Origin of the sequence: Chitinophaga japonensis (assembly GCF_007830125.1) — a bacterium.
GTDB lineage: Bacteria > Bacteroidota > Bacteroidia > Chitinophagales > Chitinophagaceae > Chitinophaga > Chitinophaga japonensis.
This window is the reverse complement of the sequence record NZ_VLLG01000002.1, coordinates 1,124,550-1,239,892: the sequence shown is the minus strand read 5'-3', so window position 1 is coordinate 1,239,892 and position 115,343 is coordinate 1,124,550. Positions and strand designations below refer to the sequence as shown.

Genomic DNA, 115,343 nt, shown 5'->3' with positions numbered 1-115,343 from the left:
TAAACCGGAGCGCACCATCAGCGTGGAATCTTACCGCAGCTACCTGGTGCCGCCCATGAAGCTGCGCGACTTTACTTTTACTTCACTGTCCGATGCGGTATAAGATCTGCGTGCGCCATACCCCGAAGGTGTGGCGCACGTATTAGCAGGATGATATCCTGCTGATGACAAATGCTACTCTTTCCTCCACCGCACCTTTCGGCACCTCCACCAGCTCATAATCATATGCCTGGTATACCTGCCGCAGCACCTCGTAAGTACGTACTGCTTCCGCAAAAGTCTGTTTCCTTTCCGTATCGGTGTGATAGATTGCTTCCCAGGGCGGGAACAAGAATACCCGCCGGTTGTACCGTAGCAGCCCGGCGGCGGTGTGCAGCATGGCATCCTCCGGCAACTGGTTGAGCCGCGTATGGCAGATCACGTCCGGTATGCCGCGGTCATAAAAACAGGCGCCGGCTGGTGGCGCGTCATAAAAGGCCGCAATGGTGCGCACTTGCATCAATTGTGTGTAAAGCGGCATGTTCCGCCAGGGCACCCCGTCTCCGCCGGCAGCTACCTGCTCCCGGATGATCTCGCGGGCCACTTCGGGCATAACGGCATATCCTGTTTTTTCCAGTGCTGCGAGTACGGTGGTTTTGCCTGCGCCGGGGCCACCGGTCAATACAAAGCATTGCGCTTTGCAGCATGGAGTTGTTGCAATCATATGAATAATGTTTAAGTGATAATGATTGAGTGATTGAAAAAAATGCCGGCACTATCGCAAAGGCGTATCCGGGAGTATGCTTAGCAACTGGTCTATCAGCGGCAGTTGGCCTGCCAGTATCTTTTGCCGCGCTTCGGGAATGGGCAGCCAGGCGGCTTTGTCCACTTCAGGGAAGGACCTTGTTTTACCGGAGCGCGGGGGCCATTCCATTTCAAAGGTATTGCTGCGGATATCCGTGGTATCCAGGTCGCCCTGCAGGGCCCAGGCATGCACCAGTTTGCCGCCCTTTTGTTTTACCGGCTCCAGGGGCAGGAGGGTATCCGGGTCTGCGGCCGGCCGCATGCCGGTTTCCTCTTCAAACTCCCGCAAGGCGGCGCTCAGCAGGCCATCGCCGTTTTCGGCCTCTCCTTTGGGAATAGACCAGGCGCCCGCATCCTTTTTTGCCCAGAAAGGCCCGCCGGGATGCACCAGCAGTACCTGCAACTGATCCCGGTAGCGGTATAATAGTATACCTGCACTGGTTTTGCCCATACCTGCAAAATTATAGTATTAAATTTTGTACACATGGGCAAGTTTGAAAAGATGCCGGATCAGCAGATCAACGGGGCATACGACAGGATGCTGAAAGGAGATGTAAAATACCGGTTTGTAATAGATATGCCGGCTTGCGGAACTTTTATTTCCCGCGGAAAAATTGTATCTATGTTGCCGGTTAGCCGTTTTCATGCATCAGATCGCCGCCATAAGATCCGGATCCTTTGCCGTTTTTGAAGAAGTATATTACCAGTTTCACGAAAAACTGTATTACTATTTCCTGAAACGCACCACCGCAGCAGATGTGGCGGAAGAGCTGGTACAGCTTACCTTTATCAAGCTGTGGCGGTACCGCAGTAGTTTGAACGAGGAGCTGCCCTTATCCCAGCAACTGTTCCGCATAGCCAGGACCACTCTAATAGATGTGCTGCGCCGCAAGGCCCAGCAACGGTCCGTGTCCCTGCCCAACCACTGGCTGCCGGAAACGGAGGACACCACGGCCGCCCGCGAGGAGCGGGAAACCCTGCACCTGGTGCGCCAGGCTATTGAGACCCTGCCTCCCGGCAGGAAGAAGATATTCCAGTACCGTATTGACGGGTTCTCCAACCGCGAAATTGCCGCCCGCCTTTCCCTCTCTGTAAAAACAGTGGAAAACCAGTTGAACCGCGCTATCAAGCAGCTTCGGGAAGTACTGTAACAAATTCCGCACACCCGGTGGGTGCAATCCACTTTTCCAGCGTAGTATATTAGGAACCGGGATTTTACTTTTGCCACATGATGATAGACCGTGCACTCATAGAAAAGTTCTTACAGGGCCAGTGTACCGCCCTGGAAGCCGCCACTGTGGCAAAGTACCTGGAGCAGCACCCGGAAGAACTGGAGGCGATATTGCCGGAGCAGGAATGGGAGGCCTTTGAACCGGGCGCCCGCCTGCGGGCCGCTGATAGTGAGCAGATGCTGGACCAGGTACGCCTTGCAGCAAAGAGATACCGGTACCGCAACTGGGCCGCTGCTGCTGCCGTCATCCTCCTGCTGGGCGCAGGCGGCGCCTGGTGGCAGTTGCATCGTAAGGTGGAGCAGCCCGCTGCCGCCATCGCCAGCCAGCGACGGGAGGCGCCCGCCCGGGATACCCTGGTGCGGCACACCGGCCGCAACACCCGGCGTATTGTATTGCCGGACAGCTCGGAAGTAATGCTGGAAACCGGCAGCACGCTGCGCTGGCGGCATGGATTTACGGCCACACAGCGGGCACTGTACCTGGAGGGCGCCGCCACTTTCCGGGTAACAAAAGAAGAGGGACGACCATTTATCGTATATTCAGGAAATGTAGCAACCACCGTGCTGGGCACCACTTTCAGGATCTGTGCATATGAAGGGCATAAGACCGTGAAGGTAAGATTGCTGTCCGGCAAGGTAATGGTAAAAACCACAGGAGCTCCAGCCGCTGGGGAGATGGTGTATTTAACGCCCGGCCAGGAATGCGCTTTCAACAAGGGACAACGCTCGCTTACCGTGTACCGGTACGGGCAGCCGGAAAGCACGCCCCGGGCGCCATTAAAAGGCAACATCAAAGACAACGGTGAAGAGCTCCTGTTTACCAGCGTACCCCTGCCCGAAGTGCTGGACCGGTTTGAAGCCGTGTATAAGGTCCGTATTACCTTTTCCCCGCAGCAGTTACGTAAATATTATTTCACGGGGCAGATCCGCAAAAGCGACGCCCCGGAAGGCATACTGCAAACAATAGCCACCCTCAACCGGCTGAAGGTTACACATGATAGTACGGGATACCATGTCTTTAGATAAAACACCGTGAAAGAAAAATGCCGCATGCATAATAAGTGATCGCTGATCATTCATCAGGCATGCGGCATTATTCGTCAAAGATCAATTACTCTATTGGTGCCCTTCCCCGTATAATGCTTAAAAGGATCGCAATAACGGCCAATACCAGCAACGCATGTATCAACGCGCCTGCTGAATACACAAAGAAGCCTAACACCCATCCTATGATCAAAATAAGGGCTATCAGATACAGTATGCTTCTCATATGAAAACGTTTTGGTTACCAACCCAGGTAAAAAATCTGTGCCAACCCCGTAGTGCTTTATTTATAATGACATAGGGGCTTTACCCCTGTTTTTTTGCTGTGGAAGGGATTCCACCATGCGGGCAAAAAATAGGTCATAAACAGGGCCTGAAAATGCATCCCGGGCCGCTGCGCGTATGCGCATTCAAATGGTCGCATTTTTGAAATACCAATTAAAAAAACGAGGCCATGACCTTTCCTAAAGTAATGCCCCTGGGCGATAGCGAGATCATACAACAAAAGCTGGGCATAGCAATCGTAGGCTTGGGTGAATACAGTACGGACCGCATTATACCAGCCCTGCACCAGACCAACTACTGTGGCCTGGAAGCAGTGATATGCGGGAAGGACCACGATAAAAAACAGGTGGCGGACAGCTATCATGTGCGCCGCGAACAGGTGCTGCACTATGATGAAATGGATACCCTCTGCCGCAATGATGCAGTGCAACTGGTGTACATAGCAGTGCCTAACAGCCTGCACTGCAAATATGTGCTGAAGGCGGCGGCTGCCGGCAAGCATATCCTGTGTGAAAAGCCGCTGGCGCCCACGGTAAAGGAATGCGCCGAAATGGTGGCTGCCTGCAAGGAGCACGGGGTAAGACTGTATACCAGCTACCGCCTGCAGTTCAGCCCATACCACCAGGAGATATCCAGGCTGGGCACCACCCGGGTGCTGGGAAAGGTAAAGCATATACAAGCCGCCAACAGCATCCACCTGGAAGCCGGCAGCGGCTGGCGGCTGGATAAGGAGCTGGCCGGCGGTGGCTCCCTGCTGGATGTAGGCATATACCTGGTGCAGGCCTGCCGCTACGTGACGGGAGAAGAGCCGGTAGCGGTGAAAGCGTCCGTGCAGAATAAACGGCCGGATGTATTCAAGGAAGTGGAAGACACCGTGCAGTGGGAAATGCGCTTTCCTTCCGGCGCCATCGCAGATTGTACCTGCAGCTATTCGGCAACAGACAGCTTCATCACAGTGGAGGCAGAAAAGGGAGCCTTTTCCCTGGACCCTGCCTTTACTTTTGAAGGAATACAGGGGCGGGTGAACAAGGAAGCCATGAAGTTTCCCGAGGTGATGCCCGAAGCGCTGCTGCTGGACCACGTAGCATACAGCATCCTGTATAAGGCGCCATCGCCGGTGAACGGAACGGAAGGAATGAAAGACATACGCATTATAGCAGCTATCTACCGCAGTATTGCTTCCGGTAAGGAAGAACGCCTGTAGAAATCATTTACAAACATCAAAACAATGTAAGCCATGCAACACAATGAAAAATTAGTCGAATTACTAAGCGACCTCGTAAGAATTAATAATGACCGTATAGAAGGCTACCAGAAAGCCATTGCGCAAACAGACGATGCCGACCTGAAAGCGCTGTTCCAGCGGATGGTAGATGAGAGCCGCACTTATGTAGACCAACTGAACCAGGAACGGGTACAGTTTGGCAGCGATATTGAGACCGGGACCACGGCTTCCGGTAAGATATACCGCACCTGGATGGACGTAAAGGCTACCTTTACCGGCAGTAACCGCCACGCCATACTGGCCAGTTGCGAATACGGGGAAGACGCCGCCCAGCGCGCCTACGAGGAGGCCCTGGCATCGGACGCTCCCATGCCATACAGCGTAAGGGAGCTGATCGCTAACCAGAAAGGCGCCCTGCGGCGTTCGCACGACACTATTAAAACATACCGGGATATGGAGAAAGTAGGCTGATACACCATTTGGGTTGTGCAACCGGGGTATCCGTATTCATTTTGTTCAATCAGGCCGGTTGATCAGGTTGTTCATTATGCCAGGCTTAAATTTGGACCAGATGTTACGGTAACTGCTTATCTCTATAAGCACCCCAGAATGCTCTAATAATTAATGGATTTAGGTTTTCACAATGCCTTCCGCCTGCAGGCGGAAGGCATTTTTTATGTACTTCGTTAACGGCTGCCGGCCAGCACCCGGTCCCAGTCTTTCCATACCGGCTCATAGCCCTGGGCCCGCAGCATGCCGGCAATGGCGGCAGGGCTGCGCTCGTCCGATATCTCGAACTGTTCCAGGGATTGCGGGTCGGCAGCATAACCGCCGGGGTTGGTCCTGGAGCCGGCGCTCAGGGAGGTGATGCCCAGCTTTATCACATGGTTGCGGAAACGTTCAGACTCCCGGGTGGAAAGACTTAGCTCCACATCGGGGTCCAGCAGGCGGTAAGCGCAGATGAGCTGCACCAGCTCCCGGTCGTTCATTTCCACTTTGGGCGGCAGCCCGCCGGCGCAGGGCCGCAGGCGCGGGAAAGAAATGCTGTACCGGGTTTGCCAGTAGGTCTTCTCCAGGTACTGCAGGTGCAGGGCGGTAAAGAAGCTGTCTGTGCGCCAGTCCTCCAGGCCTATCAATACGCCCAGCCCGGTTTTATAGATGCCGGCCCGGCCCAGCCGGTCCGGGGTTTCCAGCCGGTAATGGAAATTGGACTTGCGGCCCTTGGGGTGGTGCAGCTTGTAATCCGCCTGGTGATAGGTTTCCTGGTACACCAGCACGCTTTGCAGGCCCAGCGGTATCAGGGCCGCATAATCCGCCTCGTCCAGTGGCTGCACTTCCATGCTGATATGGGAGAAGTGCGGGCGTACCAGCTCCAGCGCCGTTTTGAAATATTCCACGCCCACCGTTTGCCAGGCCTCGCCGGTTACCAGCAGCACGTGCTCATAACCCATGGCCTTGATGGCCTGCACTTCCTGCAGTATCTCCGCTTCATCCAGGGTTTTGCGGCGGATCTTGTTATCCAGGCTGAACCCGCAATAAGTGCAGATGTTCTGGCACTCATTGGAGAGGTACAGGGGTATGTACATTTGTATGGTATTGCCAAAGCGCTGCCGGGTGAGCTGGTGGCTAAGCTGCGCCATCTGCTCCAGGTAGGGTTGCGCCGCCGGCGACAGCAGGGCCATAAAATCATCCAGGCTGCGCCGGTTGTTTGCCAGCGCCCGCTCCACGTCCTGCGCGGTTTTGCCGTAGATGTCCGCTTTCACGGCATCCCAGTTATATTGGTCAAATATGTCTTTAAAACTCTCCATAAAAATTAATAATGAATAATTAATAATCGTAACGCCGGTCTTTCAATGGAGCACTACTGCTACAGGTATTATTAATTGTTAATTCTTAATTATTAATTATCGTCGTCCAGGAACGCTACCAGTGGGCTGGTAGCATGCGCCTGCTGCTGGCTGCCGCCCAGCCCGGCTTCGTAAGCCTGCCTGCCGGCTTCCACCGCCTGTTTGAAGGCCTGCGCCATGCGCACCGGGTCCTTAGCCACGGCAATGGCGGTGTTTACCAGCACGGCGTCGGCGCCCATTTCCAGGGCCCGGGCCGCATCCGAGGGGCGGCCGATACCGGCGTCTATTATCACCGGCACCCGGCTTTGTTCAATAATGATCTCCAGGAAGTCAAAGGTCTTCAGGCCTTTGTTGCTGCCAATGGGCGCGCCCAGTGGCATTACGGCTGCCGTGCCTGCTTCTTCCAGGCGTTTGCACAGCACCGGGTCTGCATGCACATAGGGCAGCACCACAAAGCCCAGCTTTACCAGCTCCTCCGCTGCCAGCAAAGTCTCTACCGGGTCCGGCAGCAGGTAGCGCGGGTCCGGGTGTATCTCAAGCTTTATCCAGTTGGTGTCCAGCGCTTCGCGGGCCAACTGGGCGGCGTATACCGCTTCCCTGGCCGTACGCACGCCGGAAGTATTAGGCAACAGTTGCAGTTGCGGGTGCTGGAGGTGTTGCAGCATATCGTCCGACTGGTCCTGCAGGTCTACCCGCTTCAGCGCTACGGTTACCAGTTCCGAGCCGGAGGCCAGCAGCGCCTGCTCCATGAGCGCTGCGGAAGAAAATTTGCCCGTGCCGGTAAACAGGCGGGATTGAAAAGTACGCCCCGCTATTATCAATGGTGTCATGATCCCTGGTTTAAGCATGTCAGTAAAATATTATCTACCACCGCCTGCCGGTTGCCCGCATGGGTAATGGCCCCGCTTACGGCCACGCCGTGCACGCCCGCCGCCCGCAGCGCCGCTACGTCTTCCGGCAAAATGCCGCCGATGGCCACTATGGGAATGCGTACCTGCTGCGCTTCCAGCGCCTGCATGATACGGGCAATGCCTTCCAGTCCCAGTACGGGGCTCAGCTTTTGCTTGGTAGTGGTAAAGCGGTAAGGGCCCAGCCCTACATAGCTGGCCCCGTCCTTTACGTGCTGCAGAATGTCGTCCAGGGTATTGGCGGTGCCGCCCACGATAAAATCCGCGCCGGTGATCTCCCTGGCAGCGGCCACCGTCATATCATTTTTGCCTACGTGCACACCCTGTGCGTTTACCGCTTTGGCGATTTGCGGGTAGTCGTTAATGATGAGGGTGGCGCCGTACTGGTCGCATAGCTGCCGGGCCGTCCGGGCGGTGGTCAGCACGTCCTCCGGCGCAGCGTCCTTGATGCGCAGTTGTATCCATTTGCAGCCGGCCTCGCAGGCCGCCTGTATATTGGCAATATGGCCTGCAGTAGCTGTTTGTTGCGATATGTAATGTAAGTGGCTGATCATAAGTGATGATATCCTAATAAAGATGAATGACTGGAAAGGAATTTTTCCGTATATGCCTTGCCGTTAGTACAGGCTACAGGTAGCGTATGGCCCAGCGCGAGCTGTGCAGTAATGGCGGCGGAAAGCACGCACCCGGAGCCGTGCTTGGCATGCACCTGCTGGCTGCCCGGCGGCAGGTTGTACTCGCCATCGGCCGTGTACAGGGTGTCCCAGCCCAGGCGTTCGGGCCGGTGCCCGCCTTTGAGCAATACGGCGCAGTGCCTGCTCAGCCTTACGGCGGCGGTTTGTCCGTCGTGGTGCGGCCGGTTGCCACCCAGTACCAGCACTTCCTCGTAATTGGGCGTAAGCAGGTAGAGGTAAGGCAATACGGCCTGCCAGGCCCCAGCCTGCGCCGCCTCATGAAAATTGAAACCGGCGGAGGCTTTCAGCACCGGGTCCAGGATAATGCGGATACCGGGCCGCAGCACATGCAGGGCGCGCACTACTTCCAGCAGGGTAGGCACATCGGCCATGATGCCTATTTTGCAGTAGACGGGCGCAAACTTCTTCAGCAGCGGCTTTGCCTGGGCAATAATGCGGCCGGCCGGCAGCCACTCCACGGACAGGAAGTGCCGGTCCGTTTGCACGGTCAGGGCCGTACAAACGCCCAGCCCGTATATCTTGTGGGCCTCAAAGGTCTTTATATCCGCCAGCAGCCCGGCGCCCCCGCTGGGGTCCAGCCCGGCCAGGCTCATAACGTATGGGCGTTCGCGTTCCATATGTTGCTGATATGATTGTATTGTTCCACCGCCTTGCCCGGCGTGTTCCAGATGGCGCCCAGCAGGGCGATACCGTCAAAACCCATTTCCCGCGCCCGGGCGGCATTGGTATGGTTCACCCCGCCCAGGGCCAGTATGCGCGCCCGGCCTTCCGGTCGCTGCAGCCGGAAGCCGGCAGGATACCGGCTTTTATACCCCGGTTTGGAAATACTGTCAAACACCGGGCTTAGCAGCAGCAGGTCCCATTCCTGCGCCGCGGCCGGTAAGGCGGCCGTGTCGTGAATGCCGGTGCTAAGCAGGCAGTGCGGCGGGTAATGCATGGCTGGCTGCGGGAGGCCGCTGTTGCGCAGCCGCTCGCTGTAGTGCACGCCCATAAGCCCGTAGCGCCTGCACAGCGGCCAGTGTTCGGCTACCAGTATCCTGCTGTAGCAGACCGGGTCTACCTGGTCCAGCAGGCGGGCATAGTCCTCCTGCGTCCGGCCCGGCTTGCGCAGCAGCAGGGCGTCTGCGCCGGCGGCCAGCAGCTCCTGCCAGCGGGCGGTTTCCTGCGGCAGCGTTTCCGGATGGGTGATGATCAGTAGCATGCGGTTACAAATAAATATCTCCTCCCTGCAGCTTAAATGCTTCGGACTGCGCCTGCATGCCGGCTTCCAGCGCCTCCTGCTCCGCTACGCCCTGGTTAGCGGCAAAGTCGCGCACCTCCTGGGTGATCTTCATGGAGCAGAAATGCGGGCCGCACATGGAGCAGAAGTGCGCTATCTTGGCGCCCTCCGCCGGCAGGGTTTCGTCATGATAGGACCGGGCGGTTTCCGGGTCCAGGGAAAGGTTGAACTGGTCTTCCCAGCGGAATTCAAAGCGGGCCTTGCTCAGCGCATTGTCCCGGTGCTGCGCCCCGGGATGTCCCTTGGCCAGGTCGGCCGCATGGGCGGCTATCTTGTAGGCAATCACGCCCTGCCGTACATCTTCCTTGTTGGGCAGGCCCAGGTGCTCCTTTGGCGTTACATAGCACAGCATGGCGGTGCCAAACCAACCTATCATGGCGGCGCCAATGGCAGAGGTAATATGATCGTAGCCGGGCGCGATATCAGTGGTCAATGGCCCCAGCGTATAAAAAGGCGCTTCCTGGCAGTGCTGCAACTGCTTTTCCATATTGGCCTTGATGAGCTGCATGGGCACGTGGCCGGGCCCTTCTATCATTACCTGTACGTCATGCTGCCAGGCCTTTTGGGTAAGCTCGCCCAGGGTTTCCAGCTCGGCAAACTGGGCCGCGTCGTTGGCGTCGGCAATGCTGCCGGGACGCAGGCCGTCGCCCAGGGAAAAAGCCACGTCATAGGCCTTCATGATCTCGCAGATCTCCTCAAAATGTGTGTACAGGAAATTCTCCTGGTGATGTGCCAGGCACCATTTGGCCATGATGCTGCCCCCGCGGGATACAATGCCGGTGGTACGTTTAGCCGTGAGCGGTACATAGCGCAGCAGCACCCCGGCGTGGATCGTGAAATAGTCCACGCCCTGCTCGGCCTGTTCAATGAGCGTATCGCGGAAAATGTCCCAGGTAAGCGCTTCCGCCTTGCCGTTCACCTTTTCCAGCGCCTGGTAAATGGGCACCGTACCAATGGGCACCGGGGAATTGCGGATGATCCATTCCCGGGTTTCGTGTATATGTTTCCCTGTGCTAAGGTCCATAATGGTGTCTGCACCCCAGCGGCAGGCCCATACGGCTTTTTCCACTTCCTCCTCTATGCCGGAGCTAACGGCGGAATTGCCGATGTTGGCATTGATCTTTACCAGGAAATTGCGGCCAATGATCATGGGCTCGCTTTCCGGGTGGTTGATGTTGGAGGGGATGATAGCGCGGCCTGCCGCTACTTCCTGCCGTACAAACTCGGGCGTAATGAAGCGCACGGGTGTGTTGGCCCCGAAGGAGTGGCCTTTATGCTGCTGCCAGAGCTCGTTGTTTTCCCGGTACAGTTGCTCCGCGCACTGGTTTTCGCGGATGGCGATGTATTCCATTTCCGGGGTGATGATGCCCTGGCGGGCGTAGTGCATCTGCGATACATTACGGCCGGCTTTTGCGCGCAGCGGCGTTTGCAGGTGGGCAAAGCGCAGGCTGTCCAGTTGCTGGTCTGCCAGGCGCTCCCGGCCATAGGCGGAGCTGAGGCCGGGCAGCGGCTCCACGTCCTTACGGTCCAGTATCCAGGATTGCCGCAGGCGGGGCAGCCCCTGCCGCACGTCGATGGGAACGGAAGGATCGGTGTAGGGCCCGCTGGTATCATACACCACCACGGGTGCGTTGTCTACCGTATCGCCGTTCTTACCATGCAGGCGTGTAGGCGTTAGGGTTATCCGGCGCATGGCTACCCGGATATCATGCAGTTTTCCCTGCACGTACACCTTCCCGGAAGCCGGAAAGGGCGCGCGGCTGATCGTATGCTCAGAAGGTTGTTGAGACATCGTTGAATGATTTAAATGGTCAGAAAAAGAAAGGGAAGAAGAATGAAGTAGTTCACCCCCCCTGTGTAGCGCGGATGATGGTCACCTTATCTGCCGCCTGCAGCGTTTGCTGTTCCCAGCGGGCTTTAGGGATCACCTGGTTGTTGACGGCAATAGCAATGCCTTTTGCGGATGGTAGCTGAATAAACTGTAACAGCGCAGCAACGGTGGTAGATGGCTGCACCGCATAAAGTTTATTGTTCACAAGTACTTCCATGTGTTGACAGGAATTTTTAAGATGAAACAATAAACTTTAAGGATGTGAAATAAGAAGAGATAGATCAGTAACTTTTCCCTCCGGCAGTATGAGCTGCGTCAGGTACTGAGGGTATTATCTCAGCCTCCCGGTTGGTCACCGGGAAACACCCCTAAAGTGAAGCCTAAAGGTAGCAGTTAATTTTTAATTAGCACATTATAATCTCTATCTTTGATTTGTTACCTTCTGCATATATGATCAGACACCTGTTAGTACCAGTACTCATCACCGTCTTTGCCGCCTGTAGCGAGCAGCCCAAAAAGCCCGACCCGGTTGTAACGGAGGACAGCAGCCTGCTGCAGCGGATAGATACGGCGGCTATTGCGCCTGGGCCTGATACCGCCTTTATTCAGGCAGACACCGCTACGTGGCGGCCGGAGCAACTGATCGGGAAGTGGTTGCGCCCGGTACCCGGGCTGGATAAGGAGATGCAGGGTTTCCAGCTAAAGAAAAACGGCAGCGCCGTTTCCATCAACATGTATACGCTGGTATATGAAAAATGGGAACTGGTAAAAGACACCCTCCTGCTGTGGAATCATACGGAGGGAGAACAGCAGAAGGATTCTGCAGCCACCATAGACACCACCGTTATAAAAGACCTTACGGATTCTACGCTGGTACTGTTCCCGGTAAAGGCCGCCGAAGGGTACCTGGAGGAATACCAGAAGAAAAAGTAAAAGGTCAGCTATACGTTAGCCACAAGCCTATTACCAGTGATACTACGGCCATAAAAATGCCGCCCGCCGCCAGTTGCATATCGTCAATATTCTTGCGGGCCATCCACAGGCAAACAATACCCGTTACTGCAGCAATGCTGCCCATTATAATGGCGGTAGAGGGCGTTTTGGTAAGGAACGAGATAATAGCAGCAACGATGCCGGCGCCCAGCCCTATAAAACCGGCTATCTTGGTCGTTGCTACGTGATGTTCTTGTGCCATAACAGATAATTATAGATTATAGGAATACTGATATCTCCATCATGAATTGGCAGGCTTTTCCACTAAAACATCCGTCTTCTCCCAGGGCACTTTCAACAAGGGGCCTATTTCCTGGTATCGGGGCTCCTGGTACTCATCCAGTCCATATTGAATGCGCGTAGTGTCCGGCACCTTTACAAAGGTGCCGCAAATACGGTCCCAGATAGAAAATATATTCGCATAATTGGAATCTGTTTCGGGCTGGTAGCGGCTGTGGTGCACCTTGTGCATGTCCGGCGATACAATTACCCAGCTCAGCGCCCGGTCCAGCCAGTGGGGCAGGTGTATGTTGGCGTGATTGAACTGAGACATCAGGGCGGACAGGCTCTGGTACAACATCACCATCCAGATGGGGATGCCCATGGTCACAATGGCCGCTGCCAGTGCCAGCACCCGGAACAGGCTTTCTACCGGGTGATGCCGGAGGGCGGTGGTTACATCTATAGCCGTATCTATATGGTGTATCTTGTGGAAATGCCACATCCAGGCCACCTTATGCTGGACCAGGTGTATGAGGTAGGCGCCTATGAAATCCATCATCAGCAGGGCCAGGATGGTATGCAGCCACAGCGGCATACCGGTCCAGTACAGCAGTCCGAACTGCTCCCGGCTGGCCCATTCCGATGCCTTTACTATCAGGAAGGCGAAGCCCAGGTTAATAATGGCGGTGGTAAGGGTAAAGAAAAGGTTGGTGCCTGCATGCCGGTACCGGTTGTACCGGAAGCGGAACCGCGGTATAAAGCCCTCTATGATCCATAGCAATAACAATCCTGCCACCAGTATAGCAGTGCGGTAAGATGAGGGGATATTAGCGAAAAATGCCTCCATGGATGCCGTATTCAGTTATCGCGGAACGGGAATTAACGTGGCCTGCCTGTTGTACTGTAATTACTGTCCTGTGTTGTTTATTTCCGCTATAAATTACGATTTTTTGGGCAATTTATTTTGCCGCAAAGCCAGTGCCAGTAAAGAAAAAAGCAACCTCTTTGGCAGAGATTGCTTTATATAAATTAATTATTATTAATTCTTCATCATTAATTATTCAGCATCAGCGGCATCACCAGCATCAGCAGGTCCTCGTTGTCCGCTTTTTCGGACGGTTTCAGGATACCGGCTTTGGTGGGGGTGGACAGCTCGATGGAGATCTCGTCTCCTTCGGCCGCGTTCAGCATTTCTATCAGGAATTTGGCGTTGAAGGCGATTTGCATATCATCGCCGGTATACTGGCAGCTCATACGCTCCGTACCTTCAAAGGAAAAATCCACATCCTGGGCGGTGAGCTGCAGCTCGCTGCCGCTGATGTTCAGCGCCACCTGGTTGGTGCTTTTGTTGGCAAACACGCTTACCCGCTTCAGTGCGTTCTGGAAATCGGATTTTGCCACGGTCAGCCGGTACGGGTTATCCTTGGGTATTACTACTTTGTAATCGGGGAAACGGGCGTCTATCAGGCGGCATATCATCTGCGCCCCGTCGTGCGATACAAAGAAATGGTTCTGGCTGTAGGAGATCTTTACTTCGCTCTCGTTGTCCGGCAGGGCGGACTTCAGCAGGTTCAGCGGCTTTTTGGGCACGATGAAGGTATCGGACTGGGGACAGTTGGCGTCTGTTCTCACGTACTTTACCAGGCGGTGCGCATCGGTCGCCACAAATGTGAGGCTTTTGTCGGCCAGCTCAAAGTATACCCCCGTCATGGCCGGGCGCAGGTCGTCGTTGCTCACGGCAAACAGGGTTTTGTTAATGGCCGTTACCAGTGCGGACGATTCCAGGGTGAAGGAGGTGGTATCATCTGCCGCCGGTTCTTTCGGGAAGTTCTCCGGGTTTTCTCCCATCACCTTGTACTTGCCGTTGTCGGAAGTGATCTCTACGGCGTAGGAGTTCATATCTATATGAAAGGTCAGCGGCTGATCGGGCAGGTTCTTCAGGGAGTCCATCAGTATCTTGGCCGGGATGCAAATGCGGCCGCTTTCCTTGGCTTCTACCTCCAGCTTTACCTTCATTACAGTTTCAAGGTCGGTAGCTACTACCGTAAGTTGGTTCTTGTCAATCAGGAAAAGAAAATCTTCCAATATTGGCAGCACCGTGTTGGAGTTAATGACCCCGCTGATCTGTTGTAATTGCTTTAACAAAGTAGAGGAAGAAACAATAAATTTCATTTGTTAATGTTTATTTTTTATGGTCATTCACATGTCATCTTTATGAATGCGAACAAAGATAGAAAAATTACCAGTTCGCTAATTTACTAGTTTGCCTGTTACCAAGTTGCACCCGTCCCCTTTTTATAAACCGATTGCAGTAGGCGGCATGGGAAATGGCTGCTGAATAAAAATATGGCATTCCCCTTGTTTTGTTAGATAAAATTCATTTATCAGCCAGTTGTTTTGGATAATATGAAAAGAACTTGATCTTTCTTTCAAGGTATGTACAGAATCGGTTACCTTTGGCGCGCGAAAGAAAAAGTTATTCACACTAAAACCGGGTTTTATGCAACTGTCTCATTTAGCCGAAACGCTGATCGGGTCTGAAATTATTAAACTGGCCGGTGAGATAAAGGAGAAGATAGCCAAAGGCGAGCAAATCTACAACTTCACGATCGGTGATTTTGATCCGAAAGTGTTCCCTATTCCGGCTGAGTTTGAGCAGGAAATCATTACCGCTTACCAGGAGCATTACACCAACTACCCCCCGGCAGACGGCATTCCGGAGCTGCGCAAGGCGGTCGGCAGCTTTATTGCGGAACGCGAAGGGCTGGTATACGATCCTGCCAAGGAGATCGTGATCTCCTGCGGCGGCCGCCCCATTATTTACGCTACTTACAGGACCATTGTAGACCGCGGCGAAAAAGTGATCTACGCTACCCCTTCCTGGAACAATAACCACTATACGCATTTCCTGGAGGCGGAGCACGCTGTGCTGGAAACCTCGCCGGAGAACAATTTTATGCCCACGGCTGCGGAGCTGAAGCCCCTGCTGAAAGGCGCCACCCTGCTGGCGCTGTGCTCCCCGCAGAATCCCACCGGCACCACCTTTGGCAAACAGCAACTGGAAGAGATCTGCGACCTGGTGATAGCCGAGAACAAAAGCCGCGGTGCAGGTGAAAAGCCGCTGTACATTATGTACGACCAGATGTACTGGGTGCTGACCTACGGCGAAACGCAACACTACAACCCGGTAACCCTGCGCCCGGAGCTGAAGGACTATACGATCTTTATTGACGGTATGAGCAAGGCTTTTGCCGCTACCGGCGTGCGGGTAGGCTGGGCCCTGGGTCCGGCAGAGGTGATCGCGAAAATGAAGGCCATTCTTTCCCATGTGGGCGCCTGGAGCCCGATGGCGGAACAAAAGGCCGCTGCCCGCTACCTGGTGCAGCAGGATAATGTAGATAAACACCTGCTGCATTTCAAGGCGGAAATAGAAGAAAGGCTGCTGCGTATATACGAAGGCTTTGTAAGCCTGAAAAAGGCCGGCCACCCGGTGGACTGTATTGCTCCCCAGGCCGCTATCTACCTCACTATCCGCCTGGACCTGAAGGGTAAAAAGACGGCGAACGGCGCCGTGCTGGCAGACCAGGCCGCCGTTACCTCCTATTTATTAAATGAGGCCAAACTGGCCGTTGTGCCCTTCTACGCCTTTGGCGCCGCCAAAGATTCCTCCTGGTACCGCCTGAGCGTGGGCACCTGCGTGAAGGAAGAGATACCCGCCATGCTGGAGCAGTTGAAGGCGGCACTGGAGAAATTGAAGTAGGAAGTAAGATGTAGGAAATAAGAGATAAGCAGGAGATAAGTAGTGGCAAACCCGGTTTGCGCTGCTTGTTTCCTGCTTTTTTTATGTTGCCGCACCTCCTACCTCCTACTTCTTACCTCCTACCTCCTATATCCTACCTCCCACCTCCTACTGTTTCCATGGGAAAAACACCCGGGAACCTGACTTTTTGACTTTTACCCTCGAAAAGTTAAATAACTGTTAATTGGTCAACTTTGTTTACCAAGTCTGGAATTTTTACTATTTTTGACCCGGAAACTAAAAAAGTCGAAAAGTAAAATGATTGCAGAGACCAAAGACGAAATGCGGGAGAGAATACTGGAGGCAGCTCTGAAACGCTTTACCCACTATGGATCAGCTAAGACCACCATGACCGAGATCGCGGACGACCTGGGCTGCTCCAAGGCATCACTGTACTATTATTTTCCGGATAAAAAGGGACTGCACAAGGCAGTACTGATGAAAATAGCCGATGATTTCTTTGCGGAGATGGAAGCCGAGGCAGATCACGTCCATTCCGCCGAGGAGTGCCTGAAGCGGATCAACGGGATCCGCAGCAATTTCCTGCAGCGGTTTTGCCGGCTGGAGCTGTTTAAAGTGATGAATGAAACCCAGACGGAAGAAATGCAGGGAGTGATGAAAGCAGCAAAGGAAAGAGAGCACAGGCTGGTGACCCGTATTATCCGGGCCGGCGCAGCTTCCGGCGAGCTGGAGGTGGACGACCCGGAAGGGGTGGCGCTCCTGTACAACCGGGCCATGATGGGACTGCGCTTTTCTGTGCTGGATTACCCGCCGGACTATGCAGACCTGGAGCGGGAGGATATCCAGCAGATCATGGAACAACAGCAGTTACTGACAGAGATATTTTTAAAAGCACTTAAACGGCATTAAACGGGAATTATGACGGTGCGGGACAGGATACTGGATACAGCGCTTCGGATGTTCCGGACATACGGGATCAAGAGTGTGACCATGTTCGATATTTCACGCGAATGTGGCATTTCAAAGAAGACAGTGTATGAGCATTTCACAGATAAAGCGGAACTGGTACAGGAAGGCATAGGTACTTTACTGGAAATGCTCACGGAACAGATGAGCAGCGCGCGCAGGGAAGCTGCAGACGCTATAGATGAACTGATGAGAACGACCCGGAACATCGAAGTGCTGGGCCGCACCATGAACCCGGTCATGCTGTTTGAAATACAGAAGTATCACCCGCAGGCGGCGCAGGCCATTGCACAGTTCAAGCGCGAGGGCGTGCTGCAGCATATCCGGGAAAACCTGGAGCGGGGCATCGCAGAAGGATGGTACAGGAGCAACCTGAACATGGATATTATTGCCCGTATGCGGCAATTGCAACTGGAATCGGCATTTGACCCTTCGCAATACCCTGCGGAACAGTTCGATCCGCATGAGGTGATGCAGGAGATCACAGCCAACTACATCATGGGCATTGCCACCCTTGAAGGCCACAAGCTGGCAGCCCGGTATTTACAATATAAAGAGGAAAACATCAGCACTACTTAAGATCAAAGGGTGAACAGATGGACGCTGCGCATACCCCCGGTACGCGTACAGGCCGCGCCATGCCCTGAAAAAATTAAAAATACGGATGAAACCGAACACGCGCACTTTGCTTACATGAAAGATGCTGCTGTGAGGTTCCATCTGGCAAAAGAAAAATCATATAGTTACAGATGAAACGGTTAAAGCTACTGCTTATCCTGCTTACCGGGATAGGCGTGTATAACGGGTATGCACAAACTGAAATGACATTGCAGGAGTGCCTGAAATACGCCCTGGCCAACAACCAGCGGCTGGCATATACCCGCCTGGATGAAGATATGGGGCGCTTCAAGACCGCCGAGGTAAAATCCCGCGCCCTGCCGCAGATCAACGGTACCGGTACGTATACCAACAATATCAAGAAACCGGTATTCCCCCTGCCCGGCGATGTGGTAGGCCAGCCGGGGCAAACAGTACTGCTGGAGTCCGGCCTTACCCATAACCTTTCCGCCGGCGCCACGCTGGAGCAGAAGGTGTTTGACCAGACGGTATTTACCGGGCTGAAGGCCGCCAAGACCACGGAGGAATATTACAGGATGGCCACCGTGCAGTCCGAAGAGAACGTGATCTACAACGTAAGCCAGGCCTACTACCAGGCGCTGGTAACCCGGGAAAAGATACGCGTGCTGGACGCCAATATCGGGAAGCTCAGCACCCTGGTGGAAACCACCAATACACAATTCCGGAATGGCCTTGCCCGGAAAATAGACCTGGACCGTATCAGGGTGAACCTTACGAATTACAAAACACAGCGCATCCAGCAGGAGAACCAGTACCTGGTGCAGTTGAACCAGCTCCGGCAGCAGATAGGCATGCCCGCAGGCACAGCGCTGGAGCTGCCCCGCGCCTCCTTTGCGGAGCTGGAAGATAAAACGGCCGCGGGCCTGGCCTTTGGCAGCCTGGACCTGGACAACCGGATCGAATACCGCCTGCTGGATAAGCAGACCGAGCTGCAGGAGCTGCAAAAAAAGGCTTACATCGCGGAGTATTACCCGAGCCTTTCGCTCACCGGCAGCTACTCTTACAACGGCCTCAGTAACAATTTCGATTTCCTGAAATCCAAGTCCAACGGCTCTACCGCCAACTGGTACGGGATGGCTTCCGTAGGCCTTACGCTGAAGATACCCATCTTCGACGGCTTTGGCCGCCGCTCCCGGGTAAACCAGGCGAATGTGACGCTGAGACAGCTCAGCAAGCAGAAAGAAGAAACGGCGCTCGCGCTCAATACCGCCTTTGAAAATGCCAAGCTGCAGGTAAAGAGCAACCTGGGCACCATACAGGCGCAGCAGGAGAACGTGGACCTGGCCAACGAGGTGTACAATGCTACGCAGAACAATTACAAGCTGGGCCTGGCGGACCTGACGGACCTGCTGGACGCGGAAACCTCGCTGACCGAAGCGCAGAACAATTACAACGAGGCGCTGCTGCAATACAAGCTGGCAGAGCTGGACATCATAAAATCAAATGGTAATCTTAAAAACTTGCTGAACTAAATACCCTTAAACATACAACGAATGAAAAAGATATTTATCTGGGGTGGTTTAACCGTACTGGCCGTAGCAGTGATCATGTGGAAGCTGGGCGCCAACAAGAAAGAGAACGAAACCAAAACTGAATTCGTAAAAAAGAGCAACACCGGCGAAGTGCCCGTACTGGTGCAGAAAGTAGCCAGGCAGGATTTTTCACAGGGCTTTTCCGCCAACGGCAATTTTGAGCCGGTGCGGGAGCTCACCTACCTGGCGGAAACATCCGGGCGTATCACCGACCTGTACGTGGAGGAAGGCAGCCACGTAAAGCCCGGCCAGGTAGTGGCCCGCATAGACGACGAGATACTGGGCACCGACCTGGAAAATTACAAGATCAGCATGGACCAGTTGCGGGTGGACAAAGAACGCTATGAAAGCGCTTTCAAGACAGGCGGCGTGACCGAGAAGCAGGTGGACGATATCCGCGTGCAGTACGAGCAGGCCGTGACCCGCTACGAGGCCGCCAGCCGCCGCATCCGCGATACCCGCGTAAAAGCCCCCATACAGGGCGTGATCAACGCCAGGTACGTAGAGAAGGGCGCCTACCTCCGGGCTGGCGACAAGATGTTCGACATCGTGGACGTGTCCCGCCTGAAGCTGGCGGTAAGCGTGCCGGAAGCGCAGGTGGTGCACCTGCAGGAAGGCCACAAGGTGAAGGTAACGGCCAACGTGTTCCCCGAAGTAACGTATGAGGGCCGCATCACTTTCATTGCCGCCAAAGGCGATAACACGCTCAACTATCCCGTGGAAATGGAAGTGACCAATGTGAGCGGCAAACCACTGAAAGCAGGTATGTACGGCAGCGCCCATTTTGAAATGCCGCAAAGCGCACCCATGATGCTGATACCGCGCACGGCCTTTACAGGCGGCGTCAACAGCAACCAGGTATACGTGCTGGCAGGCGACAGCGCCAAACTGCGCAAGGTAATAGCCGGCCGTATTTACGGCGACCAGGTAGAAATACGTGAAGGGCTGAAAGAAGGAGAGACCGTGATCACCAGCGGGCAGATCAACCTGGTAGATGGTGCAAAAGTAACCGTACAAACGCCCGCCAGCTAACAGTAACAGCGATGAAAAAAGACCTGTCAGGTTTTTAAAACCTGGCAGGTCTGCAAAAAAATCAGCAATGAAGATCACAGAGATATCCATTAAGCGGCCTACCATCGTGGTAGTGGTGTTTACCGTACTCACCCTGCTGGGGATCATGAGCTATCAATCGCTGAACTATGAGCTGCTGCCCAAGTTCAGCAACCCCACCATCACCATTACTACGGTGTATCCCGGGGCCGCTCCCGGCGAGGTGGAAGCTACCGTTACCAAAAAGATCGAGGATGCCGTGGCCTCTATGGAAAAGGTGAAAAAGATCACCTCCAAATCCTCCGAAGGGCTGTCGTCCGTTACCGTGGAGCTAAATAACGACGCCAACGTGGACATCGGCATCCAGGATGCCCAGCGTAAGATCAATGCTATCCTGGCCGAGCTGCCGGAAGACGCCAAACAACCTTCCCTGAATAAATTTTCGCTGGACGACCTCCCTATCATGACGCTGTCTGCTACCGCCAAAATGGACGACAAGCAGTTCTACGACCTGGTGGATAAAAAGATACAACCCCTGCTGTCCCGCCTGCCGGGCATGGCACAGGTATCGCTGATCGGCGGCCGGGAGCGGGAGATACAGGTGAACGTGGACCCGGCGAAGCTGCAGGCGTACAACCTGTCCATCCTGCAGGTACGGCAGGTAGTGACCAACGCCAACCTGGACTTTCCTACCGGCAAGGCCAAAACCACCGACCAGCAGATACTGATCCGGCTGGCCGGTAAGTATAAGAACGTGGACCAACTGCGCAACCTGGTGCTGACCACTACGGCAGACGGTACGCAGATCCGCCTGAAGGACGTAGCTGATGTGCAGGACGGGCAGAAGGATGCCGAGCGTATTGCACGGGTGGACGGTATCAACGCCATTGCCCTGCAGTTGCAGAAACAGACGGACGCCAATGCCGTAACCGTGAGCGAGGAAGTGAAGAAAGCGATTGCCACTATTGAAAATGACTATGCGCAGAACGGGCTGAAGATATTTGTGGCGAACGATTCTTCTGATTTTACCCTGGAGTCGGCAGACTCCGTAATGGAGGACCTGGTCATCGCCATTATACTGGTGGCGCTGGTGATGCTGCTGTTCCTGCACAGTATCCGCAACGCCATCTTCGTAATGATCTCCATTCCCGCCTCGCTGATCGCTACCTTTATCGGCATGAAGCTGTTCGGGTTTACGCTGAACCTGATGTCGCTGATGGGGCTTTCCCTGGTGGTGGGCATCCTGGTGGACGACGCCATCGTGGTGCTGGAGAATATTTACCGCCACATGGAGATGGGCAAGAACAAGGTGCGCGCGGCCTTTGAAGGCGTAAAAGAGATAGGCTTCACCGTTACTTCCATCACGCTGGTGATCGTGGTGGTGTTCCTGCCCATTTCGCTGACCAATGGACTGGTGTCCAAGATACTGCGGGAATTCTGCGTGGTGGTGATGATCTCCACCCTGCTCAGCTTACTGTCATCTTTTATGATCGTGCCGCTGCTCTCCTCCCGTTTCGGCAAGCTGGAGCATATGACCGGCAAGAATGTATTTGAGCGCTTCATTCTATGGTTTGAAAAACAGTTGCAGCGCTTTACGGACTGGATGACCGGCCTGCTGAAATGGGCGCTGGCGCACAAGGCCATTACCCTGGTAGTAGCCGTAGGCCTGCTGATCGCTTCTTTTATGCTGATCGGTAAAGGGTATATCGGCGGGGAGTTCATCGCCAAAGGCGACAGGGGACAGTTCATCGTGCAGTTGGAAATGCCGAAAGACGCCTCCGTGGAGCAATCCAACCAGGCTACCCGTAAAGTGGAGCAGTACCTGGACAAGCAGCCCGCCATCACCCGTTTGATCACCACGGTGGGGCAAACCAGCGAGGACGGTTTTGGCGTGTCTCAATCTACCGCCTATAAATCAGAGATCACAGTTATGCTGGTGGACCAGGACAAGCGGGAGCCGGTGGACATGTATGCCGCCAGGACAAAAGTGGCGCTGCAAAAATTATTGCCAGGCGTTAAGATAAAGACCATTTCCGTAAACATCATGGGTACGGCAGACCGTGCGCCGGTGGAGCTGGTGGTGATGGGCACGGAGCTGGACAGTGTAATGACCTATGCCAGGCAGGCCATGGACGTGCTGCGGAAAATAGACGGCACCAGTGATGTGAAGCTTTCTGTAGAGGAAGGCAATCCCGAGATCAATGTGCAGGTGGACCGTGATAAAATGTCGGCCCTGGGCCTTACGCTGGACCAGGTGGGCAACACCATGCAAACTGCTTTTAACGGCACCGCGGATGATTCTAAAGTAAAGTTCCGCCAGGGTGACTATGAATACGATATCAACATCCGTTTTGACGATTTTAACCGGAAGAACATACAGGATGTGGCCAATATACAGTTCCAGAACAATGCAGGCCAGTTGATCCGGCTGTCGCAGTTTGCCGCCATTACCGAAGGCAGCGGCCCCAGCCGCCTGGAAAGAAGGGATAAGAGCACTTCCGTGTCTGTGCAGTCGGCGGTAATAGGGCGGCCCAGCGGTACCGTGCAGCAGGAGTTTGACGCCGCCCTGCAAAAGCTGCGCAAGCCGGCCGGCATCTCCTATGTGTATGGCGGCGATGCGGAGAACCAGGGCGATTCCTTCAGCACCCTGGGCATGGCCCTCCTGGTCTCCATTGTAATGGTATACCTGATCATGGTGGCGTTGTATGACAGCTATGTGTATCCTTTCGTGGTGCTCTTCTCCATACCGCTGGCCATTATCGGGGCGCTGCTGGCCCTGGCGCTCACCAACAATACGCTGAACATCTTCACCATACTGGGTATGATCATGCTGATAGGGCTGGTGGCCAAGAACGCCATCATGCTGGTGGACTTTACCAACCAGATGAAGGACGAAGGGCAAAGCACCTATGAGGCGCTGATACACGCCAACAACGCGCGTTTGCGCCCCATCCTGATGACCACCATCGCCATGGTGATCGGCATGCTGCCCATTGCGCTGGCTACCGGCGGCGTGGCCTCTATCAAGAACGGCCTGGCCTGGGTGATCATCGGCGGCTTGATCAGCTCCATGTTCCTGACACTGATCGTGGTGCCGGTGGTGTACAAGATCGTGGACAGCATTATGCAGCGCTTTGGCTGGGGTAAGCCTTCCGTGAAGCGCCTCATCCGCCAGCGGATGGTAGCGCCTTATGGCAGGGAGCTGGTAGAAGACGGGGAAGCGCTGGAAGCGGAACTGTCCGTGAACTGATGAAACAGATCATAAAAAAAGTAGCAACATAAGGAATTGTTACTACTAACAGTGTAACAGTTGTAGGTTTAAGGAATGACCGGGATACTCTTATCCCGGTCTTTTTTTGGCTGCTGCGTGCGGTGCCGTTGCAGCGGTATATAGGATATTTACAGGAATTGCTTACCCTCAAAATACGATCGTGCTATGACGCCCAATGCACCGCACCCGCCTACCGCCCGTATCCTGGATATTATTGCCGGCTGCCACCTGGCCTGCTGCCTGTATGTGGCCACCCGCCTGAATATTGCAGACCTGTTAGCCAACGGCCCGCAAACAACGGAAGCCCTGGCCGCTGCCAACGGCAGCCATGCCCCGGCGCTCTACCGCGTGCTACGCGCCCTGGCCAGTGAAGGCGTTTTTGAAGAAACGGCCCCCGGCACCTTTGCGCTGACCCCGCCAGCTACCGCGCTGCAGGAAGGCGGCACCATGAAATCCTATGTACAGGCGCTGCTGGGAGAGCATTACCAGGCTTACGGGCAACTGCTGTACAGCGTACAGACCAGCAATATCGCATTCGATCATTACTTTGGCATGGGCGTATGGCCTTACTATGAGTCGCACCCGCAGGAGGGCCGGAACTTCATGAATGCCATGACGGGGGCCAGCCAGGCCCAGTTGCCCCATATTGTGGCGGCTTATGATTTTTCCCCGTTCAATACGATCGTAGACATCGGCGGCGGCAACGGCGCCCTGCTGATGGCCGTGCTCAGGGCTACGCCGCATTTAAAGGGCGTGGTGTTTGACCGCGCATATGTGCTGCAGCAAACGGAGCCCGCCATTGCCGCTGCCGGTCTTACGGAGCGCTGCAGCGTGCAGGCCGGCGATTTCTTTGAAGAGGTGCCGCCGGAAGCAGACGCTTATATGATGAAATACATTCTCCACGACTGGTCCGATGAGGACGTAGTACGTATCCTGCGCAACTGCGCCGCGGCCATGAAAAAAGGCAGCAAGCTGTTGGCGGTGGACGCGGTGATCCCCGAAGGGAATACGCCCCACCCGGGCAAGTTCATGGACATTACCATGCTGGTGGCCACCGGTGGCCGGGAGCGCACGGCGCAGGAATTCCGGGCGCTGTTTGAGCAGGCCGGCCTGCAGTATAACCGGGTAGTGAACCTGGCTATACCGGACCTGAGCATTGTAGAGGGAGAAAAGGCATAGGCCCTCTTAATACCCCGGGTTCTGTGACAGCAGGGGATTCAGCACCCTTGCATAAGTGGGCACCGGGTACAGGCGCTTATAGGCGTTGGCGTCCGTTTTATATCCCCAACTGCCCTCGAATTTCCCGAAACGTATCAGGTCGTTACGCCGCCAGTTCTCCCAGGCAAATTCACGTCCGCGCTCGTCCAGCAGCAGGTCCAGCGTAATGTTGCTCCAGGCGGCAGCGTTGCGGGCGGTCCGCACCTCGTTTACAAGCGACAATGCCGTAGCGCCCAGCGTAGGGGCCGCGCCTCTTAAAATGGCTTCCGCTTTCATCAGCAGGATATCCGCATAACGGAACACGGGCATGTCATTGCCCTGGTTGCGGGAAGAAGAGGTGCTGTCCGGGTAGAACTTGTTACAGCGGTAGCCCTGGGCCCAGCTTTTTTCGTCGTTGCCCGCATCAAATATGGCGGGATCTTTTATGATAATATCGGGGGTCAGCTCCAGCTCAAAATTGTAAGGCGCCGATGCATCGGAGCCGGTATAGTCTTCATCATAGCCCACCTTGGTGGTGGCGATGGTAATGGGCGTACCGTTGTAATTATACTGTCTGCCTGTGAGCCATACCTGGTTCCGCACGTCATTGGGATCGTTATACAGGGCGTAAAACTCCGGCCAGGTGCTTACGGCGCCGCTGGGCGTAAAGGGCAGGCTGTATTTATTGCGCATGGCCCGGTGAAGGGAATAGCGGGCAAAGATCTGTTCCGTTGCCTGCGCGCCATCATAAGGCACTGCCAGGATGAACTCCTTGTCCGTTGGGCCATTGTTGATATTGAACATAGCGAGGTAATTGCTTTCCAGCTCAAACTTCCCGTCCTGGATAATGCTGTCGCACATGGCCACGGCGTCGCTGTTGCGGTCTTCGCCGGCATACACCGGTGCATTCAGGTACATTTTGGCCAGCAGCGCAAAGGCGGCATACCGCGTAGGTCGTCCGTAGGTGGAATTGTCTGCTGTTGTGCTCAGGTCCGGCAATACGCTTTTCAGCTCGGATTCAAGAAAAGCGAATACCTCTTTCCGCTGGGTAGTCCTTACCTGGCTGGTATCGCCAAAACGGGTCACCAGCGGGATATTACCCCAGAGGTCCATCATCATAAAAATGGATAAGGCCCGCATGGTGCGCACTTCCGCTACGATCTGGGCCGGCGCGCCGGCGGGCGCATTCTCCAGGGTGGACAATATCTGGTTGGCCGTGCTGATGGTAGTGGACAGGTAGTCCCAGGCTTCTCCCATGGTGGCGTTATCGGCATTCCAGGTGTGCAGGTGCAGTTGGGCATAGCGGCCGCCATCCCACCAGTTGCCACCCCTGGCAGGCAGTACGGCTTCATCGGAGCTGATGGACTGCAGGAACCAGTATGAGCGGGGATACCCGGTCCTGAACCGCGTGTATACGGGCCCGGAAGCCAGGATGGCCTGGTCTACGGTAACGGGGAAGTTCTCGTCTGTCAGCTTGCTGTCTATCTCCACATCCAGCTTGTGGCAGGAGGTTGCTATGAAAGCAAGGGCGGTGATGATGCAGGTGATCTTTATATTCAGGTTCATTCGTTACGGTTTTGTTTTTAGAAGGTTGCATTTACGCCAAACAGGATGGTGCGCGTTTTTGGATAGAAATTGTTGGCATCTACTCCCGGTGTCAGCCCGCCCATATTCACTTCGGGGTCTATACCCCGGTAACCCGTAATGGTCAGCAGGTTGGTGCCCGTAATGTACAGGCGCAGGGAGCGGAAATTGCTGGCAATATTGCGGAAGGTGTATCCCAGGCTGGCATTGTCCAGCCGCACATAGGTGCCGCTCTCAATAAAACGCGTGGAATAGCGGTAGGCATTTACATCTTTGGCGGATTCCGATGCGGAGAAAACGGGAATGTTATACTGGTTAGCCTGCGCAGGCCGGTTCAGGTCCGCCAGGGTGGCGTTGAATATCTTATGCCCGATCACGGAGCGGAGGAAAACATTCAGATCGAAATGGCCGTAGCGGAAGGTATTGTTCCATCCCAGCAGCAGGCTGGGCTGCGGGTTGCCGGCATAGTAATAATCCGCCAGGTTGGTGAGCTGGGATACTTCCGATACCACTTTGCCGGTACGGTCGTAGAACTGGGATACCCCGTTGGCGTTCTTGCCGGCATATTGGAATGTAAAGAACTGCCCGATGGGGCGCCCGGACTTGATGATCTGCAGGGTGGCGCTGGTTTGCCCGCCGCCGTCCGGCTGGTTCAGCGGAATGGAATCCGCCAGGAAATCGCCGCTGCTCAGGCTCACTACCTTGTTGCTGTTATGCGCCAGGTTGAAGCTGCTGGTCCAGGAGAAACGGTCGTTCTTTACAGCATCTACATGCAGGGCCAGCTCTACGCCCTTGTTGCTGATAGCGCCGGCATTGGCTGTGAGCGTGCCTACCGGGTACAGGGAGGTGGATACGCTATAGTTCCAGATCAGGTCCGTGGTCTTTTTGTTGTACACATCCACGCTGCCGCTGATCCTGCCCTGCAGGAAAGAGAAATCAAGCCCCAGGTTGGCGGTAGCGGTCTTTTCCCATTTCAGGTTGGGATTGGCGTTTTGCGTAGGGCCCAGTGCATTTACATAGCCGCCGTAATAGAATGACCCGGTAACGCCGTACTGCAGCGTGGCAATGTAGGGATCAAAGCCCAGGGAATTGCCGGTAACGCCATAGCCGCCGCGCAGCTTCAATTCATCCAGGAAAGTGGCGGACTGCATAAATGATTCCTGTGAAATGCGCCAGGCGCCTGAAACGGATGGGAAATAACCCCAGCGGTTATTCGGGCCAAAGGCGGAAGAGCCGTCGCGGCGGATGGAGGCCTGCAGGAAATATTTATTGGCATAATTATAATTCAGCCGGCCGTAATCGGATATGAGCAGCAGCTTGGTATATACCCTGTTTCCCCAGTCTACTTTGTAATTACTGGCGCTGCCATACCCGATACCGTAATAGCCCAGGGCATCGGAAGCAAACTGGAAATTGTCTGCCTGGAAGCCGTCGCCTTTGTTATCCTGCTGCCAGGAGTACCCTACCAGTGCGGTGATGGTATGCTGTCCGAATTGCTTGTCGTAGGTAAGGTAGGTCTCCGCGATCTTGTTGGTGTTCTGGAAGGAGGAGCGGTAAGCCAGGCCGTTGGTCGCGCCGGTAGGCAATAGCTGGTTATAATTATCCGTGTAGTATTTGGTGAAATAGGTGCCCTCGTTATACTGGGTGTTCTGCCAGGCCAGGCTCAGGTGGTAGGTAAAGCCAAAGGGCAGTTGCAGCGCCGCGGTGGCGTTGGCCAGCATCACCTTTGTCTGCAGTTCATTGTAGGCATTATCCAGCATGGCCACGGGATTGTAATACCCGTTGCGGTTCAGGTTCTCGTTGTAGGCGCCATTCACCTGCCGGGGAGCAACGGTAGGCAGGTACCGCGCGGAGTTGGCCAGCAGGTATCCTCTTTCGTTGTTCGCGCTGCCAGGTGCGGTCAGCTCCGGTATCTGCTGGTTGGGTATGCGGTCGGAGTTGGTCACTGAATTATTCAGGGAGAAGCCCAGTTTGAGCTTGTCATTGAAAGCTTTCTGCTCAACCGTGATCCTGCCGATGAAGCGGTCCAGGTTGCTTTGCTTCATGATGCCCTCCTGCCTGAAATAGTTCAGGCTGGCGCTGTAGGCGGTATTTTCGCTGCCGCCGCTGAAAGCGATATTGTGATTGTGGGAGACGCCGGTGCGCTGTATCTCTTTCTGCCAGTCGGTGTTGGCGCCCTGGTCATCTGCCGGATCCAGGGCCAGGTTGTTTGTTGCCAGGAAATTTTTCAGTTGCGGGGCATCCATCATGTCGATGCGGCTGGAAACTGTTTCCACGCCTGCGTAGCCGCTGTAGGACAGTTGCAGTTGCCCTTTCATGGGGCGGCGGGTGGTAACGATGATCACGCCGTTGGCCGCCCGGGTGCCATAGATGGATGTGGCGGCAGCGTCTTTCAGGATGTCTATGGAAGTGATATCGTCCGGCGCTATCAGGGAGATGTCTCCGCCCGGTACGCCATCTATTACATAAAAGGGCTGCTGCGCTTCACCGGTGCGCAGGGTGGAAGCGCCTCTCAGGATCACGCTGGAGCTGGCGTTAGGGTCGCCGCTCCGGGTAATGTTCAGGCCCGGCACCTTGCCCTGCAGGAGCTGTGCAGGGTCGCTGATAGGGCCCCTGTTAATGTCCTCCTGTTTCACGGAGGTAATGGAGCTGGTCAGGTTCCTGCGGTCCTGCTTTCCATAGCCTACCACTACCACGGTGGAAAGATGGCTGATCTTGTCCGCCAGTGTTACGCTGTAATGGGATTGGCTGCCCAGGGCCACTTCGGCCGTTTCATAGGAAACCGCTGTGATCATCAGCGTGCTGCCCGGGGCAGCCGTAATGGAAAAGCTGCCGTCTTCCCGGCTGAGGGTAAATTTTTGGGAGCCCTTTATCACGATCGTTGCGCCGGCCACCGGGCCGCCGTTCTTATCGGCCACTTTCCCGGTAAAGACCTTCCCGGCAGTATCCTGCCGGTTGCCGGTGCTAAAGCCGGGCGGCGGGTTTTTCTTTGTTTCCGGTCGCAGTACGATCGCATTATCCACATAGGTCCAGGAGAGCCCTTTGTTTTGCAGCAACTGCTGCAATGCTTCATCCAGGGGTGTTTCCCGGAAGCTCACGGTCACTTTTTCCTGGTCGTTCAGTTGACCGGAATTGTAAACGAACCGCAGGCTGGTTTGCGAGGTGATAGCTTTGAACACTTCCTGCAGCTTTAGCTGCCGGCCGCTCAAGGATACTTTCAGCTCACTCTTTTTCCCCGCCTGGGCCTGCAGGCTGGAGCCGCAGCAGAGGAAAAAGACAGTAATAACGATGTAGTACACATAGCGTGTCTGGTTGGACAGGTAGGCCATAGTTAGTTTTTCTGGTTGATAAAAGATCAGTTTTGGGTATAAGACAGCACAATTGCCGCGGCGGGTGATCTGCCCGGAAAATTTTATTGTCTTTTCAACAATTAATTCATAATAATGAATAATTTAGTAGGGCCCGTGAAAGCTGATATAGTGTGTTGGCCTTCCTGAATTCCACTAAAAATCCCGGGGGATGAACCAGTTCAACGATGCATGGCTGCTGGCCCAGTTAAGAGCAGGAGATCCGCAGGCGTTTGAAATGCTGTTTAACAGGTATTTCAGGCTGCTATGGATGGAAGCTTATGCGCGGCTGGATAATGCGGAGGAAGCGGAGGATATTGTACAGGAATTTTTCGTGGAACTGTGGGAAAAACAGTTATACCTGGGCATACAGCAATCTCTCAAATACTACCTGTACCAGGCGGTACGCAACCGGTGCATTAACAGGCTGCAGCACCGGAAAACAGCGCAAAAACGATTGGATAACTATATTGTGGTAATGCCCCGTAACCAACTGCCGGCATACCGGCTGGAGAATATCGAGCTCCGGCTCCGGCTGGACCATGCCATACAGGGCATTCCGCCCGAGTCGGCCAGGGTGTTCAGGATGATGTACCTGGAGCATAAGAAGCGAAAGGAGGTAGCGGCCCAGCTAGGCATCAGCGAAAATACGGTCAAAACACAACTGGCCAGGGCGGTGCGGTATTTGCGCCGGTATTTGGATAATTTTAATGAACGGTAACCCATTCTGCAAAAAATCCTGTCTTATAGAGAACATGGCACACAACAGGCAGCATATACGGCTGATGATGATAGAAAGGATAGCCGGCACCCTTGCGGAGCAGGATGAAGCGGTGCTGGAGCGGCTGATCCGGGAGGATAAGGCTGTAGCGCAGCAGTGGCAGGAGCTGCGTGCCGTCTTTGATACCCCGGAGGCCGCAGCGGAGATGGGCCGCCTGGAAGAGCGGCAGCAGCGGGTGTGGCGCCATATAGACCCGCAGCGGCGGCTGGCAGTGGCTCCCCGCCGCAGGAGCCTTATTACGCGCATCGCGGCAGCGGCCGTTATACTTGCCGCGGTGGCAGCCGGTGCCCTTTACTTCCTGTTAAGACCACACAGCAGCCCGTCTCTGCAGGCGGATGTAAGCAGGCAGGTGGAGCTCCGGCTGGCCAATGGCCAAACCATCAATGTTTCCGGTGCGGGCCATACCATTTCCCTGGGCGCTGCACAGTTGCAGAACAGTAATAAAACCTTGTCCTATAAGGGAGCGGATAGCAGCAATGCCGGCATTAACGAACTGACGGTACCGGTGGGCATGGATTACAAGGTGCTGTTGTCGGACGGTACGGAGGTATGGCTGAATGCCGTTACCACCCTGCGTTTCCCATTCCGGTTTACCGGCAATACAAGGGAGGTGACCATTAACGGGGAAGCCTATCTGAAAGTGGCGGCGGACGCTCAGCGCCCGTTCATTGTGCACATGCCGCATGGCCATGTACAGGTATTGGGGACAGCTTTTAATGTAAACAGTTATGATACCGGCCTGGTAAAAGTGTCATTGGTGGCCGGCGCGGTGCGGCTCAGGGCGGATAACAGCACGGCTACGCTGCAACCGGGCCAGGAGGGCGTGTATGGAACAGGGGAAGCCATCCGTGTGCGGCCCTTTGATGAAAAGGATATATTGGGTTGGATGCAGGGGGTGCAGGTATTCTACAATGCGCCTGTGCGGGAGATCAGCAAGGTGCTATCCCGCTGGTACGGCATAAAAGTGCAGTTGGACGATCCCCGCCTGGCGGATGAAAAGTTTACCGGTTTTATAGAGCGCAGCAAGCCACCGCGTGTTTTCCTGGAACAGTTGAAGATGACCACTGCGCTGGATTATTATTTTGATGGGGAGGTGCTGCATTTGAAGTAGATCTTATTTCACCCCCGCCCTTTCCCTTATTTCTTCAAACCGGTGCTCCTGTACCACCACCCCGTTCTCAAACACCGTTTCCAGCTCGTTCGGCAATGCCGGCGCTTCCTGCTCCCCTATGGTCTTATAAGCCCCGTGCTCCTTTACCAGTTTTAAACGCCCGGCTTTGGACTGCTTGAAGGATGTGCCCAGGCGCCCCTGCGCATCCAGCTCTACCGGCATCTTCTGCACGTCAATGCTTTGGCCGTTCACCACGGCATGGGAGCATTTCAGGGCAAATTCCTGCGTATCGCGGTTTACGCGCTGCAGCAGTGCACCGCCCATGCCCAGCGCCAGGTTTTCCGCGCTGATGCCGGCCTGCTGTAATGCCGCATAGATCTCCCGGATGGAGGAATGGCTTACGCCGTCGCCCTGTATCACGCGCACCTGTGGCGGCAGTACCCGGTATCCCTTTTCATTAACGGTGTGGCCGAACTGGCGGAAGAGGATGTCGAACACTTTCAGCAGGGTTTGTACCGGGTCGCCACTGTCCGGCCGGATCACCAGCGTGCCGTCCCTGCTCATGACCTGTTCTTTGAGAATGCCGCCCCAGTACTGTTCGCAGGCACGGAAAATATTATAGGAGTCGGACACGCAGGCCACTACGCCGGTGGGAAAGGCATTGAGCACATGCCGGAATATTTCCGGTTCTCCCTTTTCTCCCAGCAGGGTCACGATGGAATGCTCCGTGGCGGGAATGGACAGGCCGGGCGCCCGCTGTGCATGGTAATAGCGTTTGGCAAAGGAGGAAGCCGCCAGCGTATCGCTGCCGGCAAAGCTTACCAGGTGTGCGCTGCCACCCAGGCCGGCGCTTTCCACGGAGCTGGCGCCCCGGAACCCGAAATCGTTCAGCACCAGGTCAATACCGGCAAAGGCGGCCTGGCTGGCCGTCTGCTCATAATAGTGCTTCACTACTTTACGGATCTCGCGGGAGAGGGTAGCTACGGTGCAGGGGTACCATACCTGCATCAGCAGTGTTTCCAGGAAATTGGTGAGCCAGTAACACGCCGGGTCCGTATTCTCAATGGTCATCAGCACCTGGCGCACCGGCACTACCGTACCTTCCGGCACGGCGGTGATGCGCACCGGCAGGCGGCCGCCATGCGCCTGTACTATGTAATCAAACCTGCTGCGGTCAAACACATCATTGCGGCCAAATACTTCCAGCAGCATGCTTTCCGCTTCATCTATCTTTTCCCGGGTGATCACGGGCCCCTCCAGGTAGGCCTTCAGGAAATATTGCAGGCCATAGAATACGGTCTCCTCAAATTTGCCGCCCCGGCTTTCCAGGTAAGAATAAATGTACTGTGTGCCGGGCAGGTACAACTTGTGATGTGAATACTTGTAGGCGTCTGCCAGCAGGACAAGGTTCCCCTCCATGGTAATAATGATTGAGTAATGACCACCGTTGCTTACTGCAGGTAGTGATCTATCTGTGCGGTGCCTTTGTGCAGGTTCACGAACAGCGGGTTCTTCTGCGGATCGAACACGATGATGGTATGCGCTTCCCAGGCATCCTGCGGGGTGGGTAGCTCAATGATCACTTCCTGCCCGTTGGCCCGGCGGAACAGCAGGCTGTCCTTGGCTGCTACGTGCCGGGTAAACTGGTGCTGCTCCAGGTAGGCGGCGATCTCCTGTTGCTGCTGTTGTGCAGCCGCAGCGGCCGTATCCCCGGCAGCAGGCTTCACCTGCCGCAGCACATAGCATTTTTCTGTGATCAGGTCATACTGGTCGGTGTTTTGTTGGTCCCGGGAACTGTTGCATGCTGCTGCCAGCAGCACGATAGATAATAACAAATAACGCATGATCAGAATTGTATATTAAAAGTCTGTTGTTGAGTGCCTCGCTGAACGGTGACGGTTGTTTTGTCGCCTTTTTTGAAAGCAGCCAATGCCTGCATGTAGGTCTCCAGGTTGCTTACCGGCTGTTTGCCCAGTTGCATGATCACATCGCCTGCTGCCAGGCCGGCCTTTTGCGCCGGCTTGCCATCGGAGATACCGTCTACCCGCACGCCGCCCTTGCTGTAGGTATAATCCGGCATGATGCCCAGGGTAACGGTAAAGCGGGCGGAGCTTACCTGGGTTTCCTTTGTGGGCAGGAACATCAGCTTGTCCTGTTTGTTCGCTTTTTCTATGAGCCGGTATACCAGTTTTATCACGGACAGCTCCCCGTCATAGTTGATCTTGTCCGCATCGTCTGTCGGTTTATGATAATCTGCATGGGTGCCGGTGAAGAGGAACAGCACCGGTATCTGCTGCCGGTAAAAGGAGGTATGGTCTGAAGGGCCTACGCCGGAGGAATCGAAGTGCATCTGCATGTCTTCGGCGCTTTCCCGCAGCAGCGGCGTCCAGGAAGGCGAGGTGCCGATGCCGCCCACCTGCAGCCCTTTTGCGGCATCCAGGCGGCCTACCATGTCCATATTGATCATAAAGTTCACCCGTTCCAGGTCTACGGGCGCATGGGCGGTAAAATATTTGGAGCCGAACAGTCCCAGCTCTTCGCCGGAAAAAGCGGCCAGTATGAAATTATTGTTTTTGAAGCGCCCGTTCTTCAGCATACGGCCCAGCTCCAGGAGCGCGGCGGTACCGCTGGCGTTATCGTCTGCCCCGTTGTGAATGGCCTTTTCCCCTTTCGCCAGGGAGTTGTGATCCTCCCCGTAGCCGAGGTGGTCATAGTGCGCTCCCAGTATGATCGTGTTGGGCGCGCCATTGTCAATATATCCGATCACGTTAGTGCCGGTGCGCTTGCCCTGTTGGAAAGCCACCTGCATGCTGATACGGAAGCCGCTGGCATTGTCGCCGTCCAGTTTTCTGCTGACATCACGGTTCACCCATACGGCAGGAATAGATAGCGGTGCGGGTTTTTCGCGCAGCCATTGCCGTACGGCGCCAATATCTTCCTTGCCGTTGAAGAAGATCACCCCGGAGGCGTGGTTCTCCGCCGCTTCCTTTGCTTTTTCCAGGTATTTATCAGTAGCCGGCGCATGCGGGTTCAGCTCCATGTCCTGTACATCTATCAGCCAGATATTATCCGGTTCCTTTACGGCCGGCAGCACATCCCCTTTGGCCGGTTTTTCCGCGCTGAAAGGCAGCGGTACAAACTGTTCGCCGGCTGCGAAGGAAGCATCATTGATGGTGAGCTGCGAGGCCTCGCCGGTTTCCCGGCCTTCCCATACGGTAAAGGTCTGCAGGTAGCCGTTGTCGCCTTTGGGCGCCAGGCCGGCCTGTTTCATCTGCCCGGCAATATAGCCGGCAGCCAGTTCCTCCCCGGGAGAGCCGGTGCGGCGGCCTTCCAGCTTGTCACTGGCCAAGTAGGTAATATGTGCTTGCAGGTTTTCCAGGGTTTTCCGGTCGGCTTTCCGCTGAGCAGGCAGGTGTATGGTAGCCGTCAATAGTACTAATAACAGAAGCCAGGTAATCTTTTTCACAGTTGAGATTTTAGGGAGTGATATATATAAGGACTTCATATCATCATCGCATCACAAAATTAGGCCCTCTTCTTTAATGTGACCCCTAAAGTGCAATTATTGCACCAAATTTCGAATTTCGGGCTATTTTTGCCGCGTTCAAAAACCAATCATACCCAAATATCAACAAAAATGGCAGCAATCAGGAATACGCCTTTCACACACAAGCACATCGCGCTGGGAGCCAAAATGGTGCCCTTTGCAGGCTTTAACATGCCCGTTTCGTACAGTGGTATTAACGATGAGCACCAGACCGTGCGCAATAACGCCGGGGTGTTTGATGTAAGCCATATGGGAGAATTCATCTTAAAAGGCCCTGATGCGCTGGACCTGATACAGCGGGTAACCAGCAACGATGCTTCTAAACTGACGGACGGCAAGGCCCAGTACAGTTGCCTGCCCAACCGGGAAGGCGGTATCGTGGACGATCTGCTGGTGTATTGCCTGGAAGCCAATAAAGTATACATGCTGGTAGTAAATGCCAGCAATATTGAAAAGGACTGGAACTGGATCAGCGAGCATAATACCAAAGGCGTGGAAATGCATAATATTTCCGAAAAGACCTGCCTGCTGGCCATCCAGGGCCCGAATGCGGCCAGCATCCTGCAGCCGCTCACGGATATTGACCTGGTGAACATGAAATACTACACTTTCAGCAAAGGCGTTTTTGCCGGGGTGCCCAATGTGCTCGTCAGCGCTACGGGCTATACCGGCGCCGGCGGGGTGGAAATCTATTTCGAAGACAAGGATGGCGCACCGGATAAGATCTGGGATGCTATTTTTGAAGCAGGCGCTGCCAAAGGGCTGAAGCCTGTGGGCCTGGGCGCGCGGGACACGCTGCGCCTGGAAATGGGCTTCTGCCTGTACGGGAACGATATCGACGACCGTACTTCTCCCCTGGAAGCGGGCCTGGGCTGGATCACCAAGTTCACCAAGGGCTTTACCGCCCGGGAGATACTGGAAAAACAAAAGGCTGCCGGCATTGCGCAAAAGCTGGTAGGCTTTGAAATGACGGACAAGGGAATTCCCCGGCATGATTACGAGATAAAGAACGCCGCGGGCGAAGTGATAGGCCGGGTTACCTCCGGTACCCAGTCGCCCTCCCTGCAAAAGGCCATTGGCCTGGGATATGTGCAAACGGCTTATGCCGCGCTGGACAGTGATATCTATATTGCTGTGAGGGACAAGCTGCTGAAAGCGAAAGTGGTGAAAGTGCCTTTTTTAGGATAGCCATATTTTACACAACCATATCTATGCCTACTATTCATTTAACAACCGTCATCCATGCGCCCGTGCAAAGAGTGTTTGACCTGAGCCGGAGCATCACCCTGCATAAACGCAGTATGGCGCATGTAAAGGAAGAGGCCGTAAAGGGCCGCGTTAACGGGTTGATCGAGCAGAATGAAACGGTCACCTGGCGGGCGCGCCACCTGGGCAAAATGCGGGAGCTGACCTCCCGCATCACGGACATGCGCAGCCCGGATTTTTTCTGCGATGAAATGGAGCAGGGGGACTTCAGGTACCTGCGGCACGAGCATCATTTCAAACCCATTGAGAACGGCACCGTGGCCATTGATATCATGGAGTTTGGCGCGCCTTATGGCATATTTGGCAGATGGCTGGAACGGTTCTACCTGCAGCGCTACATGTGCCGCCTGCTGGAGCAGCGGAACAAGGTGATCAAGGAATATGCGGAGAGCGAGCGCTGGCGGGTGATCCTCGATTAATTAATAATGAATAATTAAGCATTAACGATCGGAGGAGCAGTCTTGCATTGAAATGGCGATGTTACAGGTATTATTAATTATTCATTCTTAATTATTAATTTGAAGAAATGACAGAACAGAATGAGCGGCCTTCCCTGGAAGTATGCCTGTCGCCCGCCCTCTTGCATTTGTATGATGTGAAGAACAGCGTGGTGGTGATCATTGACGTATTGCGGGCTACTTCCACTATTTGTACGGCCCTGTATAACGGCGCTGCCAAAGTGATACCCGTAGCCTCTGTGGAGGAATGTGTGAACATTGGGCGGCAGTTGGGTGCTATTACGGCCGGGGAACGGGACGGGAAAATTGCGGAAGGCCTGGTGCATGGCAATTCTCCTTTTGAATACCCCCGGGATTTTGTGGAGGGGAAAACGCTGGTGCTCACCACCACCAACGGCACCAAGCTGCTGCATATGGCCAAGGACGCCATCCAGATCATTACCGGCTCCTTTCCCAATATTTCCGCCGTATGCGACTACCTGGTAGCGCAGGGGCAGAATGTGATACTGGGCTGCGCCGCCTGGAAAGACCGGGTGAATATGGAGGATGCCCTGTTTGCCGGCGCTGTGGTAAGCCGCATCAGGCAGCATTTTTCCATGAACTGCGACTCCGCCCTGGCTGCGGAAACATTATACCACGCCGCCAGCTCCGACCTCTATGAGTTTATGAAAAAGGCCTCCCATTTTCAGCGCCTGGCCCGGTATGGACTGGAAAAGGACATCCGGTACTGCCTTACGCCCGATGGCGCCAACGTGCTGCCTTTGCTGAAGAACGGGGAACTGATAGCCGGATAAACGATATACTATGTTTTACATCTGCACCACCTGCGGCATTCAATACAATGACAGCCCTCATCCGCCGGCCCATTGCCCGGTTTGCGAGGACGAGCGCCAGTACGTGGGGCCGGGCGGGCAGTCCTGGACCACGCTGGAGCAGGTGAACCGGCAGCACCGTAATATTATCGAGCTTACTGCGCCCGGGCTGTATGCCATTTATACCACGCCCTCCTTTGCCATCGGGCAGCGGGCTTACCTGCTGGTAACCCCGGGCGGCAATATCCTCTGGGACTGTATTGCCAACCTCGACGCTTCCACCATTGATATTATTCAAAAGCTGGGCGGTATCCGGGCTATTGCACTGTCGCACCCCCACTATTTTTCCACGATCGTGGAATGGAGCCATGCCTTTGACCATGCCCCGGTGTACGTACATGCGCAGGATGCGCGCTGGCTGGGCCGTACAGACCCGGTGATACAATTATGGGAAGGTGGTGCGCAACCCTTGTGGGATGGTATCCGCCTGGTGCTGTGCGGCGGGCATTTTCCCGGCGGCAATATCCTGCATTGGCCCGGCGGGGACGAGGGGCGTGGCGCCCTGCTGGTGGGCGATGTGATACAGGTATGCCCGGACCAGCGCACCGTATCGTTTATGTACAGCTATCCCAATTACATACCCCTGCCCAAAAAAGATATATTGCAGGTACAGGCCGCCGTGCAGCCCCTGGATTACAATGCCCTGTACGGCGCTTTTGGCCGTAATATCCGCAGCAGCGGCAGGGAAGCGGTGGCGTATTCCCTGGAAAGGTACCTGCGGATATACGAATCCTGAGCAACAGGTTGCGGCAGTAACACCAGCTCTCTCTATTTCAAAAATTCTGCTTACTTTTGTGGATTGCCTTTTTAAGAGCTGCTAAAGATTTTAGTTGTAGAAAGTATTGGTTATGCCGCTACCCCAGTTATTAAAATATGTATATAATAACGGCACCGACGAGGTGATCCGAAGGGGGAAGCGTATATTCGCTACCGGCGGGGTAGAGCTGCTGGAAGCCGATCCCGTGCTGCGGTCCGCCACCTTCCGGGTAAAAAGCGATACGCATGCCAACTACTACCGGGTTTCCATCAACAAATACCACGAAGTGTCCGGCATGTCCGTACGCTGCCAGTGTCCCTACAACCTGGGCGACATTTGCCGCCATGAAGCCGCCGCGCTCTTCCAGCTCCAGGAAATGCTGGACCGGAATCATTTTGACAGCTTTGAAACGCAATATGACCAGCAGCACACGCTGGTGAAAATGAAATCCATTGACCTGAAGACCATCAAGCTCCTTACCTCTCCTGAAATTTTTGCCGCCGCGGAAAAAATACTACGCCATCATAAGATAGTGATCCGCAGCGCGAAAGATGAAAAAGTGGAGGGCATGCTGAAGGTGGACGGGCAGGAGTACCCCCTGATACTCCAGCGCAACGAGGAGCGCAATTTTGACACCCATTGCACCTGCGACGAAACGGAGCACCCGCTGTGCAAGCATAAAACAGCCATGTTCCTGCAGTTGCTGCATGCCAACGGGCCTTTCTATTTTGATACCCTGCGTAACTGGGATAAGGAAAAGAACAAGCTGCTGGCTTCCTACGGCTATTCCCTGTCAGATAACCTGGAGGGAAAATTTGCTTTCTCTTACATGGATGGCAAGCCCTTTTTGCGTGTGCTGGACCCCAGTATCAAACGCGTGGAAGTGGCCGCCGGCAGTAAACAGTCCGCCCCTCCGCCCCCGCCGGCCGGTATTACCGTTACCCAGCGGCTGGGCGTGGTATTCAACGCCAATGAGCCGCTGTACCCTTTTTTCCGGGTAGACCTGGTGAGCGGGGAGGTGAATGATGAGCAGACCGAGTTCGTGTCCCTTGTAAGCAAACTGGACCTTACTAAATACATTGATTTCTATTTATACAAGGAGAATGACCGTGAGCTGATCCCGCCGGTGCGTAAGCTACAGGCAGGAGAGGTCAGCAAGTACCTGAGCAAGAATTCGCCTTTTGCCGGCATCTGGGAGAACATCATCCACGAAAACGAGTCAGCGCTGCCTACGGAAACGAAGGAGCTGATGCTGGAATACCTGCATCCCCGGCTGGACAAGCTCTTTCCCCTGCTGGCGGAGCATGGCCTGCTGTTCCTGCTGCCCAACCGGCAACCCTTCAAGACCCGGAACATCCAACCCGTGCAACTGGCTGCGGACCGCCTGCAGCCGGTGTTCAAAACAGAAGCCGGTGGAGACGAGATAGCGATCAGTTGCTTTGTGAACATAGCCGGCGAGCTGGTGAATGTGACCGGCAATGAATGGGACAGCCCGCTGATGTTCCTGCATAAAGGCATGCTGTACCTGTTTGAGAACCCGGGCGATGCCCTGCACGTGGAGCTGTTCCGCAACAGCGGCCGTTTGCGCATACCCGCTTCGGAATGGCCGGTATACCTGAAAGATTACCTGTTGCCTTTGAGCAAGCAGTACCAGATACAGTTTGACAATTCCCTGCTGGCGGAGGTGGACGATATTGTGCCGGAATGCCGGGTATACCTCAGGGAAATGGGCGAAACCTTTATCATACAGCCCGGTTTTGCCTATCATGGTCATGAAGTGGAGTGGAACGAAGATACCCGTATCACGGTGCAGGAGGGGAACAAGGTGCTGGTCATCCACCGCAATAAGGAAGCCGAGCAGCAGTTCGTGGAGCGCATAAGAGCGCTGCACACCAACTTCAGCCAGCCTTCCAGCCACAACTATTTCTACCTGCGCTCCAAGGAAGCGCTCAAGAATAACTGGTTTTTCCTGTTCTTTGACACGCTCAAGGAAATGAACATCCGCGTGTTTGGCTTTGACGGCCTGCGCAATTTCAGGTTTAGTTCTCATAAGCCGGTCACTAACCTGCAGATCAGCTCCGGCATCGACTGGTTTGATGCCCAGATAGAAGTGCTGTACGGCGATCAACGGGTCAGCATCAAAGATATCAAGCAGGCGCTGGCCAACAAGCAGAACTATGTGCAACTGGCAGACGGCTCCCTGGGCCTGCTGCCGGAAGAATGGCTGCGCAAATATTCCCTGCTGTTCAAAATAGGGGAGGAAAAGGACAAGGGCCTCAAGCTGAGCAAGTATAACTTCAGCGTGATCGATGAGCTGTATGAGTTCATTGATGATGAAGCCATTGTGATAGAGCTGGAGCAGAAGCGTAAGAAGCTGCTGCAGTTTGACGAGATCCGGAATATTTCCCTGCCGCACAATGTGAACGCCATCCTGCGCCCCTACCAGGAAAGCGGTTTCCAGTGGCTGAATTACCTGGACGAAGTAAAATGGGGCGGTATACTGGCGGATGATATGGGTTTGGGTAAGACCATCCAGGCGCTCACCTTTGTACAGCATTACAAGAACAAGCACGACGACCAGTGCCTGGCCCTGGTAGTATGTCCTACCACGCTGATCTATAACTGGGAGAACGAGATCAGGAAGTTCACTCCCACCATGACCTACCATATCCATCACGGGCCGGCACGGCAAAAGAACCCGGAGGAGCTGCAAAAGTTCGACATCCTCATCACCACTTATGGCACCCTGCGCAGCGATGTGCAGTTACTGATGAAAATGGAATTCGACTACGTGATACTGGATGAATCGCAGGCCATCAAGAACCCGCAAAGCAAGGTGACCAAGGCCGCGCAGTTGCTGCATACCAAAAACCGGCTGGCGCTGAGCGGTACCCCCATGCAGAACAATACGTTTGACATATATGCGCAGATGAACTTCCTGAACCCGGGCATGCTGGGCAGCGTGGACTTTTTCCGTAATGAATTTGCCACGCCTATAGATAAGTTCCAGGACGAGGAAAGAAAGGATCACCTGCGCAAGCTGATCTATCCCTTCATATTACGCCGTACCAAAGAGCAGGTGGCCAAAGAGCTGCCGGAGAAGATAGAAACGGTGATCTTCTGCGAGATGGATGCGGAACAACGGCACATTTACGATGCCTACCGCAATACCTACCGCTCCAGGATACTGGGCGTAATAGAAGACCAGGGCATGGAGCGCTCCCAGCTCACCATCCTGCAGGGGCTGATGAAGCTGCGCCAGATATGCGACTCCCCTGCTATCCTGAATGAAGCGGAGCAATATCCCAACCATTCCGTGAAGCTGCATGAGCTGACCCGCGAGATCTCCGAAAACATCAGCAATCATAAAGTGCTGGTGTTCTCCCAGTTCCTGGGTATGCTGGGCCTGATCAAGGACCGGCTGCTGCACCTGAAAATACCCTTTGAATATTTTGACGGCAGCACCAGCACCACGGAAAGGGAAAGAGCGATCCAGAACTTCCAGCATAATGATACCTGCCGCGTGTTCCTGATATCCCTGAAAGCCGGCGGCGTAGGTCTGAACCTGACGGCTGCCGATTATGTGTACATTGTAGACCCGTGGTGGAACCCCGCCGTAGAGCAGCAGGCCATAGACCGTACCCACCGTATTGGCCAGACCAAGAACATTTTCGCCTACCGCATGATCTGTAAGGACACGGTAGAAGAAAAGATATTGCAGTTGCAGGAACGCAAGAAATCACTGGTGAAAGATATCATTGCTGACGATACCGGCTTTATCAAGAAGCTGAGCAAGGAGGATGTACTGTATTTGTTTAGCTAAAAAAGCTTAATTTAGTAACAAATGGATGGAAAGATGGCACACACCGCTGATATAAATGAAATATTATACCAGGTTAAACAATTGGATAAGGAAGATCAGCTTAGCCTGTTAGAAAAAATAGTGTCGCTTCTTAAGAAAGAAGAAGCGCAGGCGCAACATCCTGTTACCATTTCTTCCCTTGCCGGGTTAGGTGCAGAAATCTGGAGAAATATTGACATTGACCAATATCTGGAAAATGAAAGGCAATGGTGATCCCCAACTTTGATGGTAAAAGGGTTTACCTTGACACGGCCCCACTTATTTATTTTATTGAAAAACAATCCCCTCATCATGCTCAGTTAACCCAATTTATTTACAGCTAATGACAATGGACGTTTTATTTTTATTACTTCTACTACAACACTGCTGGAGGTATTAGTGCTGCCATTAAAACAAGGCTTAACGGCCCTGGTAAATCAATACAGGAATATTTTGACGAATGCCCAAGGAATAGAAATTTATGAAATCAATAATAACATTGCATTAACGGCAGTAAGGTTAAGAGCCTCTTATAATCTTAGAACGCCAGACGCCTTGCAATTATCAACAGCCCTTGAGAGAGATGCAGACTTTTTTCTGACAAATGAGATATAAGACTTAAGGCAGTTGATGAAATAGAGGTAGTAACGTTAGCCGAATTATAATAAAGCCATAGTTGGAATACCTACGCCATTACTTTAATCAACAACGCCGGCAGTCCAAAAGAAACCCCCATGCCATAAAGCAGGTCCAGCCAGAAGAAAGAGCCAAGCGCGCCCAGGTAAATAATGCCTACCACTGGCACCGTAATGACCTTTAACCAGAGCGGTGTATCTGCTCCGCGTATAAGGCTGTTCCACATCGTTTGCGCATCACCGGTACTTGGAAAGGCGTGCATGCCGATGGATACGGCCAGGTACAACAGCAGGTAATCAATAAAGGAACCGGTACCGAACTTGAACACGGGAATAGCCGCGGGGAAGGCAATAATGGCCGCCAGTACCGAATTGATAATAAAGGGCCCTATTCCTATCCACAACTGGTGCACCGGGTTGCGCACCGGCTCGTGCAGCACATAGCCGGCGGGATTACCAAACTGGAAATATTTTACCTCGAATATAGCTACGCCAAAGAGGCGGCAGAAAAGCTGGTGGGCAAATTCATGCACCACTACCCCGGGAAAGGTGACGGCGGAAATAACAATGCCTGGTACGAACATAATTGATCGGTTAGTCTCTGTAAGTAATTTTACCTTGTATAATATCCAATGTAGCGGCCAGTCCGCTGGTATCAGCGCTTTGTTTGAGTGTAGCCAGTAGTTGGTCCCGCTCTTTTTGCCGGTGATTAAAATGGCAGACCAGTATGAGCGCAGCCAGCACCTGCGGATCATCGGGCGCTAGGGCGTAAATGGCCTGCGCCCTTTGCAGCGCCTGCTGATCCTGTTTTTGTTTAAGCAGTATTTTGATCAGGGAGATGTTGCCTGCAACGGATTCACTGTTGCGCCGCAGCAGTTTGTTGCATATGCCTGTGGCCTCATCATACTTTTTCTGCTCCCGGTAGGAGGCAGCCAGCAGGCTGTATACCGGGTGAAAGTCGGGAGCATTCTTCAGTAAGGTTTCACAGACCTTGTCTGTATTAGCATAATCTGCTTCCGAGTAGTAGGCATTTGCCAATAAAAAAGACGCCAGCACATCTTTGGGGTGTGCCTGTGTATATTCCAGCAGTGCCGCTTTGGCAGCAGCAGGCGTGGCACCCAGGCTGTCGTATAGGACCGCAAAGGTGCTGTCCTCGAAAAAGTAATAGTTGCGGGCCGACAATACATCGTTCACCTGGCTGATCAGTTCTTCATTGTCTTTTGATGAGACACCAGCCCAGTGCTCCAGGGCGCTGTCTGCAGCCAGCAGGCGGTCATTATAAAAGGCGGCCAGCATAAAGTGTGCGCTGCCTGCCAGGTATTCCGGGTAGAGCTGCAGTGTTTTCCGCAGCTCCTTTTCTGCGCTCATGTACTTATGCTGTTTCTCCAGCTTTACCGCCCGCTCGTAACTGAGCTCTGCGGAAAAAGAGCTGGGAAACTTGTACAGCGATACGATTACCAGGATACCCACACCGATAGCGGCCCACACCACGCTTTTCTTAACAGGGTAGCGACTAAGCTCCTGCCTGCATTCCCGGCAAAGCTTCGCCTGGTAGCCTTCTTCATATTGGGGACTGCTGCATTTGATACAGGCATTTTCCCCGTTGGGAACAGGGGATGTTTCATTTACTTCCATAGGTTGGGATAAGGATCACAAATGCCGCTAATATATAAAGGAAGCGGGGTGATATTATCCCACAAACATTTCATTTTCTGCAATCCACCTTTCCGTTTCTGCATGGTGCTACCGGCGCCCGCCCCTGCTTTCTAAGATACAGTCCAGCTTTATTGATTTGTATATCAATCAGTTATCTGGCTATCGCTCTTTTTCCCACCCATCTGGCACTCCAATCGCTTGCTACCGGCCGTAACAAACACAAGTCATCATGCTCACCATTTTATTACTACTCGCAGGCCTGGCCTGCTTCATTTTGTTCTTCAGATCAATAGACTATTTCGAAAGGATATAAAAACAACAAACTATGACCGCATTATTCATCCTGGCAATCCTGGTTTTCGGCTACATGACCTATGTGCTGCTGAAACCTGAAAAATTCTGATAAACAGCAAAGCTATTTTTAAAATGACAGCAGAGATTTTAGGCGTGATCGTTACCTATGGGCTCGCTCTACTGCTGGCCTGGCCCCTGGGGAAATACATCGCCAAAGTATTTAAAGGAGAAAAGACCTGGTCGGATTTTATGGCGCCGCTGGAACGCCTGCTCTACAAACTGGCCGGCATTCACCCGCGGGAGCAGATGAACTGGAAACAGCACCTGAAAGCATTGCTCACCATCAACCTGGTATGGTTTGTATACGCCTTTTTTGCGCTGGTATTCCAGGGCCGCCTGCCGCTGAATCCTGACGGTAATCCCGGCCAAACGCCGGACCTGGCTTTTAACACCGCTATCAGCTTTGTGGTGAACTGTAACCTGCAGCACTACTCCGGCGAAAGCGGCCTCACTTATTTCACGCAATTGTTCGTAGTGGCCTTCCTGCAATTTGTAAGCGCCGCCACCGGTATTGCCGCGCTGGTAGTACTGTTGAGGGCCCTGAAGGAAAAGACCACTACCCAACTGGGCAATTTCTGGGAGTTCTTTGTAAAAAGCATCACCCGTATTTTATTGCCGCTGTCTTTCGTGTTGGCAGTAATATTGGCTTTCAACGGCACTCCCGCCAGCTATGCTGGTAAAGATACCATCGAAACCCTGCAGGGAGATACGGTGAGCGTGTCCCGCGGTCCTGCTGCCGGCATGATCGCCATCAAACAGTTGGGCACCAACGGCGGCGGGTACTTTGGCGTGAACTCCGCCCACCCGCTGGAAAACCCCAGCTACCTGACCAATATGCTGGAAACCATTTCCATTATCCTGATACCCATTGCGCTGATATTCGCATTAGGCTATTTCATTAACAGGAAAAAGCTGGCCAATATGATATTCGGTGTGATGACCGTGCTGTTCATCACGTTCTGCAGCATTAATATTTATTATGAAGCAAAAGGCAACCCCGCCATAACAAAACTGGGTATTGCACAGCACATTGGCAGCATGGAGGGCAAGGAAATAAGACTGGGCTCCGCCGCTACCGCACTCTGGAGCATTGCCACCACTTCCACCTCCAATGGCTCTGTAAACGGTATGCACGACAGCCTGACGCCAATTTCCGGCGGCATAGCCATCCTGGATATGATGATCAATGCGCTGTATGGCGGTGTGGGGGTAGGCCTGCTGAATTTCTACATTTTTATCATCATCGCGGTCTTTATTTCCGGGCTGATGGTAGGGCGCACGCCGGAGTTCATGGGGCATAAGCTGGAGGCCAGGGAGGTGAAGATCGCGGCACTGATCACTTTGTTGTCGCCTTTCCTGATACTGGCCGGTACGGCCTTGTCCGCCTATATGGTGGTGCACCATCCAGGCGCGGATTGGGCCGTGCAGCCGGCTGCCTGGCTCAATAATCCCGGTTATCATGGCTTTTCCGAAATGCTGTATGAATATACTTCCGCCAATGCCAATAACGGTTCCGGGTTTGAAGGGCTGGGAGATAACAATATCTTCTGGAACGTTACCACCGGCTTTGTACTGATACTGGGCCGCTTCCTGCCCATCATCGGGCCGCTGGCTATTGCCGGGCTGCTGGCCGGTAAAAAGTACATCCCGCCATCTGCCGGTACCCTGCGCACAGACTCCGCCACTTTTGGCGTAATGATATTGGCCGTGATCATTATTATCAATGCGCTGGCCTATTTCCCGGCGCTGGCTTTGGGACCGGTCGCGGAATTTTTCTCACTCCGTTAAGGGCCCTTTAAAAGACAAATATTAACAGATGAAACGAAATAAGAACAATCAACTTTTTCCCGCGGAATTGGTAAAGGAGAGCCTGCAGCAATCCTTTGTGAAGCTCAATCCCCGGCTGATGATCAAAAACCCGGTGATGTTTACCGTGGAGCTGGGCACAGCCGTGATGCTGATCGTCACCCTGTATGCTATGATCACCGGCCGCACAGACCAGGGCAGCGGGATGTACAACCTGGTCGTGTTCCTGGTGCTGCTGCTGACCGTACTGTTCGCCAATTTTGCCGAAGCTATTGCCGAAGCCCGTGGTAAAGCCCAGGCGGAAAGCCTGCGGAAAACGCGGGAGGAAACGCCTGCCAGGCTGGTGCAGGTGATGGGCGAAATATTTACCAATGAAGTAAAGATCATATCCTCTTCCCGCCTGCGTAAAGGAGATGTATTCCTTTGCGAGCCGGGCGATATTATTCCCGCAGATGGCGAGATCATTGAAGGCCTGGCCAGCATAGACGAATCGGCCATTACCGGCGAAAGCGCGCCGGTGATACGCGAGGCCGGCGGCGATAAATCCAGCGTAGTGGGCGGCACCAAAGTGCTGAGCGACCGTATTAAAGTGCGGGTGAGCACGGAGCCGGGTGAGTCTTTCCTGGACAAGATGATCGCGCTGGTGGAAGGCGCCAGCCGCCAGAAAACGCCGAATGAAATAGCGCTCACCATCCTGCTGGCCAGCTTTACGCTGATATTTATTATTGTGTGCGTAACGCTGAAGCCTTTTGCAGATTATGCGCAAACGCCCATTACCATTGCGGCCTTCATCTCTTTGTTTGTATGCCTGATACCCACCACTATCGGCGGCCTTTTATCCGCTATCGGTATTGCCGGCATGGACCGCGCGCTGCGCGCCAACGTGATCACCAAATCCGGCAAAGCAGTAGAAACGGCGGGCGATGTGGATGTGCTGTTGCTGGACAAAACCGGCACCATCACCATCGGCAACCGTAAGGCCACGAACTTTTACGCCACCAATGGTGTCAGCAAAGAAGCGTTCATCCGGCTTTGCGCGCTCAGCTCTTTATCAGATGATACCCCTGAGGGTAAATCCATCGTAGAGCTGGCGGGCCGGGAAGTAACGGAAGGCTTGTCCGTGGAAGGCGCCACCCTGGTGAAATTTACCGCGGAAACCCGCAGCAGCGGCATCAACCTGCCCGATGGCACCCGCATACGTAAAGGCGCTTACGACGCTATCCGTAACCTGGCGCAAAAGGCGGGGCATGATTTCCCGGCAGAGACGCTGGCCCGGGTAGAAGCCATTTCAAAGGACGGTGGCACCCCCCTGGTAGTGGCGCTGAATAACGAAGTGCAGGGCGTAATAGCGTTACAGGACATTATTAAACCCGGCATACAGGAACGGTTTGAGCGCCTGCGCAAAATGGGCGTGAAGACCGTCATGGTCACCGGCGATAATCCCTTAACCGCCAGATACATTGCCGGCAAAGCCGGCGTGGACGACTTCATAGCAGAGGCCAAACCGGAGGATAAAATGACCTACATCAAAAAGGAACAGACCGAAGGCCGCCTGGTAGCCATGATGGGCGACGGCACCAACGATGCCCCGGCATTGGCCCAGGCGGATGTGGGCGTAGCCATGAACAGCGGTACGCAGGCTGCCAAGGAAGCCGGTAATATGGTAGACCTGGACAACGATCCCACCAAGCTGATCGAGATCGTGGAGATAGGTAAGCAACTGCTGATGACACGCGGCACGCTCACCACCTTTTCCATTGCCAATGATGTGGCGAAGTATTTTGCCATTGTACCGGCTTTGTTCATTGCTTCCATCCCTGCCCTGCAGGGCATCAACATTATGCACCTGCACAGTCCGGAATCCGCTATCCTCAGCGCGGTGATATTCAACGCCATCATTATTCCGCTGCTGATACCGCTGGCTTTGCGGGGCGTGGCCTATAAGCCTGTGGGGGCCAGCGCGCTGCTGCGGCGCAACCTTTTGATCTACGGTGCGGGCGGCATCATAGTGCCGTTTATAGGCATCAAGCTGATAGACCTGGCAGTAAGCCTGTTTTTCTAACCAATTCATATAAGACAAATGAAACGATATATTTTTCCTGCTATAAGATTGACCATCGTACTGATCGTGCTGCTGGCCGGCGTTTATCCCCTGCTCATCGCAGCGGTGGCAAAGCTGGCCCCCGGCAAGGGAGATGGTATAACGGTAACGCATCATGGAAAAGTAGTGGGCTATGCCAATGTGGGGCAAACGTTCACGGAAGATAAATATTTCTGGTCCCGCCCCTCTGCGGTGGACTATAATGCCGGCGGCTCCGGCGGTTCCAACAAAGGGCCTGCCAACCCGGCGTACCTGGCAGTGGTACAGGCCAGGATAGACACTTTCCTGGCGCATAATCCCGGTGTACAAAAAGCAGACATACCTGCAGAGCTGGTGACGGCTTCCGGCAGCGGCCTGGACCCGGACCTGTCGCCTGCTGCTGCGGAGATACAAATACCCCGCATTGCCCGGGAGCGGCGCCTTCCTGAAAGCCGTATCCGGGAACTGGTGAAGCAATACACCAATGGGCCGCTGCTGGGATTCCTGGGCCCCTCAAAAGTGAATGTACTGCAACTGAATATCGCATTGGATGATCTTAAATAACACCTGCTCAACAAATGAAACGGATCTTTTTGATAGCATTATGCTCCATGACCATGCACCTGTATGCACAGGACAGCACTGAAACCGTAAAGGGGAAAATCACCATTTCCGGTTATGCGGAAGCCTATTACAGTTATGACTTTAACAACCCGGCCGATCATTTGAAGCCCGGGTTTATGTACACCTACAACCGGCACAATGAGCTGAACCTGAACCTGGGGTATATCAAAGCCAATTATAACGCAGACCGCGTGCGGGCCAATATCGCCATGATGGCCGGCACCTATGCGCAGTATAATTTGGCCGCGGAGCCGGACCTGCTGCAACACGTATACGAGGCCAATGTGGGCGTGCGTATTGGTAAAGATCTTTGGGTAGATGCGGGTATCCTGCCCTCCCATATAGGTTTTGAAAGCGCAGTGGGTAAGGATTGCTATACGCTGACCCGCAGTATGCCGGCGGATAACTCGCCGTACTATGAAGCCGGCGTTAAGATCACCTGGAGCCCGGATGAAAAATGGACGCTGGCCGCCCTGTACCTGAACGGCTGGCAGCGCATACAGCGGGTGGACGGTAATCAAACCCCGGCCTTTGGTACGCAGGTTACCTTTCATCCCGGTGATAAAGTAACGCTCAACTACAGCACTTTTATCGGCAATGACAAGCCGGACAGCCTGCGGCGGATGCGGTACTTTAATAACCTTTATGGTATCTTTACTATAACGGATCAATTCAGCGTGATAGCGGGTTTTGATTATGGTCTGGAGCAAAGGGAGAAAGGCGGCAGCGACATGAACCAGTGGTACAGCCCTGTTGTAATAGCGCGTTATGCATTTACGGATAAACTGGCGCTGGCCGGCCGCATAGAGCATTATAACGACAAGCATGGCGTGATCATTAGCACCGGTACCGGGAATGGGTTCCAGACCACCGGCTACTCCCTGAACCTGGATGTAACGCCGGTTTCCAATGTACTGTTCAGGATAGAAGGCAAGTGGCTTAACAGTAACAACACCGCCGTCACCACATCACTGGCCTTCTGGTTTTAATGATCCTGCCATGAGAGACAAAGCACATACGGTGGAACATTTCCTGCACCTGGCCGGCCAATCGTCGGGGAGGGGCAAGCTCAAGATCTACATCGGTATGAGCGCCGGCGTAGGCAAGACCTACCGCATGCTGCAGGAGGCGCATAACATGCTGCGCAACGGGGTGAACATACAGGTAGGCTATGTAGAAACGCATGGCCGTGCGGAAACACAGGCCCTGGTAGACGGGCTGCCCGCCATCCCCCGCAAGCAGGTGTTTTACAAGGGCAAGATGCTGGAGGAAATGGACCTGGACAGCATCCTGCTGCTGAACCCGGACTGGGTGGTAGTGGATGAGCTGGCCCACTCCAACATGCCCGGTTCCCGAAACGAAAAGCGCTGGCAGGACGTGGCAGAGATACTGCGTGCGGGCATTAACGTGATTTCCGCGGTGAATATCCAGCACATAGAAAGCATTAACCAGGAGGTGAAAAAGATCACCGGCATAGAAGTGCAGGAGCGTATCCCGGACAATGTGCTGCAGATGGCGGATGAAGTGGTGAATATAGACCTGACGGCGGATGAGCTGATCACCCGCCTGAAAGAAGGTAAAATATATGATAAATCAAAAGTAGAAACGGCGCTGAAAAACTTCTTCCAGGCGGAAAAGATCCTGCAGTTGCGGGAGCTGGCCCTGAAGGAAGTGACCTCGCAGGTGGAGCGCAAAGTGGAAATAGCGGTGCCCCGCAGCCAGCAGATGCGGCATGAGCGCTTCCTGGCCTGTATCTCTACGAATGACGCAGTAGCGCGCAAGGTGATCCGTAAAACCGCCCGCCTGGCCTCGTACTATCATGGGGACTGGTATGTGCTGTATGTGCAGGCCCCCCGGGAAAATGCCACGCGAATTAACCTGGCCACCCAGCGGCACCTGATCAATAACCTGAAGCTGGCTGCTGAACTGGGCGCAGAAGTGATACAGGTCCGCAACGCGCAGGTGGCGCAGGCCATTATTGATACCGCTATGGAGAAGCAGGTAACCACGGTGTGCATCGGCAAGCCGCACCTTAGCCTGTTCCGTATTATTTTACGCACCAGCCTGTTCAACCAGCTATTAAAAACCTTATCTTCCAATGATATAGACCTGATCATTTTATCATGAGGCTGAAGACCAAAATAACGCTGGGGGTGTTGTTCCTGTATGCCATGCTGCTGCTGGTGAGCGTGTTGGGCTACTACTATCTCACCAACCTCAATGCAAAGGCGCGCATTATCCTGGAAGATAACTATGAAACGCTGGAATATGGCAAGAACATGCTGATGGCGCTGGATGCCCTGTCGCTGGACCGCCGCAGCGCACTGCAACGGTTTGAGCAGCAACTGAAAAAGCAGGAGGACAACGTGACGGAAACGGGAGAAGCCGCCGCCACCGGGCACTTGCGTACCGCTTTTGAACAACTGAAGCGGGATACCCTGCCGCCGGGGAAAACCATACAGTCCATACGGCAAAGCATATATGTAATTATGGACCTGAACATGCAGGCCATAGCAGGCAAGCACGAAAAAGTGAAGGCAACGGCCAACAAGGCCCTGCTGTACATTGCCATTATCAGCGGGGTTTGCTTTTTACTGGGATTTACTTTTGTATATAATTTCCCCGGGTACATTGCCAATCCCATTCATGAGCTGACAGAAGGCATCAAAGGCATTGCAGAGAAAAAATACAGCCAGCGCCTGCATTTTAAAAGCGGCGACGAGTTCGGGGAGCTGGCTACCGCCTTTAATACAATGGCGCAGCAACTGGATGAATACGAGCACAGCAACCTGGCCCGCATTATGTTTGAAAAGCAGCGGGCAGAGGCCGTGATCAGCAGCCTGCGGGACGCCACCATCGGGTTTGACAACAAGCACACCATCCTCTTTGCCAATACGCCCGCCCTGCAGTTGCTGAACATGCCGGAAACGGAGTTGGTAGGACGGCCAGCCCAGGAGGCCGCGCAGCATAACGACCTGCTGGGCTTCCTGGTAAACCGGCAGGACAATGCGCCGCTGAAGATTGTGGTGGAAGGCAAAGAATGCTTCTTTACCAAAGAGCAGGTAGACATTCATCATGAGCAGGAGCGGATAGGATATGTGATCATCCTGAAGAATATTACTTCCTTCCGGGAGCAGGACCTGGCCAAAACGCATTTCATTGCCACGGTATCGCATGAGCTGAAAACGCCGCTGGCCTCGTCGGACCTGAGCCTTAAGCTGCTGGAGGACGACCGCACCGGGCATTTGACGGCGGAACAACAGGAACTGGTAGACAGCATTAAACAGGATAACCAGCGCATGATCAGGATTGTGAGCGAGCTGCTGAACCTTTCCCAGGTGGAAAGCGGCAACATACAACTGCAGCCCCGTCCTGTACCGCCGCTGCAGGTAGTGCAGTATGCGCTGGACACGGTAAAGCAACAGGCCGCACAGCAGCAGGTGACCATACAGACCGATGTGCCGGAACAATTGCCCCGTATACAGGCCGACGTGGAGAAAACCGCCTGGGTGCTGGTAAACCTGCTCACCAATGCCATCCGCTATTCTCCCCGGGGTTCGGTGATCATGTTAACGGTGGCGCAGCAGGATGAGCACTTGCTCAGTTTCAGCGTGCAGGACAGGGGCAGGGGCATTCCGCCGGCATTCCGCGAAAAGATATTTGAACGTTTTTACCAGGTGCCCGGCACACATCACCAGAAAAGCACCGGCCTGGGGCTGGCCATTGCCCGTGAGTTCATTGAAGCGCAGGGTGGCGTTATTGGCTTGGAAAGCGAGGAAGGGAAAGGCAGCCTGTTTTATTTCCGGTTGCCGGTGAGTAATTAATAATTAAGAATTAATAATGAATAATGAATAATTATGCGCAACATCATTGCCATCGTGAAGCACCTGTGTTAAAAGTATTATTAATTATTCATTATTAATTCTTAATTGAATTTCGCGGCAGGCGGTGTCCAGCAGGGATGTCAGCTCCTGTAATTTGTTGTGCACAATACGTTTGTCCGTCGCTTCCTGTGCCGCCTTCTCCAGGTCGCGGGTCATTTCCAGGGCATTGGTAATGGGCACGATGCCCAGGCTGGATTTAATCCGGTGCGCCAGGAAGGCCACCTGGTCCCATTGTTCTTGCCGGACCGCTTCCTCCAGCTCCTGTCTGTTGAGCGGCATGATATTGAGAAATTCCTGTAGCATTTCTTTAAAATAATCCGGGTCATTGAACACCACGCTGCGCAGGTGGTGGAAGTCCACTACTCCTGCTGGCGGTATTTCCGTTGCTTTCTGAAGGGGGGAGCCATCTTCCGGTATCGGCATTGGATAGTTATTTAGGTGTATTGTAATAGGATTGCCCAGGTGATCTAATATTTTCATGAATAGCTCTTCCGGCACAAACGGTTTGGAAATATAATCATTCATACCGGCTTCCAGGCATTTTTCCCGTTCCCCCTTGATGGCCGCCGCCGTCATGGCGATAACCGGGGTGCGAATGCCTTTGCTCCGCAGCAGGATGGTGGTGGTATACCCGTCCATTTCCGGCATTTGTATATCCATAATAATGCAATCATACGTTTTATGCTGCAGGTAGTCCAGCACTTCTTTACCATCGGCGGCAATATCTACGCTGGCCCCTGCTTTGCTTAAGGTATTGAACACCACTTTCTGGTTAATGGTATTGTCTTCTGCCACCAGGATGGTCCTGTCCTGCAATACCCGGGGCAGTACAGGAGGAGCGGTTTTTTCGCCGGGCATGGCTTCCTGCAGGAACAGGTTTTTAGTGAAGGGAATTTCAAAGGAAAAGCAGGAGCCTTCGCCTTCCTTGCTTTTAACATGGATAGTGCCGCCCTGCAGCGCTACCAGCTCTCTTGTAATGGCCAGCCCCAGGCCGGTACCGCCGTATTGGCGGGTGTGCTCTGCATTGGACTGCGTAAAGCTTTCAAAGATGATGTGCAGCTTGTCCTCCGGTATGCCGATGCCGGTATCGCTCACCTCGAAGTATAAACGTACCTGGGTGTTATGGGTTTCCTGCAGCCGGCAATGCAGCAGGATGGCGCCGGAGGGGGTGAACTTGATGGCGTTTTCCACGAGGTTCACCAGTACCTGCGTCAGGCGTACGGGATCGCCCAGCAGTTGGTCCGGCACATCGTCCGCTATGTCCAGGGAATAGTGCAGGCCTTTTTGCCGGGCCTGGTGCTGCAGGGGGAACAGTGTTTTTTCTATTACTTCCCGCAGGTTGAACGCGATCTGTTCCATGATCATTTTCCCGGAACGGATCTTGGAGAAGTCCAGTATTTCATTGACGATGGCCAGCAGGTTGTTGGCGGACTGGCGGGTGGCCTGGATGTATTCCTTTTGTTCCGCCGTGAGCGGTGTGCCCAGCAGCAGGTTGGTCATGCCGATGATGCCGTTCAAGGGTGTCCGGATCTCGTGGCTCATATTGGCCAGGAATACTTCCTGCAGCCGCCTGGCCTCCTCAGCGGCGGTGCGGGCGCTGATCAGCTCCTGCTCGTATTTCACCCTTTCTGTAATATCCTTTACCACGCACTGGTATCCCTTCATTTCCCCGTTCTTATAAACGAGCATTACTTCCTGCTCCACCCATTTCCGTTCCCCGGTTTTGGTAACGATCTCGAACTCCACCTGGGTGCGGGGCACTTTATCTTCCACCTGCTTAAGGTAAAAAGCCTTGAGCCGCTCATAGGTGGGGGCGTCCAGGTTCACGGAATAGTGCCGGTTCAGCAGCTCCTCGTCCGTGTAGCCCGTCAGTGCAGCGGCCTGTTTGCTGATAAAGGTAAAATAGCCGCCCCGGTTGCAGGTGTACATGAGCACGTGGGTGGTCTGGATCAACTGCCGGTATTTATGCTCGCTTTCCCGCAGGTTTTTCTCGGTACGCTCCCGCAGCAGCATGTCGCGGTTCAGCCACAGGAGGGCTACAATATAAAGAATGAAGGCGCAAATACCCGCCAGCAGGGAAACCCTTTCCGTGAACAGCAGCCAGGTAAAGCATGCGGTGCTGACGAGAAACAGGATCAGGATTGGTTTTTTAAGCTGCTTCATTAGGACAATTCAGGCATGACTGACTTGAAAAAGAAATAAATTACGCTATTTGAGGGGAAATTGTTCAACATTCCATTAGATTTGCCTAATATTCTTTTGCCTAAGCCGTTATAAATTTGTGAAACCTAGCATGATAAACATTCCTTATAAGGGGTATGTCATTGCAGAATTCAATAAGGCCTGTAAAAAAGATAAACGCTCGACGAATGAAAAAAATACTTTTTACCATTGGGTTAATGGCGATCTCTTTTAGTGTTTTTTCCCAGGGAGCCATGAACAAGGCGATGACCTCTGTTTCGCATTCCAGGGATTTTCTGGTTATTTCGCTTACTTATGACGGCTGGGCCAGCAAGCCCGACAGCGTGGGCACCGGTTTTAACCGGGGCTTCAATATCGCCTTCATGTACGATTTTCCCATCAGTAAAACCAAGATGAGCCTGGCCGCCGGCCTGGGCATTGGCACCAGTGGCGTCATGCTGCCGGACCATGAGCTGAATATGGACGACGGCACAACCGATGTGGCCAGGGTTTCCGCCACAGACGATTATAGCAAATACAAGGTAGCCACCACTTACCTGGAGCTGCCCCTGGAGCTGCGCTACCGCAGTGTGCCGGACAATGCCAATAAAGGCTTTAAGGCGGCGCTGGGCGTGAAGATCGGCAACCTGGTGAACGCGCATACCAAAGCCCGCAGCAACCTGGGCGGGGCCAAGCATACGGTAAAAGAAGCCAATAAGCGTTTCTTCAACTCCTGGCGCTACGCAGCCACGGCGCGCATCGGCTATGGCAACTTTGCCCTGTACGGTTCCTATAATCTGAACGGCCTGTTCAAAGACAATGGCAGCAATCTGGCAGACATAAGACCGTATTCTATCGGTATTGCCATCAGCGGATTATAATTATAATGAGCAGATATGCACCCGTGCATATCTGCTCATTATATCATCTTACTTTCCTTTGAATCCCGGTTTCCGCTTCTCCATAAATGCCTGCACGCCTTCTTGATAATCTTCTGAGCGGCCGGCAATTTCCTGGCAATAGGCCTCGTAGTCCAGTACGGCATCCAGGTTTTCCGTCATTCCTTTAGTGAGCAGTTTTTTCATCAGCCCGATGGCTTTGGTGGGCGCATGGGCGTAAAACTCCGCTTCCGCCTGTACGGCCGCATCCAGTTCCTCCGGTTTTACCACCCTGTTTACCAGCCCCAGTTGCAGGGCTTCCGCCGCACTAAGCCTGGAGGCTTTGGTGGCCATTTCAAAAGCCCGGTGGTAGCCGATGGTGCGGGGCAGGAAGTAGGAGGAGCCGGAATCCAGCACCAGGGCAATATTCACGAATATCTCTATCAGCGTGGCGGTTTCGCTGGCAATGACCAGGTCGCAGGCCAGCGCCAGGGAACAACCGGCCCCTGCCGCCACCCCGTTCAGCCTGCAGATAACCGGCTTGGGCATATTGCGGATGGCGCGGATAATGGGATTGTAACGCTTGTGCAGCGACTCGCTGAAGCTGCGGTTACCCGCTTCCGCGGAAGCTTTCAGGTCCTGCCCGCTGCAGAAGGCCTTGCCGGCGCCGGTGAGCACCACTACCCGTACTTCCGCGTCCTTTTCCACCTGCTTCAGTGCATCCTGCAGTTCGTAGCTCAGGGGATCATTAAAAGCGTTGTACACCTCCGGGCGGTTGAGGGTAATGGTGGCAATGCCGTTTTCAGAGTGAAGGGTCAGATGATCCATAGTTTTTAAAGTGTTTCCTCCAGCCATTTAAAGAATTCCCGCTGCCATACCAGCGCGTTCTGCGCGCTCAGCACCCAGTGGTTCTCTTCCGGGAAATACAGCAGCTTACTTTTGAGGCCTTTTAGCTGCGCCAGTTGGAAGGCCTGCAGCCCCTGCTCTATGCCTACCCGGAAATCCCGGCCGCCCTGGATGACCAGGATGGGCGTGTTCCATTTATTGGCAAAATTGCTGGGATTGAATTCCTGGTAGCTTTTGTTATTGGCCGCATCCCACCAGGCGCCGATGTCCCAGTTGGCGAACCACAGCTCTTCCGTGGTGCCGTACCAGCTTTTCAGGTCAAACAGTCCATCGTGTGCGATGAAGGTTTTGAAACGGTTATTGTGCACCCCGGCCAGCATATATACGGAATAACCACCGTAGCTGGCGCCTACTGCTCCGAGCCGGCTTTTATCTACATAAGGTTCCTGGCTTACGGCATCAATAGCGCTCAGGTAGTCGCGGATGGGCTGGCCGCCCCAGTCCTTGCTGATGGAGGCGTTCCATTCCACGCCGTGCCCCGGCATGCCCCGGCGGTTGGGCGCTACCACGATGTACCCCTGGGAGGCCATTAACTGGAAATTCCAGCGGTAGGAGTAGAATTGCGAGAGGGGCGCCTGCGGCCCGCCCTGGCAATACAGCAGGGTAGGATATTTTTTGGCAGGATCAAAATCCGGGGGAAATATCACCCAGGTCAGCATCTCCTTGCCGTCTGTGGTCTTTATCCAGCGTTTTTCAATTTTACACAGGCCGATCTTATCATATACTTCCTTGTTCACGGAGGTCAGCGGCTGCGGTTCTCCGCCGGAAAGGCCTACGGTAAACAGCTCGGTGGCATGGTTCATATCCGTGCGGGACACTACCAACTGGTTGTCCGCCTGCCCTGCAAAGCCGGTGATGTCAAAATCTCCGCTGGTAAGCTGGCGTATATGTTTGGCCGTAGTGGCGGCCATGTCCTTTTGCAGCGAGATGGCGTGGAGTTGCTCCGTGCCCTTTACAACGGCCAGGAAGAACAGTTGCTGTCCGTCGTTGCTCCAGCGGATGGCGGCAGCCGTGCCGTCCCAGTCCCTGGTAAGATTGCTGATCTTCCCGCTGTTGCGGTCCATCACCACAATATCATTCTTGTCTGCCTCATAGCCATCGCGGGCCATGCTCAGCCAGGCCAGGTAGCGGCCATCGGGGCTGAAAGCGGGCGCCATATCATAACCGGGCATGCCTTCCGTGAGGTTGCGGGTGCTGCGGGCAGCCAGGTTGTATTCGTAAATGTCCGTGTTGGTGCTTACGGCATAGTCCTTCCCGGATTTCTTTTTGCATACATACAGGATGCTTGTACCATCGGGGCTCCAGATCATGTCTTCCGCGCCGCCAAAGGGCATTTGCGGGCAATCGTAAGGTTCGCCTTCCATGATATCCACCGGCGTACCGGTTTGCCCGTTATCATAGGTGGCATAAAACACGTGCTGGAAGCTGCCGTCCTCCCAGGTATCCCAGTGCCGGTAGTTCAGGTTATCATATATCTGTACGTCGGATTTTGGGAGGTCCGGGTAAAAATCGCTGCCGCTTACTTTGCGGAGCTTCACTTCCTTTGAGAAAAGGATATGCTTACCATCCGGCGAACGGCGGATGTTCTGCATGCCGTCCTGTACGTTGGTTTTCTGTACGGCGCCGGAGCCGTCCGCGTTCATTTCCCACCACTGGCCTTTATAGGCGTAGCCTATCTGCCCGTCCTGCAGCGCCGCTACGCCTCCTTCGGCGCCGGGCTGCTGCGTGATCTGCCGGGCCTCGCCGCCGGCCAGGGGAATGGCATACAGGTTCTTTTCACTTTTATTCTCCGCGATATTGTACCGCGTTACGCCGTAAATAACGGTCTTACCATCTGCCGTCACTGTTTCGCCGCTTACCCTTCCCAACTGCCAGAGCAGTTCGGGCGTCATTTTATCCTGTGCCATAGTCATAGTAGAGAACAGTAATCCTGTCAGTAAAAATGGTTTATACATTGTTGTAACCTTTTTGGATGGTTAAATGTAGGAAAAATAGCGTAAGCCGGCTCCGCAGCGCGGGGTAGTCTGTACACTCTGGCCGGGATTCACTAATTTTGCCAAAATTTTCATCAATATTGTTAGAGAAGAAACAAGTAGTACAGCAGGAAGAGAAAGCGGTGATCGTAGGATTGATTCACCAGGAGCAGTCGGAGCGCCAGGTACAGGAGTACCTGGATGAGCTGGCCTTCCTGGCGGAAACGGCCGGTGCGGTAACGGTAAAGCGGTATACGCAGAAGCTGGCGCACCCGGACCGGGCCACTTTTATCGGGAAAGGAAAACTGGAGGAGGTACGGCAGTTCATCAGCGGCCGTGATATATCATTGGTGATATTTGACGACGAGCTGACGGGCTCGCAGATCTCCAACATTGAAAAGGTGCTGAAGGTAAAAGTAATTGACCGCAGCGACCTTATACTGGACATTTTTGCACGGCGCGCCCGCACCGCGCAGGCCAAGGTACAGGTAGAGCTGGCCCAGTACCAGTACATACTACCCCGCCTGCGTGGCATGTGGACACACCTGGAACGCCTGGGCGGCGGTATCGGCACCAGGGGCCCCGGTGAAACGGAAATAGAAACGGACCGCCGTATCGTAAAGGATAAGATATCCCTGCTGCGCAAGCGCCTGGCGGAAATAGACAAGCAGTCGCTGACCCAGCGAAAGGAACGGGGCGAATATATCCGCGTGGCGCTGGTAGGTTATACCAACGTAGGCAAGAGCACCATCATGAACCTGCTCAGCAAAAGCGAGGTGTTTGCCGAGAACAAGCTGTTTGCCACGCTGGACACCACCACCCGCAAGGTAGTATTTGAGCAGACGCCTTTCCTGCTGAGCGATACCGTAGGGTTTATCCGCAAGCTGCCCCATCACCTGGTAGAGAGCTTTAAATCCACCCTGGACGAAGTGCGTGAAAGCGATATCCTGCTGCATGTAGTGGATATTTCCCACCCGCAGTACGAGGACCAGGTGGAGGTAGTGAACCGTACCCTGCAGGAGCTGAAAGCGTTTGACAAGCCCACCATCATGATCTTTAACAAGATGGACCTGTATGAAGAGCAGACCTTTGACAAATGGCTGGCCCCGGAAGTGAAGCAGGACATGCTGCGGCAACTGAAGGAAAGCTGGGACCTGCGCACGCATGGTAACAGCGTGTTCATATCCGCCCTGGAAAGACGCAACATCGACGAGCTGCGCAAGACCATCATGGAGAAGGTGGTGACCCTGTACCGGGAGCGGTACCCGTACAAAACGGAGTATTTTTATTGATGATCGTATATGGCTAAACAATACAACTGGCATAAAATAGGCGATGCAGCAGACCTTATTGCAGCGGAGAACGAGATCACGGTGCTGGAAGTGAGCGGGAAAAAGATCTGTTGCGCCCGGCACCAGTCACAATTATACGCCTTTGCCTACAAGTGCCCGCATGCCAGTGGTATTATGGGCGACGGGTTTATAGACGACGCAGGGAATGTAGTATGCCCTATACACCGCTACCGCTTCAGCATGAAGAATGGCTATAACAGCAGTGGAGAGGGTTACTACCTGAAAACCTACCCGGTGGAGCAGCGGGCCGACGGCATTTTTGTGGGTATGGAGAAGAGCGGCCTGTTTGGATGGCTGTAGCGGGGCGGCCCCCCTTGTGAACTGCCAATAGTTTTTATGATCTCCAATACGAACGAAAGGCAGGTAAGCTTACTGGTTATCGGCCTCCTTATTTTCATGAATTTTACCGGTCTCAACATCACTATCCTGGAGCCGGACGGCGCGCTGTACGCCGGTATTGCCAAGCACATGGCGCAGCACAATGATTACTGGAACCTGTTTGCGGACGGTCATGACTGGCTGGACAAGCCGCATTTCCCCTTCTGGATGGCCGCCCTTAGTTTTGAAGTATTCGGGTATACCACGGCGGCGTACAAGTTGCCCGCTATTTTGTTCCTGCTGATGGGCGCTTTGTACACTTACCTGTTTGCCCGCCACCTGTATAATGAAAAGACCGCCCGCTGGGCCGTGTGCATCCTGCTGACGGCGGAGCACCTGGTGATCTCCAATAATGATGTACGGGCGGAGCCTTACCTGACGGGGTTGATCATAGCCGGTGTGTACCATTTGTACCGGAGCCAGCGCAGTATTTTTAACTATCATGTGGTGCTGGGCGCCCTGTTTACCGCCTGCGCCATTATGACCAAGGGGCCTTTTGCCCTGGTGCCGGTGGGCGGCGCCATAGCGGGGCACCTGGTATTTACGCGGCAGTGGAAACAGTTGCTGCACGTACGCTGGCTGCTGGCCGCGCTGCTGATAGCCGTGTTCATTACGCCGGAACTGTATGCACTGTACCAGCAGTTTGACATGCACCCGGAGAAGGTGGTGTTTGGCCGTACCGGTGTTTCGGGCATCCGGTTCTTTTTCTGGGACAGCCAGTTCGGGCGGTTTATGAACACCGGGCCTATCAAGGGATCGGGCGATCCTTTCTTTTTCTTTCATACGGTGCTGTGGGCCTTTTTGCCGTGGTCCATATTGCTGTATGCCGCGGTGATCGTGTTCATTAAAAAGCGCCGGCTGGCCACGGAGTATTATTGCATCAGCGGGGCGCTGCTTACTTTTGCGCTGTTCTCCCTGTCGCGCTTCCAGTTGCCACATTACCTGAATATCATATTCCCCTTTTTTGCCATACTGACCGCCCAGTATATCCTGTCGCTCAGCAGTGCGAAGGGCCTGCAATTCTACCGGGTGACGCAGTATACCATTATGGTCATTGTGGCGGTGGCCATTGTGGGGCTAAGCGTGCTGTACCAGCCGGTGCTGAACTATTACGCCCTGTTCTGCATGCTGCTGGGGCTTTTGCTGTTCCTGCTGCTACCCCGCTGGTTAGAGAGCGGCACCGGCGCCCTCGTATTTTTCCGCACCTGCGCCGCCAGCCTGGTGCTGAACATTTTCCTGAACCTGGTAATGTACCCGGATATGATGCGCTACCAGAGCGGCAGCACTGTGGCCCGGTACGTAAACGTACGTTTCCCCGGCGTGCCGGTAAGCTTCTGGAAAGCGCACTCCTACGCCCTGGAGTTTTACCTGGACGCCCCGGTGCGCCGTTATGACAATACTAGTCTGCGCCAGGCGGTGGCTGCGGAGCCGGTATTGCTGTACACCACCCCGGAGCATACGGATACCTTACAGCAGCAGGGGTACAATTGCCAGGTAATAAAGGAGTTCCCGCAGTTCTATATCAGCAAGCTGGACCTGCCTTTTGTGAATCATGCTACCCGTAGCAGCGCTTTGCAGCGGCGCTGGCTGGTATGGGTGCAGCCGGGGAAGACGGCTTGGGCGGGGAAGTAGGAGGGGACTTTAAGACTGGCTGACGTATTTTGAGACGGGATGAAGTGCTAAATATTCTTTTAACACCGGGGAACGGGATTTTGTGCTTGTTTTTGGGAGAAAATGGTGCGGCGCCAGCGTAGATTTGTGGCTGCTGCGGGGTTTCTTTAAAAAAAACAGCAATAGATTTTGCAAAATTCAAAAATTGCCTATTTTTGCAATCCCAAATGAAACCGAGCATACTAAACTTTTATTATAAAAGTGCCGTGTTAATGCGAGGTATTCAGGGATGAAATAGGAATATTCCTCCTTAGCTCAGTTGGTTAGAGCATCTGACTGTTAATCAGAGGGTCGCTGGTTCAAGTCCAGCAGGGGGAGCAGGAATAACAATAAATATTTAGGAGGCTACCTTAGGGTAGCCTTTTTAATTTTCAAACACCCCAGTAAAGCGGTAAGTGTTTGTAATAAAAGAGATATATTGTCTTAATCAAACCAGACATTTTTCTTTTGTGTCGAATATTTACGAGTATCAAAGATACCCTTATCTTTATAAGCTTTAAGAAAGCTAAATAATGCCATCCTTTAAAACAGACGAAAGCTTTTTAGAAAAGATTTCTTTGGGAGCCATTGGTACACAACGGGTCTTTCACAGGTTATTTGAGCTTGGCCATAAACCAATTGAACTTGAAAGAGGTTCAATGAATTATAAAATTTGGAAGAAGATTAAGATTAAAAGAATCAGGGTGCCAGATATTATCTGTGTTAATAGTGGAATAAGGATTGAATCGCGGGCCAAATCAAAACTTGAGATCACGATGTCCCATTCATTAAGTGATCCGGAGCGCGGATGGGATGCGGGTTTAAAGGACGAAGATTTTGTAGCCTTAATTGGATGTAAAAAGGGAGAGCGCTCACCCATAGATTGGCAACCAATAGGACCAGTACAATTCATATCCGTCAAGGAGCTAAGAGATTCATATAAAAGGGGCGAGGTAGTTACAGAAAAGCCAAAAGGTGCTCAGGAAGGCTCCGAGGTGAGAGTTACATGGCCCTCCTGCATCGCAAAGAATAATCTAAGAATCGAAGAAATCACTGAGGGAAAGATAACAGGTATCCCCCCTGAGGGAAGAAGAACCCTTTGGAGATTGAAAAAAAGTAAGACTGGAGTAGATATAACTCTTAAACCCCTGGTGCAACCCGGGCAGGATGTTTTAGAAAATCAAATTATAGCAGCTACTGTTTCAGTTTATTTGGATATTCCTCAAAAGGTAGTGGACTCAAACTATTTTATAAATAATCTTACTAACCTTAATCACAGTGAACGGTATGCTGCAGCAAAGGCGCTCCGTTACTTTGAGGGAAAGAGTATAGTAGATGCTTTAAAAAAGAGGATATCTGATTCGGAAGAGCATATTTATATTCAATTAGAGGCGGCAGCGAGTCTGGCAATTCTTGGAAATGAAGAAGGCTTTTCATTTATTGAGAGGAGCCTAAAGAGCGAGTATCTTCAGCATGTTTTGGAAACAGTTATTGTGCTGGCAGAAGTTAGGTCACCAAGGGCCTGTGAGCTGTTGTGTGAGATTCTACTAAATGATAATTACGATGCCGAAATTAGAGCAGGAGCTGCCTGGGCATTAGGAGAACAAAAAAGTAAAGGGACATTGGACGCACTAATTTCAAGTTTTAATGCATTTGATGAAAATATAAGAATAGAGGCAGCAAGAGCCTTGGCGAAAATGACGCAGAGTTATAGTAGCGATTTGCTGGAGAAATTTGCAGACGCCAGCCCGATTGAAAAACCTGGAGTTGCCTGGGCACTAACGAAATCAACTTCAATAACTTTGGATCAGCTATTAGCAAGTATGACTGATACGGACTCGAGGCACTGGATAACGTATATCCTGGGAATACAAGGACAGGAACGATACATACAGGAAATCGAGAAAATCATGCATCATGACTCCGAGGTTTATTTTGCCGTGACGCTGCTTTGGAAAATAACGACTAGCTGGATTCATGAGCTTAAAGAATATTAACAATGTTTGAAAAATTTTTATATAGCACCGGTTTGGGGAAAGCAATTGTAGGAGACTCACTATCATTGATGAAAGAGCTGCCTGACGGCTCCGTTAATCTTGTTATCATATCACCTCCTTTTGCGCTTCAAAGGCAAAAGGAGTATGGTAATAAAGCTCAATCAGAGTATATTGATTGGTTATTGAACTTTACTAAGGAGATTAAACGAATTCTTACAGAAGACGGCAGTTTTGTAATTGATTTAGGGGGGGCTTATGAAAAGGGCATACCTGTTAGGTCTCTCTATAATTTTCGATTCTTAATAAGAATGTGCGATGAACAAGGCTGGAAGCTTGCAGAGGAGTTCTTTTGGTATAATTCTTCAAAGTTACCTTCACCAATAGAATGGGTGAACAAGAAAAAAATTAGAGTGAAAGATTCTGTGAACACTGTTTGGTGGTTCTCAAAATCCGAATTTCCAAAGGCAGACGTTCGTAAAGTTTTGACTGAATACTCTGATAGAATGAAGAAATTAATTAGTAATAGTGCTAAATACTACACACCAAAGAAAAGACCTTCGGGACATGATATAAGCGCTAGTTTTGGTAATGATAACGGTGGGGCGATCCCTTCAAATTTACTACAGATCCCAAACTCTGAAAGCAATTCTCAATACCTGCGCTACTGTAAGAAGTTAGCTTTGCAAGCGCACCCAGCTCGTTTCCCTGCAAAGTTGCCAGAATTTTTTATTAAGTTTCTTACCAACGAAAATGATTTGGTGCTGGATATTTTTGCCGGCTCAAATACAACAGGTTGGGTTGCTGAGCAATTGAACAGGAAATGGCTTGCATTTGAATTGGATCATCAATATTTGTCTGCATCGGTTCTTCGTTTCTTGCCTGAAGATGATGTCGATCATCAAAATAAGTATAAGGCTCTTGCCAAATGCTCAACAGCAGGACTAAATCTTAGTTCCTTTAAGAAACAAATAAAGCGTTTTGAAATCCAAAATGAAGTGCAAACGTCCATGAACACCTAATCAGTGAAACCCGCATCGGTTTGACTATTCCTTCACGGCAATTCCTTGTCCGGAATCAATACTTTCCTGGAACAGCTTGCCAATAAATGCTTCTGCCGTGCCTTCTCACATCTTTTTTAATAGGTGGCTGCATTTCTAATCGTACCTTTTTTTGTATAATTTCCAATCATGAAAAACACACCCAACCCAAATTCCACGCTAAAAAAACTTTTCCTAGCCACCCTCCTGCTTACCATTTCCACCGTCGCCACCGCTCAGCAGGCCCTCCCCGCCTGGGCCTTCGGACCATTCATCCGCCCGGCAGGTGTAAACCCGGTGCTTTCCCCGGACCCCAAGACCACCTTCCCGGACCCGATGAGCGGTAAACAGGTGGCATGGGAGGCCGGCGATGTATTCAATCCTGCGGCCGTAAAAAAGGACAGCAGCATTTATGTGTTGTACCGGGCAGAAGATCAGTCAGGTATAGGCATTGGCAAACGGACCTCCCGGCTGGGCATGGCGGAAAGTAAGGACGGGCTTCACATGAAACGCCGGTCCGCCCCGGTCCTTTACCCGGACAAGGACAGCCAAAAGGTGTTTGAATGGCCCGGCGGCTGCGAAGATCCCCGCATTGCCGTAACGGAAGACGGCACCTATGTGATGCTGTACACGCAGTGGAACAGGAAAGTGCCGCGGCTTGCCGTCGCTACATCAAAGGACCTGGTACACTGGACCAAACATGGCCCCGCCTTTTATAAGGCTTACGGCGGCAGGTTCAAAGACCTCGCCAGCAAATCGGCTTCCATTGTTACCAAACTGGTGAATGGCAGGCAGGTGATCGTAAAAGTGCAGGGAAAATACCTGATGTATTGGGGCGAAAGATTTATGAACATCGCTACTTCCGATGACCTGGTGAACTGGCAGCCAATGTTGAATGAGGCCGGTGAGCTGAAAGCCGTGATATCACCCAGGAAGAATTATTTTGACAGTGATCTTACGGAATGCGGTCCACCGGCTATTATTACGGATAAGGGCATCCTGGTGTTATATAACGGCAAGAACAAGGCCGGTGAAGGCCGGGACGAGCGCTATACCGCTAATACCTATGCGGCGGGACAGGTGTTGTTTGACCTGGCTGACCCTGCCAAAGTGATTGCGCGGCTGGATAAGCCATTTTTTGTACCTACGGAGTCATTTGAAAAAAGTGGCCAGTATCCCGCGGGAACCGTGTTTGTCGAAGGCCTGGTGTATCACCGCAATAAATGGTTCCTGTACTATGGCTGTGCCGACAGCCGGGTAGCGGTTGCTGTTTACGATCCGGGTGATTAACTTTAACGCCCATTACAAGTAACACAATATGCCACGCATCCTTTCAAACAACGTCGTCAATAGTAAAGCTGCCAGCCTGTTCCTTTTGCTCGCCCTGTCATTCCCGGTTTTTTGTTTGGCGGTTGCCGAACATCAAAGCGGCTTCCGGTATGAAGCGCCGGGCAGGAATACCTTAATCCCAACCAACAGGGAGGATAGCAGCCGGCGGAAAGAAAACCCGGTGATCCCGGGCGATCTTGCCGATCCTTCTGTTATCCGGAAGGGCGATGTCTACTACGCCACGGGAACATCATCAGAATGGGCGCCTCATTTTCCACTGTTTCAGTCCAGGGATCTCCTGCATTGGCGGCAGATCGGCTATGTATTTTCTCAAACGCCTGCCTGGGCATCAGCTTCGTTTTGGGCGCCGGAGCTTTTTTACTGGAAGGGTACTTACTACGTGTATTATGTAGCCCGGAAAAAAAGTGATGGTATTTCCTGCATCGGTGTGGCTACTTCAAAGGACCCGGCGAAAGGATTTACAGACAGGGGTATTCTGCTGGAGTTTGGAAAGGAAGCAATTGATCCTTTTGTGATAGCCGAAGATGGCCGCTTGTACATGACCTGGAAGGCCTATGGCCTGGATGAGCGGCCCATAGAGCTGCTGGTTGCCCGGCTTTCGGACGATGGTTTAAAAGTGGATAGCGCACATTATACCCTGCTGCGGGATGATGAGAAGAAAGGGCTGGAAGGGCAGTGCCTGGTAAGGAGGAATGGGTACTACTACCTGTTCTATTCTGTGGGCAACTGTTGCGGCCGCGGTTGCAGTTACGAGGTGGAAGTAGCACAATCGGCATCGCTGCTGGGGCCATACACGAAATTTCCAGGCAACCCGGTATTCTCTGAAACAGCAGACTGGAAATGCACCGGCCATGGTACCATCGTAACCTCCAAAGAAGGGAAGGACTTTTACCTGTATCATGCTTACAGCAAAACGGATGATGTATATACGGGAAGGCAGGGTATGCTGGGGGAACTGCGCTGGGATGCGCAAACAGGCTGGCCCCGCATCCGGCCATTGGGAGAAAAGGCAGGTACGATTAAGAATTTCCGGGACGACTTTTCAAAGACAGCTTTGTCCTACGCCTGGCAATGGGATTTCCGCAACAGCGCACCACGTGTAAAGATCGAAAAGGGAAATCTGTCGCTATCCGGGCTACCGGGTGTCGGTAACCGCACCGGTACTGTCCTCACGGTTCGCCCGCTTGATGGCGATTATGAAATATCGACGGAGGTAGCCAACCATAATGCTTCGCTGAAAGGCCTGGTCCTGTATGGCGACGCCGGCCAGTCCGTAGGGGTGGGCGTTAAGAATGATACGGTACAGGTTTGGGAAGTAAAGAAGGGCGAAAGATCCGTTTTGCAGGAGTCAGTAATTCCACGAGGCGAACATCTGCAGTTAAAAATGAAGGTTGAAAAAGGCTATCAATGCCGGTTTTACTGGAGCAAAGATGGAAATACCTGGAACCCATTGAAAACAGGTGAGGTCTACTATAACGGTGAGTTTTTACCACCCTGGGACCGTAGCCCGCGGCCGGGACTGATGCACCAGGGCGCGGTAGCGGCACCGGCTGATTTCAGTTATTTCGAGATGAGGTACAGGTAGCCAGCCGGTACGGAATCTTTTTTCGGTTATTGCCTGGCAGCCGGGCCTGCCTGAATTTTGTGCCAACAAAAATGCACAACAATGATCGAACATCCAACCGGCCAACGACCTGCTGAGAAGATCACGCACCAGCCAAAAACAAAGAATAATACCAGTAAGTCTGCCGTACTAAAACCGGATCGGGCGGATATCATCCCATTCCTCCTTTGGGCCACGATCGTATTCCTGACATGGCTCTTTATGCATGGCGCGGACCATTTCCTCGAACTGACGCCTGAAGCGCTGGGAAAGTACTTCAGCCTGCGATGGGTGCTTATAGCCCATATCACGGGTGGCGGCGGCGCGCTGGTGCTCGGCCTGGTACAGTTCTGGCCTAAGCTCCGGAATTATAGCTGGAAGGTACACCGGGTCATAGGGATCCTTTACCTGCTGGCTATCCTGCTGAGCAGCACCTGTGCCATGATACTGGCCTTTACTACTGCGTATGAGGTGAACTGGGCCTATGCCTTTTCCGTGCAGGTATGGGCAGGCGTCTGGATCAGCGCCACCGCCATCGCCTATTATACGGCCATTAAAAAGAAGTTTAAGCTGCACCGGGAATGGATGACCCGGAGCTATATTGTTACGCTGGCATTCATTATTTCAGGGCTGTCATTGAAAACGCCTTTTGTGCAGGGGCTCGGCAGTTTCGAAGACATATCGCCCTCCTTTTTCTGGTTGGGCTGGGCAGTGCCCCTGTATGTGTATGAAATTATCCTGAGCAGTAAAAGAAAGGCGTAGCAGGAGCAATATCATTGCCGCTCATTCCATATCCATATAGGCTTCGGCCAGTTTTTCCCTGACCTGTTCTTTGTAGGTGTCTCCCCACTTGTTGAGCTGCCGTACAATCGGTACAATGCTTTCGCCCAGCTCCGTTAGCTGGTATACGCTGTACAATGGAAACCCTTCGCCGGTTTCCCTGGTGACAACGCCCAACTCCAGCAGCTCGCTGAGCTGTATGTCCAGTACCCGGGCGCTGGCTTCCGGCACCTGCCGGTGTATTTCACTGGGGCGGTTGTAGCCCCTGTAAACAGCATCGATGATACAGGGCTTCCACTTGGCGCCGAATACCCGCATGGCAACCGTGATGCCACAATCCAGGTCGTCTTTGATCTTTTTGGTTTTTTTCCCGTACATAGCAATATAAATTTAAGCGTTTCCATACGAAAAGCGATACCGAAAAATTTTTCGGTATCGCTTTTCATACCTCCGCTCATCACCTGGATAATGCTGCAAATTCCGCTTCGCTCAATGTAATTTCCGCGGCTTTCATATTCTCCGCCAGGTGGTTCAAAGAGCTGGTGCCGGGTATCAGCAAAATATTGGGAGAGCGCTGCAGCAGCCATGCCAGCGCTATCTGCGCCACGGTAGCCTGGTGCGCCCGGGCAATATCACTGATCTTGCCGGCCAGGGCCTGCGGGCCGGAGGCCAGCGGGAACCAGGGTATGAAGGCCATGCCCCGCTTCGCTGTGTAATCCACTACGGCTTCCCACTGCCGGTCGCCCAGGTTATACAGGTTCTGCACGGATACAATGGGCACTGTTTTTTCCGCTGCTTCGATCTGCGCGATCGTTACTTCAGACAAGCCTACATAGCGGATCTTGCCGGCTGCTACCGCGTCGGCCACCGGCCCCAGTGACTCTGCTACCGGCACATCGGGATCAATGCGGTGCAGTTGCCAGAGGTCTATGGTATCCGTTTTCAGCCTTTTGAGGCTGCCTTCAATATTCTCCCGGATAAAATCCGGGTGGCCGTTAGGCACCCACTGGTTGGGGCCGGGCCGTTTAAAGCCGCCTTTGGTGGCAATGACCAGCCCTTCTTTGTAAGGATACAATGCATCTGCTATCAGGGTTTCATTAAGCCGGGGACCATAAGCCTCCGCGGTGTCAATGAAGTTCACGCCGGCTTCTACGGCGGCCTGTAATACTTTTTTGGCGTTTTCGCGGTCGGCTGCTTCGCCGAACACGCCATTGCCGGTCAGTTGCATGGCGCCGTACCCCAGGCGGTTAATGATAAGGTCGCCCCCCAGGGGGTAGCTAAGCTTTTGTGCTGTGATTGTTGACATATCTGTAATTTTTTAGATGAACATTCAGGGTACAAATACCGTGTCAAAGGTGGCGCTAAATTTCACAGCAATGGTTGTCAAAAACAAAGCACTTCTTATGAATTTCAAAGATAGGCGCGCACTGGGGCAGGATCAGCTTTTGTGCTGACCGGTGTCATGGGCCGCCGGCGGCTGCCGGCCGCGCGCCCATAACAGGAGCACTATCATGGCCGGTAGTCTCACGATGTTACCACGGGGTTGCCTCCTTTTACCCATTCGTTCATGCCCCCTGAAAAATTCAGCACATTCTTAAACCCGTTCTTTGCCAGCAGTGAATAGGCAATGGTAGCCCGGTCGCCGCCCTGGCAATGGATCACTACGGTCTTGTCCCGGCTGATCTTGTCCAGGTTTTGCCGGAGGGTGCCGGCAAATACATTTTGCGCGCCTTTTATGTGGCCGCTTTTATATTCCACTTCGCCACGCAGGTCTACCAGTTGTATATTATTGTTGCTGTACAGTTCCCTGAATTCCTCCAGCGGAACTACCCTGGCCTGGTCCAGCGTGCCGCCGGCAGCCGTCCATACTGCCGTGGACGGGATGTAGCCATAGATATTGTCCAGTCCTATGCGCATCAGTTTCCGGGTAAGGTCTTCCAGTTGTGATGGCGCTGCCAGCAACAGGAAAGGTGTTTCATAATCCAGCAGCCAGCCGGCCCAGGTGTTGAAGGAATCATTGTGCTGGATATTGATGCTGCCCGGTATATATCCTGCGGCAAAATCCTTTTTGCTCCGGGTGTCTATCAAAGTGTAGCCCTTCTCCAGCGCCGCTTTGAGCGCTGTGCTGTCCAGCTCTTTGAGCTGGGGCACCGCGGTCAGCAGCGGGCGGTCCACCTTATTGAGCTTTTTCATCATGGCGAAGTACTTCGGCGGTTCCGGCTGGTCTGTCAGCAGGTACTTCACAAAGCCTTCTTCATCATTCATATACCGGAAAGCCCAGTTGCTTATTTTCTCATAGCCTACCGTGGTGCTGGGCACGGCGCCCAGTGCTTTACCGCAGGCAGACCCGGCGCCGTGGCCCGGCCACACCTGCACAAAATCCGGCAGGGCGGCAAACTTCTTAATGGATTGATACATCTGCCGCGCGCCCGGCTCCTGCGTGCCGGAGATGCCGGCCGCTTTTTCCAGCAGGTCGGGACGGCCGATGTCGCCCACAAATACAAAGTCGCCGGTAAACAGCATCACGGGAACATCCGTAGCGGCGTTATCCGTCAGCAAAAAGCTGATGCTTTCCGGGGTATGCCCGGGCGTATGCATTACTTCAATACGGAGCTTGCCCACTTTGATGATGTCGCCATCCTTTACGCCATGATGCGGGAAGGCGTATTGCCAGTCCGGGCCGCCTTCGTCGGAGAGGTACAGCTCCGCGCCGGTAAGCGCTGCCAGCTCCCGGGAGCCGGCCAGGAAATCGGCATGGATATGCGTTTCCAGTATATGCGTGATCCGCATGTTCTGCTGTTGCGCCATCTCCAGGTATACATCCACATCCCTTTTGGGATCTATTACGGCAGCTACGCCTGCCTGCTGACACCCGATAAAGTAACTTGCCTGCGCAAGTGTGGGGTCGTAAATATGCTGAAAGTACATATGTTGGTTTTTTTAGTTCAGGATCAAATGCTTTTAGTGATCAGCCATTGGAAAGATCAGCTCTTTTACAATAATGTAAATGCCCATGGCCAGCACAAACCAGCCGAAGCCTTTTTGCAGCCCCCCGGACGGTATCTTGTTGCTGATCATGTTGCCGATAAAGATGCCTGCTACTGCCAGCGCGGTTACGCCCAGCAACAGGCCCCAGTCCATCGCGCCATGTCCCAGGTCGCCGGTAAAGCCGATCAGCGATTTGGCCGCAATGATCAGCAGTGAAGTGCCTACCGCCTGCTTCATGGGCAGCTTGCTGAGCAGCACCAGCGCGGGGATGATGAGGAAGCCGCCGCCAGCCCCTACCAGCCCGGTGATCACACCCACTACCGTACCTTCCAGCAGGATCATCGGGTAATTGAAGTGTTGTTCGCCGGCTGCCTGCCTGGCCGCCTTTTGCTTGTTCCGGATCATGGACACGGAAGTAAATACCATTAGCAGGGCAAAGAGGATCATCATCAGCAAGGGCTTGGTAATGGTTAGCCCGCCAATGGTGAACAGCGTGGCGGGAATGGCCGGTACAATGAATGCCCGGGTGGCATACACCGCCGCAATGGAAGGCAGCCCGAAAATGACGGCCGTCTTCAAATTGATCTCCCCGCTTTTCTTTTTCTGGAAAGTGCCCACCAGGCTCGTGGCGCCCACAATGAACAGTGAATACGCCGTGGCGGCCACCGGTGCTACGCGGAACAGGTATACCAGTACAGGCACCGTGAGGATGGAGCCGCCTCCGCCTATCAATCCCAGCGAGATGCCTATTAACAGCGATGCGATATAACCAGCTATTTCCATGGTTGGTGAATTTTACAGCACAAAGGTGACCGTTATCCGGCGCTTTAACTGTGACTTCTGTCACGTGCGAAGGTCTTTTACGGGGCAGGTTTTTTTAATGACAGGTGTTATGCGCAACAATGATTATGATCAGTGCAGGCGGGCCGGTATCGCTTTATTGAATATGCGGTATGCTCCCCTGTAATTACCGGTAAATTTCCGTCTGGCTCCTGGTAATGTCCTGGTCCATCACATAAACTGGGGATGCCGGCTCCGCGAAAATATTGAACAAGCCGGACCAGTACATACCGGCTGTAAACACAAGCAGCAGTTCTTCCGGCCGCGTGCCGGCGATAAAGGTAAATGGTGAGGATGGCCGCTGCGGCGCTACATATTCCGGGAAAAGCAGCAGCATGCCTGCATAGTAGAACAGGCATAGCAGCAGGAAGAAAGCGCTTTGCAGGCTCATTTTCTTTTTCAGGTCGGGCCGGTAAAGCAATACCGCCACTGCGCCCAGGGCCAGGGCAATGCTGCCGCAATAGACCCGGTTTAGCGGGGTGGCCACCATCAGCAGGGGAAATAATACCAGGGGAGATAACAGCAGGTAACGGCGCAGCGCTATGCTCCGGTAAAGCTTTTTCATGATGCACGCATTCGGTTAAAGTGATCGTACAGGGGCTTGCAGGTAACGCAAAAGTACCGCCCTGTTACCGCCAGGGAAATGATGTGCATCAAACGTTCATATGATTGTGGTCAACCCGGCGGCCTTACAGTTGCTGCACCTGTTTCCAGATGTCCTCATTCACCAGCACGCCTTCCCTTTCGCTCCGGAGGCGTTTTTTCAGCGTATTCTCACCGGGATAGGAGATATGCCCGCCTGGGCTGGCAGGGGTGCTGCCCTGGATATTATTCAATATTTCGGTGACCAGGGCCGTATGCATGTCCGGCCGGTGCAGGCAAATGAAACACTGGGATACGCCATATTCCTTTTTGTCGGCGGTTATTCTGGCGGTAGAACGGCCGCCGCTCAGCGCCGTGAGCACCACATCCAGCACCAGGGCCAGGCCGGAGCCTTTCCAGAAGCCGATGGGCAATGCCCGCTTGCTTTGCCGGATGGCTGCAGGATCGGTGCTGAGCTGCCCTGCCGTATCATACCCGCCGGCTACCGGCAGCGCCTCCTGTTTTAATTCATGTTCCTGCATTTTGCCGTAGGAGAACTGGGACATGGCCATGTCCAGCACAATATGCCCTTTTTCATAAGGCACGGCAATGACCAGGGGATTATTGCCCAGCACCGGTTCTGTTCCGCCCCAGGCGGGCATGCCGGCAATAGCGTTGGTAAAGCAGATGCCGATGCATCCCGCATCTGCCGCCTGCCAGCCATAGGTGCCGCCCCGCATCCAGTGGTTGGTATTTTGCATGACCACGCCGCCTATGCCGTTGGCCTTTGCCAGCTCAATAGCACGGTTCATGGCCAGGGTGGCGTTATACATGCCGGGGCCCAGGTGCCCGTTCCAGGTTTCAAGGATGCCGTTCCTTTCCTGCAGCGCAGGTTCCACCGCAGGCTGCACCAGCCCTTCCTTTACATACTGCACAAATACGGGGAAGCGGTTCAGCCCGTGGGAATGCACACCGTCGCGGCTGTTGCTGGCAAATATGCGGGCGCACAGCGCCGCTTTTTCTTCCGGGAAATTGAGCTGCAGCAATACGCTTTTAAACGCCTGTTGCAGTTGTTCAAATGGTATCCGTATCATGGTCCGCAAATTACATTGTGCCATTTAAACTACTACTTTTTTCTAGCTTTGCAGGGCTTTTAAAACAAACGGATCTCATGCAGGGCAAACAGTTGAGTAGATCGGACACGCTTTTTATGGCAGCCTGCTCCGGCCTGGTGGTGGCAAACATCTATTACTGCCAGCCATTGCTGGTGCTGATCGCCAAAGATTTTAACATACCGGAAAGCCGTGCCGGCCGCATAGCCTGGCTTACCCAGACAGGATACGCCTGCGGCCTGCTGCTGCTGGTGCCGCTGGGCGATATTATGGAGCGGCGGAAACAGATCCTCCTTTGCATGGTGGCCACTACCGGGTCACTGGCGCTGTCGGCATGGTCGCCCACCTTCGGGGTATTGCAGGTAGCGGCCTTCCTGGTAGGGGCCAGCTCCATTTCCGCCCAACTGATACTGCCGCTGGCTGCGCACCTGGCGCCGGATAACAGGCGGGGCAGCGTGATCGGCACTATCATGGGCGGCATTATTGTAGGCATCCTGGCGTCCCGCTCCGTGAGCGGCAGTTTAGGCGCCGTTTTCGGGTGGCGGGAAATATACTACATCGCCGCCGGTATCGCTGCCGTGCTGCTGGTGCTGATGCGCTGGCGGTTCCCGCAAAGCTACCCTTCCTTTAAGGGCAGCTACGGGCAACTGATGGCATCCATCCTGTATTATATCCGCACACAGCCTGCGCTGCGACAGGCATCATTCCGCAACTTCATGTCGTTTGCCGCGCTCAGCTCCTTCTGGGTAACCATGGTGCTGTTCCTGTCCGCCCCGCCGTTCGGCTATCAAAGCGCTACTATCGGCCTGTTTGGCCTGGCCGGCGCCGCCAGCGCCCTGGCTTCGCCGCTGGTAGGCAAGCGCAGCGACGGGCAGGGCGCCCGCATGAATATATGGATAGGACTGGTCATGGAGCTGCTGAGCTTTGCCGCGTTCTATTTTACCGGCAGCAGCCTCTTTTTGCTGGTACTGGGCATTATCCTGGTAGATGTGGGGCACCAGACCATCCAGATCTCCAACCAGACCATCATCTACTCCATTTTGCCGGAAGCGCGCAACCGCTTCAATACCGTATTTATGACCAGCACCTTCATTGGTGGGGCCTGTGGCTCCGCTATCGGCATCGGGCTGTGGAATATCGGCCACTGGCCCCTGTTCTGCGCCGGTACGGCGCTGATGGTGCTCATCAACGTGATCGTTACCGCTACTGTATCTGCAAAACCCTGAATTTTTATCCATTTTAGCGATCTCATCATTTTTTTCTGCCATACGCATAACATTTTGAACTATGTGAGCGTTTAAGAGGGCAAATATCCATATCTATGAAAACCAGCAAGACCTTACTGTTAGCAGTAGCCATGTTCCTGTGCCTGTTTTCCTGTTCCAGGTCGGAAAAATTGGCTCCCTTAAAACCCGTTACAGAAGAGCAAAAGATATCCCCCGCCGTGATCGACTACCGGGAGGAGATGCGGAATTTCGTGATCGGGATCAGCGAATATGCCAAGGCGCAGCACCCACAGTTCGCCATTATTACCCAGAACGGGATAGAGCTGATCACTACCAGCGGGGAGAGCGACGGCACCCTGTCCCAGGCCTATATACATGCCATAGACGCCGTGGGGCAGGAAGATCTTTTCTTTGGCTACACGGACGATAATGTGCCTACGCCTGCGGAGGACAACGCTTACCTGCGTGCGTTCCTGGACAGGATCAAGGCGGATAAAAAGGTGCTGGTCACCGACTACTGTTCCGGGCAAACGAACATGAACAGATCCTACAGCTCCAATAACAGCAACGGCTATATTTCCTTTGCCGCTGATCACCGGGAGCTGGATAATATCCCGTCCTACCCGGCACAACCCTATGGTGTGAACAGCAATGATATTACCTCCATCGCACAGGCAAAGAACTTCCTGTATCTCATTAATCCGCAGAACTATTCCACGAAGGCCCGGTTTATCAATGCAGTAAAGGCCACCAATTATGACGCCATCATTATGGACCTGTTCCTGGATACGAACGATCCATTCACCGCAGCAGAGATCGACCAGCTAAAGGTGAAGGCCAATGGTGGCCGCCGCATGGTGATCTGCTACCTGTCCATCGGGGAGGCAGAGCGCTACCGCTATTACTGGCAAAGCAACTGGACAGTTGGCAACCCGTCCTTTATCCGCGCAGAAGATCCCTACTGGTCGGGCAATTATTATGTGGAGTACTGGAATGCAGGCTGGAAAAACATTATTTCCGGCACTGACACCTCCTACCTGAAAAAAGTCCTGGACAGCCATTTCGATGGCGCTTACCTGGACATTATTGATGCCTTTGATTTTTTTGAGAACATTTGACAAATGTGAGCGCCGTTCATCTATTTTAGCTGCATGGCAACCGGCAAAGCAGTATATTTAGTACCATCGCAACCAATCTCTTTATTGCTATGGGAAAATGTACTACCCTATTGCTCTTGTTATGCCTGCCGGGACTGCTGCCGGCGCAAACCACGCAAAAACCCGTTTTACACGGCCGCCACTGGATGGCTATTACCGGCAAACCGCTTGCCGCTACAGCCGGGGCCATGATATTCCAGCAGGGCGGCAATGCGGTAGATGCCGCCTGCGCCATGATAGCCGCTACTTCCACCATGTGGGATGTGCTGAGCTGGGGTGGGGAAACGCAGGCGCTCATCTACAATCCAAATACAAAAAAAGTAACAGGCATCAATGCACTGGGCGTGGCTCCTACAGGGGCCACGCCTGCTTTTTACAGGCAGCGGAATATGCAGTACCCGCCGGAGTACGGACCACTGTCGGCCGTTACGCCCGGCACCCCCGGCGGTATCCTGACCATGCTGGCGGAGTACGGCACCAAAAGCCTGAAAGAAGTGCTGGCGCCTGCCATGGAGCTGGCCAAAGGTTATCCCATAGAGGCGCAAACGGCCAACTATATCCAGGAGTATAAAAAGTGGATCACGCAATGGCCCTATTCCAAACAGGTGTTCTTTACGCACCCGGACCGGCCGCGCCTGGCGCCCGATGGCGGGGAGATCTTCCGCCAGGCAGACCTGCTGGCCACCTTGCAGAAAATGGTGGATGCGGAACAGGCCGCGCTACGGCAGGGCAAATCCCGGAAGGAAGCCATCTATGCTGCTTATGACCGTTTCTACAAGGGAGACATTGCGCGGGAATTTGTGCGCGGCTGCAAAGAGCAGGGCGGCCTGATCACCCTGCAGGATATGGCTAACTGGAAAGTGCGCATCGAGGAGCCCCTGATGGTCACCTACAAAGGCATTGAAGTGTACAAGCTCTCCCAATGGACGCAGGGGCCGGCCATGCTGCAGGCACTGAACATACTGGAAAACTTTGACCTCAAAAGCATGGGATATAATTCCTCCCGCTACATTCATACCGTATACCAGGCCATGAACCTGGCCTTTGCCGACCGGGACTTTTATTACGGCGATCCCTATTTTCCGCCGGAGGAGCCCATGAAAGGGCTGCTCTCCAAAGCCTATGCAAAGGAGCGGGCGCGGGCCATTGACCCGGAGCAGAATGACACTACCCTGGGGCCGGGAGATCCCTATCCCTTCCAGCAGCAGCAAAACCCTTACCTGGGACTGCTGAAGAACTGGGGCCATACCGCCGCCTATAAGCCGGACCAGCCTATACAGGGCCCGGATGATCCTTTCCTGCGGACGTTCCTGAGCGGCACCACTTCCGTGGAAGCTGCCGATGCTGAAGGATGGGTGGTGTCCGTTACGCCCAGCGGCGGCTGGATACCGGCTACCATTGCAGGCCGTACCGGTATTGGTATGAGCCAGCGCCTGCAGAGCTTTGTGCTGGATGAAAAGGAAAACCCTTTTAACGTAATGGAGCCGGGCAAGCGGCCCAGGGTAACCCTCACGCCTACACTGGCCATGAAGGATGGTAAACCCTATCTGGCCTTTGCCGTGCAGGGCGGCGATACGCAGGACCAGAACCTGCTGCAGTTCTTTCTGAATGTAGTGGAATTCGGGATGAATGTGCAGGAAGCGGCGGAGGCGGCTAACTTCAACAGCTACCAGATGTATTCCTCCTTTGGTATGCATGAGCGCAAGCCCGGCGGGCTTACCCTGCAGGAAAATACGCCCTCCTGGACGCGCAAGGAGCTAAAACGGATGGGGTATAAAACAGATTACCAGGCACGCACTTCCGGCCCGATCAACGCTATCTGGTTCGACTGGGAGCATGGCAGCTTCTGGGGCGGCTCCAGCAATCACGGGGAAGATTACGGGATCGGCTGGTAAGCGCAGGTGCTTGTCAGCACACATTCGGAATGGTGCCGGAGAAATCACAGAGCTTTTCCAGCAGCCCGCACAGCTCCCGGCCTTTTTCCGTAAGCGTGTACACCACTTTGGGCGGCACCTCCGGGAAATGCTGCCGGTTGATGAGCCGGTTCTTTTCCAGCAGCTTTAAACGGTCTGCCAGGATGTGGTCTGTAATAGGCGACAACTCTTCCTTAATACCGGAAAAGCGGCTGTTGCCTTCTTCTATGCAGAAAAGGATCTCCGTGATCCAGCGCCGGCTCAGCAGCACCATCAGCTCGTTAAGGGAGCATTTGCTTTCCAGGAAAGCCTGGTTCTGGTAATTGGTGGAGGTCACCTTTCTTTCCGCCATATCTATCTGTTTAAGTAGTTACTAATTAAATAATGAGTTATTGCACAGGTGCCCGGCAAGTATTTGTTTTGTGGTATGATGTGAACGGAAACCTTGCTTCAGGCACATTTCACGTCATCACGTAAATCCGTCCTGTAAAATCGGCGCAGTAAAGTAGGGGATCAGGTTAAAATGGCAAACGGGAATTATTTGAACGCTGCACGAAATTACATGGACGGATTTTATAGCTATTCCCTATATTTACGCATGCACCGTTTTATTACTTGTAAAAGCAGCATCCGTCCTATTTTAACCGGGTGGCTATTCCTATTTTCAACAGTAACCGTTTGGGCGCAGGATACGGCGCCCCTGCGCTACACCTGCTACCGCAGCAGCCAGCCGCCGGTGATTGACGGGAAACCGGACGAAGCGGCCTGGAGTCAGGCATCCTGGACCAGCGACTTCGTGGATATTGAAGGGAGCAGGCAGCCCCGGCCACCCCTGCGCACCCGCGTAAAAATGCTCTGGGACGAACAATACCTTTACATTGCCGCCGAGTTGGAAGAGCCGCATATATGGGGCAAGCTATTGCAGCACGATACCATCATTTTCCATGACAATGACTTTGAGGTGTTCATTGATCCCGACGGGGACACACGGGAGTATTTCGAGATAGAGGTAAATGCCCGCAACACCATTTTCGACCTGTTCATGCCCAGGCCTTACAGCGAGGGCGCTCATGCCCTGATGACCTGGGATGCGAAAGGCATGCGCACGGCCGTGCATATAAACGGGACCCTGAACCAGCCGGATGACAAAGACCGGTCATGGACCGTGGAAATGGCTATTCCATTCACCGCGCTTCACCTGCTGGGCGTTCCCATGGTGCCGGGGAACGGTACCGTATGGCGTATCAATTTCTCCCGCGTGGAATGGGACACCGATATTAAGAACGGACAATACATTAAAAAGACCAACCCGGCCACCGGCAAGCCTTTGCCGGAACATAACTGGGTATGGTCGCCGCAGGGCGTCATCAATATGCATGTGCCGGCCAAATGGGGATACCTGCAATTTTCCACGCAGGCCGCCGCTAACTAATAAAACTAACTGAGATGGACAAACGTAGTTTCCTGAAATCGCTGGGGGTAGGCAGCGTAGCGCTGATGCAGCCCCCGCTGGCTTCAAAAGCCGCCGGCGTGGCAGCGGGCGTGCATACGCCGCAAAAACAGGCCGCGCACCGGGTATGGATCAATCCCAGCGCCAATGATACAGAAGCCGGGCTGCGGCAGCGCTATGCCGCTTACAAAAAGGCCGGCATTGGCGTGATCTATTTTGAAGAGGACAGTGAAAGGCATTTCCGTGCAGCCAAAGAACAGGGCATTGAAGCGCACCGCTGGATATGGACCATGAACCGCGGTGAAAAGGAGCTGCTGTCCGCCCACCCGGAATGGTACTCGCAGAACCGCAAAGGGGAATCCTGCGCTACCAACCCGCCCTACGTATCTTATTACCGCTGGCTGTGCCCCAGCAAGCCGGAAGTGCTGAACTACCTGGAAGAGCAGGTGAGCAGCATCCTCACCAAAGACTATGTGGACGGCATTCACCTGGACTATATCCGCTACTGCGATGTGATACTGCCGGTGAACCTGTGGAGCAAATACAGTATAGACCAGTCCAGGGAGCTGCCGGAATATGATTTCTGTTACTGCGAAACCTGCCGCAATGCCTATAAAGCGGAGAAGGGAGAAGACCCGCTGGAAATGGAGCACCCTGACCAGCGCCCCTCCTGGCGCAAATTCCGTTATGACCGCATCACGCACATCGTCAACTCCCTGGCGCAGGTAGCGAAGCAGCATAAAAAGCCCATTACCGCCGCCGTATTTCCCACGCCGGAAATAGCCAAACGCATTGTACGGCAGGACTGGACCAACTGGCACCTGGATGCCGTGAATCCCATGATCTATCACGGTTTTTACAAGGAAGACGTGAGCTGGATAGGCGATGCCGTAGCTGAAGGCGTACAGGCGCTGCACGGCCGCTTTCCCTTGTACGCAGGGCTGTTCCTGCCGGATTTCCACGGCAATATGGCCGATCTTAAAAAAGGGATTGCGCTGGCATTGCAGAACGGGGCCGCAGGGGTATCATTGTTTGGGAACTTAACGCCGGAAGTGCTGCAGGCAATTAGTTGATATTACGTCATTGCGAGGCGCAAAGGCCTCGCAATGACGTGAATTAGTCAATCCGTGAATTCGGTCTTTCGTTCTTTCCGAAATCATAATTCGGTTGGCTGCCCATGGTAATGGTCAGCGTCCCACCTTTCAGGATATCCTCGTGTTTGATATAGCTTTTCGTATAAGGCTTACCGTTCAGTGTAATGCTTTGGATGTATTTGTTCTCCGCACTGTTGTTAACGGCCTGCACGGTAAATTGTTTGCCGTCCTGTAAACACAGGCTGGCCTTGTCAAACAGCGGGCTGCCGAATACGTACAGCCCCTTGGCCGGGTTTACCGGGTAGAAGCCGATGGAGGACAGCACATACCAGGAAGACATGGCGCCCACGTCCTCGTTACCGGCCAGGCCCTCCGGCTGGTCCGTATAAAAATCCTGCATCACCTGCCTTACCTTTTCCGCTGTTTTCCATTGCTTGCCGGCATAGGCGTACATATAGGTCACGTGATGGCTGGGCTCATTGCCATGCGCATACATGCCTATCAGGCCGGATATATCGGAAGAAGCCTGCTCACCCATATCGCCCTTGGCCACAAAGAGGCTGTCCAGCTTCTGCGTGAACGGCTCGTCGCCGCCCATCAGCCCGATCAGTCCTTCCACATCCTGCGGCACCAGCCAGGTATATTGCCAGCCATTGCCTTCAGTGAAATCGCCTTTTTCATGAATGGACCGGAAAGGATCATATGGCGTTTTCCAACTGCCATCGCTCATGCGGGGGCGCACAAATTTGATGGTGCTGTCAAAATAGTTTTTATAATATTCCGCGCGTTTGGCGTAATAATTATAATCCTCCATCTGGCCCATCTTTTTAGCCATGGCGGCAATGCACCAGTCGTCAATGGCGTATTCCATGGCCTTGGAAACGGATTCATATTCCTTGTCCGCCGGGATATAGCCCCGTTCCTTGATGTATTTCATGCCCAGGTCGTCGCGGGTGGAGGATGCTTTCATGGCTTCCAGCGCAGCCGCGGCGTCAAAGCCTTTGTATCCTTTCAGGTAAGCGTCCGCAATCACCGGTACGGCGTGATAGCCTACCATGCAGTTGGTTTCATTCCCCATCAGCGGCCATATGGGCAGCTTGCCCTGCTGCCGGTAAATAGCCAGCATGGAATTCACGAAGCTGCCTACCCGGTCCGGGTGGATCAGGGTGCTCAGGGGCATGGCAGAGCGGTAGGTATCCCACAGGGAGAAAACGGAATAGTTGTCAAATCCCGGGTTGGTGTATACTTTTTTATCCGTGCCGCGGTAGGTGCCGTCATGATCATTGAACAGGGCCGGGCCTATCATGGTGTGGTACAGCGCGGTGTAGAACACGCGCCTGGCCGCCTCGTCCTTTGTCTGCACCTGTATCTTGGACAGTTGTTTGCTCCATTTGGCATTGGCGCTGTTCACCACGCCGGCAAAATCCCAGCCGGGGATCTCCGTGTTGATGTTGGCCAGCGCATTTTCACTGCTCACCGGCGATATGCCTACTTTCAGCATTACCTGCCCGGGCGCTTTGTCAAAGGAGATCACGCCTTTGGCGAATTTTGCTTGCAGCTCCGTGCCCGGTTTTTTCTCATCGCCATCATATACGGCAAATTCCTTCAGCGGCACGTTGCTGCGGATAGCGAACCACAGGCGCTGGTCTACCGCCCAGCCTTTGGAATAGCGGTAGCCTTCCAGGGTGTAGGCATCCTTCTGCCGGATAAAGGTTTCTACCGGCGCATCCCAGCCAATGCCTTCTTTCAGGTCTACAATAATGTGCGCAGGCTTGCCTTGCGGGAAGGTGTATTTATGGAAGCCCACCCGCTCTGAAGCGGTCAGCTCCACCTGTATGTCATGATCTTCCAGTTGCACGGCATAGTAACCGGGGCGGGCGGTTTCGTGAGCGTGCGAATAATGCGATCCGTAGCCGGAGGCCGGATCTTCCTGGGTGCCCCTGTTGGTTTTCACATCGCCGGTGTACGGCATGATCAGCACATCCCCCAGGTCGCCGATGCCGGTGCCGCTCAGGTGGGTCTGGGAAAACCCGATCACCACGCTGTCGGAATAATGATAACCGGAGCACCAGTCCCAGCCCTTCACGATATTGGTAGGCCCTACCTGTACGGCGCCAAAAGGCACGCTGGCGCCTACAAATACATGGCCATGGCCACCGGAGCCGATATAAGGATCTACATAAGCCAGCGGTTTGCTTTCAGGAAGTGGTTTTGTTTTCACATGTCCCTGTACTTTTACTTTTTTTGGTCTTTCTACCTGCGCGATGACGTGTGCGCTTGTCAGTACCAGCCCGGAAAAGGCCAGTAAGTACCCGTATTTTAACCCCAAATTCATATAACTGCTTTAAAACGCCAAGATACGCGCTATGTCTTACTTTTTCCGCAGTTTTTCCGTGAGTGGTTCAATAAGTTGCCGTGGACTTTTTTAGGATGCTATAACCAACAATCACCACATCGGTCTTTGTGCCGGGTTCGGCATCCTTTACCTGGTTAAACTCATCCATCAGGTTGAACTTGAAGGAGACGGACCTGTTAACCTGGACGGTTGTGCCAGGGGCTGTCTCAAATTTAGGCAGGAGGCCCAGCACCCGTTTTATTTCCTGCGCAAGGATAGCTCCCTGCTCCGGTTCTTTTAGGATGGAGATACCCGTTACGGTGCCATCCGGCATAATGGTGTATTGTGCCTTTACGATGCCTGTTATATTTTGCTCATGGGCTATCCTGGGGTAACGAACATGCTTTGACAGGAACCGGTTGTAGGCTTCTGGTCCTCCCGGGAATTGCGGCAACGTGTCTGAAATGCCAGTTACGATCACTGGAGGAGGAGTGGTGAAGGAGGTACATGTATTGACCAGTGCTTTGCCGGCAGCAGGCCAGGCGGCGGTCAATGTGATTACAACCAGGCAAAACAAGCCATTCCATTTGTTGGGATAACGGGAGAGAAATTTTTTTAACATGGAGCACTGATTTAATTGAGTGATTAACAAAATAGTTGTCATTACCGGTATGCCAGCTAAAGATAAAACTATTCGCACAAATTGCTTTTCTCACATGCAAATATTACATTTCGTTATAAACCCTTTGCATGATCAACCAACTGAGCACCCAGCGCGTGCTTTCCATTGACGCCTTCCGCGGCATTACCATCCTGGTGATGATATTTGTGAATGAGCTGGCTGGCGTAAGCGGTATACCGCTGTGGGCCAAACATATGCCGGCCGATGCAGACGCCATGACCTTTGTGGACCTGGTGTTCCCGGCTTTCCTTTTTATTGTGGGCATGTCCATTCCCTTTGCCATTAACCGGCGCCTTTCCAAAGGCGACAGTTTCATACAGTTGCAGCAGCATATCCTGTGGCGCTCCCTGGGACTGCTGGTGCTGGGCTTCTTCATGGTCAATGCAGAGGGCGGCTATAACGAGGCCGCCATGGGTATGTCCATCCATGCATGGTCGCTGTTGTTCTTCATTTGCGTGGTGCTGGTGTGGAACGTGTATACGCTTCCGCAGCGGCGGCTGGTGTATGTGCTGAAAGGCATCGGCATAGCGGGACTGCTCATACTGGCCTTTGTGTACCGCGGCGGAGATGGCACGCAGCGTATGCAGCCGCACTGGTGGGGCATACTGGGGCTGATCGGTTGGGCCTACCTGTACAGTTGCATTATTTACCAGCTTTTCAGGGGCAATGTATACGGCCTGCTGGCCATGATCGCGGTATGCATCCTTTTCTACATAGCCGGTAAACAGCCGGCGGTGCAGCAGTCCGCCTGGAGTTGGATGAGCGGGCAAAGCGGTAATGCCGCGCATGTATCCATTGTACTGAGCGGCGTGGTGCTGTCGCTGCTGTATTTTGACCAGGCCCGCGGCAGCGCGGTGGGGCGGCGCTTTTGGGAGGCGGCCGGCTTCGCGCTGATATTGCTGGTTGCCGGCTATTTCCTGCGCCCCTATTTCAGAATATCCAAGATATATGCTACGCCTACCTGGTGCCTGTACAGCGCCGCCATTTGCTGCATCTTGTTCTCCTGCCTGTACTGGTTGACCGACCGGAAGCGTATCAGCGGCTGGACGGCTTTTTTCCGCCCGGCAGCGGCCAATCCCCTGCTTACCTATATCCTTCCCTACGTGATCTACTCCCTGCTACGCCTGCTGGACATACAACTGCCCGGCGTGCTGCAGGAAGGTATTACCGGCGCGCTGTGGTGCGCCTTCTATGCCATCGTGGTGATGGGCCTGGTGAAAGGGCTGAATAAGATGGGAATTAAACTACAGTTATGAAAATTCCAAATTCCAAATTCCAAATTCCAAAATAGAATATACCTTTCAACTAAGGCAATCTGCTTTTAATTTTGACACGCGCCCCATTTTGGGATTTGGGATTTGGAATTTTTCAAAAGTATCCCGGATTCTGATCGTACAGCCCCGGTTTTATCTGTATTTCCGATTGCGGAATGGGATAAATGTATTGGTTGGCATCAATGGTTTTCTGGTAGTTCTGCTGCAGCCAGGGGTTCATTACTTCCAGGCAGCGGCCGGTACGCACCAGGTCGTTCCAGTATTGTCCTTCCCAGGCCAGCTCATGTCGCCTTTCCCTTTCGAGCATCCCGCGAAAATCCGCCTGCGAGGCGGGTGCTGCCGGCGCCAGCCCGGCCCTGGCCCGGATGCGGTTCACGATAGCCACTGCTTCAGCGGTGGGGCCTGCCGTTTCATTTAATGCTTCTGCATACAGCAGCATCACATCTTCCGGGCGCAGCAAAGGGAAGTTAATGGGCCAGTCTGTACGGCTAAGCAGGGAGGATGCCGCGCTGGAGTCCAGGTATTTCCTGAAATAGTTTCGCTGCACCATGTTGCCGGCGCGGTTCCGGTACACGGTGTCCAGTATCACAAATTTCCGGTTGTCGCCCGGCTCAAAGCTGTTGATCAGGTCATCGGAAGGGAAGCCCTGCATGTAGTAGTTGCCGTAGGGCATGATGGCCAGGTCCATGTCCAGCGGCACCACCTCGCCGGGTATAACATTGCCCAGGCCTTTGCCGCCGGACATGTACTGCACTTCAAACAGGTGGTATTTATTATCATTCACGGTTTTGAATATCTCTGCATAGGTGGTTGCAAAGGTCCAGCCGGCGCCTTCCGCATCCAGCACCTGCTTTAATACGGGAAGGGCTTTGGTATAGCCGTCCGCTTTCTTTAAGGGATGTCCGGCTGTGTATACATATACTTTGCCCAGCAGCCCCAGGGCCGCCCATTTGGTGGCCCGGCCCACATCCCCGCCGGTATAGGATGCCGGTAGCAGGGCCGCGGCTGCTGTTAATTCTGAAATGATAAAGTTATAAACGGAATCCAGGCCGGAGCGCCCGTAAGTGAGCGCTTCCTCTGAAGAAACGGTACGGTCTATCAGCGGTACGCGCCCGAACACCTTTACCAGCTCAAAGTAAGCCAGGGCCCGCAGGAATTTGCACTCGCCCTTCATCCGGTCCCGCTTGCCGGCATCGGTAAAGGGCACCTCATCGATCCGGTCCAGCACCTGGTTGGCCCGTTCTATCAGCTCGTAATCGTCCGTCCAGGCTGCCTGCACGGTGCCCAGCGCGGCCGTCACCTCGAAAGCGGAGATGCTGAAATAATCCCGGGCCGCATCCTGCCGGTCTACAAAGTAGTTGCTGGAGCGGGCCTCGGAAAGATAGATGTGATGGATGCTGGGCCATCCCAGCAGCATGTTATACACGCCGCTCACCGCCTGGGTGATGTCATTCTCTGTTTTGTAAAAACCGTTTTCAGACTGGTTGGAGATAGGCACCGTATCCAGGAAATCGCTGTTGCAGGCGCTGCTGACAACGGCTGCCAGCAGGCTAACGGTTATATATATACGATCAATTGGTTTCATGGTAAGTGTTTTTTATAAGCCGATATTGATACCGATGCTGTAGGTGCGCGCAGTGGGATAGCTGGACCAGTCGGCCAGGTAGTCGTACTGGAACGCTTCCGGTGAAAAGCCGCCATCGTAGTTGGTATGCATCCACACATTATCAATGCTCAGGTAGATCCTGGCCTGCTCAATACCCCGGATGAAACGGCCGGGGAAAGTATAGCCCAGCGTCAGGTTCTTGATCTTGTAGAAAGCCCCGTCATACAGCCAGCGGGTATCATATACGCTGGCGGTGGTGGCGTCAATGCGGGGCGTCTGGCCATCGCCCGGCGCTGCTGCAGAGCGGAAGCGGTTTACCCACACGGCTTTGGCGTTATAGTTGCCCAGGCCGGTGGTAGGACGGTCTATGTTCCTGCCAAACATGCTGAAGATCTGGTTGCCCCACTGCCCCTGCAGCAGGATGGAAAGATCGAGGCCCCTGTAGTAAAAGCGGTTGGTCATGCCCCAGGTATAGTTGGGGTCCGGGTGCCCTACTTCGGTAATATCCTGCGCATCTATCACACCGTCGTTGTTCACATCGCGGTATACCGGGTCGCCCAGCAGGGTGTTGCCCCGTTTGGGCAGCTTGTTTAACTGGTCCTCCGTGGTGTACACCCCGATGGCGTCATAGAGCATGTAGGTATACAGGGGCCGGTCCACGGCAATTTTTACCGTGCTTTCCCAGCCGGTGTAAATGGGCGTATTGTCATTGTTCAACTGTACCACCTTGTTCCGGTTATAGGAAAAGTTCAGGGAGGTTTCCCAGGTAAGGGGGCCGTTGGTAATGTTGCGGGAGTTGATATTGATCTCGTAGCCCCAGTTCTTTACCGATCCTACATTGGCATTGGCCCGGGTGTAGCCGGTGGTTCGGGCTACGGGCACGCTGAGCAGGAGGTCTTTGGTGAGCTTGTTGTAATAATCGAAAGAAAGGGATATCCTTTCGTTCGCTATCACTGCATCCAGGCCAATATCGCTGGAGGTGGTCTTTTCCCAGCGCAGGTTATTGTTGGTGATGCTGGTCACGGAAAAGCCGGTGGCGGCAGTGGGCGTTTCACCAAATACGTAATTGGTGGAGGTGACCAGCCCGATGGCCGGGTAGTCGCCGCCAATACGGTCGTTGCCGGCAATACCCCAGCTATAGCGGACCTTGAGGTCCGTGAATACCTGCTTGATCCCCTGGAGGAAAGGCTCTTCGCTGAGGCGCCAGGCTACCGAGGCGGCCGGGAAAAAGCCCCATTTGGAGTCTGCCCCGAAACGGGAGGAGCCGTCCTGCCGGAAACTGGCGGACAGCAGGTACCGGCTGCGGTAGTTATAGTTGATACGTCCGAAAACGGAAGCCAACGTACGTTTGGATTCGGAGGTGCCTGATGCGGTGGGCGTGGAGGAGTTCTGGTCAAACGTATAGAGGTTGTCGTTGGCAAACTGCCGGTTGGTCTGGGTGGTATTGGCGGCGTTATTGCTTTCCGTGGAAGCGCCCAGCACGGCATTGATCTCGTGGTCTTTTACCGTAAGGTCGTAGTTCAGCAGCGACTGGAACAGGTAATACTGGTTGCGGGCGGTTCTGCGGGTGGCGGTGCTCTGCGAGCCTTCCACGGCCCTTCTGCGGGCGGAGGTCACCGAGGTAGGCTGGTAGTACCGGTTATCGCTGCTGCTGCTGTTCCAGGCGCCGGTTACGCTGAGGCGCAGCCCTTTGAGCAGCTCTGCGTGCAGGTACATCTGCGAGAGCAGCTTCACCAGCTCGGTCCTGTTCATGGTTTCTTCCATGACGGTTACAGGGCTTACCTGGTCGGCCACCCAGCGGTAGTGCGGGGTGCCCAGCGATCCGGAGCGGCTGCCCACGCCCTTTTCCTGCACCGGTGCGGTACCGGCCACAGAAGGCCCTATGCCGCCCCGCCCGTCAATACCGGCGCCTTTGGTCCAGGAAATGGATGGGGATACCTGCAGCCCTACCCGCAACCGTTCGTTCAGCTTCACTTCCAGGTTGGAGCGGAAGGTGTAGCGCTCATAGCCGGTGTTCACCGCCAGCCCGTCCTGGTTCAGGTATTCGCCGGACAGCAGGTAGCTGACGTGCTCATTGCCGCCGCTGGCGGAAAGGTTGTATTTCTGCATATAGGCGGGCCTGAAAAAGGCTTCCTGCCAGTTCACATAGTCCAGGCTGTCCGTACCATAAGCCCAGTAAGGATCGTACATGTAAGTGGTATTGGCCAGGTCGTGCGTATTGGCGGTAGTGCCGCCCAGCTCCGCCGCCCGGAAATCCATGTTGTCCGCCGCCGTGTAGTTTTTACCCAGGGAGCGGCCCCTGGCCACCCAGGAAGAGTCGATAATGTCTTTTTTGAACTGTATCCACTCTTCAGCGCTCATCATGGGCACAAAACGCTCCGGCTCCTGGCGGGCGAAGTTCATGGAAAAGGTGATGCGGGGCTTGCCGGAGCGGCCTTTTTGGGTGGTCACAATCACCACGCCGTTGGAGCCCCTGGCGCCGTAGATAGCGGCGGAGGAAGCGTCCTTCAGCACATCTACGGACTGGATGGTGTTGGGATCTATATCGCCCAGGTCCTCTACCGGCACACCGTCCACGATATACAGCGGATCATTGCTGCCGGAAATGGAGGCGGCGCCCCTTACCCGTATTTGCAGGGCGGCTCCGGGGGTACCGGTAACGGACTGCACCTGCACGCCCGGCATCTGGGCCGCCATGGCCTGGTCTATCCGGGTAATGGGGCGGTCCTTTATCTGGCTTTCGCCAATGGATGCCACCGCTCCCACCAGGTTTTTCTTTTTTACGCTGCCGTAACCGATCACCACTACCTCGTTCAGCCCCTGGTTGCTTTTGGCCAGCCGGATCAGCATGGGCGAAGCGCTGGCGCTTAACTCCTGCGTTTCATAACCGATATAGGTCACCACCAGGATGGCATTTTCAGGAGCGGTAAAGGCAAACTGCCCGTTCTCACCGGTGGTAACGCCCTGGTGGCCGTTCCTGACGCGGATGCTTACGCCCGGCAGCGGCTGCTGGGTTTCAGCGTCCAGCACCTGCCCCTGTACAGGAATATCTGCAGCGGCAGCATGGGCACACAGCAGCGGGGGCAACAGCAAGCTGTAACATAATAAAAGCAGTAAACGTTTTTTCATAACAGTGGTTTGTATCAGTCAGTAAAAAGGGAAGGCTGTTCAAGATAGCCCTGCTGACTGCCCGCTACAATGGAGAATCATACAATTCCCTGTAAATATGTTCAGCCTGCTCTACAGCCGGGCAGGTATAGTATTTGTTGCACCATTCCTGACAGTATTAAAATGATCCGCCATGCTTAAACTGTTCTGCGCATGCACTGCGCTGTTACTGGCTATCGCCTGCTCAAAAAATTCCGATAACACCTACGATCCGCATTACCGCTATTATGAAGTAGGCAAGCGCGATACCGTGGAAGAGTGGCGGGATACCGCCTTTGTGGTGGCCGTTGCCGAAAACGACACGGCCCTGCTGCAGGCCATCCAGGCAGAGCTGGCGCTGCCCGTGGCGGAGCGTAAAATTGTGAATGGCGCGCTGGCTCCCGGCAGCGGAGGCTATAACAAGAACGGCCCGCATGCCTTTAAATGGCATTTCAAGGAAGACGACTGGGAGCTGGCAGATGTGAGCGCCGAGGTATTTGACGGGCGTCCTTATACGGATGTAGACCTGCATTACAATTACTGGATGGACACCGTAAAAAGACTGGCCCCCTGGGACAGTTACATTAAACGGGAGATCACACCCTAGAGAGTACTATTGTATTATGATAAGACCATATCCTGTTCCCGCATTGAGCAACCTGTTCCTGCCGCTGGCCTGGTGCCTGCTGACCATAGGCTGCCTGCCCGGCGCCCACAATGGGAAAAACGATATCACCCCCCGGAACCGGGAGGTGAACAAAAGCAACGCCTACAATAACCTTTTCCTGGACAGCACGGCCATGGAAAAGTTCATTGCGAAGCAGCAACCGGATGATACCTTCGCCAACCGCATGCGCAGCTTCTACAATGCACGCAATTTTGAGTACGCCTGGTTCGACAGCCGGGGGCTGGCGGAACAGGCGCTGGGATTCCGCAGCCTGTACAATTATGACCAGGACACCAGTGCCGGCAGCAGGCAGTTGGAGAACCGGCTGGATGAGCTGGCGGTGGAAGAGGATGCTGACATTGGCGCGGACAATGCCGGTATTGTAAGAACAGAGCTGCAGCTTACGCAGCGATTCCTGCAGTATGCCCGGCGTCATCTTAAGGACCTGCGCAAAGCGCAACTGGAAAGGTTTGTTCCGGTGAGGAAGCAGTCTGTGCTGCAACTGGCGGAAGCCGCCCTGGACAATGGCAGCGATGTGGCCTTTGATATGGAGGAAGGCATATTCGGCTCCCTGGAGGAACCACTGCGGCGATACCTGGACATTGCCAGGAACGGCGGATGGCCCGCCCTGCCGGTAGCGGAAAAGCAATACAGGAAAGGGCAGGAATCGCCGGCCATCGCGCTTTTCAAGCGGCGGCTGTACATTACCGGCGAGCTGCCGGAAGCAGACAGCAGCCCGGTGTTCAATGCCGCCCTGGAAACGGCGGTAAAAACCTTCCAGGCCCGCCATGGCTACAGCCCTACCGGCATTATTACCGATACCCTGGTACGGGAAATGAACGTAACGGCTCTGTCCAGGGTGCAGCAGTTGCTGATCAATATGGAGCGTATGCGCTGGCTACCCCCGAAGGAGCAGCGGCTGATCATTGTGAACATACCGGAGTTCATGCTGCATGTGTGGGAAGGGAAGCAAAAGGCGTTTGAAATGCCGGTGGTGGTAGGCAAGGAAGGGCACAGCACCACCATGTTCTCCGGCCGGCTGAACCAGGTGGTGTTCAATCCCTACTGGCATCTGCCCCGCAGCATTGTGCGCAATGAAGTGCTGCCCGCCATGGAAAAGAACGGGCAGTACCTGGAGGAGCATGATATGGAGATCACCGGGGAGCGCAACGGGCTGCCCGTGATACGGCAGCGCCCGGGCGAACAGAACGCGCTGGGCCGGGTAAAATTCCTGTTTCCCAACAGCTTTAACATTTACCTGCACGATACGCCGGTAAAAAGCCTTTTTAACAAGGATAAAAGAGCGTATAGCCACGGATGTATCCGGGTGAGCGATCCGGCCCGGCTGGCCAATTACCTGCTGCAGGACATGCCGCGCTGGCGCCCGGAAAAAGTGGACAGCGCCCTGACGCAGGGAGATAAAGAAAAATATATAAAGCTGAAAACGCCCGTGCCGGTGCTGATCTCCTATTTCACCGCCTGGGTGGACGAGCAGGGGCAGTTACAGTTCCGGGAAGATATTTACGGCCATGACGAAAGGCTGGCAAGCAAGCTGTTTACGGATGCGCAGCCGGTGCTGTAGGCGTTACATGACCGGCGTGCTGAGCGCAAATTCCGTTTGGGCCTGCTGCAGCATTTTGGAGCGGGCAATATAGCTTTTATTGGGACTGTACAGGAACAGGCAGGTGCCGTTCTTGATGGCTTCGATCACTTTACGGTGCACATCTACCGGGAGGGCCGGGCAGCCCAGGCTGCGGCCTATATAACCCTGGCTGCTGATCAGGTCCTCATCCACATAATCAGCGCCGTGTATCACAATAGCACGCTGCATGGCATTGTCGTTGATGCCTTTTTCCGTGCCCCGCAGGCGAAGGGATAGCCCATGCCCGCCTATGTAGGTACGGTCCGTCACATAAAAACCCAGGCTGCTTTTATAACTGTTAGGCTTATTGGAAAAGCTGGTGGCCTTTACTTTGCCGGAATTCCTGCCGTGGGATACCAGAGTGTTGAACAGTACCCTGCCGTTCCGGATATCTATTACAAACAGGCGCTTGCGGGTAGAAGGCAGGCTGTAATCCACAATGGCGATCACGCTGTCGTTCTGCAACCTGCCTTTGGCCAGCAGGCGCTGAAAGCCCTGCATACCGTAGGCAAAGGCTTCCTGCGACAGGCCCAGGCTACCCAGTTGCAGGCTGTCATACAGCGCGGCGGCGGTATGGGTATTGTTGTTGCGGGTGACTGTTTTTACTGTTTTGACCTTTGCCGCCTTGTGCCCCGTGGTAGACACATTAATGGCAAGCAGGAGGGTAAAAAGTGTAAGGGAAACAATCAATAATTTTCTGTTCTGCTTAGGTTTAGGTACACGCATCTTCACTGTTCTCCTTTAAGTTGACATGGGATAAAATAATCGGTGTTATTCTCTCAGGTTATGGTTATTTAATGGTGCAAAGGTCGGGAAAAAATGGGGATAAAAGAAGCGCTTCCCCTGAAAAAATCCTTAAAAAAAGGCAGCGAAACCGGCTACCAGGCTCATGTTTCGCTGCATGATGTTTATGTGTTATATGTTAATGGCTATCGCCTGTTACGCCCCTTGCCTTTCCGCTGTTCCTTTTTCCAGTGCTTATGCTGGGGATGATCTTTGATCACATAATAACGGCTATCGCGGCTGTCGCGTATTACCACCTGGTCATGCCGGCCCTTGTACCCGGCATATTTTACCCGGTATACATCTGCGTGCCGCCAGGGCTCCGGCTCATTGATCACTACCTTGTAGCCGCGGTAAAGATCATAGCTGCGGTAGCGGGCAGGGAGGGCGGATGCCCGTATCCAGCGGGACCCGCTCAGGTATATGAACTGGCGGCCGGGAATATAGTAGTAGGCATCGATGTCCGGCAGGTAATAATATTCCGCATGATCATATCCGACAGGGCCCCATACGGGCTGGCTGCCGATGTTCACATTTAAATTGACCCTAACCTGTGCATTTGCTGCGCTGAAGGCGATGCTGCCGGTGACAAGCATGGCCAGGATGATGAATCGTTTCATGGTCGCATGTATTTGTTACGGTAGTTGGACCGGCAGGGGAAGAGGCCGTTTAAAACGTTAACGTTGTTTAACATTGGGGGGAAAATGCTAATATAACAACGCAGGCGGCCTGGAAAGGCTGCCTGGTGCACATTCAGTTTTTATTGTAACCTTTAACCCATGTGGGAAAAGTTGATAATTATAGCAAGCAATAAAAAGGTGCCGCCGGGTGGCCGGCGGCGTTAATATGGTAATTATTGTAATGTCTGTAGTAAGTCGTTTATTGGTGGTTGTCCAGTTTGCCGATCACGATACGCCGGCCGGTGGTGGTGACATCTGCCACAACGGTTACACTTTGCCAGGGCAAGGCTATCCTGTCGCTATTGTTGATGATCAGGTCCATATTCAGGTCCTCTAACCAGAAATTGCCGGGGGCGTTATAACCGCTGAAGGCAGCATTCTGTGCATCTTCGTCAGTCTGGTACAGGGTATCAGCTTTATAACCCACATATGCGCCGTCTACCAGCAGGGCGCCGGGCATGTTGCTGGTAGTGTCTGTACGGGCGGCGATGTAATATACGCCTGCGTCCAGGCCGGTAAAGGTGGCTTTGCCGTTGGCGTCCGTAGTGTCGGTATAGGCAGGATCATCACTGTTAAAATCTGCCTGGGTTTTAAACAGCTCCACGGTAACGCCGGCTGCCAGGGTGCCCAGCGGGTGAGCCGCATCCCAGTTCAGGGAATTGTACACTTCCAGCTCCAGGATGGTGTGCACTTCTGGTTCCGGATCAGGATCGGGGGTCGGAGCCGGGTTGTTGTCATTATCTTTTCCGCAGGCGAATAATGCAGCCGCTGCAAGAGCGGTTAATAACAATTTTTTCATAGGCATAGGAATGGGTTTGATCCCGTAAATATAACATATTAATTTATTAATAATGCATTTCTGTCTCTTAATGCCCTTGCAGGGTGTGGCTGAGCACTGCCGCGCGCCCGTCTACCGCCTCGGTTATTTGCAAGCCTAAAATATTGGCTACCAATGGGTAAACATGGATATTGGCGAAGGCGCCCAGGGTGTAATGCGTTTTAAAGGCCGGGCCCCAGGCCATGAATATGGCCTGCATCAGCGGATTTTTATTGTCGTAGCCGTGATGCCCGGGGGCTATGCGGCGTTTGTTGCCGCCAAAAGCATAACCATCATCCGCCAGCAGTATGATATCGCCAATACGGTTGTAGCGATCTTCCCGGCCATAGTGCCATCTTTTAGGCGTTTTCCGCTTCAGGTACACGCGGTAATGGCTGGCTTCCTTTTTCAGGACGCGGTACAGCGCCCGTACACGCGCGGGATCATTGTTATAGATCATGATCTTTTCATTGGCCGGCGCTATTTTACAATCATCCAGGTTTATATGCTCCGGTAATGTAATGGGATGCGCGGTGTCGGCCTGCATCATGCCGTGGTCCGCCACCACGATGAAGTTTACCGGCAGTTGCAGGCGCGCCACTTCCTCCACCATGCGGCCAATGGCGGCATCTACAAACTGCACGGCGGCGCGGGTACTGTCGGCATCCGGACCGTAGGCGTGCCCGGCATGGTCTACTTCCGGGAAATAGAAGGTAATAAGGTGCGGGCGCTTGTCTGCCGGCAGGCGCAGCCAGTTGACCACCTGCTGTATGCGCTGGTCAATACCCGTCTTTTCATTGTAGCGGAAATAATAGGTGGGCCGGGTATCCCGGACGGCGGCCTCGGAGCCTACCCAGAAATAGCTGGCGCTTACCATCTGCTGCTTTTCCGCCAGCACCCACAGCGGTGTGCCGTGGTACCAGCTCCCATCCTCCACGGCTTCGCGGTTGCCAACACGGTATCGCTTGCTGCGGTCGCTGTTATAAAAGATATTATCTACCAGCCCGTGATGGGACGGGTACATGCCGGTTACCAGAGTATAGTGGTTGGGAAAGGTAAGCGTGGGAAAGCCGGGCTGCATGGCTTTGGCCCTTACCCCGCCGGAGGACAGTCTTAACAGGTTTTGCGCATTGAACTTTTCCGCGTAATCATACCGGAAACCATCAATGGAGATCATGATCACGTAGGGCTTTTGCTGTTGCGCAGCGCTGTTGCTGCGGCCGGGAACCGCATACTGGGCGGTATCCTGTGAAAATGCGTTAAAGGACAGGCAGAGGCAGAGGCTCAGCAGCAGGTGACGTTGTATCATATACGAAAATTCCAAATCCCAAATTCCAAATTCCAAAATATAGACAAGCTATCAATAACAATAATACTGAACTGTTACCAAATAGTTAAGTGATTACCGCTGGCCGGGAATTTGGAATTTGGGATTTGGAATTTGTACTTTTATCAATTATTCCACAAATATGAAATTTTTGAAACCCACCTGGCGCTGGTTCGGGCCGGAGGACCCGGTTACCCTGCAGGATATCAGGCAAACAGATGCCACGGGCATTGTAACGGCGCTGCACCACATTCCCCATGGCGAAGTATGGCCGGTAGCAGAGATTGCGGCCCGGCAGCAGTTAATAGCAGATGCCGGCCTCTCCTGGGACGTGGTGGAAAGCGTAACGGTGCACGAGTCCATTAAAACACAAACGGGAGATTTCCAGGATTACATTGCCAAATACCGGCAAACGCTGGAAAACCTGGCGGCCTGCGGTATCCGCATTGTTACCTATAATTTTATGCCTGTGCTGGACTGGGTGCGCACCAATATCAGCTACCGCCTGCCCAACGGGGCGGAGGCGCTGTATTTTGACCGGGCCGACCTGGCGTTGTTCGATATCTACCTGCTGGAAAGAGCGGGTGCGGAACAAGACCATGCGCCTGCGGCCGTGGAGGAAGCGGGCCTGCGCTGGCAGCAATATAGCGCCGCACAAAAGCAGGCCATTGCAGACACTATCCTGCTGGGCATTCCCAGTGAAAAGAAACTGGACATCCCCGGTATAAAAGCGCGGCTGGAACATTACCGGCATATTACCCGCGACGACCTGCGGCAGCACCTGCGGTATTTTTTACAGCAGGTAGTGCCGGTGGCGGGAAAGCTGGGCATCCGGCTGGCCATTCACCCGGACGATCCCCCCTTTGATGTGCTGGGCCTGCCCCGCATTGTAAGCAGCTACGAGGATATTGCTTTCATACTGCAGGCGGTGGACAGCCCGGCCAACGGCATCTGCTACTGCACCGGTTCCCTGGGGGCCGGCCGCAGCAATGACCTGCCGGCCATTTTACGGATGATCGGTAACCGGGTGCATTTTGTGCACCTGCGCAACGTGCAGCATGAGGAGAACGGCAACTTCTATGAAGCGGACCATCTGCAGGGGAATGTGGATATGTACGCTGTTATGAAACTGTTGCTGGAACTGCAACAGGGACAGCCGCACCCCATCCCTTTCCGGCCGGATCACGGCCACCGTATGCTGGACGACCTGCACAAGCAATGTAACCCGGGCTATACGGCTATTGGCAGAATGAAAGGACTGGCGGCGCTGCAGGGGCTGGCAATGGGTATTGCAGGTGTCCGGTAATAAAGAGGCCACCCGGCCTGGAAAAGCAGGTGGTGCATTTTCCCTGAATGATGCTCTATTCAAGGGCATATCGTTAAAAGAGAGAACACATTTACCCGTTTGCAACCTGCAATTGTCAACCTGCACAGGGATAATTGTAATATTATTTGATTACAAATATAGGTGATTGCATCCTATAAAATGCGCATAGTCATATTTTTTTATGACAATGATTGCTTGCGCCATTCCACCCAGTAGCTCAGCAGGGGGCCGTCCGCCCCGTACACCGGGTCTATGGAGGGCAGGGACAGTTGCTGAATACGGGCATCTGCATCCGGCCTTTCAGCAGGATCGCCACGCATGATGTCATACTGCTCCTGCCCGGGCGGGTAAGCGCCCACACAACTGAAATCAGTGCTGCTGTCCAGCCTGCAGTGCGCCACACCGGCGGGAATGATCAGCACATCGCCTTTTTTCATTTGCAGCACTACGCCATGCGGTCCGCCCAGTTGTACATTTGCATGCCCCTCCGCAACGCCCATTACTTCATGGGAAGTGCTGTGGTAATGCGGGAAGTCGTATATCCCGTTCTCCCAGGCGCCGCCCCATTTGTTGCTGATGAATAATGCCTCAATACCAGGCGCTGCCGAAAAGTTGTCCGGCACCTGCAGGCAGTCTTCATAGAACAGTACGGGTAAATGCTCATTATTCGGAAAAGTGCCGTCGTCCTTCAGGGTGTAAGGCTGTATCTCGCTGGATAACAAAACAAGCTGTGCCATACAGTATATTTTTAGAAATACGCCTCAACTCTTGTACCATAAAAAACGGTTAATTTTGAAGGAAGCAAATAAATGGCCGTGGAAAACTTCGTGTTAAAATTCGAATACAGGGGCAAGCCGCATATCCTGGAAGTGCGGCCCTGGTTGCAGCAGTATAAGGCGGTGTACAAGGTAACGGTGGAAAAGCACGAGATCACCTTTGAGCCGGATGAGGAAGGCGACCTGCGGGCCGTGTCCGATGTGCATACCACGCCGGGGCATATAGACGGGGGATTGCTGGAAGAAATAGCGCAGCGTATAGCCGCGCATGTGAATGACCAGGGTTAACCCCGGCCTACTCCTTTTTCGCCTCTTCTATCAGGGAGCTTTCATCCCAGCTCACAGTCTCATTGTTCCAGGGCTTCACGTTATCACGGTTGATCAGCCGGGCAATTTCTTCGATCCGTTCCTTAAAAGTATGCAGGTAGGTCTTCTTGTCATCACGGAGGGCAGACAGCTCCTTGAGCGCTTTTTCATCATGCTGCCGGAAAGTGCCGGCGGCCCGTTGCGCATGGTAGGCGCGGTAACCCAGCATGCGCAGCGCATCGGCGCCCATGCGCAGGGAGGTGTCCAGCGATTCCCGGTATATGTGCAGCACGCCCAGTTCCATCAGGTCAAATACATCTGAAATACTCTCCGCCTTTACCAGCATCTGCAGGTTGGGAAAATGTTTGCGTACCACCTTTACGATCTCCGTCGTCTGGTCAATGGAGTCTGCCGCTATGATGATCACTTTGGCGTCTGCAGCGCCGGCCGCCTGCAGCAGGTCGTGGCGGGAGGCATCGCCGTAGTAGGCCTGTATGCCCAGGTTATGCAGCAGGTCTATCCGGTCGGAGTCCAGGTCCAGTATAGTGGTGCGCACGCCGTTGGCCAGCAGGAAGCGGCCGATGATATTGCCGGCCCTCCCGAATCCCGCCAGTATCACCGGGTGCTTTTCCGTAATAGCGTCCGGCTCGCGGGCAGCGCTTTCCGTGATGGTGAACCGGGGCTGCAGCAGCTTTTCATAGACCATGATCACCAGCGGGGTAAAGGCCATGCTCAGGGCTACTGCTGCCGTCATCATGCTGGTAGTGTCTGCCGGCAGTATGCCGCTCTGGTGGGTGAAGGACAGCAGCACAAAAGCAAATTCCCCCACCTGCGACAGGCTGAAGCCAAACAGCAGGTTCTGGTCGGTGCTCAGGCGGAACAGCCGCCCCAGCGCCAGCAGCACAAGGCACTTTACGGTCATCAGGGCTATTACCAGGCCCAGCATGCGCCAGGGCTGGGACAGTATCAGCCCAAAATCTATGGAAGCGCCTACGGCTATAAAGAAAAGCCCCAGCAGCAGTCCTTTGAAAGGTTCTATATCGCTTTCCAGCTCGTGCTTGTATTCGCTGTTGGCCAGCACCACCCCGCCCAGGAATGCCCCCAGCGCAGGGCTTAAACCTACCACTGTCATGAGCACGGAAATACCTACTACCAGCAGCAGCGCAAAGGTGGTGAACAGCTCCCTTACCCGGGCACGGGCCACCACCCGCATCAGCGGCCTTACCAGGTAACGCCCTGCCAGGATGATGAGGACCACCGCACCCAGTACGATCAGCGTTTGCGCCCAGCCCGGCAGGCCGTCCCGCAGGCTGTGCCCTTCCATGGCGGCCGCGCCGGGGGGCGCCAGCAAAGGGAAGATGGCCAGCATGGGAATCACGGCAATATCCTGGAACAACAGCACGGAAAAGGAGCTCTGGCCGGCCGCAGAGGGCATCAGTCCTTTTTCCTTGAGGCTTTGGAGCACGATAGCGGTGGAGGACAGGGAGAGCGTCATGCCCAGGGCCAGTGCGGCCCGCAGGGGCTGCCCCAGCCAGAGCGCCAGCCCGGTGATCAGCGCGGTAGTGATCAGCACCTGCATGCCACCCATGCCGATGATGGGTGCGCGCAACTTCCACAGCAGGGCCGGCTCCAGCTCAATACCGATCAGGAACAGCATCATCACCACGCCAAATTCCGCAAAGTGCAGGATATCCTGCCCCTCCGCGCCAATGAATCCCATTACGTCCGGCCCTATGAAAATGCCGGCCAGCAGGTAGCCCAGCACAGAGCCCAGCCCCAGTTTTTTGGCCACTGGCACGCATACCACGGCTGCGGCCAGGTAGATCATCGCAGTAAAGAAAAAGGAGTGCTCGTTCATAAAGGTGCGGCTTTACATCAGTTCGTTCAAATATACTGCTTCCGCCAGTGCGCCGGGCGTATAACGATCGTCGCGCAGGCCTTCCAGCATCTGCCGGTACTGCTTGCAGCAGTAGGGCATGTCAGGTTGCTCCATACGGTGCGTGCCATGTATCACAAAGGGAGGAAGGTAGGTCATGTTGCAGAGGCGCGCCGTTTGCTCAAAAGGCAGCAGGAACTCGCGGATGGTGTAACCGTGATGCCCGCCACGTACATAAGCGCTTTGCATGCCGCCGGTGCTGATCACATTGCCCAGCAGCTTACCCTGCAGGGCGGTGCCGCTATGGCCGTAGGCCCAGCCGTGCTCCAGCACCAGGTCCTGCCATTGTTTGATGATGGCCGGTGCGCTGTACCAGTAAAAAGGGTGTTGCAGTAAAATAATGTCGTGTCGCAGCAGCAGTTCCTGCTCCCGGTCCGGGTCTACATTCAGATCGGGATACGCTTCATAAAGGTCGTGCAGGGTAACGCCCTGCAGGTCCCGGATGCTGTGTATGAGCCCTGCATGTATCCTGGATCTTTCCAGCGCCGGATGCGCAAAAAGGATCAATATCCTGGTCATTCTATAAATTAGTAATTAATCACTCGCTGTCCGAATATTCCTGTAAGAGCTGCCGGTAGCGGTTCAGAATACCGGACTTGGATACAAAGCCTACCAGGCGGTTATGCTGCACCACGGGCAGGTTCCACACATGGGCCTCGTCCAGCTTGCGGATCACATAAGCGGCGCTGTCGCCGGGATGGATCAGCGCAGGCGGAGCCTTCATCAGCTCCTTCACGGTGACCGTATCGTAGAGCGCGGGGTTGAACATGATCGGTCGTATATCCTCCAGCGTGATCACCCCTTCCAGGAAGCGCTGCTGGTTGATCACCGCCACCATGTTGCGCTTACCCTGCTTTACCAGTTCTACAAGCTGCCGCAGGGAGGCATTGATGTCTATCTGCTGCACATCCCTTTCTATCAGCTCTTCAATCCTGAGCATGGACAGGATATTCCGGTCATGCTCGCGGGTAAATATCTTGCCTGCTTCCGCCAGCTCTTTCAGGTCGGGGGAGATGGGGGAGAACCACTTGCCTATCAGGAAGGAGGTGGTGGATACTATCATCAGCGGGATAAAAAGATCGTACCCGTAGCTGGATTCCGCGATCAGGAAGATGGCGGTGAGCGGGGCATACAGCACACCGGCCATAACGCCGGCCATGCCTACGATCACGAGGTTCACTATCGGTACATCATCCATGCCCAACTGGGTGCATACCACGGCAAAGAAATAGCCCAGGAAGCCGCCGGCAAACAGGGAGGGAGCAAAGTTGCCGCCGTTGCCGCCGCCATGAATGGTAAAGGAGGTGGCAAATACTTTCAGGAGGCATACAAAGCCGGTGAACACCAGGAGTATCCAGTTCTGCAGGGGCAGGTAACGTAAAAAGCTATGCTGTATAATATTGCCGGCGTCCCCGTTCACCAGTTGTTTTATAGACTGGTAGCCTTCCCCGAACATAGGCGGCATCACCACGCAGAGCACGGATACCACGGCGCCGCCCAGCATGGCCTTTTGCAGTTTGTTCCAGTTCAGCCGCTGGAAGAAATGCTCGATACGCTGGGAGAACACTACAAAATAGCGGGCATATAGCCCGCATAATATCGCCAGTATCAGGTAGTAAGGTACATTGTGATAGTTGAAAGGCTGCCGGGACTGGAAATGGAACAGCACCTCCTCCTGCAGGATGATCTTGGACAGCAGGCTGCCGCAAACCGCTGCCAGGATGAGGGGAATGAAATCTGAGAACACCACGCCGGTGAGCAGTATCTCAAAGGCGAACATGGTGCCGGCAATGGGCGCGTTAAAAGCCGCGGCAATACCTGCCGTGGCGCCGGCTGCCAGCAGCAGCGTTCTTTCCTTATAACCCAGGTGATAGGTGCGGGCGTAGTTGGAGCCCAGGGCCGCACCCGTAACGGCGATGGGGCTTTCCAGCCCGGCAGAGCCGCCCAGCCCTACGGTGATGGCGCTCTGCAATACCTGCGAATACATTTTTACCGGGGCCACCAGGCTGCTGTTCTGCGCAATCTCGTACAATATGGCGGGAATACCCTTGCGGGATTCTCCTTTGAAGAACCAGATCACCATCAGCGTGGTGAGCACAATACCCAGGAAAGGAAAAAGGATGTAGAAGATCACCTGCGTGCTGAAGTGCACTTTGTAGGTGATAATGTAGTGAATATAGTGCACCAGCATTTTCAGCACCACGCCTGCCAGGCCGGCAGCAGTACCTACCAGGATACCGGAAAGTATAAGGAATTGATTTCTGTTCAGTTTACTATGCAGCCAATGAATAATAATTTCATAACTCCTGGCCCTTTTGAGACTGTAGCGTTCAAAATCTTGTTTAAACCGGAAAAAACTATGGTATTTCCGGATACGGCTAAATTCGCTCATGGTGCAAATGTAGGTCAAAACAGCGCCTGCTGCAAGCGCTGCGGTTTGCAAACGTCATAACTCAATCAATGCGTATACTTTATCATTCAGATACGGCCCGCCCGGGTGCCGGGCAGTGTAATCCAGGTTGATCCAGTAGGTGCCTTTCATTTCGTGGTAATAGATCTCGCGCACGGGCGGTTTGGGAAAGAGGGTGACAATAGCCAGCTTCAGCGCCTCAAAATCCTCCCGGGTGCCGCAATACAGCTCCGGGTAAGCATGGCCCTGGATGAGCACAATACGGCAACGCGCGCCGATAGATTGCAGGCAGGAAGCCATCAGGATGGAATGGTCGTCGCAGTCCCCGCCCAGGCCGTTGAGGATGGTTTCCCGGGCCGTGGCAAAATATTCATCGCGCCGGGAGTCCTGTACGTATTTAAAATGAGTGTTGATATAGCGAAAGAGGGAGAGGTAGCGTGTTGCCTTGCCGTATTTGGGAAAATACTCGTCAAAATTCTCCAGCGAGTGCCGTACGGAGAAATTGCGCACCACGGAGTCCTGGAAGTTGATCTTTTCGCGGATGCCCCTTACGGTTTTATCCCGGTAGGATTCCACGCGCCGGGGGTAAAGGCTCAGGATGTCCAGTTGTTTACTGTCCCTGGCGCCCCAGTTACCCTGCACCATGCCTTTGTAATCGTTCAGCACATTGTTGAAGGTATAGCTGTTCGTGAAATAGTTGAACACCAGTATGCCGCATACCAGCACAAAGGCGGGAATAATAAGCGGTTTGAATATCCACAGCAGCAGGCGGGTGAATAAGAATGCAATGATGATGGATACCATCATATCCAGGTGCCATCCACCGGCTATGATCTGCGGTACATAACGGTTCAGATAGGGCGCCAACGGTATAACAGTGAGCAGGCTCAACAGGTTGAGCAGGAACTGCTGGAAACTGGTGTATTTGCTTTCGTCAATAGCCATTCAAAGTGAATGTAAAATATAAATTCCAAATCCCAAATTCCAAATCCCAAATTCCAAAATGGAGCAAATCCCAAATTCCAAATCCCAAACTGCAGGACAAGTTCCTGCGTAAATGGCAGTTTACCAGTAGTTCAGGGGATATCCACCAATTTTGGGATTTGGAACTTCCTTCAGGTTTGGAATTTTCACCACATTTTGGCTACCTGCTTAAAGGAGGTGCTGCGTTGTATCAGTTCCACCTGTTGCCTGGCCTGGAATAGCTGTTTGTCCATATCCAGTTGGCGGTAAATTTTCCGCAGGAGGGAGAAATTCATAAGGCCCAGTAATTTCAGGTCCTGCTTTTGGGCCATTTCCATGGCGGTTTCTGCTGCGCGGATGGCTTTGTTATATTCCTGCGTTTCGTAGTGCACGTTGGCCATCACTATTTTCTGCAGGGTTTCCAGGTGCCGCACGCCATACTGGTCGCCGGCATTTTTGCGAAGCACTTCATCTACGTGGCGGCCTATTTTTTCCGCCGTGGAATGGTTGCCCAGGCGCAACTGCGCATATGCCTGCCAGCAGAGCAGCGTTTGGCGGAAGCTCTCGGATTTGCGGTATTGCAGTGAAGGGTAGTTCTCAAACAGGCGCTTGCTGAAATTGAACAGGTGCGCATGATCTTCCATCAGCAGGAAGGCCTGTCCCATGCAGCGGTACACGATCTCCTGCTGTACGGAGAACTGTTGCTGCCGGCCGGCGCCGCTCCAGTAGCGGGTATAATGGTAGATCTTTTCCTTGATGCCTTCGTTCATGATACCAAACTTCAGGTATTCATAGATGAACAGGTATATTTCATACGGCGTGATCCACAGTCCTTCATCCACCGGTTCCTTGCTGCAGATCTTTTTGATGTTGTTCAGCTCCAGCTCGCACTGCTCGGCATCCAACTGCATCAGCGAAAGCTGGAACAGGATGCTGCGTATCTTGAGCCGGTCGTCGGCGGTATCCGCCAGCCCCAGTAAGGCCTGTAATACTTTCCGCTTGCTGAAGTGCATGAAGTCCTCGCTGATAAATTCACTGAGCGGGTGCTTTTTGAAATAACCTGGAGGAAAGAGTGTCTTCAGTCCCGGCTGCCGGTCGCCCTCATGCTGGTAATGCAGCACCAGGTACTCCAGCAGGAAAGACTTTTCCAGGTTGGATAGCGGGAGACAGTACATTTTGTGAATGCCTTCCGACTGCCCGTGAGTAATGGCATAACGCAGCAGCCACTTGAATATGCCGGCACGGTAAGAGGATGGGGGCAGGCAGTGCAATACCTGTTGCAGCATGTCTTCTTCAATCACCTGACCGCTTTCCCGGATGTAATGCATGGCGGTAAAATATTCCAGCAGGAAGTTGTGGGCAAAGCGCACCTTCACATGGAACATGATCTCCTGGCTCAGGTTCTCTTCAACCAATATATTATCGGCCAGTAGCTCTTTATAGGCGGGGAAAAGGTCGGGATTCTGGTTCAGCAGCAGCAGCTTGTCCGTATACTGCCCGCGGCGTCCGTAGTCCAGGAGGGACAGCAGTTGTTCAATGATCCTGATCTTAAAAGTATTGCTCTGGGAACTGAACACCCGCTGCTGGATGAATTTGGAAGCGATCTCGAACAGGCTCAGGTGCTCGTCTGTAAAGGCCTGCTCGGATTCCGCATTGAGCTGGCAAAAGAGCTGCAGGTAATAAGGATAACGCAGCTTTTGCAGGAAATCCTCACTGAACGCGCGTACCGTAGCGGGATCAAACCGGTGATTATACAGGATGGACTTTACCTCCTGTTCCGTGAGCAGGGGCAGGTTGATATTGGTTTCCTCATCCATTTCCGCGCCCAGGTACCAATAGCGGCGGAAAGCCGGGTATTGCACGGAGTGCTGGAATATCTCGGCCCAGGTGCTGCTGCGGATGGACAGGATCACCTTTACCCAGGGAAACAGGTCATTGGAGTACACGAAATCTTCCAGCTTGGTATACATCAGCCGTAGCTTGTCGCCTGCCACGGCTATTTCATCGAAGCCGTCTATGATCAGCACCAGGCGCCCGCCTTTCTTGTCGAAATGATGGGCAAAATATTCACGGAAGTTTTCGCCGGTGCCCAGGTTCAACTGGTTGTCCAGCCAGGAGGTCAGGGAGAAGCCTTTCAGCAGCAGGCTGCCGGCTGCGTGTGCGTGTATGAACCAGCAGATGTCCTGCTTGTAGCGGGCCTCTCTACCAAACCAGCAATGCTCCGCCAGGTGCACCAGCGTTACGGACTTGCCCCAGCCGGAAGGGGCGATGAGCGCGGTGGCGGCATAGTCGCTTTCCAGGAACCGTTCTATATGCGCTGTGCAGTATTGCCTGGGCACCGTTTGGGCAAAGGGAATACCGGAGCGGTTCTTCAGCGTGACCATGGTATAGTGGGATACTGCGTCGGCCTTGTTCTTCAGGTCCGCCCACTTGCTGTTGTCCGCTGCCACTTCGCCGCCCATCTGTTTGTAATGGTGCGCCTGGAAATCTTCCCAGTCCTTATAATTGCAATATTGTGATAAGGTATTGAGCGTATAACGCGAAAAGCTATGCTGGGCCACAGCAAAGCCAAACACTCTTTTAAGTGTTGTTTCACTGACAAGTTTTGTAGTGGCGTCCAGGATGGACTGGGAGAGGTGCTTACAATCTCCAGGCAACATTACATCCACGCCAAACCGCCGCAGTACTTCCTGTTGCAGCGTTATGATAAAATCATAGGATAGATCTATCATAGGGGGCAGTAAATGGATTTTAGGTTATGGACATTTTAGGTTTCAAAGAATAATTACGTAGAGCGTGCTTATTTAGATTTACCGGATTGGAAATAGCTGGGCCTGCCTCAGACATATGATAAGCTATCATTAATTATAAATATTTATAATTACTAAATGACTGAATGACATTTTCCGGATGAATAGCATATTTAACTAAATGATTGGCAGATCATATCTTCATTTGATCTAATTAAACAATACTGTCAATTATGCTGCTGTAAATAGCGGTGTGACGGGCAGGTGCAGGATTTTACGGGGAGAAAATTTTTTCAGCTATACGCATACCGGATGGGCAACGTAACAATTATTTAATGCCAATGCGCCCGCTGTGAATAAAAAGGACTGCCAATTTTTAAAAATGAACAAACTGAACAGGTTTTCACCTGTGAATGAAATGAATTTCCACAATACAACAGTACAGAGTACATTCGTGGCTGTTATGCCGATAACATTTCTTTAACAGACACCTTATCTCCACGTTCATAGCCCTTGCCAGATTTTAGACCACACATTCAGCGCTACAATGTGAAAACCGTAATGCATTATAACAATCCAATTAATCGCTATGCATCTAAACGTTACTCCTATAAGCTTGTTAAGGGCTTTATTTCTTGCTTTCTTTTCTTTTACCGGGCTAATTGGTTTGTCCGCGGAAACGATCGGTGCTGGCAGTCCTGTTAAGAAGGAAATAGCTGTTGCAGACAACAGCAGGCAAGCCGACAACAACTGGCGCCGTGCATACCTGAAGTGGCACCCCAACGCGCCTTTTGCAAACACGCAGTATACCATCTCCTATAGAACCGGCAGCGCAGCAGGCCCCCTGTGGAGTTTTGCTACTACCCAGCAAAGCCCTGTAACAGGGGGCGTCTGCCTGCTTTGCACCGTGCAGAACCCCAACCTGGCCATCGATGGCGATACCACCACCTACTCCACGCTGAACCTGCCGGTAGGCGTTTTGTCAACACTGGGACAGCGGCTTACCTTCCCCGGCGACTACCAGGCCGGCGACTACGTGGCGCTGGAGCTGGAAGTGCCCAATCAACTGATCTCCGGCCAGTTATTGTCCGGGATCAATGTAGTGACCTATATGAACGGCGTCTCCAATGATGATGAAGTATTCCTGAACGCTTCCGCCGTAAAAGTGCAGGTGCTGGGCATAGGTACGGGCAGCACCAACAAGTTCAGGGCCGTTATACCCGTGCAGCATGCTTTCAACGGCGTGCAGGTGAATATCACCTCTACCCTGGCGGCGCTGGGCAACCTGAGAATATATGAAGCTGCGGCAGGGATACCGGCAACGGTCAGCCCCGCCAGTCCGCAGATCACTAACGGGCAGACGGCCACCCTGGACGCATCCATCCGTATCGCCAATCCTACGTTTAAATGGTATACCACCGCCGAAGGTGGTACGCCTGTTTATACAGGGGCCAGCTTTACCACGCCGTCCCTGAGCAAAACCACTACGTATTATGTAGAAGCCTCCTCCACTTCCCCCGCCTTAAGCAGCTACGTACGTACCCCCGTTACCGTGCAGGTAAACCGGGGACCGGGCGCTTTATGGAGCTATGCGGATACGGAGGAAAGCCCGGTAACAGGTGGCCTTGCCTGTGCCCTGTGCTTTGTGGATGATGCCGAGCTGGCTATTGACGGGGACACGGCTACTGCTTCCCGCCTGGTGCTGCCCGTAGGCGTGGCCGGCTCTGTGGGCCAGTTACTGAGCTTCCCCGGCAATTACCAGGCTGGCGACCAGATAGCACTGGACCTGGAAATACCAGGACAGATCTATACCAAGCAGTTGCTGTCTGCCGTAAACATAGAAACCTACCAGGACAGCACTTCCAATAATGATGTAATAGGACTGAACAATTCCCTGATACGGCTGCAGGCGCTGGGCCTCGGCGTGGGCAGCACCAACAAGTTCAGGGTGATTATACCCGTTGCGCACAACTTTAACGGGGTGAAGGTGAGCCTGAGCGCATTATTTGCGGAATTCGGCTCCCTGAAGATCTATGAGGCCGCGGCTATGGTGCCTACTATAGTTACCCCGGCGGATCCGCAGGTAGCGGTAGGCGGAACGGTAACGCTGACCGCCGCCAACCGTTTGTCCGGCGCTACCTACCGGTGGTACAGCACCCCTATGGGTGGCACGCCGCTTGCTACAACGGCCAGCTTTACCACGCCATCCCTGAGCCGTACCACCACTTATTATGTAGAAGCATTTTCATCAACTGATAACCTGAGCAGTTATATACGTACCCCCGTTAATGTTATTGTAAGAGGAGGCCCCGGCCCCTTGTGGAGCTATGCCGATACACAGGAAAGCCCCATCACCGGCGGTATCGCCTGCGCGCTGTGCTATGTGGAAACGCCTGAGCTGGCCGTGGATGCAGATACCACCACCGCCTCACGCCTGGTATTACCGGTAGGCGTAGCTACCTCCCTGGGCCAGCGGCTGACCTTCCCGGGCAACTACCAGGCCGGCGATTATATTGCGCTGGACCTGGAAGTGCCGAACCAACTGGTAAGCGGCCAATTGCTGTCCGGTATCAGTGTAGAGAGCTTTAAGGATAGCGTGCCGAATAACGATGAGATCTTCCTGAATGCCGGACTGGTAAATATCCAGTTCCTGGGCCTTAGCACCGGCAGCACCAACAAGTTCAGGGCCATTGTACCCATTCCCCATGATTTTAATGCCGTACAGGTCAATATCAGCTCATTGCTGGCCGGCCTGGGATCGCTGAAAATCTATGAAGCGACCGCCTTTATACCGGTGGATGTGGACCCCGACTCCGTGGTGATCGCCAATAATACATCTGCTACGCTGGATGCATCCATCCGCCTGTCCGGTGCGCAGTTTAACTGGTATACCCAGCCCAGTGGCGGCACGCCTGTGTTTACCGGCGCTACATTTAACACGCCGGCGCTTACAAAGGCCACAACCTATTATGCAGAAGCCTATACGCCCGATAATAACCTGAGCAGCTATGTACGTACCCCCGTTACTGTTAAAGTAGCGGGTGCGCCCGGCCCTATCTGGAGCTTTGGCGATGACCAGGAAAGCCCCTTAACAGGCGGCATCGCCTGCGCCGGTTGCACCATCAATAATCCATTGCTGGCAGTAGACGGCGATACCACCACCGCCTCCGGCTTTGTAATGCCGATAGGCGTGCTGGGCACCGTTGGTCAACTGATTAAGTTCCCGGGTGTATATTATCCCGGCGACAGCATCACGCTGTTCCTGGAAACGCCGGATAACCTGCTGACCGGGCAACTGCTGCCTGGCGTCAGCGTGGAAACCTATCATAATGCTATTCTCGGTCCTGCAGTGCCCAACGACGATGAAGTGCGGCTGAACGCTTCCATTGTGCGGCTGGAAGTGTTGGGCATCGGCGTGGATAACAACCGCCGGTTTAAGGTGACCATACCTGTACAGGACACTTTTGACGCCGTGCGGGTGAACCTTGCCCCTGCGGCCTCCCTCGGCCTGTCAGAGCCCCTGAAATTATACGAAGCGGCCGCTATGGTGCCGGTAACGGTAGATCCATCACCGGCTACTGTCAATTACGGCAAGACCGCTACACTTACACCTTCTATCCGCATACCGGATGCTACCTTTAACTGGTATGTGTCGCCCACCGGCGGTACACCGCTGGCTACCGGCGTATTTACCACCCCGCCGCTCACCCGCAACGCTACTTATTATGTAGAAGCGGTGGACCCACAGGGTAAAACCAGCCTGCACCGCACAACCGTGCCCGTAACGGTGGCCGGTGGCACCGGTCCGCTATGGACCTACGGCATAGAACAGGAAGGCCCCAGGACCGGCGGCATTGCCTGTGCGCTATGTGCCGTAACGGATGCTGAGCTGGCCGTAGATCATGACACCACTACTGCTTCCAGGCTGCACATGCCGGTAGGCGTGTCTACCTTTGTAGGCCAGTACATCCGCTTCCCGGCAGAATACCAGGCTGGCGACAGTGTGGTGCTGTTCCTGGGCGCCAAGGCCGATCCGCTGGCCAATGCTGCCTTGTTGACCGGCATACGGGTACAGACCTACCTGGGCGATACGCCCAACGGCGATGCAAAAACCCTGGATGCTTCGCTGATCAAACTGCAATTATTAGGACTGGATGACGATATCTATAAATTCCGGATCGCTTTCCCTGCTACCAAGGCATTTGACGGTACGCAGGTAGACCTGGTTTCCCTGGTAGGGCTTTCCGACGGGCTGTATGTATATGAAGCAGCCGCTATGATGCCTGTACAGGTTACCAGGATCAATCCTCCTACAGATACCATAGACGCCGGTCAGACGGCCAGCTTTGAAGCCAGCATTCCCCGGATACCGGACGCTGTTTTCAGTTGGTATGAAACACCCACCGGCGGTGCGCCTGTCTTTACCGGCGCCAACTTTACCACGCCGCCGCTGCTGGAGGACAAGATCTATTATGTAGAAGCCTTCTCCCCGGTGGATGGATTGCATAGCCTGATACGCACGGCGGTGCCCATTGTGGTAAGACCGGCCAATAACCTGGATTGCGGGGCGGCTACCACGCAATCGAACGGTGTTTCCGGAATTTGTTTGCTATGCGGTGTATCAAACGGACCGCTGGCGGTAGATAATGATCCCAATACGGCATCCACCTTCCAGGTGACCCTCAACCTGCTAGCCGGTGTATACCAGGGCCTGGGCTTCCCGTCCCTGAGCGGCACGGCAGACACACTCCGTATCGGCGTCGGTGCTTCTACCGGCTTGCTGGACCTTGGCCTGCTGGCCGGCCTGGAGCTTAGATTATATAGTGGTAATACCCAGGTACGGGTATATGATAATCCGTCATTGCTGACCCTCCGCTTCCTGGCAGATAGTATCCGCTCCGAGCTGGTATTGGCGCCGGGCGTGGCATTTGATAGTGTTAAAATAAGCTTTAATGCTGCAGCGGCAGCGATCTCCAACCTCAAGGTTTATTACGCCAAGGTAACCCCGCCCAATGCAGGTGTAGCAGATAGTTTAGTGCGGGTATGCCCCGGCGGCGACGTTACGCTGACGGCTACCTCTCCGCAGGGAGCCACCTTCAGGTGGTACGCCCAATACACCGGTGGTACGGAGCTGCATACCGGCGCTACCTTCACCGTATCCAATATTACATCCGATACCACCTTCTTTGTGGAAGCGGTATCTTCCGGAACAGGCTGCGGCAGCAATACCCGCACCCCGGTAAATATAAGACTGGGCCTGCCCGGTGTGGAAGTATCAGCGAACAACGTTAAGATCAGCAAAGGACAGACCGCCACCTTTAATGTGCTGAACCCGAATAGCAACTATACCTACAACTGGTACAGTGTGGATACGGGCGGTACGGCGCTGGACACTGGCGTACAGTTCACTACGCCGCCGCTGGATAGCAATGCTGTCTTCTATGTAGCGGCAGATTCCAGCGGCTGTGCCAGCAAACGTACGCCGGTATACGTTACTGTATCCAGCATGCCGGCAGCACCGGTGATCATACCGGATACGGCCTTTGTAAGCCCGGGCCAGCAGGCCATCTTCCGCATTGCCAACCCGGATCCGGCCCTTACTTACCGCTGGTATAACACAGCTACCGGTGGCGCCGTGCTGGCAACGGACACCATATACATGACGCCGGCTAATACTGCCAACGGGTTTGTATACGCGGAAGCCGTCAATGTTTCCGGTGAAGTAAGCCCGCGCAGCAGCGCCGTAATACAGATCGTTACCGGCCCGAACGGTAATATACCATGTACGTATTCCGATGCACAGGAAAGCCCCGTATACACCGGTCCGCTTAATATTTGCCTGTTGTGCGGCGTAAGCAACCCGGCGAATGCCATAGATGCAGATACTGCTACGGCCTCCAGGGTAACGTCCAGCCTGGGCATCGGCTTTATCGGCCAGATGCTGCACTTCCAGCAGGCCGGTGTTGCCGGCGACAGCATACGGCTGGTGCTGGGCCTGCCCACCGGGCTGGCAGACGCACAACTGCTGGGTGGTGTAAGGATACAAACCTACAATGCCGGCAGCCCGGCAGGAGACCCTGTATACCTGAATGGCAGCCTGCTGAACCTCCAACTGATCAACGGCAACAGGTTTACTGCCACCCTGCCGGTGACCGGCACATTTGATGCCGTGCTGGTATCACTGGGCGGCGTGCTGACAGCACTGACCTCCCTGGATATATATAATGCTGAACACCTGATACTGCCGGCCAAACCCGCTGCGGACTCCGACTCCCTGACGGTTTGCCTGGGCAGCTCCGCCAGGATAGTGGCCAGGGATACGGCAGGTATTACCGTTAAATGGTACGACTCACCCAACAGCACTACAGCGCTGTTCACCGGCGGTATATTCAATACCCCGGCCCTGAACCAGGCCAGCACCACTTATTATATAGAATCCAGCCGCAACGGTTGCGCCAATCCCATACGGGTGCCCGTGACGGTGAAGGCAGTAGCTACGCCGGATGCACCACAACTGGCAGCTACCGGTGTGAATGTGTGCGTGGGAGAAACCGCCACCCTTTCTGTAAGCAGCCCGCAGGCCGGGTTGACCTACAAATGGTATGATGCGCCCACGGGCGGCAGCCTGGTGGACACCGGCGCTGTGCTGAACGTGATCCCCGCCTCCACCGGTGTGGATACTGTCAGCTACTATGCGGAAGCCAGTGTTGGTAACTGCGCCAGCAGCACCCGCACTAAAGCAGATGTATTTGTGGCTACCAATTGCGGCGGTCCCGGCGGCGGTGATACTACTGCCATTACGCTCTGCGCAGGCAGCAGCGTTACACTGACGGTTGACAGCGTGCAGACCGGTGCAACGTACGAATGGTTTAATGCGGCGAATGACAGCCTGGTATTTACCGGTACCAGCTTTACCACGCCGACACTGACTGCCAGCATCAACTACCGTTTGGAAGCAGCCTTCACCGGCGGTGCAAGAGATACGGTACAACTGTACCAGTTGACGGTAACGGATACGCTGGGCACACCGGCACTGGTGGCCAATGAGGCATTTACCACACCGGGCGGCACCGCCACGTTCATAATCGCCAACCCGCTGGGTGGTGTTATGTACAAATGGTACAGCGCTGCCACCGGCGGTACGCCGATAGATACCGGTACTTCCTTTACCACTCCGCCGCTGAGCGGCGACAGCGCCAAATATTATGTAGAGGCCAGTACCGGCTCCTGCGTAAGCGCCGTACGTGCGGTTGTGACCGTGAAAGTAAGCGATGGCGGCGGTGTGCCCTGCTATGTGGCCAATACAACGCAAAGCCCTGTATATACCGCGCCTATCAGCATTTGCCTGCTGTGCGGTGTAACGGATGCTAACAATGCCGCGGACGGCGACACCACTACTTCTTCCAAGATCCGTGCGAACGTGGGCATAGGTTATATCGGCCAGGTGCTTAACTTCCAGCAGGAAGGGCTTGCCGGCGACAGCATCCGCCTGGTGCTGTCCCTGCCTGGTGGGCTGGCAGATGCACAACTGCTGGGTGGTGTAAGGATACAAACTTATAATAACGGTAGTCCTGCGGGTGATCCGGTATTCCTGAATGGTGGATTGGGCCTGGTACGCTTTACCCTGCTGAGCGGCAACAAGTTCGCCGCCACCATTGCGGCCCCTGCCAACTATGATGCCGTATATGTAAGCATCGGCGGGGTGCTGACTGCACTGACCACCCTGGAAGTATTTGCAGCATCGCAACAACTGGTGCCGGCCACACCTGCCGGCGGCGCCGATACGGTTACCGCCTGCCTGAATGCCTCCGCGCAACTGGTAGCTGAGGATACCGCCGGCGTTACGGTGAAATGGTATGCCGCTGCCACCGGAGGATCGGCCCTGTTCACCGGCGGCGTGTTCAATACCCCATCACTGACACAGCCTGTTACTACTTACTATATTGAGACCAGTCGCAACGGTTGCGCCAACCCGGTACGTATACCCCTTACCGTAACTGCAACAGACTGCGGCGGTCCTGGTGGTGATACTACCGCTATTACCATCTGCCGTGGCACCAGCACCACTATTACAGTGGACAGCGTGCAGGCCGGCGCTACCTACGAA

The 115,343-nt window shown here is 53.9% G+C and carries 93 protein-coding genes, 1 tRNA gene and 1 riboswitch (1 of these 95 only partly in view); of the genes, 50 read left to right on the top strand and 44 right to left on the bottom strand.

All coding sequences use genetic code 11. The features are described 5' to 3' along the window. A protein-coding gene (locus LX66_RS04895) for a TldD/PmbA family protein (protein WP_145710763.1) crosses the window boundary here: on the top strand, nucleotides 1–103 show its end. The gene continues 1,232 nt to the left of window position 1, outside the view; only the last 103 of its 1,335 coding nucleotides appear in the window; its start codon lies off the left edge, out of view; the stop codon is at nucleotides 101–103. A 39-nt stretch (nucleotides 104–142) separates the two neighbouring features. Here the strand turns inward: LX66_RS04895 and LX66_RS04890 are convergent, their stop codons facing one another. Next, the gene (locus LX66_RS04890) at nucleotides 143–703 is read right to left on the bottom strand and encodes an AAA family ATPase (RefSeq protein WP_145710762.1); all 561 of its coding nucleotides are present in this window, start codon (nucleotides 701–703) and stop codon (nucleotides 143–145) included. A gap of 51 nt (nucleotides 704–754) precedes the next feature. Next, the gene (locus LX66_RS04885; protein WP_145710761.1) at nucleotides 755–1,234 is read right to left on the bottom strand and encodes an NUDIX domain-containing protein; all 480 of its coding nucleotides are present in this window, start codon (nucleotides 1,232–1,234) and stop codon (nucleotides 755–757) included. Between the two features lie 193 nt (nucleotides 1,235–1,427). Here LX66_RS04885 and LX66_RS04875 point away from each other — a divergent pair, with 193 nt between their 5' ends. Together LX66_RS04875 and LX66_RS04870 are read left to right on the top strand one after the other, a co-directional pair. Further along, nucleotides 1,428–1,934 carry an RNA polymerase sigma factor gene (locus LX66_RS04875; protein ID WP_145710760.1) on the top strand — a complete coding sequence of 169 codons (507 nt, stop codon included), beginning with the start codon at nucleotides 1,428–1,430 and terminating at the stop codon, nucleotides 1,932–1,934. A gap of 77 nt (nucleotides 1,935–2,011) precedes the next feature. After that, nucleotides 2,012–3,040 carry a FecR family protein gene (locus LX66_RS04870; protein WP_145710759.1) on the top strand — a complete coding sequence of 343 codons (1,029 nt, stop codon included), beginning with the start codon at nucleotides 2,012–2,014 and terminating at the stop codon, nucleotides 3,038–3,040. 85 nt (nucleotides 3,041–3,125) lie between these two features. Here LX66_RS04870 and LX66_RS04865 read toward each other — a convergent pair whose 3' ends face one another. Next, nucleotides 3,126–3,284 (bottom strand): lmo0937 family membrane protein, encoded by a 159-nt coding sequence (locus LX66_RS04865; RefSeq protein WP_145710758.1) that lies wholly within the window; start codon nucleotides 3,282–3,284, stop codon nucleotides 3,126–3,128. Between the two features lie 228 nt (nucleotides 3,285–3,512). Between LX66_RS04865 and LX66_RS04860 the strand changes: the two genes are divergently transcribed. Beyond that, entirely contained in the window at nucleotides 3,513–4,547 is a 1,035-nt protein-coding gene (locus tag LX66_RS04860) for a Gfo/Idh/MocA family protein (RefSeq protein ID WP_145710757.1), read from the top strand. 33 nt (nucleotides 4,548–4,580) lie between these two features. Next, the gene (locus LX66_RS04855) at nucleotides 4,581–5,039 is read left to right on the top strand and encodes a ferritin-like domain-containing protein (RefSeq protein ID WP_145710756.1); all 459 of its coding nucleotides are present in this window, start codon (nucleotides 4,581–4,583) and stop codon (nucleotides 5,037–5,039) included. Between the two features lie 215 nt (nucleotides 5,040–5,254). On the opposite strand, the gene thiH is transcribed toward LX66_RS04855, so the two are convergent. From thiH to thiS, 7 genes are all read right to left on the bottom strand, one after another. Beyond that, entirely contained in the window at nucleotides 5,255–6,376 is a 1,122-nt protein-coding gene (gene thiH / locus LX66_RS04850) for a 2-iminoacetate synthase ThiH (RefSeq protein WP_145710755.1), read from the bottom strand. A gap of 92 nt (nucleotides 6,377–6,468) precedes the next feature. After that, complete coding sequence (locus tag LX66_RS04845) at nucleotides 6,469–7,245, bottom strand: thiazole synthase (RefSeq protein ID WP_145710754.1); 777 nt, start codon at nucleotides 7,243–7,245, stop codon at nucleotides 6,469–6,471. Then, the gene (locus tag LX66_RS04840; RefSeq protein WP_145710753.1) at nucleotides 7,242–7,877 is read right to left on the bottom strand and encodes a thiamine phosphate synthase; all 636 of its coding nucleotides are present in this window, start codon (nucleotides 7,875–7,877) and stop codon (nucleotides 7,242–7,244) included. The genes LX66_RS04845 and LX66_RS04840 overlap by 4 nt, the downstream gene beginning before the upstream one ends. Then, on the bottom strand, nucleotides 7,874–8,635 hold the full coding sequence (locus tag LX66_RS04835) for a hydroxymethylpyrimidine/phosphomethylpyrimidine kinase (protein WP_145710752.1): 762 nt from the start codon (nucleotides 8,633–8,635) through the stop codon (nucleotides 7,874–7,876). The genes LX66_RS04840 and LX66_RS04835 overlap by 4 nt, the downstream gene beginning before the upstream one ends. Continuing rightward, nucleotides 8,608–9,219, bottom strand: a complete 612-nt coding sequence (locus LX66_RS04830) for a thiamine phosphate synthase (RefSeq protein ID WP_145710751.1) — start codon at nucleotides 9,217–9,219, stop codon at nucleotides 8,608–8,610. The genes LX66_RS04835 and LX66_RS04830 overlap by 28 nt, the downstream gene beginning before the upstream one ends. A gap of 4 nt (nucleotides 9,220–9,223) precedes the next feature. Further along, nucleotides 9,224–11,089 carry a phosphomethylpyrimidine synthase ThiC gene (thiC, locus tag LX66_RS04825; protein WP_145710750.1) on the bottom strand — a complete coding sequence of 622 codons (1,866 nt, stop codon included), beginning with the start codon at nucleotides 11,087–11,089 and terminating at the stop codon, nucleotides 9,224–9,226. 52 nt (nucleotides 11,090–11,141) lie between these two features. Continuing rightward, nucleotides 11,142–11,345, bottom strand: coding sequence for a sulfur carrier protein ThiS (gene thiS / locus LX66_RS04820; protein ID WP_145710749.1), 204 nt, complete (start codon nucleotides 11,343–11,345; stop codon nucleotides 11,142–11,144). A 58-nt stretch (nucleotides 11,346–11,403) separates the two neighbouring features. After that, nucleotides 11,404–11,508: riboswitch (TPP riboswitch) on the bottom strand. A 70-nt stretch (nucleotides 11,509–11,578) separates the two neighbouring features. Here thiS and LX66_RS04815 point away from each other — a divergent pair. Beyond that, nucleotides 11,579–12,061 (top strand): lipocalin-like domain-containing protein, encoded by a 483-nt coding sequence (locus LX66_RS04815; RefSeq protein ID WP_145710748.1) that lies wholly within the window; start codon nucleotides 11,579–11,581, stop codon nucleotides 12,059–12,061. 4 nt (nucleotides 12,062–12,065) lie between these two features. On the opposite strand, the gene LX66_RS04810 is transcribed toward LX66_RS04815, so the two are convergent. The 3 genes from LX66_RS04810 to dnaN form a co-directional block, all read right to left on the bottom strand. Then, a complete protein-coding gene (locus LX66_RS04810; protein WP_145710747.1) occupies nucleotides 12,066–12,323 on the bottom strand; it encodes a hypothetical protein in 258 nt (85 codons plus the stop codon). A 39-nt stretch (nucleotides 12,324–12,362) separates the two neighbouring features. Further along, nucleotides 12,363–13,190 carry a sterol desaturase family protein gene (locus tag LX66_RS04805; protein WP_145710746.1) on the bottom strand — a complete coding sequence of 276 codons (828 nt, stop codon included), beginning with the start codon at nucleotides 13,188–13,190 and terminating at the stop codon, nucleotides 12,363–12,365. 206 nt (nucleotides 13,191–13,396) lie between these two features. Then, nucleotides 13,397–14,515 carry a DNA polymerase III subunit beta gene (dnaN, locus tag LX66_RS04800; RefSeq protein ID WP_145710745.1) on the bottom strand — a complete coding sequence of 373 codons (1,119 nt, stop codon included), beginning with the start codon at nucleotides 14,513–14,515 and terminating at the stop codon, nucleotides 13,397–13,399. 328 nt (nucleotides 14,516–14,843) lie between these two features. Between dnaN and LX66_RS04795 the strand changes: the two genes are divergently transcribed. The 7 genes from LX66_RS04795 to LX66_RS04765 all read left to right on the top strand — a co-directional run bounded on the left by LX66_RS04795 (nucleotide 14,844) and on the right by LX66_RS04765 (nucleotide 24,740). Beyond that, entirely contained in the window at nucleotides 14,844–16,103 is a 1,260-nt protein-coding gene (locus LX66_RS04795) for a pyridoxal phosphate-dependent aminotransferase (protein WP_145710744.1), read from the top strand. A 297-nt stretch (nucleotides 16,104–16,400) separates the two neighbouring features. After that, nucleotides 16,401–17,012: a TetR/AcrR family transcriptional regulator gene (locus tag LX66_RS04790; RefSeq protein WP_145710743.1), complete on the top strand. Its 612-nt coding sequence runs from the start codon at nucleotides 16,401–16,403 to the stop codon at nucleotides 17,010–17,012. A gap of 9 nt (nucleotides 17,013–17,021) precedes the next feature. Further along, entirely contained in the window at nucleotides 17,022–17,648 is a 627-nt protein-coding gene (locus LX66_RS04785) for a TetR/AcrR family transcriptional regulator (protein WP_145710742.1), read from the top strand. Nucleotides 17,649–17,818: 170 nt separating this feature from the next. Beyond that, nucleotides 17,819–19,180: a TolC family protein gene (locus tag LX66_RS04780; RefSeq protein WP_145710741.1), complete on the top strand. Its 1,362-nt coding sequence runs from the start codon at nucleotides 17,819–17,821 to the stop codon at nucleotides 19,178–19,180. A gap of 21 nt (nucleotides 19,181–19,201) precedes the next feature. Then, the gene (locus tag LX66_RS04775) at nucleotides 19,202–20,272 is read left to right on the top strand and encodes an efflux RND transporter periplasmic adaptor subunit (RefSeq protein ID WP_145710740.1); all 1,071 of its coding nucleotides are present in this window, start codon (nucleotides 19,202–19,204) and stop codon (nucleotides 20,270–20,272) included. Nucleotides 20,273–20,339: 67 nt separating this feature from the next. Next, on the top strand, nucleotides 20,340–23,540 hold the full coding sequence (locus tag LX66_RS04770) for an efflux RND transporter permease subunit (RefSeq protein WP_145710739.1): 3,201 nt from the start codon (nucleotides 20,340–20,342) through the stop codon (nucleotides 23,538–23,540). 186 nt (nucleotides 23,541–23,726) lie between these two features. Further along, nucleotides 23,727–24,740 (top strand): methyltransferase, encoded by a 1,014-nt coding sequence (locus LX66_RS04765; protein ID WP_145710738.1) that lies wholly within the window; start codon nucleotides 23,727–23,729, stop codon nucleotides 24,738–24,740. Nucleotides 24,741–24,746: 6 nt separating this feature from the next. On the opposite strand, the gene LX66_RS04760 is transcribed toward LX66_RS04765, so the two are convergent. Then, entirely contained in the window at nucleotides 24,747–26,324 is a 1,578-nt protein-coding gene (locus LX66_RS04760; protein ID WP_145710737.1) for a RagB/SusD family nutrient uptake outer membrane protein, read from the bottom strand. 17 nt (nucleotides 26,325–26,341) lie between these two features. Then, nucleotides 26,342–29,671 (bottom strand): TonB-dependent receptor, encoded by a 3,330-nt coding sequence (locus LX66_RS04755; protein WP_145710736.1) that lies wholly within the window; start codon nucleotides 29,669–29,671, stop codon nucleotides 26,342–26,344. Between the two features lie 190 nt (nucleotides 29,672–29,861). Between LX66_RS04755 and LX66_RS04750 the strand changes: the two genes are divergently transcribed. Both LX66_RS04750 and LX66_RS04745 read left to right on the top strand, forming a co-directional pair. Continuing rightward, nucleotides 29,862–30,410, top strand: coding sequence for an RNA polymerase sigma factor (locus LX66_RS04750; protein ID WP_145710735.1), 549 nt, complete (start codon nucleotides 29,862–29,864; stop codon nucleotides 30,408–30,410). A 34-nt stretch (nucleotides 30,411–30,444) separates the two neighbouring features. Next, nucleotides 30,445–31,581 carry a FecR family protein gene (locus LX66_RS04745; RefSeq protein ID WP_145710734.1) on the top strand — a complete coding sequence of 379 codons (1,137 nt, stop codon included), beginning with the start codon at nucleotides 30,445–30,447 and terminating at the stop codon, nucleotides 31,579–31,581. A 3-nt stretch (nucleotides 31,582–31,584) separates the two neighbouring features. On the opposite strand, the gene LX66_RS04740 is transcribed toward LX66_RS04745, so the two are convergent. Genes LX66_RS04740 through LX66_RS04730 form a run of 3 tightly spaced genes read right to left on the bottom strand, consistent with a single transcriptional unit; the run spans nucleotide 31,585 to nucleotide 35,047 of the window. Then, the gene (locus LX66_RS04740) at nucleotides 31,585–33,000 is read right to left on the bottom strand and encodes a nicotinate phosphoribosyltransferase (RefSeq protein WP_145710733.1); all 1,416 of its coding nucleotides are present in this window, start codon (nucleotides 32,998–33,000) and stop codon (nucleotides 31,585–31,587) included. Nucleotides 33,001–33,032: 32 nt separating this feature from the next. Next, nucleotides 33,033–33,425: a hypothetical protein gene (locus LX66_RS04735; protein WP_145710732.1), complete on the bottom strand. Its 393-nt coding sequence runs from the start codon at nucleotides 33,423–33,425 to the stop codon at nucleotides 33,033–33,035. A gap of 2 nt (nucleotides 33,426–33,427) precedes the next feature. Further along, a complete protein-coding gene (locus LX66_RS04730; protein ID WP_145710731.1) occupies nucleotides 33,428–35,047 on the bottom strand; it encodes a M20/M25/M40 family metallo-hydrolase in 1,620 nt (539 codons plus the stop codon). Nucleotides 35,048–35,218: 171 nt separating this feature from the next. Here LX66_RS04730 and gcvT point away from each other — a divergent pair, with 171 nt between their 5' ends. The 7 genes from gcvT (at nucleotide 35,219) to LX66_RS28605 (ending at nucleotide 42,937) form a co-directional block, all read left to right on the top strand. Continuing rightward, nucleotides 35,219–36,316, top strand: a complete 1,098-nt coding sequence (gene gcvT / locus LX66_RS04725) for a glycine cleavage system aminomethyltransferase GcvT (protein WP_343898764.1) — start codon at nucleotides 35,219–35,221, stop codon at nucleotides 36,314–36,316. A gap of 23 nt (nucleotides 36,317–36,339) precedes the next feature. Beyond that, nucleotides 36,340–36,813 carry an SRPBCC family protein gene (locus tag LX66_RS04720; protein WP_145710730.1) on the top strand — a complete coding sequence of 158 codons (474 nt, stop codon included), beginning with the start codon at nucleotides 36,340–36,342 and terminating at the stop codon, nucleotides 36,811–36,813. 107 nt (nucleotides 36,814–36,920) lie between these two features. Beyond that, a complete protein-coding gene (locus LX66_RS04715; RefSeq protein ID WP_145710729.1) occupies nucleotides 36,921–37,646 on the top strand; it encodes a 2-phosphosulfolactate phosphatase in 726 nt (241 codons plus the stop codon). 10 nt (nucleotides 37,647–37,656) lie between these two features. Then, a complete protein-coding gene (locus tag LX66_RS04710) occupies nucleotides 37,657–38,460 on the top strand; it encodes an MBL fold metallo-hydrolase (protein WP_145710728.1) in 804 nt (267 codons plus the stop codon). Nucleotides 38,461–38,572: 112 nt separating this feature from the next. Next, complete coding sequence (locus LX66_RS04705; RefSeq protein WP_145710727.1) at nucleotides 38,573–42,304, top strand: DEAD/DEAH box helicase; 3,732 nt, start codon at nucleotides 38,573–38,575, stop codon at nucleotides 42,302–42,304. A 21-nt stretch (nucleotides 42,305–42,325) separates the two neighbouring features. Then, complete coding sequence (locus LX66_RS04700) at nucleotides 42,326–42,556, top strand: hypothetical protein (protein WP_145710726.1); 231 nt, start codon at nucleotides 42,326–42,328, stop codon at nucleotides 42,554–42,556. 126 nt (nucleotides 42,557–42,682) lie between these two features. Beyond that, nucleotides 42,683–42,937: a type II toxin-antitoxin system VapC family toxin gene (locus LX66_RS28605; RefSeq protein WP_407643568.1), complete on the top strand. Its 255-nt coding sequence runs from the start codon at nucleotides 42,683–42,685 to the stop codon at nucleotides 42,935–42,937. Between the two features lie 70 nt (nucleotides 42,938–43,007). Here the strand turns inward: LX66_RS28605 and LX66_RS04690 are convergent, their stop codons facing one another. Together LX66_RS04690 and LX66_RS04685 are read right to left on the bottom strand one after the other, a co-directional pair. Next, nucleotides 43,008–43,541 carry a metalloprotease family protein gene (locus tag LX66_RS04690; RefSeq protein ID WP_211365997.1) on the bottom strand — a complete coding sequence of 178 codons (534 nt, stop codon included), beginning with the start codon at nucleotides 43,539–43,541 and terminating at the stop codon, nucleotides 43,008–43,010. A gap of 10 nt (nucleotides 43,542–43,551) precedes the next feature. Further along, nucleotides 43,552–44,592 (bottom strand): tetratricopeptide repeat protein, encoded by a 1,041-nt coding sequence (locus LX66_RS04685; RefSeq protein ID WP_145710725.1) that lies wholly within the window; start codon nucleotides 44,590–44,592, stop codon nucleotides 43,552–43,554. A gap of 346 nt (nucleotides 44,593–44,938) precedes the next feature. Here LX66_RS04685 and LX66_RS28600 point away from each other — a divergent pair, with 346 nt between their 5' ends. The 7 genes from LX66_RS28600 to LX66_RS04650 are packed head-to-tail and all read left to right on the top strand — an operon-like array spanning nucleotide 44,939 to nucleotide 53,301. After that, nucleotides 44,939–45,016, top strand: a complete 78-nt coding sequence (locus LX66_RS28600) for a potassium-transporting ATPase subunit F (RefSeq protein WP_145712027.1) — start codon at nucleotides 44,939–44,941, stop codon at nucleotides 45,014–45,016. 23 nt (nucleotides 45,017–45,039) lie between these two features. Next, nucleotides 45,040–46,755, top strand: coding sequence for a potassium-transporting ATPase subunit KdpA (kdpA, locus tag LX66_RS04675; protein ID WP_145710724.1), 1,716 nt, complete (start codon nucleotides 45,040–45,042; stop codon nucleotides 46,753–46,755). A 28-nt stretch (nucleotides 46,756–46,783) separates the two neighbouring features. After that, on the top strand, nucleotides 46,784–48,835 hold the full coding sequence (gene kdpB / locus LX66_RS04670) for a potassium-transporting ATPase subunit KdpB (protein WP_145710723.1): 2,052 nt from the start codon (nucleotides 46,784–46,786) through the stop codon (nucleotides 48,833–48,835). A gap of 18 nt (nucleotides 48,836–48,853) precedes the next feature. Then, nucleotides 48,854–49,417 (top strand): K(+)-transporting ATPase subunit C, encoded by a 564-nt coding sequence (locus LX66_RS04665; protein WP_145710722.1) that lies wholly within the window; start codon nucleotides 48,854–48,856, stop codon nucleotides 49,415–49,417. A 14-nt stretch (nucleotides 49,418–49,431) separates the two neighbouring features. Further along, nucleotides 49,432–50,466, top strand: coding sequence for a porin (locus LX66_RS04660; RefSeq protein ID WP_145710721.1), 1,035 nt, complete (start codon nucleotides 49,432–49,434; stop codon nucleotides 50,464–50,466). Nucleotides 50,467–50,476: 10 nt separating this feature from the next. Continuing rightward, nucleotides 50,477–51,604, top strand: a complete 1,128-nt coding sequence (locus LX66_RS04655) for a universal stress protein (RefSeq protein WP_145710720.1) — start codon at nucleotides 50,477–50,479, stop codon at nucleotides 51,602–51,604. Further along, nucleotides 51,601–53,301: a sensor histidine kinase gene (locus LX66_RS04650; protein ID WP_145710719.1), complete on the top strand. Its 1,701-nt coding sequence runs from the start codon at nucleotides 51,601–51,603 to the stop codon at nucleotides 53,299–53,301. Before LX66_RS04655 ends, LX66_RS04650 begins: the two co-directional genes overlap by 4 nt. An 84-nt stretch (nucleotides 53,302–53,385) precedes the next feature. Here the strand turns inward: LX66_RS04650 and LX66_RS04645 are convergent, their stop codons facing one another. Beyond that, nucleotides 53,386–55,524 carry an ATP-binding protein gene (locus LX66_RS04645; protein ID WP_145710718.1) on the bottom strand — a complete coding sequence of 713 codons (2,139 nt, stop codon included), beginning with the start codon at nucleotides 55,522–55,524 and terminating at the stop codon, nucleotides 53,386–53,388. Between the two features lie 206 nt (nucleotides 55,525–55,730). Here LX66_RS04645 and LX66_RS04640 point away from each other — a divergent pair, with 206 nt between their 5' ends. Further along, nucleotides 55,731–56,423, top strand: a complete 693-nt coding sequence (locus LX66_RS04640) for a porin family protein (protein ID WP_158642535.1) — start codon at nucleotides 55,731–55,733, stop codon at nucleotides 56,421–56,423. A 48-nt stretch (nucleotides 56,424–56,471) separates the two neighbouring features. Here LX66_RS04640 and LX66_RS04635 read toward each other — a convergent pair whose 3' ends face one another. Both LX66_RS04635 and LX66_RS04630 read right to left on the bottom strand, forming a co-directional pair. Continuing rightward, entirely contained in the window at nucleotides 56,472–57,248 is a 777-nt protein-coding gene (locus LX66_RS04635; protein WP_145710716.1) for an enoyl-CoA hydratase-related protein, read from the bottom strand. 5 nt (nucleotides 57,249–57,253) lie between these two features. Continuing rightward, nucleotides 57,254–59,239: a S9 family peptidase gene (locus LX66_RS04630; protein ID WP_244620292.1), complete on the bottom strand. Its 1,986-nt coding sequence runs from the start codon at nucleotides 59,237–59,239 to the stop codon at nucleotides 57,254–57,256. Between the two features lie 161 nt (nucleotides 59,240–59,400). Here LX66_RS04630 and hflX point away from each other — a divergent pair, with 161 nt between their 5' ends. The 9 genes from hflX to LX66_RS04585 all read left to right on the top strand — a co-directional run bounded on the left by hflX (nucleotide 59,401) and on the right by LX66_RS04585 (nucleotide 69,428). Further along, on the top strand, nucleotides 59,401–60,591 hold the full coding sequence (gene hflX / locus LX66_RS04625; protein ID WP_145710714.1) for a GTPase HflX: 1,191 nt from the start codon (nucleotides 59,401–59,403) through the stop codon (nucleotides 60,589–60,591). 9 nt (nucleotides 60,592–60,600) lie between these two features. Next, on the top strand, nucleotides 60,601–60,951 hold the full coding sequence (locus tag LX66_RS04620; protein ID WP_145710713.1) for a Rieske (2Fe-2S) protein: 351 nt from the start codon (nucleotides 60,601–60,603) through the stop codon (nucleotides 60,949–60,951). A 36-nt stretch (nucleotides 60,952–60,987) separates the two neighbouring features. Further along, entirely contained in the window at nucleotides 60,988–62,661 is a 1,674-nt protein-coding gene (locus tag LX66_RS04615; protein ID WP_145710712.1) for an ArnT family glycosyltransferase, read from the top strand. 283 nt (nucleotides 62,662–62,944) lie between these two features. Continuing rightward, nucleotides 62,945–63,018: transfer RNA gene (locus LX66_RS04610), tRNA-Asn, on the top strand. 194 nt (nucleotides 63,019–63,212) lie between these two features. Beyond that, nucleotides 63,213–64,676 carry a HEAT repeat domain-containing protein gene (locus tag LX66_RS04605; protein ID WP_145710711.1) on the top strand — a complete coding sequence of 488 codons (1,464 nt, stop codon included), beginning with the start codon at nucleotides 63,213–63,215 and terminating at the stop codon, nucleotides 64,674–64,676. Nucleotides 64,677–64,678: 2 nt separating this feature from the next. Continuing rightward, on the top strand, nucleotides 64,679–65,695 hold the full coding sequence (locus LX66_RS04600; RefSeq protein WP_145710710.1) for a DNA-methyltransferase: 1,017 nt from the start codon (nucleotides 64,679–64,681) through the stop codon (nucleotides 65,693–65,695). Between the two features lie 168 nt (nucleotides 65,696–65,863). Beyond that, complete coding sequence (locus LX66_RS04595; RefSeq protein ID WP_145710709.1) at nucleotides 65,864–67,003, top strand: glycoside hydrolase family 130 protein; 1,140 nt, start codon at nucleotides 65,864–65,866, stop codon at nucleotides 67,001–67,003. A 115-nt stretch (nucleotides 67,004–67,118) separates the two neighbouring features. Continuing rightward, complete coding sequence (locus LX66_RS04590) at nucleotides 67,119–68,648, top strand: family 43 glycosylhydrolase (RefSeq protein WP_158642534.1); 1,530 nt, start codon at nucleotides 67,119–67,121, stop codon at nucleotides 68,646–68,648. 81 nt (nucleotides 68,649–68,729) lie between these two features. After that, complete coding sequence (locus LX66_RS04585) at nucleotides 68,730–69,428, top strand: DUF2306 domain-containing protein (protein WP_145710707.1); 699 nt, start codon at nucleotides 68,730–68,732, stop codon at nucleotides 69,426–69,428. A 21-nt stretch (nucleotides 69,429–69,449) separates the two neighbouring features. On the opposite strand, the gene LX66_RS04580 is transcribed toward LX66_RS04585, so the two are convergent. The 6 genes from LX66_RS04580 to yiaK form a co-directional block, all read right to left on the bottom strand. Continuing rightward, the gene (locus tag LX66_RS04580) at nucleotides 69,450–69,824 is read right to left on the bottom strand and encodes a winged helix-turn-helix transcriptional regulator (RefSeq protein WP_145710706.1); all 375 of its coding nucleotides are present in this window, start codon (nucleotides 69,822–69,824) and stop codon (nucleotides 69,450–69,452) included. 79 nt (nucleotides 69,825–69,903) lie between these two features. Next, the gene (locus LX66_RS04575) at nucleotides 69,904–70,752 is read right to left on the bottom strand and encodes an aldo/keto reductase (RefSeq protein WP_145710705.1); all 849 of its coding nucleotides are present in this window, start codon (nucleotides 70,750–70,752) and stop codon (nucleotides 69,904–69,906) included. A 218-nt stretch (nucleotides 70,753–70,970) separates the two neighbouring features. Further along, entirely contained in the window at nucleotides 70,971–72,374 is a 1,404-nt protein-coding gene (locus LX66_RS04570) for an MBL fold metallo-hydrolase (RefSeq protein ID WP_145710704.1), read from the bottom strand. Between the two features lie 33 nt (nucleotides 72,375–72,407). Beyond that, nucleotides 72,408–73,217, bottom strand: coding sequence for a sulfite exporter TauE/SafE family protein (locus tag LX66_RS04565; protein WP_145710703.1), 810 nt, complete (start codon nucleotides 73,215–73,217; stop codon nucleotides 72,408–72,410). A gap of 184 nt (nucleotides 73,218–73,401) precedes the next feature. Further along, the gene (locus LX66_RS04560; protein ID WP_145710702.1) at nucleotides 73,402–73,839 is read right to left on the bottom strand and encodes a hypothetical protein; all 438 of its coding nucleotides are present in this window, start codon (nucleotides 73,837–73,839) and stop codon (nucleotides 73,402–73,404) included. Nucleotides 73,840–73,963: 124 nt separating this feature from the next. Next, nucleotides 73,964–74,950, bottom strand: a complete 987-nt coding sequence (yiaK, locus tag LX66_RS04555; protein WP_170232340.1) for a 3-dehydro-L-gulonate 2-dehydrogenase — start codon at nucleotides 74,948–74,950, stop codon at nucleotides 73,964–73,966. Nucleotides 74,951–75,027: 77 nt separating this feature from the next. Here yiaK and LX66_RS04550 point away from each other — a divergent pair, with 77 nt between their 5' ends. The 3 genes from LX66_RS04550 to LX66_RS04540 all read left to right on the top strand — a co-directional run bounded on the left by LX66_RS04550 (nucleotide 75,028) and on the right by LX66_RS04540 (nucleotide 79,246). After that, entirely contained in the window at nucleotides 75,028–76,194 is a 1,167-nt protein-coding gene (locus tag LX66_RS04550; RefSeq protein WP_211365994.1) for an MFS transporter, read from the top strand. Nucleotides 76,195–76,289: 95 nt separating this feature from the next. Further along, complete coding sequence (locus LX66_RS04545; protein ID WP_145710701.1) at nucleotides 76,290–77,312, top strand: endo alpha-1,4 polygalactosaminidase; 1,023 nt, start codon at nucleotides 76,290–76,292, stop codon at nucleotides 77,310–77,312. Between the two features lie 89 nt (nucleotides 77,313–77,401). After that, nucleotides 77,402–79,246 carry a gamma-glutamyltransferase family protein gene (locus tag LX66_RS04540; RefSeq protein ID WP_145710700.1) on the top strand — a complete coding sequence of 615 codons (1,845 nt, stop codon included), beginning with the start codon at nucleotides 77,402–77,404 and terminating at the stop codon, nucleotides 79,244–79,246. 13 nt (nucleotides 79,247–79,259) lie between these two features. Here the strand turns inward: LX66_RS04540 and LX66_RS04535 are convergent, their stop codons facing one another. Beyond that, the gene (locus LX66_RS04535; RefSeq protein WP_145710699.1) at nucleotides 79,260–79,616 is read right to left on the bottom strand and encodes a winged helix-turn-helix transcriptional regulator; all 357 of its coding nucleotides are present in this window, start codon (nucleotides 79,614–79,616) and stop codon (nucleotides 79,260–79,262) included. Nucleotides 79,617–79,862: 246 nt separating this feature from the next. On the opposite strand from LX66_RS04535, the gene LX66_RS04530 reads away from it, so the two are divergent. Together LX66_RS04530 and LX66_RS04525 are read left to right on the top strand one after the other, a co-directional pair. Beyond that, entirely contained in the window at nucleotides 79,863–80,696 is an 834-nt protein-coding gene (locus LX66_RS04530) for a carbohydrate-binding family 9-like protein (RefSeq protein WP_145710698.1), read from the top strand. 14 nt (nucleotides 80,697–80,710) lie between these two features. Further along, nucleotides 80,711–81,787 carry a family 10 glycosylhydrolase gene (locus LX66_RS04525; RefSeq protein WP_145710697.1) on the top strand — a complete coding sequence of 359 codons (1,077 nt, stop codon included), beginning with the start codon at nucleotides 80,711–80,713 and terminating at the stop codon, nucleotides 81,785–81,787. A 43-nt stretch (nucleotides 81,788–81,830) separates the two neighbouring features. Here LX66_RS04525 and LX66_RS04520 read toward each other — a convergent pair whose 3' ends face one another. After that, complete coding sequence (locus tag LX66_RS04520; protein WP_145710696.1) at nucleotides 81,831–84,143, bottom strand: GH92 family glycosyl hydrolase; 2,313 nt, start codon at nucleotides 84,141–84,143, stop codon at nucleotides 81,831–81,833. 67 nt (nucleotides 84,144–84,210) lie between these two features. Beyond that, entirely contained in the window at nucleotides 84,211–84,765 is a 555-nt protein-coding gene (locus tag LX66_RS04515) for an energy transducer TonB (RefSeq protein WP_158642533.1), read from the bottom strand. A gap of 128 nt (nucleotides 84,766–84,893) precedes the next feature. Here LX66_RS04515 and LX66_RS04510 point away from each other — a divergent pair, with 128 nt between their 5' ends. Beyond that, a complete protein-coding gene (locus tag LX66_RS04510) occupies nucleotides 84,894–86,081 on the top strand; it encodes a DUF5009 domain-containing protein (RefSeq protein ID WP_145710694.1) in 1,188 nt (395 codons plus the stop codon). 112 nt (nucleotides 86,082–86,193) lie between these two features. On the opposite strand, the gene LX66_RS04505 is transcribed toward LX66_RS04510, so the two are convergent. Then, entirely contained in the window at nucleotides 86,194–87,684 is a 1,491-nt protein-coding gene (locus LX66_RS04505) for a RagB/SusD family nutrient uptake outer membrane protein (protein WP_145710693.1), read from the bottom strand. A gap of 12 nt (nucleotides 87,685–87,696) precedes the next feature. Next, entirely contained in the window at nucleotides 87,697–90,834 is a 3,138-nt protein-coding gene (locus LX66_RS04500; RefSeq protein ID WP_145710692.1) for a SusC/RagA family TonB-linked outer membrane protein, read from the bottom strand. Nucleotides 90,835–91,006: 172 nt separating this feature from the next. Here LX66_RS04500 and LX66_RS04495 point away from each other — a divergent pair, with 172 nt between their 5' ends. Both LX66_RS04495 and LX66_RS04490 read left to right on the top strand, forming a co-directional pair. Beyond that, nucleotides 91,007–91,459 (top strand): BP74-related protein, encoded by a 453-nt coding sequence (locus tag LX66_RS04495; RefSeq protein ID WP_145710691.1) that lies wholly within the window; start codon nucleotides 91,007–91,009, stop codon nucleotides 91,457–91,459. 16 nt (nucleotides 91,460–91,475) lie between these two features. Beyond that, entirely contained in the window at nucleotides 91,476–93,101 is a 1,626-nt protein-coding gene (locus LX66_RS04490; protein WP_145710690.1) for a L,D-transpeptidase family protein, read from the top strand. A 3-nt stretch (nucleotides 93,102–93,104) separates the two neighbouring features. On the opposite strand, the gene LX66_RS04485 is transcribed toward LX66_RS04490, so the two are convergent. The 4 genes from LX66_RS04485 to LX66_RS04470 all read right to left on the bottom strand — a co-directional run bounded on the left by LX66_RS04485 (nucleotide 93,105) and on the right by LX66_RS04470 (nucleotide 96,750). Then, entirely contained in the window at nucleotides 93,105–93,887 is a 783-nt protein-coding gene (locus LX66_RS04485) for a murein L,D-transpeptidase catalytic domain family protein (RefSeq protein ID WP_145710689.1), read from the bottom strand. 203 nt (nucleotides 93,888–94,090) lie between these two features. Further along, nucleotides 94,091–94,564, bottom strand: a complete 474-nt coding sequence (locus LX66_RS04480) for a hypothetical protein (protein WP_145710688.1) — start codon at nucleotides 94,562–94,564, stop codon at nucleotides 94,091–94,093. A gap of 259 nt (nucleotides 94,565–94,823) precedes the next feature. Continuing rightward, nucleotides 94,824–95,423, bottom strand: coding sequence for a prealbumin-like fold domain-containing protein (locus tag LX66_RS04475; protein WP_145710687.1), 600 nt, complete (start codon nucleotides 95,421–95,423; stop codon nucleotides 94,824–94,826). Nucleotides 95,424–95,490: 67 nt separating this feature from the next. Next, nucleotides 95,491–96,750 carry an alkaline phosphatase family protein gene (locus LX66_RS04470; RefSeq protein WP_145710686.1) on the bottom strand — a complete coding sequence of 420 codons (1,260 nt, stop codon included), beginning with the start codon at nucleotides 96,748–96,750 and terminating at the stop codon, nucleotides 95,491–95,493. A 160-nt stretch (nucleotides 96,751–96,910) separates the two neighbouring features. Here LX66_RS04470 and uxuA point away from each other — a divergent pair, with 160 nt between their 5' ends. After that, on the top strand, nucleotides 96,911–98,074 hold the full coding sequence (gene uxuA / locus LX66_RS04465; protein WP_145710685.1) for a mannonate dehydratase: 1,164 nt from the start codon (nucleotides 96,911–96,913) through the stop codon (nucleotides 98,072–98,074). 200 nt (nucleotides 98,075–98,274) lie between these two features. Here uxuA and LX66_RS04460 read toward each other — a convergent pair whose 3' ends face one another. Continuing rightward, the gene (locus LX66_RS04460) at nucleotides 98,275–98,832 is read right to left on the bottom strand and encodes a cupin domain-containing protein (protein WP_145710684.1); all 558 of its coding nucleotides are present in this window, start codon (nucleotides 98,830–98,832) and stop codon (nucleotides 98,275–98,277) included. 78 nt (nucleotides 98,833–98,910) lie between these two features. Here LX66_RS04460 and LX66_RS04455 point away from each other — a divergent pair, with 78 nt between their 5' ends. Then, entirely contained in the window at nucleotides 98,911–99,159 is a 249-nt protein-coding gene (locus LX66_RS04455; protein WP_145710683.1) for a hypothetical protein, read from the top strand. 7 nt (nucleotides 99,160–99,166) lie between these two features. On the opposite strand, the gene LX66_RS04450 is transcribed toward LX66_RS04455, so the two are convergent. The 5 genes from LX66_RS04450 to LX66_RS04430 form a co-directional block, all read right to left on the bottom strand. Then, nucleotides 99,167–101,035: a monovalent cation:proton antiporter-2 (CPA2) family protein gene (locus LX66_RS04450; RefSeq protein WP_145710682.1), complete on the bottom strand. Its 1,869-nt coding sequence runs from the start codon at nucleotides 101,033–101,035 to the stop codon at nucleotides 99,167–99,169. A 12-nt stretch (nucleotides 101,036–101,047) separates the two neighbouring features. Then, entirely contained in the window at nucleotides 101,048–101,632 is a 585-nt protein-coding gene (locus tag LX66_RS04445) for an NAD(P)H-dependent oxidoreductase (RefSeq protein WP_145710681.1), read from the bottom strand. Between the two features lie 19 nt (nucleotides 101,633–101,651). Next, the gene (locus LX66_RS04440) at nucleotides 101,652–103,505 is read right to left on the bottom strand and encodes a chloride channel protein (protein WP_145710680.1); all 1,854 of its coding nucleotides are present in this window, start codon (nucleotides 103,503–103,505) and stop codon (nucleotides 101,652–101,654) included. A gap of 54 nt (nucleotides 103,506–103,559) precedes the next feature. Next, the gene (locus LX66_RS04435; RefSeq protein ID WP_145710679.1) at nucleotides 103,560–104,468 is read right to left on the bottom strand and encodes a transglutaminase domain-containing protein; all 909 of its coding nucleotides are present in this window, start codon (nucleotides 104,466–104,468) and stop codon (nucleotides 103,560–103,562) included. Between the two features lie 185 nt (nucleotides 104,469–104,653). Further along, nucleotides 104,654–107,218: an NACHT domain-containing protein gene (locus LX66_RS04430; RefSeq protein ID WP_145710678.1), complete on the bottom strand. Its 2,565-nt coding sequence runs from the start codon at nucleotides 107,216–107,218 to the stop codon at nucleotides 104,654–104,656. 685 nt (nucleotides 107,219–107,903) lie between these two features. On the opposite strand from LX66_RS04430, the gene LX66_RS04425 reads away from it, so the two are divergent. Further along, a partial coding sequence (locus tag LX66_RS04425; protein ID WP_158642532.1) for an immunoglobulin domain-containing protein occupies nucleotides 107,904–115,343 on the top strand: 7,440 nt, incomplete at its 3' end.

Bases quoted from the DNA above. Each gene is read 5' to 3' on its own strand.
- LX66_RS04705 (WP_145710727.1), top strand. From the start codon at position 38,573: ATGCCGCTACCCCAGTTATTAAAATATGTATATAATAACGGCACCGAC.
- LX66_RS04535 (WP_145710699.1), bottom strand. From the start codon at position 79,616: ATGGCGGAAAGAAAGGTGACCTCCACCAATTACCAGAACCAGGCTTTC.
- LX66_RS04805 (WP_145710746.1), bottom strand. From the start codon at position 13,190: ATGGAGGCATTTTTCGCTAATATCCCCTCATCTTACCGCACTGCTATA.
- LX66_RS04470 (WP_145710686.1), bottom strand. From the start codon at position 96,750: ATGATACAACGTCACCTGCTGCTGAGCCTCTGCCTCTGCCTGTCCTTT.
- LX66_RS04445 (WP_145710681.1), bottom strand. From the start codon at position 101,632: ATGACCAGGATATTGATCCTTTTTGCGCATCCGGCGCTGGAAAGATCC.
- LX66_RS04635 (WP_145710716.1), bottom strand. From the start codon at position 57,248: ATGGATCATCTGACCCTTCACTCTGAAAACGGCATTGCCACCATTACC.
- LX66_RS04430 (WP_145710678.1), bottom strand. From the start codon at position 107,218: ATGATAGATCTATCCTATGATTTTATCATAACGCTGCAACAGGAAGTA.
- LX66_RS04885 (WP_145710761.1), bottom strand. From the start codon at position 1,234: ATGGGCAAAACCAGTGCAGGTATACTATTATACCGCTACCGGGATCAG.
- thiS (WP_145710749.1), bottom strand. From the start codon at position 11,345: ATGGAAGTACTTGTGAACAATAAACTTTATGCGGTGCAGCCATCTACC.
- thiH (WP_145710755.1), bottom strand. From the start codon at position 6,376: ATGGAGAGTTTTAAAGACATATTTGACCAATATAACTGGGATGCCGTG.
- LX66_RS04600 (WP_145710710.1), top strand. From the start codon at position 64,679: ATGTTTGAAAAATTTTTATATAGCACCGGTTTGGGGAAAGCAATTGTA.
- LX66_RS04790 (WP_145710743.1), top strand. From the start codon at position 16,401: ATGATTGCAGAGACCAAAGACGAAATGCGGGAGAGAATACTGGAGGCA.
- LX66_RS04810 (WP_145710747.1), bottom strand. From the start codon at position 12,323: ATGGCACAAGAACATCACGTAGCAACGACCAAGATAGCCGGTTTTATA.
- LX66_RS04715 (WP_145710729.1), top strand. From the start codon at position 36,921: ATGACAGAACAGAATGAGCGGCCTTCCCTGGAAGTATGCCTGTCGCCC.
- LX66_RS04780 (WP_145710741.1), top strand. From the start codon at position 17,819: ATGAAACGGTTAAAGCTACTGCTTATCCTGCTTACCGGGATAGGCGTG.
- LX66_RS04660 (WP_145710721.1), top strand. From the start codon at position 49,432: ATGAAACGGATCTTTTTGATAGCATTATGCTCCATGACCATGCACCTG.
- LX66_RS04560 (WP_145710702.1), bottom strand. From the start codon at position 73,839: ATGAAAAAGCTTTACCGGAGCATAGCGCTGCGCCGTTACCTGCTGTTA.
- LX66_RS04595 (WP_145710709.1), top strand. From the start codon at position 65,864: ATGAAAAACACACCCAACCCAAATTCCACGCTAAAAAAACTTTTCCTA.
- LX66_RS04615 (WP_145710712.1), top strand. From the start codon at position 60,988: ATGATCTCCAATACGAACGAAAGGCAGGTAAGCTTACTGGTTATCGGC.
- LX66_RS04745 (WP_145710734.1), top strand. From the start codon at position 30,445: ATGGCACACAACAGGCAGCATATACGGCTGATGATGATAGAAAGGATA.
- LX66_RS04710 (WP_145710728.1), top strand. From the start codon at position 37,657: ATGTTTTACATCTGCACCACCTGCGGCATTCAATACAATGACAGCCCT.
- LX66_RS04690 (WP_211365997.1), bottom strand. From the start codon at position 43,541: ATGTTCGTACCAGGCATTGTTATTTCCGCCGTCACCTTTCCCGGGGTA.
- LX66_RS04505 (WP_145710693.1), bottom strand. From the start codon at position 87,684: ATGAAACCAATTGATCGTATATATATAACCGTTAGCCTGCTGGCAGCC.
- LX66_RS04795 (WP_145710744.1), top strand. From the start codon at position 14,844: ATGCAACTGTCTCATTTAGCCGAAACGCTGATCGGGTCTGAAATTATT.
- LX66_RS04860 (WP_145710757.1), top strand. From the start codon at position 3,513: ATGACCTTTCCTAAAGTAATGCCCCTGGGCGATAGCGAGATCATACAA.
- kdpB (WP_145710723.1), top strand. From the start codon at position 46,784: ATGAAACGAAATAAGAACAATCAACTTTTTCCCGCGGAATTGGTAAAG.
- LX66_RS04520 (WP_145710696.1), bottom strand. From the start codon at position 84,143: ATGAATTTGGGGTTAAAATACGGGTACTTACTGGCCTTTTCCGGGCTG.
- LX66_RS04650 (WP_145710719.1), top strand. From the start codon at position 51,601: ATGAGGCTGAAGACCAAAATAACGCTGGGGGTGTTGTTCCTGTATGCC.
- LX66_RS04460 (WP_145710684.1), bottom strand. From the start codon at position 98,832: ATGGCACAGCTTGTTTTGTTATCCAGCGAGATACAGCCTTACACCCTG.
- LX66_RS28600 (WP_145712027.1), top strand. From the start codon at position 44,939: ATGACCGCATTATTCATCCTGGCAATCCTGGTTTTCGGCTACATGACC.
- LX66_RS04755 (WP_145710736.1), bottom strand. From the start codon at position 29,671: ATGGCCTACCTGTCCAACCAGACACGCTATGTGTACTACATCGTTATT.
- LX66_RS04830 (WP_145710751.1), bottom strand. From the start codon at position 9,219: ATGCTACTGATCATCACCCATCCGGAAACGCTGCCGCAGGAAACCGCC.
- LX66_RS04775 (WP_145710740.1), top strand. From the start codon at position 19,202: ATGAAAAAGATATTTATCTGGGGTGGTTTAACCGTACTGGCCGTAGCA.
- LX66_RS04845 (WP_145710754.1), bottom strand. From the start codon at position 7,245: ATGACACCATTGATAATAGCGGGGCGTACTTTTCAATCCCGCCTGTTT.
- LX66_RS04855 (WP_145710756.1), top strand. From the start codon at position 4,581: ATGCAACACAATGAAAAATTAGTCGAATTACTAAGCGACCTCGTAAGA.
- LX66_RS04865 (WP_145710758.1), bottom strand. From the start codon at position 3,284: ATGAGAAGCATACTGTATCTGATAGCCCTTATTTTGATCATAGGATGG.
- LX66_RS04525 (WP_145710697.1), top strand. From the start codon at position 80,711: ATGGACAAACGTAGTTTCCTGAAATCGCTGGGGGTAGGCAGCGTAGCG.
- LX66_RS04475 (WP_145710687.1), bottom strand. From the start codon at position 95,423: ATGAAAAAATTGTTATTAACCGCTCTTGCAGCGGCTGCATTATTCGCC.
- LX66_RS04605 (WP_145710711.1), top strand. From the start codon at position 63,213: ATGCCATCCTTTAAAACAGACGAAAGCTTTTTAGAAAAGATTTCTTTG.
- LX66_RS04570 (WP_145710704.1), bottom strand. From the start codon at position 72,374: ATGTACTTTCAGCATATTTACGACCCCACACTTGCGCAGGCAAGTTAC.
- LX66_RS04480 (WP_145710688.1), bottom strand. From the start codon at position 94,564: ATGAAACGATTCATCATCCTGGCCATGCTTGTCACCGGCAGCATCGCC.
- LX66_RS04530 (WP_145710698.1), top strand. From the start codon at position 79,863: ATGCACCGTTTTATTACTTGTAAAAGCAGCATCCGTCCTATTTTAACC.
- LX66_RS04495 (WP_145710691.1), top strand. From the start codon at position 91,007: ATGCTTAAACTGTTCTGCGCATGCACTGCGCTGTTACTGGCTATCGCC.
- LX66_RS04490 (WP_145710690.1), top strand. From the start codon at position 91,476: ATGATAAGACCATATCCTGTTCCCGCATTGAGCAACCTGTTCCTGCCG.
- LX66_RS04750 (WP_145710735.1), top strand. From the start codon at position 29,862: ATGAACCAGTTCAACGATGCATGGCTGCTGGCCCAGTTAAGAGCAGGA.
- LX66_RS04585 (WP_145710707.1), top strand. From the start codon at position 68,730: ATGATCGAACATCCAACCGGCCAACGACCTGCTGAGAAGATCACGCAC.
- LX66_RS04765 (WP_145710738.1), top strand. From the start codon at position 23,727: ATGACGCCCAATGCACCGCACCCGCCTACCGCCCGTATCCTGGATATT.
- dnaN (WP_145710745.1), bottom strand. From the start codon at position 14,515: ATGAAATTTATTGTTTCTTCCTCTACTTTGTTAAAGCAATTACAACAG.
- LX66_RS04575 (WP_145710705.1), bottom strand. From the start codon at position 70,752: ATGTCAACAATCACAGCACAAAAGCTTAGCTACCCCCTGGGGGGCGAC.
- LX66_RS04510 (WP_145710694.1), top strand. From the start codon at position 84,894: ATGATCAACCAACTGAGCACCCAGCGCGTGCTTTCCATTGACGCCTTC.
- LX66_RS04630 (WP_244620292.1), bottom strand. From the start codon at position 59,239: ATGACTATGGCACAGGATAAAATGACGCCCGAACTGCTCTGGCAGTTG.
- thiC (WP_145710750.1), bottom strand. From the start codon at position 11,089: ATGTCTCAACAACCTTCTGAGCATACGATCAGCCGCGCGCCCTTTCCG.
- LX66_RS04770 (WP_145710739.1), top strand. From the start codon at position 20,340: ATGAAGATCACAGAGATATCCATTAAGCGGCCTACCATCGTGGTAGTG.
- LX66_RS04435 (WP_145710679.1), bottom strand. From the start codon at position 104,468: ATGGCTATTGACGAAAGCAAATACACCAGTTTCCAGCAGTTCCTGCTC.
- uxuA (WP_145710685.1), top strand. From the start codon at position 96,911: ATGAAATTTTTGAAACCCACCTGGCGCTGGTTCGGGCCGGAGGACCCG.
- LX66_RS04545 (WP_145710701.1), top strand. From the start codon at position 76,290: ATGAAAACCAGCAAGACCTTACTGTTAGCAGTAGCCATGTTCCTGTGC.
- LX66_RS04665 (WP_145710722.1), top strand. From the start codon at position 48,854: ATGAAACGATATATTTTTCCTGCTATAAGATTGACCATCGTACTGATC.
- LX66_RS04875 (WP_145710760.1), top strand. From the start codon at position 1,428: ATGCATCAGATCGCCGCCATAAGATCCGGATCCTTTGCCGTTTTTGAA.
- gcvT (WP_343898764.1), top strand. From the start codon at position 35,219: ATGGCAGCAATCAGGAATACGCCTTTCACACACAAGCACATCGCGCTG.
- LX66_RS04685 (WP_145710725.1), bottom strand. From the start codon at position 44,592: ATGGAAGTAAATGAAACATCCCCTGTTCCCAACGGGGAAAATGCCTGT.
- LX66_RS04735 (WP_145710732.1), bottom strand. From the start codon at position 33,425: ATGCGTTATTTGTTATTATCTATCGTGCTGCTGGCAGCAGCATGCAAC.
- LX66_RS04580 (WP_145710706.1), bottom strand. From the start codon at position 69,824: ATGTACGGGAAAAAAACCAAAAAGATCAAAGACGACCTGGATTGTGGC.
- LX66_RS04870 (WP_145710759.1), top strand. From the start codon at position 2,012: ATGATGATAGACCGTGCACTCATAGAAAAGTTCTTACAGGGCCAGTGT.
- LX66_RS04700 (WP_145710726.1), top strand. From the start codon at position 42,326: ATGGATGGAAAGATGGCACACACCGCTGATATAAATGAAATATTATAC.
- LX66_RS04565 (WP_145710703.1), bottom strand. From the start codon at position 73,217: ATGGAAATAGCTGGTTATATCGCATCGCTGTTAATAGGCATCTCGCTG.
- LX66_RS04640 (WP_158642535.1), top strand. From the start codon at position 55,731: ATGAAAAAAATACTTTTTACCATTGGGTTAATGGCGATCTCTTTTAGT.
- LX66_RS04720 (WP_145710730.1), top strand. From the start codon at position 36,340: ATGCCTACTATTCATTTAACAACCGTCATCCATGCGCCCGTGCAAAGA.
- LX66_RS04440 (WP_145710680.1), bottom strand. From the start codon at position 103,505: ATGAGCGAATTTAGCCGTATCCGGAAATACCATAGTTTTTTCCGGTTT.
- LX66_RS04740 (WP_145710733.1), bottom strand. From the start codon at position 33,000: ATGGAGGGGAACCTTGTCCTGCTGGCAGACGCCTACAAGTATTCACAT.
- LX66_RS04785 (WP_145710742.1), top strand. From the start codon at position 17,022: ATGACGGTGCGGGACAGGATACTGGATACAGCGCTTCGGATGTTCCGG.
- LX66_RS04835 (WP_145710752.1), bottom strand. From the start codon at position 8,635: ATGGAACGCGAACGCCCATACGTTATGAGCCTGGCCGGGCTGGACCCC.
- LX66_RS04450 (WP_145710682.1), bottom strand. From the start codon at position 101,035: ATGAACGAGCACTCCTTTTTCTTTACTGCGATGATCTACCTGGCCGCA.
- LX66_RS04620 (WP_145710713.1), top strand. From the start codon at position 60,601: ATGGCTAAACAATACAACTGGCATAAAATAGGCGATGCAGCAGACCTT.
- LX66_RS04550 (WP_211365994.1), top strand. From the start codon at position 75,028: ATGCAGGGCAAACAGTTGAGTAGATCGGACACGCTTTTTATGGCAGCC.
- yiaK (WP_170232340.1), bottom strand. From the start codon at position 74,950: ATGATACGGATACCATTTGAACAACTGCAACAGGCGTTTAAAAGCGTA.
- kdpA (WP_145710724.1), top strand. From the start codon at position 45,040: ATGACAGCAGAGATTTTAGGCGTGATCGTTACCTATGGGCTCGCTCTA.
- LX66_RS04540 (WP_145710700.1), top strand. From the start codon at position 77,402: ATGGGAAAATGTACTACCCTATTGCTCTTGTTATGCCTGCCGGGACTG.
- LX66_RS04500 (WP_145710692.1), bottom strand. From the start codon at position 90,834: ATGAAAAAACGTTTACTGCTTTTATTATGTTACAGCTTGCTGTTGCCC.
- LX66_RS04645 (WP_145710718.1), bottom strand. From the start codon at position 55,524: ATGAAGCAGCTTAAAAAACCAATCCTGATCCTGTTTCTCGTCAGCACC.
- LX66_RS04815 (WP_145710748.1), top strand. From the start codon at position 11,579: ATGATCAGACACCTGTTAGTACCAGTACTCATCACCGTCTTTGCCGCC.
- LX66_RS04655 (WP_145710720.1), top strand. From the start codon at position 50,477: ATGAGAGACAAAGCACATACGGTGGAACATTTCCTGCACCTGGCCGGC.
- LX66_RS04485 (WP_145710689.1), bottom strand. From the start codon at position 93,887: ATGCGTGTACCTAAACCTAAGCAGAACAGAAAATTATTGATTGTTTCC.
- LX66_RS04515 (WP_158642533.1), bottom strand. From the start codon at position 84,765: ATGTTAAAAAAATTTCTCTCCCGTTATCCCAACAAATGGAATGGCTTG.
- LX66_RS04840 (WP_145710753.1), bottom strand. From the start codon at position 7,877: ATGATCAGCCACTTACATTACATATCGCAACAAACAGCTACTGCAGGC.
- LX66_RS04890 (WP_145710762.1), bottom strand. From the start codon at position 703: ATGATTGCAACAACTCCATGCTGCAAAGCGCAATGCTTTGTATTGACC.
- LX66_RS04760 (WP_145710737.1), bottom strand. From the start codon at position 26,324: ATGAACCTGAATATAAAGATCACCTGCATCATCACCGCCCTTGCTTTC.